The sequence below is a fragment of the Roseovarius dicentrarchi genome (assembly GCF_003316635.1).
In the GTDB taxonomy this organism is placed as follows: domain Bacteria; phylum Pseudomonadota; class Alphaproteobacteria; order Rhodobacterales; family Rhodobacteraceae; genus Roseovarius; species Roseovarius dicentrarchi.
In genome coordinates, this window is record NZ_QNQP01000002.1 from 1 (window position 1) to 115,343 (window position 115,343).

Below are 115,343 nucleotides of genomic sequence, written 5' to 3' on the forward strand. Positions count from 1 at the left end.
ACACTTTCCATCAATATCACCTGCTCATTCCTCCGCGCTATTCGGCGCGGATGCTAACGTCGCAGGTGGGTCAATTTTACTCGCTCATAACCCACCCAAGTGGGTCAATTTTGCATGCCGATTCACACAGAGCACTGACTGGCGCGCTTATACGCTCTCATCGACGGCACAAGTTTCAAGTTCACCTCACTCATTGGGAAAAGTCTGGGCGTTCTCATCTCCAAGGTGGAATGCCAGACAACCATCAATTAGGGATATCGGTGAGCCAACTTTAAGTTTCCCCCCACAAACCAGTAAGACCGCATAGAAGGTAGGCGGTCCTAATTCTCGTTCTGTTGCGCGGTCGTGCTCTTGAGGTAAAACCAATCAGAAGGCGCGTGGTATCGCGTTTATTGCTTTAAGTTTATCGTCGAATGGGGTTCCGGATGAGTAGACCTCTTCATTAAAATCCTCTGCAGCGTGACCCAGGATGTCCATTCTGACCGATTTTTCGATGGATTTATCTGCCTTCAATGTGATGTTTACGTAGTGTCTGAGGCTATGCATCGTAAGATCGTCTGCCGAAGCACCGAGCTGAATTCGACGTGCTTTATCCCAATTATACTTCATTTTTTTTGCAAATTTGGATTTTGCATGGGCGGGACGCAGTTCTGGGAACATAAACTCTTCTCTCACTTTGACCATGTTGAGTTGGTGCCGAATGAGACCAAGAGATACGAGGTGTTCGTGTATTGGCAGCAGCCGTTCACTCTGTATATTTTTTAATCGTCGTTCGGTGTGGGGGGAGATATCCAGGCCCCAGTGCTCACCTTCTTGGATGATTGCCGAAACAGGCATCCCGGCTATCTCTTCGAAGCGTGCACCAGTGTAGTGGATAATCAGTGGGACCCAGTATAGCCCGTCCTGAATGACGTTGTTACCCTTAGCGTGCCGACGCTCTTTCCCTTTGCATCCGGTCCAGATGGGGTGTCTGAACAGCTTTAGGACGTCCTGATGCTTGAAGGCTACGCGCTTGTTCCGAGACCGAGTGTTTTCGGGAACACGAAGTGAGGACGTGTCTATGTCGCGGTCGACGTCTATCTTATCTTGGACACGTGCGTATTTTACGATGGCACCGATCGTATCAAGGTGACGGTTTGAAGTTCCCGCTGATCGGCCCAGCTTGTCATCCGACAATGTCGAGGCACGCGCCGCGACTTCCGGATACGTCAGCGATCTGTCACTTTCGGATTTCAGAAAATTCGCTGGTAAAGATTTCAAAGCATTCATGAAAATCCGGATATGATGTTGTTCAACACGCGTAACCAGTTGCTGATCCGTAATGAAAATGAATAGCTTCACTGACATTCGGCGCCCCAGAGCGGTTTTGTCATCCATGCGACCATCAGCCTGAGCACGCCGTATCGACCGCTCACAGACCCCAGCCAGATCATGCGCGAAGGGTGACGTTTTGGGGCTGCGCTCCAGATCGTGTGTGTCAGTTGAAGCGGCGGCAGCCTGAAACTGCGCATCGAGCAAGGAGTGCGTGATCGGGATTGATATGACCTCCACACCGGACGTCAGGAGTGGTGCCGTTGGCGTAATGGACACTGGCGCATCCGTCGGGGCTTCAGCCGTTACGACCCTCGGTGCATGCGAACCGCTCACTGCAACTTTGGAACGTTGAACAACAAGTTCAGATGCTCGCGCCCTTGCGGCGGCAGTCATGGCAGCAGGCCGATCGGTTACAGCCTCCATGGCTGCAGTGGTCGCGTGAAGATATGCCTCCAGAAGTTGGCTTTCATGCGAAGATGAACGATCTTTAGTTCTTGTCGCAATCGATGCAGCAGCCTTAAAGTGTGGGCGTTTGAGCGAAGACATCACCAATTTATATTGCTGACCATGAATGATCATCGCCATCTCGAGCTCTTCCGGCGTCGAAAATTCAGCTACTCTGTGAATCGGCAGGGTATGAGATAGTCCGTCTTCGGACATTTGGCGCATCACGATGAGACGCATTTCCTCTATTTTCTTGTCGTCGTCCGAAAAGCTTCCGGACATGCGTTTTTTCCGCCGCTGCTTTGTCAGGTCCTGCGTGACTTTTCGGAGGCAATAGTCGAAATAGGCTGCTACGATATCGTCTGGCAGCTCGGTATCAGATCGCAGCAAGCGTTCAAAAATGTCATTCATCTCGTCAGACAACCTCACGGCGATGCGCCTTGCCTCTTGCTCGTTGGTCACACCGAGTGGTATTTGAATTACCATTTTTGATGTGCCCATAACGCGGCGCCGAAAACACCAAGATGACCCGCGAAGCAGAAGATGTGAAGCAGTTTTCATTATTTGACCTCTGGTTGAGGTCGCACAGCCAAGAGAATGTTACGTGTGACATCTTGTGTGACAAGATGTGTGACAAAAAAGACCCAGAACGGAGCCGTTCAAGGGTCTTCTTTAAAATCAGTCACTTAGGAAGAAATTGGCTCCGGCGGTAGGGATCGAACCTACGACCAATTGATTAACAGTCAACTGCTCTACCGCTGAGCTACGCCGGAACACGAGGTGCCGTATAGCAATGGGTCTGGGTGCCGTCCAGTGCCTTTTTGAAAAATTCCCGGTTAAATTTCGTGGGACTCAAATACGGCGTCCATGCGCAATGCGCTTTGAGGGAAAATCCGGTTTTGCTGTGTCAGATCAATCAGATGGGCCAGGACGCTGCGGGTGGCGGCGGGTAGGAGGGTGGCGGGTGTGTCCTGGTAGAGGATTGCGGCCAGTGTCCGCGCGTCGGCCGGTCCGCGTTTGAGCGCTTGGATGATTGCCGTCTCGCGCGTGAGGCGGTGGGCCAGTATCTGCTCGATCCGTGCGACGGCTTGAGTGACCGGCGCGCCGTGGCCGGGGTAGAGGGTATGGGGCCGCCGGGCCGACAGGCGCCTGCAAGACGCCATGTAATCTGACATATCGCCATCTGGCGGGGAGATCAGCGATGTCGCCCATCCCATGACCAGATCGCCGGTCAGGATGGCGTCGCCAATAGCAAAGCACATGTGGTTTCCGAAGTGACCGGGGGTCCAGAGTGCCGCGATGCTCCAATTGTCGCCCTGCACGATCTCTTCATCGGCAAGGCAGATGTCGGGCGCGAATCCGGCGTCCACACCTTCGCCGCCGCCAATGTCCTGACGCGAGGTGGCGGCCAGTTCCTGCATAAGGGCGCTGCGTCCGGCGGTCGCGTCGCCATAGGCCAGAACCGGTGCGCCGGTCAGGGTGGCGAGTGGTCGGGCGAGGGGGGAGTGATCCAGATGGGCATGCGTGACAAGGATATGGCTGATATGCTGATCTGGCCCGACCGCGGCCCGAATGGCCGCAAGATGGGCGGGGTCTGCCGGACCCGGATCGATGACTGCCAGACCTTTGCTGCCGACCAGATAGGTATTGGTGCCATGCAGGGTCATGGACGACGGGTTTGGCGCCAGGATGCAGCGCAGACCGGGGGCGAGCGTGACCGGAAGGCCCGGCGTCGGGGCGATGTCGGGTGTGTGCTGGGGCATGGGGTTACTCTCCGGGGCTGCTTCGAAAACAGGTCTGAAAAAGTGGTAACGCGGTGCCCGTGCGCCGTCCATCGCGCAGAGATGACATGCGCTTGCGCATGGATCGCGCGCCGGCCTAGTCTGGCACATGATGTTCCGCTGGCTCAAACGCTATATGCCGCGCAGCCTGTATGGCCGCGCCTTTCTGATCCTGCTGCTGCCGGTGATATCGCTGTTGCTGGTGGTCTCTGTCGTTTCGGCGCAGCGATTGTTCGAAGGGGTGACGCGGCAGATGACCGTGTCTGCCGCGCGCGAGGTCCAGCTTTTGCTGGATGCCGACGATCCCGCGCCGATGGCCAGCGCGCTGTCCATCGCAATGCGACCCGCCGGCGACGAAGAGGTGCCCGCGGCCCATGTGCGGACATGGTATGACGTGACCGGCTATGTCCTGATATCCGAGCTTGAGGCGCAACTGCCTGAACTTTTGGCAGTTGACCTGTCCCATCCGCGCTTTGCCGCGCTTTATTTGAAAGACGAGGATGGACCGGTGCGCATGACATTGGATCGGCGCCGGTTCTCCGCATCCAACCCACACCAGCTATTTGTTAATATGCTGTTTTTCGGGATATTGATGACGCTGATTGCGTATGTCTATTTGCGCAATCAGCTTCGGCCCATCACCCGGCTGGCCCGCGCCGCCGAGGCATTTGGGCGCGGGCGCACCGTGCCGTATCGACCGTCCGGCGCGAACGAGGTGCGCGCGGCGGGCAGTGCCTTTCTGGACATGCGCGCGCGGATTGATCGCCAGATTGAGCAGCGCACCCTGATGCTGTCAGGCGTCAGCCATGATCTGCGCACGCCGTTGACACGGCTGAAGCTGAGCCTTGAGATGCTGGATGACCAAGAGGAGCGGGAGCCGATGCTGCGCGATGTGCGCGACATGGAAAAGCTTCTGGATGCCTTCCTTGATTTTGCCCGCGGCGCCGCCGAGGGCGAGGCCGCGCCGGTGGATCCTGCCGCGCTGGTGCGCCGCATCGTGGACGATTGCGCGCGCAGCCAGATCCCCGTGACGCTGCACGAGATCTCGGGCAGTGGCACTGTCCCGCTGCGCCCGGTCGCGATCCGGCGTGCGGTGGACAACCTGATCGGCAATGCCGTGCGGTATGGCACGCGCGCCGAGGTGTCGATGACGTTGAGCGACCGCGCGCTTCGTATTCGAATCGAGGATGACGGGCCGGGCATTCCCGAGGATCGCATCGAAGAGGCGCTGCGCCCGTTCACACGGTTGGAGCCGTCGCGCAATCAGGACAAGGGGCCGGGCGTGGGGCTTGGCCTGTCGATCGCCATGGATATCGCGCGGGCGCATGGGGGCAGCTTGCGCCTGAGCCGGTCGCCGCGCCTTGGCGGGTTATGCGCCGATCTGGTGATCGGGCGATGACGGCTGCGTCCTGGGCGAGAATTTTCGCGAAAATTCTGCGCGCGCCGCTGCTGCCATGTGCAAAAACATGCGCAGATTATCGTTGCGGGCCGGTGCCGGATCGCATTTCATATGCGCGGGTTGCAGTGGCCCGGATATTTGAGCGATCTGCATGACACGGCGGAACATACAGGCACCCGGTGCGCCACTCATTCACCTGCAAATGGTGCGCGGCGCGCCGGTGCTGGGGGCCTGCCTGACTGGGCGTCTGGTCCAAAGCTGCCCGGCGGCATCGGCAGGCTGTCTGCCGACTGGCACTGGGACGGATCAACGTTGGTGGCGTCTGTCGATCCGGATGGGTTTCACAGCCTGTTCGTCTATTCCAAGGGGGATGCGGTCATGCTGTCGCCGTCGCTCCTGGCATTGGTGGCGGCTGGCGCGGACCCTGCGGTGGACCACCGCGCGTTGGCAGTGTTTCACCGCATTGGCGTTTTCATCAATGACGACACGCCACTATCCCATATCCGCACCTTGCCGCCGGGCGGCAGGCTGAACTGGCATGATGGCCGCCTGACCATAACCGGCGGCGCGGCGATCCCGCGGGCGCAGACAATCACCCGCGAGGATGCCGTTGACGGGATGATCAGCCTGTTTCGGCAATCCATGCAGCGTATCCTGGCGGCGCATGACGGCCCGCTGACGCTGCCGCTCAGCGGTGGGCGCGACTCGCGGCATATTCTGCTTGAGATGCTGCATCAGGACCGCCGCCCGCGCGCCTGCGTGACGTTTCACCACAACGGCGCACTTATGAACGCCGAGGCGCTGGCCGCCCGCGCTGTTACCACCCGCGCGGGCGTGCGGCACGACGTGCTGGGCCATGCGCGCCCCCGCCTTGCCGATGCGCTGCGGGTGATGGTCAAAACCAGCCTCTGCGCCGATGAGCACGCGCAGATGATGCCGCTGCATGACTACATGCTGGGGGTGGGCGGCGCCGCGTTTGACGGGATCGCCGGTGACATCCTGACCAATCCCGACAACGACGCCGAAGCGTTCTATCGCCTGGCCGAAAAGGGCGACTTCGCCGGGATCGCGCGGGGCATGATGTCGGGCCACGCGCGGGTCATCTCGCGGCCAGACTGGGGGCAGGGTGCAGGCCCGCTTTATTCGCCGGGAATGGATGAGCAGGTGGAGGCGTATATCGGCGCCGCCATCGCGCAATACGCGGATGCGCCGGACCCCTATCAGATGTTCTGGATGTATCACCGCACCCGGCGCGAGATTAACTTTGTCCCCCAAGCCATTATGGCGCCTGCAAATCCTGTCTTTTGCCCCTATCTAGACCCCGATTTTGTCCGCTTTTGCCTGTCGCTGCCTTACAGCGTCACGCGCGACCAGATGCTGCATGATGACGCGATCGCGCGGGCTTATCCGGGTTATGCGGACATTCCCTTTGCCGCTGGTTTCCGCGCGCCCCCGGCGCGTTCCGGCACGCTGGCGCACAAGCTGCGCAGCGCCGCCGATGTGTGGCGCATCACCGCAGGTCTGGGCCGCGAGGCACGCGCCCAGCGCGCGGCGTTTTTGCGACCGCCGCCGCAACTGCACCGCGCGCCTGATACAGCGCTGCGGCTGCACGCGCTCTGCCTTGATGGGCTGGATGCGACACGCGCGCAGGCCCTGCTGGATCTGGCCGAACGGCTGGAGCGGTCGCGGCCGCGGCGCCTTGTTTCTGACGCGATCTGAGGGGGGCAATATGTTGACCCGCATCGCCCGGCGCCTGTCTGACGCGCAGTATCAGCGTAAACGGCGCACATTCTTTCGTCGGTCGTTCGATCCGCACGCATCGCGCCGTCTGCTGCTGCTGGCTGTCAATCACCGTATTCCGCAGAGCCAACTCTTTCCGTTTCACTATTATGCGGACGCGTTTCGCACTGATCTGGATGTCGATATTCGGGAGATCCCGGTTGATGAATACCTTAATGCTAAGCATTTGAATGGCGCCACAACGGTCTGTTTTCAAACGCATTTCGATATATCAGATGATGCGCTTCTGCATTTGGTGGCAGAGCTGCGCCGCCGCAATCCCGGTGCGCGGCTGGTCTATCTGGACTGGTTCGCCCCAACCGATCTGCGGCTGGCCGAACGCATCGGCCCATTGGTTGATGCCTATGTCAGCAAACATCTGCTGCGCGATATGGGGCAATATGGCCAGCCGACCTTCGGTGATACCACGTTGATGGATTATTACGGCAGGGTGCATAACTTGATGCATGACATGAAGACATTCCCGGTATCTACGGAATTCAAAGAAAAATTATACTTGGGACCGTCCTTTGTCACTGCTGATTTCATGCTGCCTGTCTTTGATCGCGGCATCGCGCCGTCGGGGCCGCGGCCGATAGAGTTGCATGCGCGTATCGCTGTGGAGGGCACGCCATGGTATCGCGCCATGCGTCAGGGCTGCGCCGACGCGGTGGCGGGGTTGCGCGATGTGGAGTGCGTCACCGGCTTTGGCATTCGGCACGATCTGTTCCTGCGCGAGCTGCGCCGCTCGAAAATCTGCTTCAGCCCGTTTGGCTATGGCGAGGTGTGCTGGCGCGATTACGAGGCCATCATGTGCGGGGCTGTCTTGCTGAAGCAGGACACCAGCCATGTTGCCACCGCGCCGGACATCTTTGAGGCGTTTGAAACATATGTTCCGGTCAAGTGGGACCTGTCGGACCTGCCGCAGCAGGTTGCCTGGCTGCTGCGCGACAAGGCGGCGCGCACACGCATTGCCGGCGCGGCGTTTGACAGGCTGCACAGCTACGCCCGCACGCGCGCTTTTGTAGGTCAGATGGCGCCGGCGCTATTTCCGGACGCGCCATGACCGCGCCCGTCGATGCCGTTGTCATAGGCCGCAACGAAGGCGCGCGTCTGATCGCATGCCTTGCGTCGCTGGACGGGCAGGTGCGGCGGATCATCTATGTGGACAGCGGCAGCACCGATGGCAGCATCGATGCCGCACGGCGCATGGGCGCGCAGGTGGTCACGCTGGACACTTGCCAGCCGTTTACCGCCGCACGTGCGCGCAATGCCGGACTTGCGCAGACAGGTGCGCCTTTCGTGCAATTTGTCGATGGGGATTGCCGGGTGCAGCCTGGCTGGATTGCCGCCGCCTGCGCCCATCTGAAGGCGCATCCTGATCTGGCGGTCGTCTGCGGACGCCGCCGCGAGATTGCGCCGGAGGCCAGCATTTACAATCGCTTGTGTGACATCGAGTGGGATACGCCCATCGGCGCTGCGCGCGCGTGCGGCGGCGATGCGATGATGCGCCGCGCGCCTGTGCAGGATGCTGGCGGCTTCACCGATACGCTCATCGCGGGGGAGGAGCCGGACCTGTGCCTGCGCCTGCGCGCCGCCGGATGGGGTATCTGGCGGCTGGACGCCGAAATGACGCTGCATGATGCCAACATCACGCGGTTTTCCGAATGGTGGCGCCGCAGCCGCCGGGCCGGATATGCCTATGCCGAAGGGGCTGCACGCTACGGCGCGCCGCCTGAGCGGCACTGGGTTGCACAGCTGCGCCGCGCGCTGATCTGGGGGATGGGTGCGCCGGTGCTGATTGTACTGCTGGCGTTGATCTGGTGGCCTGCCGCAGCCCTGCTGCTGATCTATCCGGCGCAAGTCATCCGCCTGTGGCGGCGCAGTGGTGATTGCGGCTGGGCGCTGTTCACGGTGCTGGGAAAATTTGCCGAGGCGGGCGGCGCGCTGCGATATTATATGCGCCGGATGCGCGGCGGGCGGGCGCGGCTGATCGAATATAAATAGCGCTATCGCTGCCGCCAGGCCCGCCATATCAGCCCCGGCAGTATGGCGAAACAGCGCGCATAGCGCGGCATCATGCGGCGCGGCGCGCTCAGCGCCCGCCACAGCCACTCCATCGCCAGACCGCGCATCCAGCGCGGCGCGCGGCGCTGATGACCGGCCAAAAAATCAAGGCCCGCGCCAAAGCAGGCAAACCCGACAGACGGCGCCAGCGCCGCCCCGCGCGCCGCCAGCATTTCCTGCCTGGGCGCGCCAAGGGCCAGAAAACACAGGCCCGCGCCCGATGCCTCAAGATCGCGCAACACTTCGGCCACCTGTGGACCCTGCGGATCAAACCCCATCGGCGGCGCCAGACGGAACGCGACCGCCAGCCCCGGCACCAGCTTGCGCAAATGCGCCTCCGCAGCTTGCAGGACGTCTTCGGTGCTGCCGATCATCGCGATCGCGCGGCCCTCTTCTGTGGCCAGCCGCGCCAGCGGCACCACCAGATCCGACCCCGGCATCAGCTGAACCGGCTGCCGCGCCAGCCGCGACAGCCAGACAATGGGCCGCCCGTCCGCAACAATAATGTCCATCGCCGCGTAGGCTCTGGCAAACTGCGCATCGCTGCCGATCCGGGCCATGTGATCCAGATTGACCGTGGCCAGCCGGAAGCCTTCGCCATCGCGCAAGCGCGTCCTCACCGTACGTTCCAGCGCCGCGCGCGCCCTGTGGGTGATGCGGACCTTGCGCCCGTTATGCGTGATCAGTGCCATGGATGCGCCTTTGACGTATACCCCTGCATAGCCTGCAAAAACGCCCGGTGCCAAGAGCGCACGACGCGCGACAACTGCCGCACGCCGTGCTAGACAGACGCGCAACGCCACTTGCCGGATGCCGGATGCCCAACACGCTCGCCTATATCATGCTGATGGTCTGGCCGCTGGCCTGCGTCCTGCTGTGCCGCCGCCTGCCGCCCGAGCGGGCGATTATCTGGTGCATTCTGGGCGGCTACCTTTTGTTGCCGCCGGTCGCGGGCTTTGATCTGCCGCTGGTGCCGGAAATGAACAAGACCTCCATCCCCAACATCACCGCATTTCTGCTTTGCGTTTTCTATCTCAAGCGGCGCGTGTCCTTTTGGCCGGAAAACTGGGCCATGCGCCTGCTTGTACTTGGGTTTCTGCTGGGCGTGATTCCCACGGTGCTGACCAATGGCGACGCGATCAGGTTTACCTTGCTGGGGCAAACGGCGCCGATCGTGTTTTCAACCGCGTCGCTGCCCGGTCTGGGCCTGCGCGATCTGCTGTCCGTGATGGTGGCGCAAGTCATCGTGCTGCTGCCGTTCTTTCTGGGCCGGAGCCTCCTCAGCACCGAAACCGGCCTGCGCGAGCTGCTTTTGGCGCTGGTGGTCGGAGCGTTGATTTACTCCATCCCGGCGCTGATCGAAATTCGCCTGAGCCCGCAGATCAACACATGGGTTTACGGGTTTTTTCAGCACGATTTCGAACAGATGATGCGTCAGGGCGGATTTCGTCCCATCGTATTTCTGCCCCACGCCTTGTTGCTGGCCTTTTTCGTGATGAGCGCGGCGATGGCGGCGCTGGCGCTGGGGCGCGGTGCGCCCGCGCCCCGGCGTTGGCGCGCGTTCGGATGCGCGGCCTATCTGCTGATTCTGCTGATCCTGTGCAAAAGCATGGCATCGGTCGCCTATGCAATGGTGCTGGCGCCGGTCATCTTGTTTGCGACGCCCCGCGTGCAGATGCGGCTGGCGCTGGTTTTCGCATTGGTGGCAATGATTTACCCGATGCTGCGCAATTATGACGTCATTCCAACCAATGACATTCTGGCCCAGGCCGAGGCGATCAATCCGGACCGCGCGCAATCGCTGGGGTATCGCTTTGACAACGAAGAGCAACTTCTTGACAGAGCGGATAAAAAACCGCTCTTTGGGTGGGGCGGATGGGGCCGCAACCTGGTCCGTGACAAACAGACGGGGCGTATCCTGACCATTCCGGACGGGGAATGGATCATCGTATTCGGCACGTTCGGCTGGGTGGGCTACATCGCGCAAATGGGTCTGCTCGGCGGGCCGCTGATCCTGCTTTGGTGGGGGATGCCGCGCAAGTCGCGCCAGCCCTTGCCGCCATACGCGGCACCTGTTGCGCTGCTTTTGGCGATCACGATGATGGATATGCTGTTGAACGCGATCCTGACGCCCTACACTTGGCTGATGGCCGGCGCGATCCTCGGCACCTGCGAGCGTGTGGGCCAGAAAACAGTCGCACCAGCGTTGGTGTCCAAAGCGCCCCGGCGCAGGGTTCTGATTGGGCAGGTCGACACCCCTGATTCCCGCATACGTTGAACCTGTGTTTCGGCTATATCGTTAAGCGAGAGCGTTGATTCTACGTGGAAAATGGCAAAAATAGGTCATTGTTTCCAGATTCAGGCCAATCTGTTTCCCGTACAGGATTTGTCGCAAGGGCCGAGCCAGTCACAATGATAACACATTGCAGGAAAATATCGCAATGACAGTAGGTTGAGTAGTTAAGTTGATCTTCTCCCGGAAAACAATGCTTCGTGATCTGACGCTTATCAAATAGAGTTTAGTCGCCTCGCTTGTATATTTCGGGGTGTGTGAAGGTTGGCAAGTGACATGGAAAATACCGCGCAGAGCGTCAAGAGTGCAGCCCGGCCTGTTTCGGGTGATATCGCCATTGTTGGTATGGCCCTTGATGTGCCGGGCGCGGGGGACGTTGCCACCTTCTGGCATAACCTGTCGAACGGAGTTGAAAGCATCACGCGCCTCGACCGTGACGCCTTGATCGCGGCAGGCGAGGATCCGGCGAAAATAGCGCAGAAAAACTATGTCCCTGCTGCTGCGCCCTTGGCCGGGTACGCGGATTTTGACGCCGAATTCTTTGGCTTTGGCCCCAAGGACGCGGCCATTCTGGATCCGCAGCACCGCAAGTTCCTTGAGGTGACATGGGCCGCGATGGAGCAGGCCGGCCACGCGCCGCGCGGTTTTCCGGGGCGCATCGGGGTCTATGCCGGGTGCGGCATGGGCAGCTATTTTTACTTCAACATTTGCTCAAACCCCGATCTGGTGGACGATGTGGGCATGTTCCTGTTGCGCCATACCGGCAACGACAAGGATTTCATGGCCACGCGCGTCAGCCATGTGTTCGATCTGAAAGGCCCCAGCGTGAACATGCAGACGGCGTGCAGTACTTCGCTGGTTGCTGTTCATTATGCGCGTCAGGCGTTGATGAATGGTGAATGCGACATGGCGCTTGCGGGCGGGGTCACGATAGAATTGCCGCAGGGCCGCGGCTACCTGTTCAAGGAAAACGAAATTCTGTCGCCTGACGGCCACTGCCATGCCTTCGATCACCGCGCGCAAGGCACCGTTTTCGGCAGCGGCGCGGGCGCTGTTGCCCTGCGCCGGCTGGAGGATGCGGAGGCGGACGGCGATCATATCTGGGCTGTCATCAAAGGCACGGCCATCAACAATGACGGTGCCGCCAAGGCCGGGTATCTGGCGCCCAGCGTCGAAGGGCAGGCGGCCGCGATCCGCGCCGCACTGGACAACGCCGGCACCGCGCCCGAAAGCATCGGCTATATCGAATGTCACGGCACCGGCACCTATCTGGGCGACCCGATCGAGGTGGCCGCACTGACGCAGGCGCATGACAGCATCCAACGCGGATATTGCCGCATCGGATCGGTCAAAACCAACATTGGCCATCTGGACACGGCTGCCGGCGTGGTTGGCCTGATTAAAACGGCCCTTTCGCTGCACCACCGCAAGATCGTGCCCAGCCTCGGATTTGAGGCGCCGAACCCGGCGATTGATTTTGAAAACAGCCCCTTTCGGGTGGCCGATCGTCTGATGGACTGGCCCTCGGATACGCCGCGCCGTGCGGCGGTCAATTCGCTGGGCGTCGGCGGCACCAACGCGCATGTCATTCTGGAACAGGCGCCGACGCGGCCAGCGTCGGAGGATGGTGATTTCCCGTTTCAGATCATAACGCTGTCGGCCAAATCCAAAGCAGCACTTGAAGAAAGCGCCGCCGCCCTCGCGGCCCATTTGCGCGCCCATCCAAATCAACCGCTGGCCGATGTTGCCTACAGCCTCAAGAATGGACGCCATGCCTTTGACAAAAGGCGTGTTCTGGTGGCCGAGACCCATGATGAAGCGGCGCGCCTGCTGGAGACGAACGACCCCTTGCGCGTCTTTAACCACGAAGCTCTGGCCGCCGCGCCCGAGCTGGTGTTCATGTTTCCGGGCGGCGGCGCGCAATACCCCGGAATGGCCCGCGATCTGTATGAGACAGAGCCGGTCTTTGCCGAGTGGATGGATCGGGGGCTGGATCATCTTCAGCCGCAGTTGGATTATGACATCCGCGCGCTCTGGCTGCCGGAGGCGGAGGGCGTGGCTGCGGCCACGGAGGCGCTGAAAAAGCCGTCCGTACAGCTGCCGCTTATCATGATTACCGAATACGCGCTGGCGCAGCTGTGGCTGGGATGGGGCGTGCGGCCGGCGGCGCTGGTCGGCCATTCGATGGGCGAGAATACCGCCGCTTGTCTGGCGGGCGTCATGTCCTTCGAGGATTGCATTGATCTGGTCCTGATGCGCGGACGCCTGTTCGATACGGTTCCTGCGGGCGGAATGCTGAGCGTATCGCTGCCCCAGCGAGAGCTGGCGCCGCTGATCGGCGATGATCTGGACATTGCCAGCGTCAACGCGCCGGGCCTGTGCGCCGTTTCGGGCCCGCAGGCGGCGCTGGACGCGCTGGCCGCGCGCTTGCAAGGCCAAGACGTCGAATTTCAACGCGTTGCCATCGACATTGCTGCCCATTCGCGCATGCTGGACGGTATCCTGCCCGCGTTTCGCGCGCATTTGCAGACCATGGATCTAAGCGCGCCGCAGATCCCGTTCATGTCGAACCGCAGTGGCACCTATATCACCGACGCCGAGGCAACCGATCCCGAATACTGGGTGGAGCAGCTGCGCCATACCGTGCATTTCGCGCAGTGCATCGACACGCTGTCAGACGCGCCGCGCGTCTTTCTGGAGGTGGGGCCGGGCCGGGCGCTGGCGTCGCTGGCGCAGATGGGCGCGGGGGTCAGGCCGGGGCAGGTGCTCAGCACGTTGCGCCATCCCGATCATGCGATGCCGGATGACGCTTATTTTCTGGGCGTCATCGGCCGCCTTTGGGCCTGCGGGATCGAGGCGGACTGGGATCAGATCTGGGGCGAGGCGCGGCGCAATCGCGTGGTGTTGCCCGGCTACCCGTTCCAGCGCAGCCGATATTTCATCGAGCCGGGCAAGGCGGCCAGCGCGGCGCAGCCGATCGCGCGGCAGGATGATATCAGCCGCTGGGGCGCCGCGCCGCGCTGGACACCGGCCTATGCCGATTGCGATCTGGACACGGCGGAGGGGCTGGGCGCGCCGCTGACATGGCTGTTTTTCGTGGATGCCGCCGGAATTGCGGCGCAGGTGGCGGCGCGGCTGGCGGGTGCGGGGCACATTGTCACAACAGTCCGGTCGGGTGACAGTTTCCAGCGGCGCGGCGAGGGGGATTATATCCTGTCCCCCGAACAGGGCCGGAAGGGGACGAGGCGCTGTTGTCTGCGCTGGCCGGGGACGGACGTCTGCCGCAGCGCATCGCGCATTTCTGGGGCGTCACCACGACAGAGACGTTCCGCCCCGGCAGCAGCTTTTTCGACCGCAACATGGAGCATGGCCTGCACAGCCTTATCCACCTGGCGCAAGCCATGGGCGCGGTGCAGATGCCCGAGTGCCACCTGAGCGTGATCACGACCGGCGCGACCAATGCAGGCGGCAGCGGGCTGGACTACCCCGAAAAGGCCTGCGCACTGGGTCCGGTCGGGGTTATTCCGCGCGAATTTCCCGGCGTGACCGCATCCTTGCTGGATATTGAGGCGCCGCAGTCTGCGCCGCGCGGGGGGCGCCGCCGCAAGGCGCCCGCGCCCGCGCCTGATCTGGCCCGGCGCCTGCTGGAGGATCTGCTGGCCACACCCGCAAACGCCATCGCCGCCTATCGCGGCGACCGGCGCCTGATGCAGGTGTTGCGCCCGGCCCCGCTGGAGCCTGCCGCGCAGGGCGCGCCCGTTTGGCAGTCCGGCGGTCTTTATATGATCACCGGCGGGTTTGGCGGCATCGGTCTGAGCATTGCGCGCGATATGGCAGCGAGGGCCGGCGCGCATGTGGTGCTGCTGTCGCGCAGCAGGCTGCCCGAACGCGCGCTTTGGGACCAGCAGACCGGGCGCAGCGCGCGCCGCATTTCCGCCATCCGCGAGATCGAGGCGCTTGGCGGCACCGTCACCACGTTGGTCGCGGATGTCACTGATCTGGTGCAAATGCAGAAGGTCGCGCAGACGCTGGGCCGGATGGGCAAGCTGTCGGGCATCATTCATGCCGCCGGCGTGATTGATGACGCCCCCATACTGGCAAAAAATGCAGGAACGGTGCAGGCGGTTCTGGCGCCGAAAATCGCGGGTCTGCGCGTGCTGGATACTGTGTTCCCCGATGGCGCTGCCGATCTGCTGGTGCTGTTTTCATCAACCAGCACGATCACCACGCCGGCCGGGCAGGTCGATTATGTGGCCGCCAACGCCTACCTGGACGCGGTTGCGCAGGCACGGCAGGGTGGCAAAACGCGGGTTCTGGCGGTGAACTGGGGTGTCTGGGCGGATACCGGCATGGCCGCCGACGCGATGGCGCGCCGGATGGGCGACACCGGCGATGATGCATATCCGCTGGCGCAGCCCATGCTGCGCAGCGTTTCGGGCGACGACGGCGATCAGACCTTTGGCCTGACCTTGTCCGCGCGGGATGATTGGGTGCTGGACGGGCACCGCCTGAAAAACGGTCAGGCGCTGTTGCCCGGCACCGCCGTGATCGAACTGGTCGCCGAGGCGATGGCGGCGGGCGGTGCCTTCCGCCCGTTCGAGCTGCGCGATCTTTATTTCCTGCGCCCGTTTGACGTGGCGGAGGGTGTGGCCCAATCGGGGCAGTTGCGCCTGCGCGGCACAGGCGACAATCAGACGCTATCGCTGCACCGCGCCGCCGAGGCGGGCGGGCACAGCGGCTGGCTGCGCACCGCCGAGGCGCGGCTGCATCCGCTGGCGGCACCGGCGCCGCGCATTGACCCGGCGCAGATCGCGGCCCGCTGCGGCGATGCCGCGTGCGCGCCCTACCTGTCACCGCAGGAGGCGCATCTGACCTTCGGGGCGCGCTGGCACGTGGTGCAAAGCGCCGCGATGACGGGGGCCGAGGGGCTGGCCACGCTGGCATTGCCGGACGCCTTTCGAGGGGATCTGGCGGCGGGATATCTGGCACATCCCGCGCTGCTGGACCTTGCCACCGGATGGGCCGTTGCGCTGCATGCGGGGTATGATCCGGCGGATCTATGGGTGCCGGCGGGCTATGCCGCGCTGCGTGTCTATCGCCCGCTGCCGGGCGAAATCATCAGCCGGGTGCGGCTGGCACCCGGCGCGGATGCGGGTACGGCGGTGTTTGACATCACGCTGGCCACGCCGGATGGCGCCGTGCTGTTGATGGCCGAGGGGTTCCGCATGCGGCGGCTGGACCGCAGCGCGCTGGCCGGGATCGGCGCGCCGCCCGCCCCCGGCGATATCGTGCCGGACATGGCGGAGGCTCCCGCGCCGCTCTCTGCTGCCGAGGCGCGGCTTTTGCGCCATATCGCCCAAGGCATCACCGCAAAAGAAGGCGCCGAGGCGCTGCGCCGGGCGCTTGCCTCTGGCGCGCCGCAGATGGCCATTTCGCCGCTGGACCTGAACGCGCTGAAGGCCGAGGCCGCCGCCGCGCCCGATGCGGCACCATCGGGCCAGAGCTTCGAGCGCCCGCAACTGGATGGCGACTATGTGCCGCCCGAAGGCGCCACCGAAACGGCGCTGGCGGATATCTGGTCCAGCCTTCTGGGCATTGCCGAGGTCGGGGCCGAGGACAGCTTTTTCGACCTTGGCGGGCATTCGCTGCTGGCGGTACGGTTGTTTGCGCAGGTCCGGCAGCGCTTTGGCGTTGATTTTCCGCTATCGCTGCTGTTCGAGGCGCCCAGCATCCGCGCGCTGGCGCAACGCATCGAGGCGCAGGCAGGCCCGATCGCGCCGGATGTTGCCACCGACAGCAGCGCAGCGGCAGATCAGCCAGCCGCGCCGCGCCATCTGGTGCCGCTGCACCCGGACATGAGCGGCCCGCGCACGCCGTTTTTCATCGTCGCGGGCATGTTCGGCAACGTGCTGAACCTGCGCCAGCTGGCGCTGCTGGTCGGGCAGGGGCGGCCCGTGTGGGGCCTTCAGGCGCGCGGCCTGATCGGCGACAGCGCGCCGCATGAAACAATGGAAGCCGCCGCCGCAGATTATATTGCCGAAATTCGCGGGGTGCAGCCCGAAGGGCCCTATTACCTTGGCGGTTTTTCCGGCGGCGGGCTGATCGCGTACGAGATGGCCCAGCAACTGCGCGCAGCAGGGCAGGAGGTGGGCGTTCTGGCATTGCTCGATACGCCGCTGCCGGTGCGCCCCAGCCTGACGCGCGCTGACAAGGCGCTGATAAAGCTGCATGAATTGCGCCGTAATGGGCCGCGTTACCTGCTGGACTGGGCGCGCGACCGTGCCGCGTGGGAGCTGTCGAAGCGCCGCGGCACCGCAGGCGCCGCGCAGGACAGCGCCAGCTTCAACAATGCAGCGGTCGAGGCGGCGTTCCGCCGCGCCGCCGCCGCCTATACGCCCCGCCGCTGGGACGGCCCGATCACGCTGCTGCGCCCCAAGCTGGACCGCCATTGGCAGGTCACGGGCGGCAACTGGGTCAGCGCGGCGCGCGAATATGTGTTCGACGACAATCAATGGACCCGCCACGCGCCGGGCATCGACGTGATCGAAGTGCCGGGCGACCATGATGGCATGGTTCTGGTGCCGAATGTCGGTGTGCTGGCCGGTCATCTGAACGCCATCCTGACAGCGGCGGATCTGTCGGCGGCGGGCGGCGACAGGTCGGCCTGGGCCGCACAGAGCGCGGCGGAGTGACAGCCATGAAGTCCCCTACAGTCTTGGCGATCGTGCTGAATTATCGCACGCCCGATCTGACCGTGCGCGCCGTGACGGCGGCGGTTGCCGCGATGGAGGGGATCGCCGGCGCCATCACGGTCGTTGACAACGCTTCGGGCGATGACAGTTGCCAGATCATCGCGCAGGCGATTGAAGGCAACGGCTGGGACCGGGTGACGCTGATGCAGGCGGGGCGCAACGGCGGGTTTGGCGCGGGCAATAATCACGGTATTCTGGCGGGCCTGCCCGGCGGCGCTGCGCCCGATTACGTTTATCTGCTGAACTCCGACGCGTGGCCCGAGGCGGGCGCGATCCGCGCGCTTCTGGATGTGTTGGTGGCTGCGCCAGCCGCCGGTATCGCCGGCAGCTATATCATGGGCGAGGATGGCGCGCCGCATCGCACCGCGTTCCGGTTCCCCTCCATCGCGGGGGAGTTTGAGGGGGCGGTGCGCACGGGGCTGTTTACGCGTCTTTTGCGCGATTGGGTGGTGCCGCTGCCCATCCCGCAGGTGATCGCGCGGGTGGATTGGGTGGCTGGTGCCTCGGTGATGCTGCGCCGCGCGATGCTGGACGATATCGGCCTGTTTGATGAGGCGTTTTTCCTTTATTATGAGGAAACCGATCTGTGCCTGCGCGCCGCGCGTGCGGGTTGGCAGTGCCTTTATGTGCCTGCCTCGCATACGGTGCATGTCGGGTCTGTGTCGACCGGTATGCGCAACTGGACGCGCACGCCGCAATATTGGTTCGACTCGCGGCTGCATTATTTCCAGCAAAATCACGGCAGCGCCTATGCCGCCGCCGCGACCCTGTCACGTATCATGGGCGAGGGGCTGTGGCGTCTGCGCTGTCTGGTGACACGCCATGACCCGCGCGATCCGCCGCGATTTTTGCGCGATCTGACGCGCCACGCCCTGCGCAATGGCCTGTCGGCCAAATCGCCGCGCGCGGTTCCCGCGCAGCCCAGCGCCAACCTTCAAGGAGAGAGCCGATGAGCCTGTTTTCCTGCATTCTGATCGGGGACGAAACCCTGACCGTGACCTGCGCCGAAATGCTGATGGATGGCGGCGCGCAGATCGGCGCAGTGGCCACGCGCGACAGCGCCGTGCGCGACTGGGCCGGGGCGCGGGGGGTGCCGGTCGTGCAACGCATGGCGGATCTGGTCCCGTTCGGCCCCGCCGACTGGGTGCTGAGCATCGCCAACCTGCGCATCGTGCCGCAGGCGGTGCTGGATCTGGCGGTGCGCGGTGCGGTCAACTTTCACGATGGGCCGCTGCCCGATTACGCGGGGCTGAACGCTCCCGTTCACGCGCTGCTGGACGGCGCCGCACGGCATGGCATTACGTGGCACTATATGACTGGCGGCATTGACGAGGGCGATATCCTGCTTCAACGCCGCTTTGACATTCCGGTGGGCGCGACCGCTCATACGCTGAACGCGCGCTGCTACGCCGAAGCGATGGACAGCTTTGGCGAGGTGATGACGCAGCTTGCCTCCGGCAGCCCCGCGCGGATGCCCCAAGGGGCGGGGACGGGCCGGTATTACGGGCGCGCCGATCTGCCCGAGGGGGCGGGATACGTTGATTTCACCGCCTCCGTTCAAGCGATCCTGCGCTATATCCGCGCGCTGGATTTTGCCGGTTACGCCAATCCGCTGACCACGGCCAAGCTGAGGATAGAGGGTGTTCCCGTGGCCATTGGCCGGGCAGAGCCTGCCACCGGGCAGGGCGCCCCCGGCCAGATCGTGGGTCTGAGCGCGGACTGGCTGTGCGTCATGGGCGCGGACGGCGCGGTGCGCCTGTCGGGACTGCGCCGCATGACTGGCGGCGCGCCGGATCTGGGGGGCGTTGCCGCAGGCCACATGCTGGCCCGGCCCGCACCGGATGCGATCCGCGCTGAATTGGCCGCGCTGGCACCGCACGAGGATCACTGGCGCCGTGTGCTGGCCGATCTTGCGCCGCTGGACGTGCCGCTGGCCCGCCGCAGCGGCGCCGCGCCTGACTGGCAGGCGCGCGATCTGGAAGTGCCGGGCGGCATGACGCGCAGCGATCAGCTGGCGGGGATCTGCCGCTGGGCCGAACGGTCGGCGGGCGTGGGTCCGGGCGATCTGGCCTATGCCCCGGCGGCGCTGAACAGCCGGGCGGGCCGCGCGCCCGGCGATATTGCCCCATGGGTGCCTGTCCGCAGTGATGCCAGCGCCGCCAGCGTTGCTGCTGCTGCCGCGCATCACGGCTTTGCCGCCGATCTGGCGCTGCGCGATCCGGCGCTGGCGGCTGTGCAGATGCCGCAAGTGGGCGTGGCAGACGGCACGGCGCCCATTCCAGGCACCGTGGTCTGCGTCCTGCCGGAGGTGGGCCGCCTGATGTTTGATGCCTCTCGTCTGGACGATGCGGCGGCGGACCTGCTGGCGGCGCGGCTGGGCGATCTGCTGCGCACCCCCGATGCGACATTGCCGGACGCCGACGCGACGCGTCTGGCCGGCTGGGCTGGCCCGCAGGTGGATCTGGCCTGCGCGCCCACGCTTGCCGCCGCGTTCGAGGCGCAGGTGCGCCGCACGCCCGACGCCGACGCGCTGGTGTTCGAGGCTGAAACGCTGAGCTACGCCGCGCTGAACGCGCGCGCCAACGCGGTCGCCGCCGCGCTGCAAGCCGCCGGCGTGCGCCCCGGCGTGCGCGCGGCACTGTGCATGACGCGCGGTCCGGGCATGATGATCGGCGCGCTGGGCATTCTCAAGGCCGGGGGGGCCTATGTGCCGCTCGATTCCGACTATCCTGCTGCGCGGCTGTCCCACGCGATCACCGACAGCGGCGCAACCGTCCTGCTGACCGAACGGGCGCTGGCGGATCTGATCCACGGCACGGACGCAACGCCCCTGCTGATTGAGGATATACCCGGCACGCACGACGAAGATATCGACGGTGGCGCGGGTCCGGACGATCTGGCCTATCTGATCTACACCTCCGGCTCGACCGGCACGCCCAAGGGGGTGATGGTCACGCATCGCAACGTGGCCAATTTCAGCGCCGGCATGGATGCCCATATTGACCGCGCGGCGGGCGGCGTGTGGCTGGCGGTGACCAGCCTTGCCTTCGATATTTCGGTGCTCGAGCTGTTTCACACCCTTTCGCGCGGGTTCAAGGTGGTGCTGATGGGCGGGCAGACGCGCGCGGCAGTGTCTGGCACATCTGCCCTGCGCGGCGGGCGCGGGGTGGAGTTTGGCCTGTATTACTGGGGCAACGATGGCGGCGCCAGCGGCGGCAAATATCACCTGCTGCTGGAGGGGGCGAAATTTGCCGACGCGCATGGCTTCACCTCGCTCTGGACGCCGGAGCGGCATTTTCACGCCTTTGGCGGGCCATACCCCAACCCGGCCGTAACCGGCGCGGCGGTGGCGTCGATCACGCAGAACCTGGACGTGCGGGCCGGGTCCTGCGTGGCGCCGCTGCACCATCCGGCCCGCATTGCCGAGGAATGGGCGGTGATCGACAACCTCACCGGCGGGCGGGCGGGCATCGCCTTTGCCTCGGGCTGGCAGCCAGATGATTTTGTGCTGCGTCCGGAAAACACGCCGCCCGCGAACAAGCCCGCGCTGTATCAGACGATGGCGCAGGTGCGCGCGCTGTGGCGCGGCGAGGAGGTGGGATTTCCCCGCGCGGACGGGACCGAGCATCGCGTTCTGACCCAGCCCCGGCCCATCAACGGCGAGTTGCCGATCTGGCTGACCACGGCGGGCAACCCCGATACCTGGCGCGAGGCCGGCACCTTGGGCGCGCATGTGCTGACCCATCTGCTGGGCCAGACGATCGAGGAGGTGGAAGGCAAGATTGCGATCTATCATGACGCCCTGCGCGCCGCCGGGCATGATCCGGCGGATTTCAAGGTAACGATGATGCTGCACAGCTACATCGCGGACACGCGCGAGGCGGCGCGCGAAGTCGCGCGCGAGCCGATGAAGGATTACCTGCGCAGCGCGGCGGGCCTGATCAAGCAATACGCCTGGGCCTTTCCCGCGTTCAAGAAACCGGCAGGCGTAGCCGATCCGGCGCAGATCGACCTTGGGTCGCTGGAGGAGGAGGAACTGGACGCGATCCTTGATTTCGCCTTCCAGCGGTATTTCGAGGACGCGGGCCTGTTTGGCACGGTCGAGGATGGCGTTGCCCGCGCGCATCAACTGGCCGCGATCGGCGTGACCGAAATCGCCTGTTTGATCGACTACGGCATCGACGCGGACACCGTGCTGGAGGGGCTGCGCCCGCTGGCCGAGGTGCTGCGCCGCGCCAACGCGCCCGATGTGCTGGACGCTGATGACTTCTCGCTTGCTGCGCAGATCCTGCGCCACGGCGCCACGCATCTGCAATGCACGCCCAGCATGGCGCGGCTGATCGCCATGAACGCCGAGGCGCGCAGCGCGCTGGGCCATATCCGCCACCTCTATCTGGGGGGCGAGGCGCTGCCCGGCGATCTTCTGGCCGATCTGCGGCGGGCCACGCCGGCGCGCATCTGCAACATGTACGGCCCGACGGAAACCACGATCTGGTCCACCGTGCAGCCGGCCCAAGGCGCCGGAGGCGCGACTGTACCCATCGGTGCGCCCATCGCGAACACCGTCTGCCATGTGCTGGACGACAGCGGCGCGCCGGTGCCCATCGGCGCGCCCGGTACGCTGTGGATCGGCGGGGCGGGCGTGGCGCCGGGATACTGGAACAGGAAGGATCTGACAGCCGAGCGTTTTCGCAAGATACCGGGGCTGGCAGGCGGGACGCTGTATAATACCGGCGATCTGGCCGCGTGGCGGCCAAACGGCAGCCTTGAGTTCATCGGCCGCGCCGATGCGCAGGTCAAGATCCGTGGCCAGCGCATCGAACTGGGCGAGATTGAGGCCTGCATCAGCGGCTTTGACGGTATCACCGGCGCCGTGGTCACTGCCGCAGCACGCGAGGGCGGCGATGTGCGTCTGGCGGGGTATTTCACAGGCGCGAATGCGGTGGATATCACCGCGCTGCGGGATCATCTGTCGCGGCATCTGCCCGGCGCAATGGTGCCTGCGCATCTGATGCGGATGGATGTATTCCCGCTGACCCCGAACAAGAAGATCGACCGCGCCGCCCTGCTGGACCCCGTGCCGGCGCCGCGCGCCGCGCCGCCGGCACCGTCCAAGGCGGCGCCTGCGCCCGTATCAGCAAACGCGGCGCCGGGCGATCTGGTGGCGACGCTGGCGCGGATCTGGTCGGGTATCCTCGGGGTCGAGCAGGTTGGCGTGCAGGACAATTTCTTTGCGCTGGGCGGTCATTCGCTGCTGGCAGTGCAGGCACATCGCGACATCCGCGCGGCGCTGCCCGATATGCGCCTGTCGATCACTGACATCTTCCGCTTTCCGGTGCTGGGTGATCTGGCGGCGCATCTGGGTCATGTGGCGCCGACTGCGGCATCGCCCGCCGCTGTCGCAGACGGTGCGCGGAGCGAGACAATCTCGCGCCGCCGCGCAATGCGGGCCGGCCGGACGGAGCGGGCGCAATGATCGCTGTGAAAACAGCGCCGTGCGCGTCGCTGGGGGCTGCCCTGCGCGGCCTGTTCCCGCCGCAGGTGGCCGTCGCGCTGACGCAGCCCGGTGCGCCGCAACCGCCGCTGTTTGCGGCAGAAACCGCTGCGATGGCGCGCGCCGTGCCGACCCGCCGGGCCGAGTTTGCCGCCGGGCGCGCCGCTGCCCGCGCGGCCATGGCGCAGCTGGGCGCGCCGGCCGCCGCGCTGCCCATGGGGCCGGATCGCGCGCCGGTCTGGCCTGCGGGCATCACCGGCAGCCTGTCCCACATCCCCGCGCTTTGCATTGCAGCGGTCGCGCAGACCCGCCAGTTTCGCGCCATCGGCACCGATCTGGAGGAGGCAGGCGATCTGGACCCGGACCTGATCCCGCAGGTCTGTACCCTGGCCGAACGTGCATGGCTGGCCTGCCAGCCTGCCGCACAGCGTGGCCAGCTGGCCAAGCTGATCTTTTCGGCCAAGGAATGCGCGTATAAATGCCAATACCCGCTGACCGGAACTCTGTTTGATTTTGACACGCTGGAAATTACACCCGATCCGGACACCGGCCAGTTCGAGGCGACATTCACCCGCGCGATTGGCTGCTTTGACGCAGGCGCCTGCCTGCCGGGGCGTTTTACCATCGCGGATGGTATCATCGGCTGCGGCATGGCGCTCGCCGGGCGCCCGCGCTGGGCAGGCGGGCAGGGATGCTGATGCGGAAGGCGACGCAATGCGCGGATATATGATGATCGGGGCCGGGATTGCCGTCTTGCTGGTGGCCGCGCTGGCGGTGCTGCTGCTCCGGCCCTCAAGCGCGCCCAAGGCTGACACGGCCACGCTTTATGCCGCGCCGTTGCCTGCGCCCGAGGGGCCGCTGGCCGTGTATCATCTGGGGCATTCGCTGGTCGGGCGTGACATGCCCGCGATGCTGGCGCAGCTGGCGCCGCCCGGGCATCGCTATGACAGTCAGCTGGGCTGGGGCACCTCCCTGCGGGAGCATTGGGAACCGGACGTGCCGATCAACGGATTTGACAGTGAGAACGCGCATCCGCGCTACCGCCCTGCGCGCGAGGCGGTGGGCTCGGGCGATTACGATGCCGTTGTGCTGACCGAAATGGTCGAAATCAACGATGCGCTGCGATATCACAAGGGCGCCAGATATCTGGGCCGCTGGGCCGATCTGGCGCGTGGTGCGGTGCCGCCGCCGCGGGTGTATCTGTACGAGACATGGCACAATCTGGACGATCCTTCCGGCTGGCTGGCGCGGCTGGACAGCGACCTGCGTGGCGCGTGGCTGGGGCAGCTGGCCGCGCCCAATCAGCGCAGCGATGCGCCGATCTATCTGATCCCCGCCGGTCAGGTCATGGCCGCGCTGGTGCGCGAGGTCGAGGCGGCGGGCGGCATTGGCCCGATGATGGACCGCACCGATCTGTTTCGCCGCAATCCCGACGGCAGCCAGGACCAGATCCACCCCGGCGATCTGGGCAACTACCTGAATGCGCTCACGCATTACGCGGTGCTGTATCACCGCTCGCCCGTGGGCCTGCCGCAGAACCTGATCCGCGCGGATGGGACCCGCGCCGACCTGCCGGGCGATGCACTGGCGCTGAAAATGCAGCAAACGGTGTGGGACGTGGTCCGCGCCATGCCGGAAACGGGGGTCGCGCCATGAGGATGACGCGCCGCACGATGCTGGCCGCATTGCTGGCGCTGCCCGCCGCCGGGCGCCTGAATGCCGCGCCGGGTGGCGGGCAGCCGCTGGCCGTCAATCTGGCCCCTGTCACGGATTGGAGCACGCAGCAGCCCTTCATCGACGTGTTCAAGACCGCGCGCCGCTGGATCGGTCATTTACCCGGCCAGTGGGGCGGCGCCGACTATGCGCAGATCGCGGGCGCGGGCCTGCTGGACGAGGATGGCTGGCCAACACGCCTGCCGCGTGATCTGGGATCCATCGGAACCGTGATCCTGACGGATCTGCCCGAAGAGGCAGAGGCGCTGGCGGGCCGCTACCGGCTGCGCTTTGAGGGGGATGGCATTGTCGAGGTCGCGGGGCGCGCGCGCAATGTGCGCTACGGCACGGGCGAGGTGACGTTCGATTTCACGCCCGGCCCCGGCCCGGTCGAGATCCGCATTCAGCGCAGCGATCCGCGCGGCACCGGCGATTATGTCCGCAATATCAGCGTGGTGCGCGATGATCTGGTGGCCGCACACAAGGACGGCGCCCTTTTTCGTCCCGAATTCCTGACCTCGCTGCGCGGCTTTGGCGTGCTGCGGTTCATGGATTGGATGAACACGAACGATTCCACGGCCGAGGAGTGGACCCGGCGCGCGCGCCCCGGCGATTTCAGCTACACCCGGCAGGGTGTGCCGCTGGAGGTGATGCTTGCACTGGCCAGCGAATTGGACGCGGATGCGTGGCTGACACTGCCGCATCTGGCCGGTGACGCTTATGCGCGCGAAATGGCCAAGGCAACGCTGACGCTGGTGCCGCCCGGGCGGCGGGTCTATGTCGAATACTCCAACGAGGTGTGGAACTGGCAATTCGCGCAGGCCGAATGGGCCGACGCGCAGGCGCGCGAGCTGTGGGGTGTCAAGGACCGCGGTGCGCAGTTTTATGGTTTGCGCGCGTCCGAAGTGGCGCAGATCTGGGCGCAGGTGTTTGCGGCGGGCGATGCACGCGCGCAGCTGGTCAATGTGGTGTCCACGCAAACCGGCTGGCTGGGGCTGGAGGCCGATATCCTGACCGCGCCGCTAGCGGTCGCCGATGGGTTTGCCCCGCCGGTAGAGGCGTTCGACGCCTACGCGATCACCGGGTATTTCGGCCATGTTCTGGGCACGGACCGGCGCCGCGCGCTGATCGCGGGCTGGCTGGAAGACAGCGCCGATGCGGCGCGCACGGCTGCGAAGGCCGAGGGGCTGGAGGGCGCGGCGCTGGACGCTTATGTCGCCGCGCACCGCTATGATCTGGCGACGGCCCGCGCGGCCGAAGAGCTGCGCAGCGGCGCCCATAGCGGCGACGATAGTGACACGCTGGCCGATCTGACCGGGCGCCTGTGGCCCTATCACGCTGAGGTGGCGGCGCGGCATGGTCTGGATCTGATCATGTACGAGGGCGGCACGCATGTGACCGGCCTTGGCGCGCAGCTGGATGATGACGCGCTTACGGATTTCTTCACGCATTTGAATTACACGCCGGAAATGGGCGCGCTTTATGCGCAGATGCTGGAGGCTTGGGCGGCGCTGGGGGCAGGGCCGTTCAACCTGTTCAACGATACCAGCGCGCCGGGCAAATGGGGCAGCTGGGGCGCACGGCGCTGGCCGGGTGATGACAACCCGCGCTGGCGCGCCATCCGGGCGCGCCTGTGAGGGCGGCCAGCGTGATCGTGCCCGCGCATGACGAGGCGGGTTATATCGGTGCCTGTCTGGATGCGCTGTTTGCCTCGGTGCTGGACGGGGCGGCGATGCAGGTGATCGTGGTTGCGAATGGTTGCACGGATGCCACGGCGCGGATCGCGCGGGGCTATGCGCAGCCGGGGCGCGATCTGGCGGTGATCGAGCTGGCGGAGGGCGGCAAGCTGGGCGCGCTGGAATGCGGCGACGCAGCGGCGCAGTACGGCACACGGATTTATCTGGACGCCGATGTGATCGCCTCGCCGCATCTGATCGCGCAGCTGATTGCGGCGCTGGAGGCGCGGCAGCCACGCTACGCCAGTGGCAGGCCGGTGGTCACGCGCGCGCGCACCGGGATCACGCGCGCCTATGCGCGGTTCTGGCAAACGCTGCCATTCGTTGCCAGCGATGTGCCGGGATTTGGCATTTTTGCGGTCAATGCCGCCGGGCGCGCACGTTGGGGGGCGTGGCCGGACATCATTTCGGACGACACGTTTGTGCGGCTGAATTTCACCCCTGCCGAGCGTATTTCGGTCCCCGCAACCTACACTTGGCCGATGGTCGAGGGCTGGCGCAATCTGGTGCGCGTGCGCCGGAGGCAAGATCGCGGTGTGGGTGAAATCGCGGTGCGCTACCCCGATTTGCTGCGCAATGACAGCAAGGCGCGGCCCGGCCTGCGCGGTATTGCGGCGCGAGGGATGCGTGATCCGACAGGATTTGCAGTGTATGCCGCTGTGGCGCTGGCGGTCAAACTGCCCGGTGCCAGCGGCTGGGTCCGGGGGCGTTAGGGATGCGCGGCGCGGATATGATCGGCCAGTTTGGCGGCCTCGGCATCGACATCGTGGCGTGCCAGCACGCGGGCGCGCCCGGCGTTGCCCATATCGGCCAGCGTGCTGCGCGGCGTGTCGGCCATTTGCGCAATGGCCCCGGCCAGCGCAGCCCCGTCGCCTGCGGGCACCAGCCAGCCGGTGATGCCGTCCTGCACCAGTTCGGGCGTGCCGGCGATATAGGTGGCGATCACCGGGCGGGCGGCGGCCATCGCCTCCATCACGACCATGGGCAGACCCTCGGCAAAGCTGGGCATGATCAGGCCGTGCGATGCGGCCAGCCGGGCGCGCACGCCGGCCTCGTCCAGCCAGCCGGTAAAAGTGACATGCGCGCCCAGCCCTTCGGCCTTGATGCCATGCTCCAGCGCGGCGCGCAGGGGGCCGTCGCCGATCAGGGTCAGGTGCAGATCCGGCACGTCCGCAATGGCCGCCTTCAGCGCGGGGATCAGCAGCATCTGGCCCTTTTGCTCGACAAAGCGGCCAATGGCGACCAGATGCAGCGCGCCCTGCGGCAATGGCGCGGGCACGGCAAAGCGCGCGGGTTCGATCCCGCAATGGACGATTTCAATCCGGCTCCACAAATCATATGGCACCAGCCGGCACAGTTGCGAGCGGCCAAAGCTGGAGATGGCGACAGCAAAGGCCGCGCGCTCGATCTTGGTCGCCAGCGACAGGGCGCGGGGGGCGTCAAATTCCTCGGGGCCATGCACGGTAAAGCTGTAGCGCGGGCCGCCCATCGCATGGCTCAGCATGGCGACCGTGGCCGCGTTGGTGCCGAAATGGGCGTGGGCATGCAGCGCGCCGATGGCCGCGCAGCGGCGGGCGACATGGGCGGCCTCGGCCAGATAGATCAGATGGCGCAGGCGCCCGGCCTCGCTGCGCGCGCCGCAGTGCCAGGCCAGTTTCAGCGCCGACAGCATGCCGCCGGGCCGGCGCAACGCCTGCACCGCCAGATCGCGCAGCAGCGCCGCTGCGCCGGTGCGCAGCACGTAATGGGTGCGCGCCGCCTCGGCCCGGTCGCCCGCGTCAACCAGCGGCGCATCGGGGCCGCGCATGGCGATACGGTCGATCTGAAATCCCTGCCGCTCAAGGCTGTGCAGCTCGCGCCGGATGAAGCTGTGCGAGGGCTGCGGATAGGTGTTGAGGATATAGGCGATTTGCATGTTGCGGGCCTTGGTCTGGATGCAGCGCAGGGTATCTGCGCGGGCCGCGCTGGCAAGCTGTTAGCGCCGCAGACGGGCACTTTTTGCCGCAGCGGTGGCTATCGCGCACGGGCGGCGCGGCCATGAGGCGGCTGGCAGGCAGTTTTGCCGGGAACCGGCTGACCGCGCGCATTCTGCGCAGCGCGTCCTGGGTGATGGTGGGCTATGGCGGCGCGCAGGCGATCCGGCTGGCGTCGAACCTGATCCTGACGCGGCTGCTGTTTCCCGAGGCGTTCGGCCTGATGACGCTGGTCACGGTGGTGACGGTGGGCCTGATGATGTTCTCCGATGTCGGCATCGGCCCGTCGATCAGCCAGTCAAAACGCGGCGACGATCCGGACTTTCTGGACACGGCATGGACGATACAGGTGATGCGCGGCGCCACGCTTTGGGCGGTGACGCTGCTGCTGGCGGTGCCGATGGCGCGGTTCTACGACCAGCCGGATCTGGCGACGTATCTGCCGATTGCCGGGATTGCACTGGTCATTTCCGGGTTTCTGCCGACGCGGATCGAGACGGCGCACCGGCACCTGATGTTTGGCCGCCTGACGGTCCTGGACCTGACCAGCCAGCTGATTGGCGTGGTTGCCATGATCGTGCTGGCGCTGATCACGCGGTCGGTGCTGGCGCTGGTACTGGGCAGCCTGTGCGGCGTCGCGGCCAAGCTGGTGCTGACCTCGCTGTATCTGCCGGGGCCGCGCAACCGGTTCCGGCTGGAGCGGGCGGCGCTGCATGAGCAGGTGCATTTCGGCAAATGGATATTTCTGTCGACCGCCTTTGCCTTTGTCAGTGCGCAGGGCGACAAGGCGGTGCTGGGCAAGCTGCTGGATATGCGCAGCCTCGGCATTTACAATATCGGCTTTTTCCTGGCGAGTTTTCCAGTGATGCTGGGCACATCGTTAACGCAGCAGCTGATGATCCCGATCTACCGCGACCGCCCGCCGGGGGAGAGCGCGCAGAACCGCGCGCGACTGCGCAAGATGCGGGTGCTGCTGACGGGCGGTATTTTTGCCCTGCTCGCGGGCATCGCGCTGGCGGGTCCGTGGCTGGTGGGGTGGATGTACGATGCGCGCTATGCGGCTGCGGGCGGCATGGTCACGCTGATCGCGCTGGCGTTTTTGCCGCTGGCCATCGGGCTGAGCTATGACCGCGCTGCATTGGCGGCGGGCGACTCGCGCGGCGCCTTCGTGTATTCGGCGGTGCGGTCGGTGCTGCAAATCGGGCTGCTTTACGGTGGTTACGTCAGCTTTGGCCTGATCGGCGCGCTGGTGTCGCAGGGGGTGGCGTTTGTGCTGGCCTACCCGGTTCTGGTGCGGCTGGCACGGCGGCATGGGGCGTGGGACGCGGGCCATGACGCGGTGTTCCATGCGCTGGCGTTGGGGCTGGCGGCGCTGGCCGCGTTCCTGCACTGGCCCGAACTGGCCGCGTTGGCCGCATTCTAGCGGCGGCGCGGGCGCAGGCCCAGACGGGCGCGCAGGCCGCGCCGCGGCGGTTTGGCCGGCGTCATTTGGGGGATCGACACCACCGGGCGCAGGCCCAGCGCATGTTCCATCTGCGCCGCCGAGCGGATGACAGGGTGGCGCAGGTCCACCAAAAATGCCGCCCCGATACCGGCCATCAGGCTGAGCGCGGCGCCCAGAAGCGCGATAGTCTTGCGCGAGCGCGTGTAGGGATATTCGGGAAATGTTGCAGGTTCCAGCACGGTCAGGCGTTCGGTCTGGCGCTGGGTTTCCAGCCGGTAAGCGGTTTCGGCCTCTTTGCGGCGGGCCGAGATAGCCTGCGATTCGCGGCGTAATTCCTCCAACTGGCGGGCATAATCGTCCAGCTGTTGCTGTGCGCCGGGGGTCACAGTCAGGGTCTGGCGCAGTGCATCGGCATTTTGCGCAATCAGCGCCCGCTCTTCGACCAGATTGTCGATCTGGGCCTGCACCGCCTCGCGGTTGCGCCTCTCGACCCGCGATTGCGCCGGGGCGGCAAGCTGTCTTTGCAGGGCGATCAGCTGCCGGTCGATGGTCAGGATCTGTTCGTTCAGCGCGGCCAGTTCGGATTGTGCGGCGTCGGTGCTGCCGGGCAGGGCGGTGTCATTGCGGGCGCGAAACTGCGCGATCTCGCGCTCCAGCGCGTCCATTTCGCGGGTCAGCGCGTCCTCTTGCAGGGTAAAGAAGTCCAGCGTTTCACGCGACTGGTCCAGCCGCGTGCTGACGCTGAGCGATACGGTGCGCCGCGAAATTTCCTGCGCCAGTTGCTGCGCGCCTTCGGCGGTGGGCCAGTCCGCGCTGATACGCAGCAACGATACGCTGCCGTCATCGCTGAACCCTTCGCGCGCGGCGGCCGTGCCGGACACCTGCACGGCCTTGCGGATCGCCAGAACCTTGTCGGCGGCGGTCATTTCGGGCCGATCGTCGAACAGGCCCAGCCTGTCGATCATGTCCAGAATCGCGCCGCGCGACATGACCTGTTGTTCGATCAGTTGCAGGCGCCGCGCCGATGACCCCTGCACCGTTGTCGGGGCAAGATCCGAGGACACGGTTGCGCCCTGGATCTGGAGCACTTCGGAGGAGGTATAAAGATGCTGCTGCGACGCGGCAAACATCAACGCCAGCGCGCTGCCCAACACGAACACACCCAAAAGCACCCAGATGCGGCGGCGCAGCATGTGGAAAAAATCCGCGATCGAAAATACAGAGCCCATTCCGTCCGGTCCGCCCCTTGCGTGGTCCTGCGCGGGGCCGACCCGGCCCGTTACGCGCAAATTAATTCAAGCCGTTTCTGTCATGGTAAAGGGGCAAGAATATGACCGGTACTTGAATTCACTGCAAGGGCGGCGCGCCTGATGACATTTCGCGCGCGCGGCACGCCCGCAAACCGGATCAGGCGGCGCGCGCCTGCGGGCGGGTGCGGTTCAGGATGATGCCCAGAAGGTTCGTCTTGCCCTCAAGCCTGCGCTCGCATTCGGTGATCTGGCTGGCCAGGGTGCGCGTTGCATCAGCCACCAGCAGAACGCCGTCAACCTGCGGCAGGAACGCTTCGAGGTCGTCATGTTCCAGCATGGCAGGCAGGTCATACAGCATGATGTCGGGCGTCAGGGTTCCGATCATATCCTCCAGCACCTCGCCCGTGCTGCGGGCGTGCAGGATTTCGGACGGGTTTTGCGGACGCGCGTTGTTCAGTCCCAGCGCCAGGGTCTCGGAGGGGCGCACCAGATGATCCTCTGCCGTGATGGCACCGGACAGCAGGCGATGAATGTCGCCGGGGCCGCGTATGTCCAGCATGGGCGCGATTGCCGGGGCGCGCTGGTTCAGGTCCATCAGCACCGTGCGCGATTGCGGGATGCGGCTGATCGACAGGGCCAGATTGACGGCGGTGAAGGTGGCGCCGCAGCCCGATGTCGGCGCGGTGACAGCAATCCGGTTCCAGACCTGCGAGTGCAGCGTCTGAAGCAGTTGCGTGCGCAGATCGTCAAACACCCGCATCATTGCCATGTCGCCCTGAACCAGTCCCATCTGCGCGTCCAGCGCCGTCTGCGCGCCGTGACCGAAGGGGACTGTTGCCAGATCATCCCACGTGCCTGCGTCATAGCCGTGCAGGGCAGCCATCTGGGCGGCGGGCATCAACATCGTGTTGCCCTCGAATTCGGTGGGCTGGAGGTCGTAATAGGCATCGACCAGCGGCGCGTCGTCCGGGTCGCGCGTCCCCCAGCGTGCCGGCATGAACTGCCCGTTGACCCGGCGCGTCAGCTCCAGGTCGAACGGCAGCGCATCCGGCGCGGCCGTGTCCTGAGGCTGGCGCGCTGATGGGCGCTGTGTCCGGCGCCCGGATGTGGTTTTGTACCGCTCCAGCATCCTAGTATCCGGTCCGCTTGATCACCGCGCCGAATGTCCGCAGCAGCACTTTGGCATCTTCGCAGGGCGACAGATTGAAGTTGTAGTCCGCATCCAGCGCAACGCGCGAGACAAAGCTGCCCTCGTTGCGCTGGGATACCTGCCAATAGCCGGTAATGCCGGGGCGCAGGGCAAAATAATGCGCCGCGTCGCCATAAAGCGGCAGCTGCTCGGGCAGCATGGGGCGCGGGCCGACAAGGCTCATGTCGCCTTTCAGCACGTTCCACAGCTGCGGCAACTCGTCCAGCGATGTCTTGCGCAGCAGCGCCCCGACACGGGTTATGCGCGGATCGGACTTCAGCTTTTGCGTGCTGTTCCATTCGGCGCGCAGTGCAGGATCAGCCGCAAGGTGCCGCTCCAGCATCTGGTCGGCATCCTTGACCATCGTGCGCAGTTTGAGGATCGAGAAGGTGTCACCGCCTTTGCCCAGACGCTGCTGCCGGTAGAATGGCGTTCCGCCTTCGACCCATAACAGCAGCGCGGCTATGCCGATCATCAGCACGGCCAGCGGCGCGAGGATCGAGACCAGCACGATGTCCAGAACGCGTTTGCCCAGAACGCGATACGTGTCCGTCCCGGCAGACAGCCGCGACACGCTGCCGGTTGCGTGCTGATGAAATGCCACATGATAGGCGGAAATCGGGAAGATCGCAGGATAGGTGAAGCGGCGGTTACGATGTGAAATGTAGGACGGATTGACGCCGCGCGATGGCGGCGCCATTTCGACGCGTGGCGCGCCGATCTTGGACTTGGACATTACAGACCTCACTCATTCACAAACATCGGTCAAACAGACCGCACACAAACATCTCTGAACTGCCCCAATGGCCCTGCGCCGGGTCTTGTGCCCGACTTTTCAGGATCGACGTGTGCAGGGCGCACTCACTTTTGCCCTGTCGCCGGCCGGGTCTGGATTGCACCTGCGCACCAGCCCTGCCTTTCGTAAATTAACACTTTCCAGCTTCAATTAAGATGAATTCTAACGAAACATATTGTTTCCAGTCCAGTGATGCCGCGAAGTCTCATCTGATCCGTAATGCTGGGAAATCGGTGCCGTACCTACGCCAAAATTGCGACGGTTGTGACGTACAGCTCTGATTGTTTCGCTGAGTGAAGGTGTAGGAATTAATTATTTCTTACATTTATCAAATTGCGGCGATTTTGCAACAACGGTCTTGCGTCGCATTAACCATGTTGCGATCAAGCTATCGTGAAAGTTGTTAAATTGAACCGCAAATTTGGCGCAAAAATCGCCGCATCAAGTCGGGTCTGACCAGCTGATTCTGTCCGCGCGGGCCCGCCACCGGGTGGGCGGGCAGGGATCAGACCATCATTTCCTTGGTGGCGGTCAGTCGGATTTCGGGAAAGTCCCGCTCGATGCGGTCGATATCCCATTGCATCCGCGTCAGATACACAACGTCGCCATCGTTATCATGCGCGATATGGGCCTGATTGGCCTTGATGAAGGCCTCTACCGCCGCCTGATCGCCCATGGCCCAGCGGGCCGAGTTGAACTGTGACGGCTCGAACCGGACGGGCAGGCCGTATTCCATTTCGATGCGGCTGGCCAGAACGTCAAATTGCAGCGCCCCGACGACGCCGACGATAAAACCCGATCCAAAGACGGGTTTAAAAACCTTGGCCGCGCCTTCTTCGGCAAACTGCATCAGCGCCTTTTCCAGATGTTTGGATTTCAGCGGATCGCCTGCGCGGGCGGTCTGAAGCAATTCGGGCGCAAAGCTGGGGATACCGGTCACGCGCAGCGCCTCGCCCTCGGTCAGGGTGTCGCCGATGCGTAATTGGCCGTGGTTGGGGATGCCGATGATGTCGCCGGCCCATGCTTCTTCGGCCAGTTCGCGGTCCGAGGCCAGAAACAGCACCGGGTTTGTCACGGTCATGGATTTCTTGGACCGCACATGGGTCAGCTTCATGCCGCGTTTGAAATGGCCCGAGGACAGGCGCACAAAGGCAACCCGGTCGCGGTGTTTCGGGTCCATGTTGGCCTGCACCTTGAACACAAAACCTGTGACCTTGGTTTCCTCCGGCGCGATCTGGCGTGGCTCGGCGCGCTGGGGCTGCGGCTGCGGGCCGTAGGCGGCGATGCCCTCCATCAACTCCTTGACGCCGAAGGAATTGATCGCAGAGCCGAACCAAATCGGGCTCATATGCCCCTCCAGCACCGCCTGCGGGTCAAGCGTGGGCAGCAGCTCGCGTGCCATCTCGACCTCCTCGCGCAGCTTTTCGACCAGATGCGCGGGCAGGTTCGCCTCCAGCGCGGGATCGTCCAGACCGTTGATTTCGATGCTGGCCGCCAGCTTGTTGCGGTCGGCGCGGTCCATCAGCTCCAGCCGGTCATTCAGCATGTCATAGCAGCCGACAAAATCGCGGCCCTTGCCGATGGGCCAGCTGGCCGGCGTGATGTCGATTGCCAGATTTTCCTGAATTTCGTCGATGATGTCGAACGTGTCGCGGCTCTCGCGGTCCATCTTGTTACAGAATGTCAGGATCGGCAGATCGCGCATCCGGCACACTTCGAACAGTTTTTGCGTTTGCGATTCCACGCCCTTGGCGCCGTCGATCACCATGATGGCGGCGTCCACCGCCGTCAGGGTGCGATAGGTATCCTCGGAGAAATCCGAGTGGCCGGGCGTATCGACCAGATTGAACCGGTACGTCTTGAAATCAAACGACATCGCCGAGGCGCTGACCGAAATGCCGCGATCCTTTTCCATCTGGATGAAGTCCGAGCGCGTGCGCCGCGCCTCGCCCTTGGCCCGGACCTGCCCGGCCATCTGGATCGCCCCGCCGAACAGAAGAAACTTCTCCGTCAGGGTCGTTTTGCCCGCGTCCGGATGCGCAATGATCGCAAACGTGCGGCGGCGCGCAATTTCAAACGGCAGGTCGGGGCGGTTGGGGGTGTTGTCCAGCATGGGGCGCGTATAATGCGGCCCGCCGGCGCGCGCAATAGATCCCGAGCGCGCCGGTCAGCCGCCAGAGGCGCGCCGCAGCAGCGCCGCCGCATCGGGGCGTTTGACCAGACCCTGCCGCACCTCGAAATCCATATGCGCGCGTCGCGGATGATCTGCCGGCCGCGCCGCCGGATCGCCTGCCAGACCCGGCGGAAGCGCGTCGCGCGTTCGCGGATCGACCAGCATCGTTTCGGTGGCAATGCCTTCGGCATAGATGATCTGGTGGTCGTCAAACAGCAGTTGCAGATAATCCACGAACCCGCCATGCGGCTGCGTAACCGTATCGCCATTGACCAGATGCCGCGCACGCACCAGCACTTCGGCCCGGCCGGCGCCCAAAGCGTCGGAGCGCTGGTAGATGAAAAGCCGGCTTTCGGGGCTGACGGTCAGATCGCCCGCATTGTTCAGCGCGCCGGCCTTTATGCGCACCGGGGCAAAATCACCGACCGCGCGCACCGTTGCCCGGCCAATCCAGCGCAGCGGGCGCGGCCCGTCATCGCGCGTCAGCACCATGTCGCCAAGGCCCAGATCCTCAATCGGGACCTGCGCGCCGGAGGCCATGGTGATATGCGTTCCGCGCGCAAATGACACGCAGGCCACCTCGGCGAACCGAGTGCGTGCGCTGCTGCGGTCAATCCCGACCAGGGTGTAATCGGTGCGCGCCGCCAGCTGCGCCAGCGGCATGACATAGATCGCGTCGATATCGCCCGCATTGTCCACCTCGACCAGAACCAGCACTTCGGTCGTGGCGCCGGTATGTGTCATCATGGTCAGCGTCGCATCCAGATACACCGCATTGCCTGCCCGCCCCAAACCCGAGTCCGGCGCGATTGCCAGCGCGCCGCCCTTGCCCGGCGCCACGGTCAGGCGCTGCACCGCCGCTTCGCTGCGCAATTCATAGACATCGTCCAGATCCAGCTCATCGGCAAAAGAGATCGGATCGCCCAGATTGGCGCCGCTGATCACAGTGATGTCAGCTGCCGCATACACGGGCAGGGCCTGAATGAAATCCTGTGTCATTGCTGTCCCTTCCTTGCCTTCTGCCGTTATCGCATCTGCACTGGCGCCGCGCGCATCGCCCAAACCGGCATTTTCAACTTTTGGTCGCCGCGCCGCTGGCTTAACGATGGGTACTATACCCCGAATGTGGCAAGGTCGCGTCAAACTTCGGTGATATCGGGGGCAATTTCGGCGCGAATGCCGGACAGTTTAGCAAAAGGGAGTTGCATATGGACATGGGTCTGAAGGGCAAGCGCGCATTGGTCTGCGCATCGTCAAAGGGGCTGGGGCTGGGCTGCGCGCGGGCGCTGGCGGCGGAGGGCGTCCATCTGGTGATGAACGCGCGCGGACAGGACGCGCTGGACGCTGCTGCCGATACGATTCGCGCGGAGTTCGGTGTCGAGGTTGCCACCGTCGCCGCCGACATCACCACGAAATCGGGGCAGGCGGCGGTGCTGGAGGCCGCAGGCGATCTGGATATCCTCGTCACAAATGCAGGCGGCCCCCCGCCCGGCGTCTGGAGCGATTGGGACCGCGATGATTTCATCAACGCGCTCGACGCCAATATGCTGACGCCCATCGCACTGATGAAGGCGGTATTGCCCGGCATGATGGCGCGCGGCTGGGGCCGGGTGGTCAATATCACCTCGCAATCGGTCAAGGCGCCGATCCCCGCGCTGGGGCTGTCGAATGCGGCGCGGACGGGGCTGACCGGCTATGTGGCGGGCACCGCGCGGCAGGTGGCGGGCAAGGGCGTGACCATCAACAACCTGCTGCCGGGCATCCACGCCACCGACCGCGCCGTGCAGCTGGACACCGGCGTCGCGCGGGCACAGGGCATCACCATGCAAGAGGCGCGAGAGCAGCGTTTCGCCACGATTCCCGCTGCCCGCTATGGCACCGCCGATGAATTTGGCGCGGCCTGCGCGTTCCTGTGCTCGCAACATGCGGGCTTTATCGTCGGGCAGAACCTGCTGCTGGATGGCGGCGCGGTGAACGCAACGCTCTGATGCGCGTTCCCGCCCCGCGCCTTGCAAGCGCCGGGGCGGGTTGCTATCTGCGTGCCAACAGTTCCCGACCGATTTGATCGGACAGCCGAAAAGGCCGCGCATGTCCTCCAAAGTGCCCAGATTGCAGATCCAGAACCTCAGCCGCCGCTATGACGGGCGGCTGGTGGTCGATGATATATCGCTGGCGGTCATGCCGGGGCAGGTGACGTGCCTGCTGGGCCCGTCGGGCTGCGGTAAATCCACAACGTTGCGGATGATCGCGGGGGTAGAGACCCAGGACGCGGGCAAGATCCTTGTCGACGGTCATGTGATCTGCGACGGCACCGAACGCGTCCCGCCCGAGCAGCGCCAGATTGGCTTGATGTTTCAGGACTTTGCGCTGTTTCCCCACTTGACGGTCTTCGGCAATGTGGCGTTCGGGCTGTCCGGTCCCAAGGCCGAAACAGCGGCGCGGGTGGCCGAATTGCTGGACCGGGTCGGCCTTGGCCATTTCATCAATTCCTACCCGCACGAGCTGTCTGGCGGTGAACAGCAGCGCGTCGCGCTGGCCCGCGCCTTGGCGCCGCGTCCGCGCATCATGCTGATGGACGAGCCGTTCTCGGGCCTCGATAACCGCCTGCGCGACGGCATCCGCGACGACACGCTGGAAATCCTGCGCGAAGAGGACGCGGCCGTGCTGTTGGTCACCCATGAGCCGGACGAGGCGATGCGCATGGCCGATGATATCGCCCTCATGCGGGGCGGACGCATCGTGCAGCAGGGCGCGCCCTATAACGTCTATAACGCCCCGGTAGACCGCGACGCGGTCGCGTTCTTCAGTGATATCAACGTGATACGCGGCACGGTTCGCGGCGCGCTGACCGAAACGCCGTTCGGCCAGTTTCTGGCGCCCGGCGTTCCGGACGGCAGCGCCGTCGATATCGTGATCCGCCCCCAGCACATCAAGATCGACTTTGACCGCGGCGGACGCGGCCCGAACCCCACCGTTCAGGACGGCGCCCCGGCGCGCGGCATCGTTCAGCGCGCCCGCTTCATGGGGTCCGAAAGCCTTGTGGAATTCCGCATGGACCATGATGGCAGCCTGCTGAAGGCCACTGTGCCGAACGTCTTCCTGCCCAGCCCCGGCAATGCGCTCTGGCTGATGTTGCGGCGGGATCGCTGTTTTGTGTTCCCCGCGCGAACATGATCTGTCATCTTGCTGAAAATACTCAACATCACCGGCGGAGCCACGACCGCCCCCGCCAGTTTTCGCGCAAATCCGGCCCGCTTATTCCGATTGGTCTTTTCTCCGGCCTCGACAGGGTTTAGATACGTGTCTGAACACCACGGGGCCAGCGCCATGTGCGCCCCGAATTAAGGGAGTATTGAGATGCTTAACAATATCGGCCTGCCCGGCCTTCTTCTGATCGCCGTTGTCGTGCTGGTACTGTTCGGTCGCGGCAAGATTTCGTCGCTGATGGGTGAGGTCGGCAAGGGCATCACCTCCTTCAAGAAGGGCATCGACGAAGGCAACAAGGAAATCGAAAGCGCAGGCAAGGAAGCCGACGTCGATTACGAGGCCGGAACCCGCGACGTAACGCCCAGCGACACAACAACCTCCAAGCCCAAAGACAAGGTCTGAGCGCACCATGTTCGACCTCGGCTGGACGGAGCTACTGCTGATCGGCATCGTTGCGCTGATCGTGGTCGGCCCCAAGGATCTGCCCGGCATGTTCCGCACTGTTGGCCAGTTCGTGGGCAAGGCCAAGGGCATGGCGCGTGAATTTTCCAAGGCGATGAACGACGCGGCCGACGAATCCGGCGTTTCGGGGATGAGCGACAGCCTGCGCAAGGCGACCAACCCGATCGGATCGGCCATGGACGAGGTCCGCAAAAGCACCAAAAGCTTTACCGAGGCCACGCGCGATGCAGGCAAGCCCAAGGACGCAAAGCTGAGCCCGGAGCGGCAGGAAGCCAAGGACAAGATTACGGCCCACTCCGCCAAGGCCACGCAGGCGCGTCTGGACCGCGAGAAGGCAGATGCCGCCGCCACAGCGGACGCATCCGCTGACGCCCCGGCGACGGATGCCGCCACGCCCAGGCCCGCCACAGAAAAGGCGCCCGCTGACAAGGCCCCGGCCAAAAAGGCAGCGCCCGGAACCGGCCCCAAAGCCAAGCCCGCAGCAAAGGCGTCCGAGGCTGCCAAAGCGGACTCCGCCGCCAAGGCGCCCAAAGCTGCCGCCAAAAAACCGGCGGCCAAAAAACCCTCAGAGGGCACGGCATGAGCCAGAGCGACGACATCGAGGAAAGCAGCGCGCCGCTGATCGAACACCTGACCGAGCTGCGCACGCGTCTGATCCATTCCGTGCTGTATTTCCTCGGCGGCATGATCATCTGCTTTACCGTTGCGCAGCCGATCTTCAACTTTCTCACTGCGCCGCTTTGCTCGGTGCTGGCGGATCGCGGTCAGGATTGCGACCTGATCTTTATCTCCCCGCAAGAGGGCTTCTTTGTGGCGATCAAGGTATCGCTGCTGGGCGGTTTCATGCTGGCGTTTCCGTTCATCGCCAACCAGATGTGGCGCTTTGTGGCGCCGGGCCTCTACCGTTCGGAAAAGGGTGCCTTCCTGCCGTTTTTGATCGCATCGCCCTTCATGTTCTTCTTGGGGGCCAGCTTTGCGTTTTTCGTCGTCACGCCGCTGGCCTATGATTTCTTCCTTGGGTTCCAGCAGTTTGCCGGCGAAAGCGAGGCCGTCGATGGTGTCCAGAACGCCGCGCCGCTCAGCGTGGTGTTCCAGGGCTCCGCTCAGGAATATCTGAACCTGACCGTGAAATTCATCGTCGCCTTCGGCCTTTGCTTTCAGTTGCCCGTCCTGCTGACGCTGATGGGCAAGGCCGGTCTGGTCGGCGCCGTTGGCTTGCGCGCGGTGCGCAAATACGCGGTGGTTGGCATTCTCGTGCTGGCCGCGCTGGTCACGCCGCCCGATGTGATTACCCAAGGCATCCTGTTCGTCGTCGTCTATGGCCTGTACGAAATTTCGATCCAGCTTGTCGCCCGCGTCGAGCGCAAGCGCGAGGCCAAACTGCGCGCCGAAGGACTGTGGTTCGACGACGAGGACGAGATGACCGGAGACGACATGCATCCCGAAGAAATGCCGGACCCCGATGACAAGGATCCAGCCCAATGACTGATCCGCTTCTGCGGGTTGCCGAGGCGCTGGAGCGGGTCAGCCCGCCGCCGCGCCCCGCGCCCGATTTGCACGCTTGCGATGCGTTTGTCTGGCATGTGGCGCCCGACCACCTACAGCCCGTGCCGGATGTGGCGCGGGTGGATATGGCGCTGCTGGTCGGGATCGACCGGGCCCGCGATACGCTGCTGGAGAATACCCGCCATTTCGCGCGGGGTCTGCCGGCCAATAACGCCCTGCTTTGGGGCGCGCGGGGCATGGGCAAATCCAGTCTGGTCAAGGCGGTTCACGCCGCCGTCGTGGCCGAGGGCCTGCCGCTGAAAATCGTCGAGCTTCAGCGCGAGGATCTGACCAGCGTCACCCGGCTGCTCAGCTTGCTGCGCGCCAGCGATGCGCGGTTCATCCTCTATTGCGACGATCTCAGCTTCAGCCATGACGACCAGCATTACAAATCGCTCAAGGCGGTTCTGGATGGCGGGATCGAGGGGCGGCCCGAAAATGTGATCTTCTACGCCACCTCCAACCGGCGCCACCTGATGCCGCGCGACATGATCGAGAACGAGCGCAGTTCGGCCATCAACCCCGGCGAGGCGGTCGAGGAGAAGGTATCGCTCAGCGATCGCTTTGGCCTCTGGCTGGGCTTTCATGCCTGCGATCAGGACGGATTCCTGTCGATGGTGCGCGGCTATTGCGATGCGTTCGGGATCGACATTTCGGACGAGGATCTGCGCGCCGAGGCGATTGAATGGCAGGCCACGCGCGGCGGCCGGTCGGGCCGGGTGGCGTGGCAATTCGTCACCGATCTGGCCGGGCGGCATGGGGTCAGGCTGCCCTGACCTAGATCAGCGGCGCCGCGGCCCCGGTGCGGGTCAGATCAGTCAGCAAATCCTGATACGTCTTTTCCGCGCGCGTGATGCGCGGCGCGGGAAGCCTGACATTCTCCACCCGGATCAGCGCCTCGAACCCCAGGAAAAAGGGCAGCACCGCGCCGCGCTCCTGCGCTGACATGTCCAGCGCAGACGCGAACGCCATCAGGCAGGCGCGATCAACGCCAAGGCAGGTTTTGCCGGACAGGCGCAGACGCCGCCGCCCCATATGCATGGCAAAGCGCGCCACATCTTTCAGCAGGGGCAGTCGCTTGGACGCGCCCAGATCAATGCCGGTCAGGCGCGTGCCGTCCGCAACCAGATTGTTGGGGTGAAAATCGCCGTGGCAGATCGCGGTGCGCCACGGGGCTGCGGCAATCTCCGGCTCCAGCCGGCGCATCTGCTCCAGGATTTGCAGCTCAAGCTGGCGCAGTTGGTCAAACGGCTGCTTGGCCGAGGCATTCTCCGCGCGCGCAATCCAGCGTCTGGGGGTCGCAACGCGCCAGCCTTCGGACATGGCGGTGCATTTGCGAAACCACGCCGCCGCCCCCGGCAGATGGGCGGCGCGCGCCCGTTTATCCAAGCTGTACAGCAGCGCCATCAGCGGCGTGCCGGTAATACGCTCCTGCACGATCAGGCCGTGGTCGGGGCTGGCGCAGATCGGCTGCGGTGTGCGCAGATCGCCGGTCGCCATATGGGGCCAGAGCCGCTGTAATTCGTCCCATTCGGCGCGGGTGGCGCCGTGATCATCGGTCAGGTTCAGCCGGAACACCACATCGCGCCCGTCCAGCGTTCCGTGAAAAATGGCGCGTTTTCCCGGCACATGCCGGATCAGGTCGCCGGGTTCGGCACCGCTCAGGCAGGGGGTGTTTGCGCGGGCCTCGTCCAGCCGCGCGATGATGGGCATCATCGTTTCCAGATCGGGGATGGGCGGGAGTTTGACATTCATTTGCGCACTCAATCGCAGCGGCGCCGTGCGGTCAACCGAAATGCCCCGCTGCCGATTGAACCCGGCCCGGCCCGCGTCTATGTTGGCCGCCAAAGCAGGCCGCGCCGCTGGCCGTTACCGCACAAAGGATACCCCCGAATGACCGACACCCCCGTAGCCGACATGACATTCGAGCAGGCCATGAAAGAGCTGGAACAGGTCGTCGGACGGCTGGAGCGCGGCGATGTTGCGCTGGACGAATCCATCACCCTGTACGAGCGGGGCGCGGCATTGAAAAAACGCTGCGAGGCCAAGCTGAAAGAGGCCGAGGAAAAGGTCGCCGCCATCACGCTGGACGGTGACGGGCAACCGACCGGGACCAAGCCGGTCGAGGGTCTGTAGCCCCCATGCAGACGCAGCTGGACAAGGCGGCCGCGCAACTTGCCGCGCATCTGGCGCAGGTTCTGTCGCCCTTTTCCGGTGATGTGGGCGATGCCATGCGCCACGCCACCAAAGGCGGGAAGCGCCTGCGCGGGTTTCTGGTGCTGGAAAGCGCACGTTTGCACAAGGTCAGCCCGGCCGCGGCCATCTGGCCCGCCACGGCGATCGAGGCGATGCACGCCTACAGCCTTGTTCACGACGATTTGCCCTGCATGGATGACGACGACGCCCGACGCGGGCAGCCAACGGTCCATGTCAAATGGGACGAGGCGACGGCGGTGCTGACCGGCGACGCCCTTCAATCACTGGCGTTCGAGCTGGCCGCGCATCCCGAGGTGGGCAGCGGCGCCGTGCGCGCCGATCTGGTGCAGACGCTGGCGCGTGCGGCAGGCGGGCAGGGCATGGTGCTGGGCCAGGCGCTGGACATGGCCGCCGAACGCGCGCAGACGCCGCTGCCGCTGGACCGGATCAGCGCGCTTCAGGCCGGCAAGACCGGCGCGCTGTTTGAATGGAGCGCGGCCGCCGGCGCGCGCATGGCCGCGGCCGATCCGGCACCGATGATCCGCTATGCCGCCGCGATGGGGCAGGCGTTCCAGATCCGCGACGATGTGATCGACGTCACCGGCGATGCGCAGGCCGTCGGCAAGGCGGTGGGCAAGGACGCGGCAGCCGGCAAGGCCACGTTCGTGTCGCTGCTGGGCCTCGATGGCGCCCGCGCGCGCGCCGCAGACCTTGTGGCCGACGCCTGCGATGCGCTATCTGAATATGGCGCGGACGCTGCAACCTTGCAGCAGACCGCGCGCTTCGCTATCTCGCGTCACAGCTGACCTGACGCCCCGGGGAGGGGCAGTGCCATGACCACCGAGCAAGACCCAACGCCACCGTCCGCGCCGAAAACGCCGCTGCTGGACAATGTAACCGGCCCCGCCGACATGAAACGGCTGAGCGACCGCGACCTGGGCCGTCTGGCGGACGAGCTGCGCGGCGAGACGATCCGCTCGGTCTCGCAGACCGGCGGGCATCTGGGTGCGGGCCTTGGCGTGGTGGAATTGACCGTGGCGCTGCACGCGGTGTTCGACGCGCCGCGTGACAAGATCATCTGGGACGTCAGCCATCAAAGCTATCCGCACAAGATCCTGACCGGGCGCCGCGACCGGATGAAAACCCTGCGCCAGAAGGACGGCCTCAGCGGGTTCACCAAACGGTCCGAGTCGCCCTATGACCCGTTCGGCGCGGCCCATTCCAGCACTTCGATCAGCGCGGCGCTTGGCTTTGCCGTGGCGCGCGATCTGGGCGGGGCCTGCGATACCGGCCACGGCGATGCGGTGGCGATCATCGGCGACGGCGCGATGAGCGCGGGCATGGCGTTCGAGGCGATGAACAACGCCGGCGCGCTGGGAAAACGCATGTTCGTGATCCTCAACGACAACGAGATGTCGATCGCACCGCCCGTCGGCGCGCTGTCGTCCTACCTGTCGCGTCTTTATGCCGAAGAGCCGTTTCAGGATCTCAAAGCCGCCGCCAAGGGCGCGATTTCCCTGCTGCCGCCCCCCTTGCAGGAGGGTGCGCGCCGCGCCCGCGACATGCTCAAGGGGCTGGCCGTCGGCGGCACATTGTTCGAGGAGTTGGGTTTTTCCTATGTCGGCCCCATCGACGGGCATGATATGGAGCAGCTCCTGGCGATCCTGCGCACCGTCCATCAGCGCGCCACCGGCCCGATGCTGATCCATGTGCTGACCAAAAAGGGCAAGGGATACGCCCCCGCCGAGGGTGCCAATGACGGCGGTCATGCGACCGCGAAATTCGACATCGTTACCGGCAAGCAGAGCAAACCACCCAGCAACGCGCCCAGCTACACGGCGGTTTTTGGCCGCGAACTGGTGGCGCATGCCGCCAGGGATGACCGGATTGTGGCCGTGACGGCGGCCATGCCTGATGGCACCGGCCTTGCCCTGATGGCGGAACGCTACCCCTCGCGCTGCTTTGATGTGGGCATTGCCGAACAGCACGCCGTGACCTTTGCCGCCGGCATGGCCGCGGGCGGATTGCGCCCGTTTTGCGCGCTTTATTCCACGTTCCTGCAACGCGGCTACGATCAGGTTGTGCATGACGTCGCGATTCAGCGCCTTCCGGTACGCTTCGCCATTGACCGCGCCGGTCTGGTCGGCGCCGATGGCGCGACCCACGCGGGCAGCTATGACACGGCGTTTCTGGCCAACCTGCCCGGTTTTGTCGTTATGGCCGCGGCGGACGAGGCGGAGCTGGTGCATATGGTGGCCACCGCTGCCGCCCATGACGACGGCCCGATTGCCTTCCGCTACCCACGCGGCGAAGGCGAGGGCGTGACGATGCCCGAAAAGGGCATCCCGCTGGAGATTGGCAAGGGCCGCATGATCGCCCAGGGCGCCCGCGTCGCGATCCTCAGCTTTGGCACCCGCCTTGGCGAGGTGCGCCGCGCCGCCGAGGCGCTGGCCGCCAAGGGGATCACCCCGACAATCGCCGACGCGCGTTTCGCCAAACCGCTGGACCGCGACATGATCCTGAAACTGGCCGAAAACCACGAGGCGTTGATCACGATCGAAGAAGGCGCCGTTGGCGGCTTTGGCAGCCATGTGGCACAGCTGTTGGCAGAGGAGGGCGTGTTCGATCACGGGCTGAAATTCCGTTCGATGGTGTTGCCGGACATCTTCATAGATCAGGCCAGCCCGGCAGATATGTATGCCGTGGCCGGTATGGGCGCCGCCGAGATCGAAGCGAAGGTGCTGGATGTTCTGGGCGTGGCTCAGATCGCGGGCAAACGCGCCTGATGGCAGGGTTCGTGTAAGTTATGCACAGGATTTTCCACAGATACCGGCGACAAGTCTGGAAAGTGATAACTGTTTCTTAGAGTTTTGCGTATTATCTGTGGATGATGAGAATTTTCCACCTCCTCGTCCTTGCCGCCGTCCTGCTGGCTGCGCCTGCCCGCGCTCAGACGCTGGATGGGCCGGACGGGCCGCTGCGCATCACGCAGATGGCAAGTGGCCTGAATGGCCCGTGGGCCTTTGGTTTCCTGCCCGACGGTGGTGTGCTGATTACGGAAAAACGCGGTGCCTTGTGGCGACTTCGCGACGGGGAAAAAACCCGCGTCGGCGGCGTCGGGCCGGTCGCCGATGCCGGGCAGGGCGGCTTGCTGGATATCCTCATCCCCCGTGATTTTGCGCAAACGCGGCAGCTTTATTTTACGCAGGCAACACGGCAAGGGCGCGGCGCCGGCACGGCACTGGCCACGGCGCAGCTGGAACGCGGCGCAGATACGCTGACCGACTGGCGTGTCATTTACCAGATGACCGAAGGCAGCAGCGGCGGCCGACATTTCGGCGCGCGTCTGGTCGAGGCGCCGGACGGCACGATTTTCATGACCGTGGGCGAGCGGGGTGACCGGCCCTCGGCGCAGGATCTGAGCCGCGAAAACGGCAGTATCCTGCGCCTGACACGCGACGGCGCGCCGGCGCCAGGCAACCCGTTTTCAGACAGGCAAGGCGCGCGTGCCGCCATCTGGTCCTACGGCCATCGCAACCCGCAAGGCGCCGCATTGGATGCGGATGGGCAGCTTTGGGTCAATGAGCATGGCGCCAAGGGCGGTGACGAGGTAAATCGCATCGCGCCGGGCGCAAATTACGGCTGGCCGGTCATCTCCTACGGTCGGCACTACTCTGGCGCGCGCATTGGCGAGGGCACGGCCAAGCCGGGGCTGGAGCAGCCTGAATTCTACTGGGATCCCAGCATCGCCCCCTCGGGCCTGATGATTTATTCAGGCGCGCTCTGGCCGGAATGGCGGGGCGATTTCTTTTCCGGATCGCTGAAATTCGGCTTCATCTCGCGCCTGTCAGGCGATCCGCTGGCCGAGGTGCAGCGACTGCAAAGCGCCGAAACCGCCCGCTTGCGTGACATCCGCGAAGCGCCGGATGGCACGATCTGGTTCCTCAGCGAAGGCCGGGGCGCACTGTACCGGCTGTCGCGTTAGCCGCTACTCCTGCTCGCGCGACGATTGCGCCCCGCGCTCGCGGTAGGGCGTGGTGCTGTAATGTGCACGGTAGCATTTGGAGAAATGCGAGGGCGAGGAGAACCCGCAGGCAAGCGCCACGTTGATCACAGTCATATCGGTCTGCATCAGCAGGTTACGCGCCTTTTGCAGGCGCAATTCCATGTAATACCGCTTGGGCGACCGGCTGAGATAGCGGCGAAAAAGACGCTCCAGCTGCCGTGTCGACATACCCGCATCGCGCGCCAGTATCGCCGGGCTGATCGGCTCTTCGATATTGGCCTCCATCAGCTGGATCACCTGGCTCAGCTTGGGGTGGCGCACGCCGATGCGGGTGGGAACCGACAGTCGCTGCGTGTCCTGATCGGTGCGGATGGACGAATAAATCAGCTGATCCGCGACCGCATTGGCCAGCTTTTCATCGTGGTCCTGTGCGATGATACCCAACATCAGATCAATGGATGATGTGCCGCCTGCGGTGGTCATGCGGTTGCCGTCAATGGTGAACACCGATTTTGTCAGCTGCACTTCGGGAAAATCCTCGGCAAAGCTGTCGTGATTTTCCCAATGGATCGTCGCGCGCTTGCCATCCAGCAGCCCGGCGCGCGCCAGAATGTAGGATGCGGTGCAAAGCCCGCCTATCTTCAGCCCGCGCCGTGCCTCGCGGCGCAGCCAGTTCAGCATGCGTTTGCTTGCCGCCTGTTGAATTTCAATCCCGCCGCAGATCAGAACCGTGTCGTTGCGTGACAGCTCATCCAGCGGTCCGTCCAGCTGGAACCGCACACCGGCCGAGCATGTGATCACATCGCCGCCATCGCCGATCACCGTCCAGTCATACAGCGGCCTTTCCGCCATGCGGTTTGCGATCCGCAGGCATTCGATGGCAGCTGAGAAGCTGATCAGGGTAAAGTTGTCCAGCAGGACAAAAACAAAGCGGCGGGTGGCGGTTTCGGCGCCAGACTGGCGATGTCTTTGGTCGATTTGCATTGATCAACATCCTCCGCCTGACGTCAGGGCCAGATTGGTGATCCCTGAAAAAAGGGTATTTGACAAGGGATTGCACAAGGATTTGACTGATTGCGCGCAACATTCGTGTGGTCACCCGGCGGAAGCTTGCGTATAGAACCGGTTCAGGAATGCATATCGCGGAGTACAGACAATGGCAGAATGGACCAAATCCGATTGGCGCGACAAGCCGCGCATCCAGATGCCGGACTATACCGACCAGGACGCGCTGCATGCGGTCGAGGCGCGTCTGTCGCAATTTCCGTTGCTGGTATTCGCAGGCGAGGCGCGGAAACTGAAGGCGCAACTGGGCGCGGCATCGCGCGGTGATGCATTTTTGCTTCAGGGCGGCGATTGCGCCGAAGCCTTCGACCAGTTCAGCGCGGATGCGATCCGCGATACATTTCGGGTCATGCTGCAAATGGCAATGGTGCTGACCTATGGCGCCAAGGTGCCTGTGGTCAAAGTCGGCCGCATGGCCGGCCAGTTCGCCAAGCCGCGCAGCGCCCCGACGGAAACCGTGAATGGCGTGGAATTGCCCAGCTACCGCGGCGACATCATCAACGAATTGCCGTTTTCCGAAGCCGCGCGAAGCCCCGATCCGGCGAAAATGCTGCAAGCCTACACTCAATCGGCCGCAACGCTGAACTTGTTGCGCGCGTTTTCCAAGGGCGGCTATGCTGACATGAACAAGGTCCACAGCTGGACCTTGGGCTTTACCGAGGGTGAGAAGGCCGCGCGCTACCGCGAAATGGCGGGCCGTATCGGTGACGCGCTGGATTTCATGCGCGCCGCAGGTTTGGACAGCGCCAGCACCGAGGCGATGCAGACCGTGGATTTCTACACCAGCCACGAGTCGCTGCTGCTGGAATATGAAGAGGCGCTGACGCGGATAGACAGCACGTCAGGCAACTGGCTGGCCGGCTCTGGCCATATGATCTGGATCGGTGATCGCACACGTCAGCCCGACGGCGCGCATGTCAATTTCGCCAGCGGCGTATTGAACCCGATCGGCCTGAAATGCGGCCCCAGCATGACGGCAGATGATCTGAAGACGTTGATGACAAAGCTGAACCCGAAAAATGAGGCAGGCCGCCTGACCTTGATCGCGCGGTTTGGCGCGGGCAACGTTCAGGAGCATCTGACCCGTCTTATCCGCGTTGTTCAGGCCGAAGGCGCCAATGTGCTGTGGGTTTGCGATCCGATGCATGGCAACACGATCAAGTCGGAATCGGGCTACAAGACGCGGCCATTCGATGCCGTGCTGCGCGAAGTTCGGGAGTTTTTCGCAGTTCACAAGGCCGAGGGCACGATCCCCGGCGGTGTGCATTTCGAGATGACGGGACAGGACGTGACCGAATGTATCGGCGGGGTTCAGGCAGTTACGGATGAAAACCTGAGTGATCGCTATCACACCGCCTGCGATCCGCGCCTGAATGCGTCGCAATCGCTGGAGCTGGCGTTCCTTGTTGCCGAGGAGCTTTCGACGTTTCGTCAGGATCTGCGCGCCAAGGCGGGCTGATGCCGCTTGAGATCTGAGCATAGACTGGCCCGCGCGGTGCGATCCGTGCGGGCCGGTTTGCATTGTTCAGAGTTATCCCTTGACCAATCGCAGATGCGATTTTTGACCTGCGCGGTGAGGTTCGGATGCTCGTCTGTCGCTCGTCAGTGCGAGCGTGGGCGTGGCAAGACGAGGGTGCGCGGCACCTTCCAATGGTGTAACCTGCGCGTCGACAATATCAAAGCGGCGTGGCCCCCGGCCCAGGTTTCCGCACGTTACCAAGCATCCCAATGCGCGTGAGATGTCGCCAAGATCGCTGCGCAGCGGCAGGATCAGCATGTCACCGGTCAGTTTTGGGCCAGTCGCAGATGCCAGCGACAGACGCAGCGTTGCAGGCTGATCAAAAACACTGACCAGATGATGTGACAGCGCGTCGCGATGAGAGGGCGTGATGAAAGCGCTGAGCGGCATGCCGCGCACCTCCATCCCCATCAGATCCGTCATGTGGCTGCCGGCGATGCGCAACCGGGCCAGACCCGGCGCGATGCGCTCCGCGATGAAGGCGTTGGACAATAGCGCCTCGATCCCGCGTGGGTCGATATCCGACCGGCGCGGAACATCTGTGCCGCGCCGCATCTTTTGCCAATATGCTGCAAAATCCGCCAGCGCCGTGGCATGCGGTGACAGGGATGGCGCGACCTGCGCCAAGGCGCGCAGCGGGGTTGCCGTGTGGCCGTCGATCAGATGGATATCGCGTGTCATGATCCTGCCCTTTCCCGCCTGATGCGGCGACATTTGTAAGACTGGTTAACCGCGCCGCACCGTCGTGGTTCCGTGCGCATACTGTGAAATCCTGGCCAGTGTTTCGGATCGACCCAAGGGGGCGACGCGGGTGGTCGGTGGAGACAATATGCCACAAAGGCGCCCGCTTTTGTCTAAAATCCTTTACAAATGGTTAACTTCTCCGCGAGGCGCGGCAGCCGGTCCGGCATGGCGGCGCCGGGCAGGATGGCTTGCCACGCTGATGTTCAAGGCTTAGGAATACGGCGCAAACCGGCAAGGGGGCTGCATGACCATGGCGCGCACAGTGAATTCGATGACCGGCTTTGCTGCCGGGCAGGGCGCGGACGGCCCATGGTCCTGGAGTTGGGAGCTGCGCAGCGTCAACGGCAAGGGGCTGGATCTGCGCCTGCGCGTGCCGGACTGGATCGCCGGTTTGGAAACGGCCCTGCGCACGCGCCTGTCCGGCGCGTTGGTGCGCGGCAATGTATCGTTGACCTTGCGGGTGCAGTCGGGCGATGCGGGCGGGCGTTTGCGGATCAATTCGGCCCAGCTCGATGATGTTCTGCAAGCCTTGGCCGAGGTCGAGGCGCGCGCGATGGAGCGCGGATTGTCCCTGGCACCCGCGCGCCCCGGCGATGTTCTGGCCGTGCGCGGCGTGCTGGACGTGGCAAGCGACATGGCCGATACCGAGCCGCTGAAAGCAGCGCTTTGCGCCGATTTTGAAACTGTCCTGACCGATTTTATCGCCATGCGCGCCAGCGAGGGCGCGGCGCTGCACGCATTGCTGGAGGCGCATCTGGCCGACATCGCCCGCCTGACAGACGCGGCTCATGCCGCCGCCATAGCGCGCGCGCCGGAAATGGCGGCCGCCCTGACGGCAAGTCTTGGGCGCGTGATGGATGGCGCAAATGGCGCGGACCCGGCGCGTGTCGCGCAGGAACTGGCCCTGATCGCCGTCAAGGCGGATGTGACCGAGGAAATCGGCCGCCTTCATGCGCATGTCGCCGCCGCGCGGGAGTTGTTGGCCAGCGGCGCACCGGTGGGGCGCAAGCTGGATTTTCTCAGCCAGGAATTCAATCGCGAGGCCAATACCATGTGCGCCAAGGCACAGAATACCGACCTGACCGCCATCGGGCTGGAGCTGAAGGTGGCTGTCGACCAGATGCGCGAACAAGTGCAGAATGTGGAGTAGATCATGAGCAACCGCCGCGGATTATTGATTATCCTGTCGTCCCCATCGGGCGCCGGCAAATCCACGCTGTCACGCCGTTTGCGCGAATGGGACGAAAACGTGCTGTTCTCCGTCTCGGCCACGACGCGCAAGCCGCGCGAGGGCGAGGTGGACGGGTCCGACTATTATTTTCTGGAGACAGAAGATTTCAAACGACAGGTCATCGAGGGGCAGATGCTGGAGCATGCGTTCGTCTTTGGCAATCACTACGGCTCGCCCAAGGGGCCGGTCGAGGCGGCGATCAATCAGGGCCGCGACGTTCTGTTTGATATTGACTGGCAGGGCGCGCAGCAGATCCAGAATTCGGATCTGGGCAAACATACGCTGTCGATCTTCATCCTGCCGCCCTCCATTTCCGAGTTGCGCCGCAGGCTGGAATCGCGCGGGCAGGATAGCGATGATGTGATCGCAAAGCGGATGCAGAAAAGCTGGGACGAAATCAGCCATTGGGCGGAATATGACTATGTGCTGACCAATGATGATCTGGACGCAACCGATGCATCGCTCAAGCAGATCATCGCCGCCGCCCGGCTGCGCCGTATCCAGCAGCCCGCGCTGACCGAACACGTACGCAACCTGCAAATGGAATTCGAGGACCGCACATGATGTATGCATTTGAGGGCCACCGCCCCACCACGCCCGAAGATGGCGATTACTGGATCGCACCGGGCGCGCATGTGATCGGGCGCGTCGTGCTGGAGGGGGGCAGTTCGGTCTGGTTCGGCGCCGCGCTGCGCGGCGATAACGAGGTGATCCATATCGGCGCGGGGACGAATGTGCAGGAAAACTGCGTCATGCATACGGATATGGGGTATCCGCTGACCATCGGTGCCGGCTGCACAATCGGGCACAAGGCCATCCTGCATGGCTGCACCATTGGTGACAATTCGCTGATCGGCATGGGCGCGACGGTACTGAACGGCGCCGTTATCGGGCGCAACTGCCTGATCGGGGCGGGCGCGCTGATCACCGAAGGCAAGCATATTCCCGATGGATCGCTGGTCATGGGCGCGCCGGGCAAGGTGGTGCGCGAACTGGACGCCGCCGCAATCGACGGCATCCGCAAAAGCGCCCTGGGCTATCAGGACCGGATGCGCCGGTTTCGCGCCGGATTAGCGCCGCTGGACTGACCGCGCTGGTCTGCCTTACATTATCGCGGCAGCAAATCATCCTCGCCAATCTGGGTCGCCAGCCAGTTGCGGAATTTGGTCAGCGCGCCATCGCCGGTCTTGATGTCCGGCCAAACCAGGTGATAGGCGCCGGGGCTGGGCGTTGGCTGGCCCCACGCGACCGCCAAACGGCCCGCCGCGATGTCGCCTGACGCCAGATATTCCGGCAGCAGCGCCACGCCCAGCCCATGCAGCGCGGCCTGCGTGATGGTTGAAAACTGGTCATAGATCGTGCCGGTGACTCGGCCTGCCTCCACCCCTTGGGCCGCGAACCATGCGCGCCACGCCTCGGGCCGGGTTTCGATATGCATCAAGGGCATGTCCAGCAGGCTGGCGGCGGTCGCGGGCGGCCTTTCCGCAATCAGCGATGGCGCGCAGACCGCAATCACCGCCTCGCCGCGCAGACGCATGGACTGCGTTCCCGGCCAATCCGCGTCCCCGAAATGTATCGCTGCATCAAAGGGTTCCATTGCGAAGTTGAACGGTTTGATCCGCGTTGACAGGTTCAGAGTCACCTCTGGATGGCTGCGCGCAAAATCCGGCAGGCGCGGCACCAGCCAGCGCATCCCGAAGGTCGGCAAAATCGCCAGATTAAGCGCGCCCCCCGATGGGTTTACCGTCAGTTTCAGCGATGCCTGCGCTATCTGGTTGAGCGCCGCGCGCACCTCGGCCGCGTATTGCACCGCGTCCGGGGTCAGCGAAATGCGGCGGCCGTCGCGCACAATCACCGTGACGCCCAGCTGCTCCTCCAGCGCCTGGATCTGGCGGCTGACCGCGCTTTGCGTCAGGGTCAGCGCGTCGGCGGCGGCGGTTGCGCTGCCCAGCCGGTCCAGCGCCTCCAGCGCGCGCAGGCTGGCGATGGAGGGCAGAAATCTGCGGGGCAGGGCCATCTATTCCATTTCCTCATGGGTTTTCGCAAAAGACTTGGTATTCTTCTGGGGTCAAACGCCTTATATGACAAGCAGAACACATGATAAACTCATGGAAAGGGAACATGATGAGCCTCGACGCCCCCACACTCAAAGCCAAAGACGCCCCCGATCTGTCCGGTTTCGACTGGAAAGACCCCTTCCGCCTGGACGACCAGCTTCAGGAAGAAGAGCGGATGATCGCCGAAAGCGCCCGCACCTATGCGCAGGAAAAGCTGCAAACGCGGGTCATTCAGGATTACGCAAACGAGGCGGTCAGCCCCGAGCTGTTCCCCGAAATGGGTGAAATGGGCCTGCTGGGCACCACAATCCCCGAGGAATACGGCGGAATCGGCAGCGGCTATGTCAGCTACGGCCTTGTCGCGCGCGAGATTGAGCGCGTCGACAGCGGCTATCGTTCGATGATGAGCGTGCAGTCGTCCTTGGTCATGTACCCGATCTATGCTTACGGCACCGAAGAGCAGCGCCAGAAATATCTACCCAAGCTGGCCAAAGGCGAGCTGATCGGCTGTTTTGGCCTGACCGAACCCGATGCCGGCAGCGATCCGGCGGGCATGAAAACCCGCGCCGAAAAGATCGACGGCGGCTACCGCCTGACCGGCGCGAAGATGTGGATTTCCAACAGCCCGATCGCGGATGTATTCATCGTCTGGGCCAAATCGGACGCGCATGAGGGCAAGATTCGCGGGTTCATTCTGGAAAAAGGCATGGACGGGCTGAGCGCGCCTAAAATTGCCGGCAAGCAATCCCTGCGCGCCTCGGTCACAGGCGAGATTGTGATGAAAGGTGTCGAGGTCGGCGAGGATGCGCTCTTGCCGAATGTCGAAGGGCTGAAGGGTCCGTTTGGCTGCCTGAACCGCGCCCGCTATGGCATTGCGTGGGGCGTGATGGGCGCCGCCGAATTCTGCTGGCATGGTGCATTGCAATACGGCCTTGACCGCCACCAGTTCCGCAAGCCGATTGCGCAAACGCAGCTGTTTCAGCTGAAACTGGCGAATATGCAGACCGAAATCACGCTGGGCCTGCAAGCCGCGCTGCGTGTCGGCCGCCTGATGGACGAGGCGAACGCCGCGCCCGAAATGATCAGCATGATCAAGCGCAACAACTGCGGCAAGGCGCTGGATATCGCGCGCATGTCCCGCGATATGCATGGCGGCAACGGTATTTCCGAGGAATATCACGTCATTCGCCACATGGTGAACCTTGAGACCGTCAACACATATGAGGGCACGCATGACGTCCACGCGCTGATCCTGGGCCGTGCGCAAACAGGCCTGCAAGCGTTTTTCTGATCGCGATCCAAGACCGAGTAGTGAGCGCGGGCAGGTCAATCCTGCCCGCGTTTTTTGTGTGAATGCGTAATGAAAACACCAACCGCAGCCCTTGGAATCTGCGATCAATTCGTTCAATGCTGGCGCCACTGAATCCAAAAGACACGGGCCAGACCGGAGAGGGCGCTGACATGACTGAAACGGCTGATATTATCGTCATTGGCGGCGGCATCGCGGGCATTTCCGCCGCGGCTGAATTGTCGGCTGACGCGCGCGTTCTGGTGCTGGAGGGCGAAAGCCAGACGGGCTATCACTCAACCGGACGATCGGCCGCCGTTTATATCCGCAACTATGGCAATTCCGTTCTGCGTGCGATCAACGCGCTGTCCGAACCGACGCTGACACAGCCTGATGGCATCAGTGATCACAGCCTTCTGTCGCCGCGCGGCGAGCTGTTGTTGGCCTCCGAGGATGAGCTGCCCCAGCTGGAGGCCTACGCCGCCGGCGCGACTGGCCTGGAGGACATGACCGGCGCCGATTGTGCAAAAATGGTGCCAATCCTGCGCCTGGAGCGCATTGCCGGCGCCCTCTATGAAAGCAGCGCGCAAAGCATTGACGTGGACCGGATGCTTCAGGGCTACGCCCGCCTGCTCAGGTCGCGCGGTGGCAAGATTGTGACCGGCGCGCGCGTCTCCACCATTTCCCGCCGCGAGGGTGTCTGGCAGGTGGAAACAGGCGCCGGGGTGTTTGCGGCGCCGACACTTATCAATGCTGGCGGCGCTTGGGCTGATGAAATCGCATCCCTCGCCGGGGTCGGACGCGTTGGGTTGCAGCCAATGCGCCGCTCGGCCGCGCTTTTGCGACTGCCGGATGAATATGACGTCGAAAGCTGGCCGCTTTTCGCAACCGTGGCCGAAACCTGGTACGCCAAGCCGGACGCGGGCAGGCTGATGGTGTCGCCCGCGGACGAGGATCCGGTCGATCCGCATGACGCATGGCCAGATGACATGGTTTTGGCCGAAGGGCTGGACCGGTATGAGCAAGCCGTGACTGTGCCGGTGACGCGGGTTGAAAACAGTTGGGCCGGGCTGCGCACTTTTGCGCCCGATCGCACCCCGGTTGTCGGCTTTGCCCCGGATGCTGACGGATTTTTCTGGTTGGCCGGGCAGGGTGGTTATGGTGTTCAGACGGCGCCCGCGCTTGCCCAAACCGTCGCCGCGCTAATCGGCTCCCGTAGTCCCGACCTGCCCGAGGCGGTACTGACCGCCATGGCACCGGGTCGGTTTGCGGGTAAGTGAGACTTTATAGACTGCGTTTTTAAACCCTTGGGAGACCGCAAAATGGATGACATTACACGTGACCACACTGGCCCGCGCATGAGCCAGATCGTCAAGCATAACGGGACGATTTATCTGGCGGGCCAGGTCGGCAATGCCGGTGACAGCGTCACCGAGCAGACCAAGACCTGCCTTGCCAATATCGACAAACTGCTGGCGGAGGCGGGATCGGACAAGACGCGTATCTTGCAGACCGTTATCTGGATGGCCGATATGAAGGATTTCGCCGAAATGAACGCGGTTTGGGATGCGTGGGTGCCTGCGGGCCACACGCCCGCCCGCGCCGCAGGCGAATCCAAACTGGCAACGCCCGAATACCTGGTCGAATTCATCGTCGTCGCGGCTGAGAAGTAAGCCAGCCATCTGCGTGCGTTGCGCCACACTGTTTTGAAACAGTCTCTGCCAAGCTATGTTTTGGCAGAGACTATCGAAATAAATTTGAAATTCATCCAAGGGTTTTTCAATAGCCTCCGATACCTCAGCAAAAACGCTTGGACCTATTCCAGACCAGCGCAGCGATTGTGGTCCGTAGGCGCCGGAGAGAACCTATTTCATCGCCCAAAGAACGCGCGCCGTGTCAAACAGGCCGTTGTGACGCCCGTTGTTGTCCGACACATCGCCGTCTTGTCGCCGCTTCTTCGCCCATACGGATTTCTTTGACGGGCCTTTAATTGGCGCGCCGGATGGGCACATGGAAATGTGATGCAAAACCGATTCAAGCACCGTTGCGTTTGGGGTCTGAAAACTCTGCACGGTGATACCAATCCGCAGCCGGACGTCTTTTTCCACTATATACGCCTTATCGTTTAACAAACGACGGATCTTTACCTCTGTGCCAGGCAGGTCCGCGATCTGATGGAAATTGAGGCCCATCAGGATCTGACCATCGACAGTGGCGCCGATAGGCAGCCCGGCCTTGTTCAGGTTATCCAGACGCACCCTGATCGCGCTGAGCAGGGATGCATAACGCGCCGCTCCCAATTCATGCGCCAGGCTACGGCGGCCGGCGACACGAACCGCTACAACTCCCGCAATGCTGGTGTGAGCGTCGCCGTGCGAGAGTGCGATTGCATCGCGCGAGAAGGTTTCAAAGCCCGTCAGTCCGCTTATCGGGTCCTGCCTGCGCTCGGCGGCGTGGCGGCGTTCGACAAGGGCCCGAAAACGCTCATGCTCCAAAAAGGTGGCGGCAACGGGAATGGACAGCAGGTTCAGCACCGCCATGGGAAGGGCGAGCGTTGACAGGAATGCGACACACAGATCCCAAGGCATGAGAAGCGCTGTTGTCAGATGAAAGCTGGTTACAAGGCCCAAGACAATCATGCTGACTATTCCGCGGCGCGATTGGCGCAGTGTCCAGTGGTTCCACAAGAATCCGGCAAGGAAGGAAACCAGCATCCCGGCCAGCCCCGATGCCATGCCGACGCCGCCGATATAGCCACGCATGGATGCGGCCATGACCAGACATATCAACGCGGCGCGCCACCCCAGAAATGCGCCGGCAAGTGCCACAGACACATTGCGCATATCGATGATAACACCGGGTGCCATTTCCAGCGGAGCATTCATTTGAATCATCGCCACAAGGCCGAAGGAGAAGCCCAGTATTATCTGCGCGCGCGCCTCCGGCATATGCGATCTGATCAATCCAAATAATGATGCCAGCATGACAACAATGGCGAGAGAGCCAATCACTTCGGGTAACAGCAGCATATCAAATTCCCCACTCTTCGAGGGATATGAGTAATGCGCAATGTATAACGAGGACTTAACGAGCGTCTAAAAGCGCCCGCAGCGCGCTGGAAACTGCGTAAACATTATGTTTGTTTTGACGACAAATCCGCCAGAACGCAAAAACGTCCCGAAATCGTCCGGGACGCGCGATAGCTAGTATAACGATATATTTGACCGCGTGGCAGCAGCCCTACGCTGCGGGTTTGGGCGGAAGGATAAAGCCGTTCACGGGGTACACGCTGCCAAACGAATCGGGGTTCGTCTCCAGCCGCACGGCGGACCAGTCACCGGCCTCCGATACGTCAATCACGGCCATATCCTGGCTGACCTGATCCCGGTGCCAATTCGCGTGATCGATCAAAATCCGGTTCGGGGCCAATACCTTGGACACAACTGCAACATGGCCCATCGGCATTGATTTGGTTGCGCGGAAAGACATCACAGCACCGACCGCAGGAGCCGAGGACTGTTCAAAACTGCCCGCGGCCTTGTTCCACCATGTATGTGCGTTTCCGCGGATGTTGATACCGCTGACGTTGCGGGCAAAGGGGACGCACCAGACGCGTTTGCCGCTGGCGCGCAGATCGGCGGCCTCGCGCAGGGCCAACGCCTCGCGCGCGGGGTCGATGCTGAACTGGCTGGATGTTTCGGTCTGTTGGGGTGCGCGGGCGCAGGCGCCAAGGCTGATTGCGGCGACACAGATAAGCGGCGCAAGACGCCAGAAGCGGTTGGAATGGATGGTCATCGTGCCCTCGAACTTGTTTCTGCCTGCGACGCTCTTCCGGCGTTCGGGGATGTGTTTGCTACAATTTTCCGATAATTCGAAGGCGCTAGATTCCGCGTGGCAAAAAACCGCTCAATTCGGCGTGAGCAGACGGATGATCGCCGGTGTTGCAAATATGCATAGACGCAAAAAGCCCCGCAAACTGCGGGGCTTCAGCATTGAATAGACAGGGATTTATCGGCGTTTGCGCCCGCCGACGCGGCCCGCGCGACCGCGGCCTTCTTCGCCCACCTTGGGCGCGCTTTTGTTGAAGCGGATCCACTCGCTGCCATGCGGGTCGTTGTTGGTCAGGAAATTGGCCGCGCGAATCGCCTCCATTTCGCTGCCTGATTTCGGCAATGTGCTGCCAAGTCCGAAAAGCTGGCAAAACGTCTCGTCATCCATGTCCTCGGGAATTTCGAGGCCGGTCGCGGCGACTTCGGCGCGCTTGGCTGCGATTTTCGATGGCGGGACGGGCAGCGCGACCGGGTTCATGATGGCCGAGGTCATGCCCGCGCCCATTGCCATGGGCAGAAAGGCGTTGTTGATGCCGTGCCGGTTGGGCAAGCCAAAGCTGATGTTGGACGCGCCGCAGGTGGTGTTCACGCCCAGTTCCTCGCGCAGGCGGCGGACAAGTGCGAACACCTGCAATCCGGCGGTGCCCATCGCGCCAATCGGCATGACCAGCGGGTCCACCACGATGTCATGCGCGGGAATGCCGAAATCGGCGGCGCGCTGGACGATCTTTTTGGCGACCTCGAACCGGACATCGGGATCTTCGGAAATGCCGGTATCGTCATTGGAAATGGCGACAACCGGCACGTTGTATTTCTTGACCAGCGGCAGCACGAATTCCAGACGCTCCTCCTCCCCGGTGACGGAGTTCAGCAGGGGGCGCCCTTCACATGCCTTCAGCCCCGCCTCAAGCGCCGCCGGAACCGAGCTGTCGATGCATAGCGGCAGATCGACAAGCCCCTGAACCATCTCGACAATTTTGGTCATCAAAGGTGGTTCGGTTTCATTCGGGTTGGGGTTTGAGTTGTACACGACGCCCGCGTTGATATCCAGAACGGTGGCACCGGCATTGGCCTGCGCCACGGCGTCCTTCTGAACGGTAGAGAAATCCCCGGCCTCCAGCTGGGCGGCGAGTTGTTTGCGGCCGGTGGGGTTGATGCGCTCGCCGATGACGCAAAAGGGTTCGTCAAATCCAATGATGGCGGTTTTTGTTTTGCTCTCGACGATCGTGCGGGTCATGTGTGTTCCTTGGATACAGGTTTATTGGGCCGACGCAGGCACGCCAGAGGCGCCGGCATTCTGGATCGCCCATGTCGCATTGGCCTTGATCCCGCCAAGCGGGAAAAAATGCACATTGGTGACGTTGAAATCAGGGTTTGCTGCCTTGTGCGCGGCCAGGTCGGCGATCACCTCCGTCGGCTCGTAGGGCAACAGCAGCTTGGTCACGTCCATTGCGCGTTTTTGCAGCACCTTGAGCGATGGGCCGACGCCGCATGCGATGGCGAATTTGATCAGGGTCTGAAGCTTGGCCGGGCCGGCGATGCCGATATGGATGGGCAGGTCGATCCCCGCCGCCTTCAGGCTGTCGGCCCATGCGATGATGGGCGCTGCATCGAACGCGAATTGCGTGGCAAGCGCCATCTGCGCATCCGATGTTTCGGAAAACGCCTGTTTCCAGCGCAGCGCGGCGCTGACATTTTCGATGCCGCCGGTAGGGTCGATATCGCGGTTGCCCTCGGGGTGGCCCGCGACATGCAGACGTTTAAAGCCTGCCTTGCCGAATTCGCCCGATTCCAGCAAATCAATCGAGCTGTGGAAATCGCCGCAAGCCTGCGGGATGCCGCCCGCAAGGACCAGCGCCTGATCGACGCCTGCCTCGCCCTGATAGCGGGCGATCCAGTCGGCCAGCGTCGCGCGATCCTTGATGATCCGGGCCGGGAAATGCGGCATGGGGCGATAGCCCTGATCGGCCAGGCGGCGTGCGGTGGCCACCATATCCTCGATCGGGGTGCCTTCGATATGGGCGATATAGACGCGCGTTTCGGCGGGCAGCAGATCGCGGAAATCGTCCACATTCTCGGCGGTGCGCGGCATCACCTCGATCGAGTAGTCCCGTAGCAGGGCCTCAACCGCTGCCGTCGGGGCATCTGGCACGATGGCCGGGCGTTTTTTGAAGCTGAACAGTGACATCAATGCGTCCTTAATCCCGGTTGGGGTCATGCGGTGGGCACCGAAGGCGCAGGGTCGTGGCCGTCATTTGCAATCAGCGCCTTCAGGCGCGCGCGGTCGTATTCACGGTCAAGCCTTTCGGCCTCGGCGGCGACGACATCGGCGGCCTCGCCCTCGACCGGGTAGGGCGGGGCCTTGCGCCATTCGGCCAGATAGGCGTCACTGCCCGCCGCACCGACCTTCATTGCGGCGCGGTCGATGGCCTGCTCAAACTTCTCGGGCAGCTGCTTTTTCGTGCCGCTGCGACCTTTGCCGACCATGACCTGCGCGGGAATATCGCGCCAATATACAATCGTTACGTCGACCATGATGATTCCCCTCTTGGATCTGACCGGCTTGCCTGAACCCTTGTCTAAAGCACGCAGCCCCCGGCGCGGCGACTGTTTTCGACGCAACACACGCGCAGAGCGACGCCGCGATTGCCGTGGCCGGGTGAAAACCCGGCGAGCTGAAGCAAATCGAGCTATCTGTGCAGCCTTGCACGAACGGGGCGAAACCCATATGTTAGGGACAACAAGAAATGGAGGGCGTTCCAATGACGCCCAAGCGTCCCGAAGGTGCGGGCGCGTTCCCGAAACGGGCCCCGAGCCCCGCGCCGAAATCGCCCCGTCGCGCGCCGCTTTATGCCGCGCTCGATCTGGGTACGAACAGTTGCCGGATGCTGATTGCCGAACCGCGTGGCAGTCAGTTCCGGGTGATAGACAGCTTCAGCAAATCGGTGCAGCTTGGCGCCGGTCTGGAAGCGAGCGGCCTGCTGTCCCGTGCGTCCATCGGGCGCACGATTCAAGCGCTGCGTGTGTGCCAGCAAAAGCTGAGCCGTCACGACGTTGGCACCATGCGCCTCGTCGCGACCGAGGCATGCCGCCGCGCCACCAACGGCGCCGCGTTCATGGCGCGTGTGCGCCGCGAAACCGGCCTGACGCTGGATGTGATCACACCGCTGGAGGAGGCGCAGCTGGCCGTGGTCAGCTGCGCGCCGCTGGTCAGCCCCGAAACGGACCAGTTGCTGGTCGTCGATATCGGCGGCGGCTCGACCGAGCTGGTGTGGATCGACCTCACCGATGTTGAGCGGTCCCAGCGCCGCCGCGCCATCATGCGCCTGCATGGCGGGTTTGAGGCGGGCGTCGGCGACAGCGGGCCGTCCGCGCGTGTCGTCGACTGGATCAGCGTGCCACTGGGCGTGGCGACCTTGCGCGACCAGTTCCGCGACGTCGAGGATGACGCGGCGCGGTTTGCCCTGATGAGCTGGTTTTTCGAGGAAAACCTGATGGAATTTGCCCCCTACAAAAGCGAACAATCGCGCGAGGGGTTTCAGATCGTCGGCACCAGCGGCACGGTCACCACCGTGGCGGCCAGCCATCTGGGGCTAAAGCGCTATGATCGCAACCGCGTGGACGGGCTGCGCATGACCTCGGACCAGATTGACAAGGTGATCCGCAGCTATCTGGCGCTGGGTCCGGACGGGCGGCGGCTGGATCCGCGCATCGGGCTGGACCGGCATGCGCTGATCATGTCCGGCGTTGCGATCCTTCAGGCGCTTTTGCGCTGCTGGCCGACCGACAGATTGTCAGTTGCGGATCGCGGTCTGCGCGAGGGCATGCTATACGCCCAAATGGCCGCCGATGGCGTGCTGGCCAGCGAGGAGAGCGCATGAACAAGGGACCGGACGGCAAGAATACATCGGGGCGCGGCCAACGCGACCTGACGGTCAGGGTGAAATCAGCGCGGGGGCGCACGGCGTCCTCTACGCGTTGGCTGCAACGGCAGCTGAATGACCCCTATGTCAAGCGCGCCCAGAACGAAGGGTATCGCGGGCGCGCCGCGTTCAAGATCATGGAAGTGGACGATAAATTCCGCTTCCTGGTGCCGGGCGCGCGCGTCGTGGATCTGGGCTGTGCCCCCGGCGGCTGGATTCAGGTGGCGGTGCCGCGCATCAACGCGTTGGAGGAGAAAAAGGGCAAAGCCGTGGGGACGATCCTGGGCATCGACCTGCAAGAGGTGGAGCCGATTCCCGGCGCCACCATCCATCAGCTGGATTTCATGGATGAGGGCGCCGACGAACAGGTCAAGGAATGGCTTGGCGGGTCTGCCGATGTGGTGATGTCCGACATGGCCGCGTCCAGCTCGGGCCATAAACAGACGGACCACCTGCGCATCATTTCCCTGTGCGAGGCGGCGGCCTACCTGGCGTTTGACGTGTTGGAGGAGGGCGGCACATTCGTGTCCAAGGTTCTGGCAGGCGGCGCCGAGGGCGAGCTGCAAAAGCTGCTGAAACAACGCTTTGCCAAGGTGGCCAACGTGAAACCCCCCAGCAGCCGCGCCGACAGCTCGGAAAAATTCGTGGTTGCGTCTGGATTCCGGGGATAGGCGCGCGTCATTGGCCAACCGACCGGTCACGGCGACATCACGCATATGTGAGTGATCCTGTTCCCGGCACCCTGCGTATCTCCTTTATCGCCGATCACGGCGCACACCCAGGAGGAGAGATTTTATGATCCGCAGAACATTCATGGCACTGGCCGCATCGACAGCCCTCGCATTGCCCGCAATGGCGGCTGACAAGGATATCGTCGACACGGCAGTCGATGCCGGATCGTTCGGCACGCTGGTCGCCGCTGTGCAGGCGGCCGACCTTGTTGAAACACTGAAGGGTGACGGCCCTTTCACCGTCTTTGCGCCCACGGATGACGCATTCGCCGCACCGCCCGAGGGCACCGTCGAGGATCTGCTGAAGCCCGAAAACAAGGACAAGCTGACCGCGATCCTGACCTATCACGTCGTGGCCGGTAAAGTCATGTCGACGGACCTGAGCGATGGCATGACAGCCGCAACCGTGCAGGGCGATGACGTCACCATCATGACCGAAGGCGGCGTCATGGTGAACGACGCGAACGTGACATCCGCCGACATCGAGGCGTCGAACGGCGTCATCCACGTCATTGATGCTGTGCTGATGCCGGCCATGTAAACGGCGCTGTTCGGCACACCCCGCTGGCGTGTGCGAGCAATGCAAACAAAAACGCTGCCAGAGTATCCCTCTGGCAGCGTCATTTTTTATCCAGCATCAGGCCGAGTGGCGGAAATCCGTCACGTCTGTCACGGCAAACCGCCCGCCTTTCAGCTTTTGCAGTTTGCCTTGTCGCAGCAGCAACCCGAAGGACCGCAAGCCATCCTCGCGGCTGAAATCATCCTCATGCGCCTCGCGTAGTTTCTGCATCAGCATCGGGCGCGAGAATTGCGGTGTCCCTTCGATATCGGCCAGATAGGCGGCGGCGGCTTCCAGCAAATCGGTCAGGCTGTTTGCGCCGACATGCTCGGCATAGCCTGCGAACCCGGTCGGCGCCTCGGCGCGGCCGGCGGGCGGTGTCGCGCGCGGTGTCGCACCTGCCGTTGACGTGCCGGCGGGCGCGGGCCGGGGCTGGGCCAGATCGGCGCGGGTGATCCGGCGCGGGCGCACCGGGGCGGCGGGCGCGTCAACACGCTGCTCGGCCACCAGTTTGAGCGGGGCCGGCCGGGCCGGTGCGGCGGTGCCGGGGCGGGGCGTGGCGGCCGTGACCGCCTGCGGCCGGCGTGGCCGCACCACGCTTTGCAGGTCTTTGCGATAGGGCTGATCATCCACGCCGGGCGTCATTGCGCCGCCGGCGCGGCGCTCGGCCTTGGTTGCGGCAACGGCGGCGCGCAGGTGCTGAATGGCGCTGCGCCGCTTGTTGGATTCCGGCTCGTCCAGCTGTGTGTTGGCCTCGTCAAAGATCCGGCTGGCCTGCGCATCCGGCGCGGGCTGATCGCGGCGCCGCTCGGCGCGGCTGGTCTTGATCCGGGTTTCCTGAGCCTGCTCTGGGGGCAAGTCCGAATCTTCGGCGGGTTCACCCTTGGGCTGCGGCGTTGGTTGCGCTGCTTCGTCCGCAATTTCCGGCGCGGCATCTTTTGCCGTCGCATCAATCTTTTCGGCACTGCGCGCCCGAGTAATCTCGGCTTCGACCTCTGCCAGTTCGCGCTGAAGCTCTGCTTCGGCTTCGGGGCTTAGCCCGCCGTCCGAAGGCGCGGCGCCTGTCTCCTCTTCCAGCGATCCACCGGCCAGAGCGGCCTCGAGATCGGCGCGTTTCATCTTGATGACGCGCGCATCCAGAGGGCGGGCAGGCGGGGTTTGCGCTGGTGCCTGTGCATCGCTTGCGTCTGTTTCCTGCTCCGTCATGTCGCCGCCCGGCTGCGAATCAGCCAGCAGTTGCGCCAGCGTATCATCGCCGCCGGGCTGTTCGGCGGGTGCATCAGCGGCCAGTTCGTCGGGCTGATCGGCGGCTATCGCGGCAAAGAGCTGGTCCAGATCGTCGGATGCGTCTGCATCATCGTCCTGGGGCTCGATCGCATCATCAAAGACGTTTTGCGCCTCGTCCGCGCGCTCTGCATCCGCGCTGAGGCGCGCCAGCATGTCGTCGTCGGACAGCATGGTTGCGTCAACCTCTGTGCCGGACGCTTGGGGCTCGTCTTCGCTGCGGGCCTCTTCGATAGTCGCGTCATTGACAGCGGGCGCGGTGTCCTCTGGCTCTTGCTCCTCTGAGCTATCCAAATGGGCGGCGGGCTGATCCCCTTCTGCGTCAGTCACATGCGCGGTGTCATCTTCCATGTCTGCCTGCGCGCCTTCGGGATCTGCATGCAGGTCGGTGTCCGCGACCTCGGCAGGGGCAGGGTCAGCGGCGGGTGACTCAGTAGCTGTGTCGGGGGCAAACTCCTGCACCTGATCTTCGTCGTCATAGCCGCTGCCGGAGAAGGCCGAGCCTGAAGGGCCGGCCACGGCACGGATGCGGCGCAACTTATCTGCGATGCTTTCGCTGCTGGACTGGTTTGCGCGGCTGGCCGGACGGTCCGGCGCAGGTTCTGCCGCCGCGGGAGCAGACGCGGCGGCAGTGGGGGCCGCGGGCTTTGCGCTCTGCGGCGTTGCGCCCCTGCCGTCCTCATCACGCGGCGACGGCGCCGCGGTATCGCTGGACGCGGGCGCAGGGGCTGCGGTATCTTTGGTCAGCGCGGCCATGGCGGGAAAGGCGGCAGGCCCGGCGCGCAGGTGAATCCGGCCATCGGCATCGCGGGCCTCCACATGGCGGGAAATCTCGCGCTCGGCGATGCGGGCCAGCATGTCGGCATCGGGGGTGGCCGGTTCGGCGCCAAAGTAGCGATCACCGGCAGACAGGTCGCGGAAATACTCGGCGATGGCCTTCATGGTATCGAACGAGTCGTCGAACCCTTCCAGAGTGCACGAGAATGTGCCGTATGAAACTGTCAGGATCTTGCTTGTGCTAACCATGATATGTTCGCCTTTCCTTGCCTGCGAAGCCAATCTTTACCATGACAGGCACGACCAAAGAGGCCCGAATCTACGGTTTTCAACGTATCATTTCATGGCAAGATTGTGACGGGTTTCCTTTTGCCGCGCAAATTCAGGGGATTTTAGATTGATTGTTCACAGTTCTGCACCTGTTGCGCTGATCGGCGGCGCGCCGGTATGCGAAACCGCGCTGGCATTCGCGCTGTCGCGTGCGGGCCGGATCGTGGCCGCCGATGGCGGCGCGGCAACGGCCCATGCGCGCGAAATTGCTCTGGATGCCGTCATCGGTGATTTTGATTCGATTCCCGCGGATGTGCGCGGCGCATACCCCGCCGAGATCCTGCACCCGATCGAGGAGCAGGACAGCACGGATTTTGAAAAATGCCTGACGCGGATCGCGGCCCCGTTGATTCTGGGGGTGGGATTCAGCGGCGCGCGGCTGGATCATGAACTGGCGGCGTGCAACGCGCTGGTGCGCTGGCCCGCCCGGCGCTGCATGCTGATCGGGCCGCAGGATGTCATGTTTCTGGCGCCGCCCAGTTTTGCGCTGGATCTGGCGCCCGGAACGCGCGTGTCGCTGTTTCCCATGGGCGCGGTCGAGGGGCGCTCGGACGGGCTGAACTGGCCGATTGACGGGCTGACGCTCACACCTGATGGGCAGATTGGCACGTCAAATTTTGCGACCGGGCCGGTGGCGATCAGCGTGACGGCGCCGAAACTGCTGGTGATCCTGCCAGCAGGCCATGCCGGCGCGGTCGGCGATATGTTGATGTCCGCGCCCGCGCGTTGGCCCTGAGCGATCAGGGCTGCGGCAGGGGCCGCCGCTCCAGATGGCGCTCGCGCAGGAACACGAACAGACCCGAGGCGACGATCAGGCCGATCCCGGCAAAGCTGATCGCGTCGGGCAGATCGCCAAAGATGTAATATCCCAGCGCGGTGGCGGTCACGATCTCCAGGTACTGCACCGGCGCCAGCACCGAGGCGGGCGCGAATTTCAGCGCAAAACTGATACAGATATGGCTGGCGGTCGCGCACAGGCCCAGCACCACCAGCAGCCAGAAGATGCGCGTATCCGGCCACGACGGGTCCAGCGGGCCGATGCCGCTGCCGTCAAACACCCACAGGACGGGCAGCGCAATCGGCAGCGCCGCCAGCCCGGTATAGGCCTGCAAGGTGATCGGATGCATCCGCGTGGCCATTTGCCGGGTCAGGATCATGTAGAACGCGAACAGAAACGCCGTGACCAGCGGCAACAGCGCGACAAGGCCGAAATCCTGAAATGACGGTCGGATGATCAGCAGCGCGCCGCAGAACCCGATGGTGCAGGCGATGTAGCGGCGCGGGCCAATCGGCTCGCCCAGCAGCAGGCCGCCCAGCAGGGTCAGAATAAACGGCTCCACAAAGAAAATGGCGATGGCGTCCGCGACGGGCATGAATTGCAGCGAATAAAAGAAGCATCCCGTTGCCACCAGCAACAGCGCCGCGCGCACAAGATGCAGCACCGCCTCCCTGCCTCGGGGCCGGTGCAGCCAGCCCATCACAGCCGCCAGCGGCAAAAGCAGCACAGCCTGGGCCGCGAAACGGATCGCAGCCACCTGCGCCACGGCCATGCCATCGCCGATCAGCTTGGCAAAGCTGTCCATGACCGGCGCGATGATGGAAAAGCCGACCATGAAAGCGATGCCCAGTGTCACGCGGGCGGTTTGGTCCGGAACGGGCAACGCCATCGATGCAGGCTCAGCAGTTCGGGACGTTGACGGCAAGGCCGCCCAGCGATGTTTCCTTGTATTTGTCCATCATGTCGGCGCCGGTCTGGCGCATCGTCTCGATACAGGCATCCAGCGGAACCAGATGCGTGCCGTCGCCGCGCATGGCAAGGCTGGCCGCCGAAATCGCCTTGATCGCGCCCAGACCGTTGCGTTCGATGCACGGCACCTGCACCAGCCCCTTGACCGGATCGCAGGTCATGCCAAGGTGATGCTCCAGCGCGATTTCCGCCGCATTCTCGATCTGCATCGGGGTGCCGCCCATCACGGCACAAAGGCCGGCCGCTCCCATCGCGGCGGCGCTGCCGACCTCGGCCTGACAGCCCGCCTCGGCGCCCGAAATGCTGGCGTTGAATTTGACCAGCCCGCCGATGGCGGCGGCAGTCAGCAGGAAATCCTCGACATGGTCTTCGGAGGCGCCGGGGTGGTGATCCAGGTAGTAACGGATCACGGCCGGCACGACGCCGGCGGCGCCATTGGTGGGCGCGGTGACGACCTGCCCGCCGGCAGCGTTTTCCTCGTTCACGGCCATGGCGTAGACGCTCATCCAGTCGTTGATCTTGTGCGGGGCGTTCTGGTTCGTGCCACGCTCGGCGATCAGCGCATCGCGGATGCCCTTGGCGCGGCGTTTGACGTTCAGCCCGCCGGGCAGGGTGCCTTCGGTGTTCATGCCGCGCTCGATACAGTCATTCATCACCTGCCAGATGCGTTTGACGCCGGCCGTCATGTCCGTCTCGCCCTGGCGCGAAATCTCGTTCGCCTTTTTCATCTGGGCGATGGTTTTGCCGGATGTTTCGCACATTTGCAGCATTTCGGCGGCGGATTTGAACGGGTAGGGCACAGGCTCGCCCTCGTCGGTATTGCGACCTGCGGCCAGTTCGGCCTCGGTCATCACGAAACCGCCGCCGATGGAAAAATAGGTTTCCCGAAGGATGGTATCGCCCTGTTTGTCGGTCGCCATCAGCACCATGCCGTTGGCGTGACCCGGCAGGTTGGGGCCGAAATCAAACAGCAGATCCTCCTTGGGATTGAAATGCAGCGTGCCGAGCCCCTCGGGGGAGATGCTGTGGCTTTCGCGGATTTGCGCCATCACCGCCTCGGCGCGGTCGTGATCGTAGGTTTCGGGGAGGAACCCGGCAAGGCCCAGAATGGTCGCGCGGTCGGTCGCGTGACCAACCCCGGTGAAGGCAAGGCTGCCATGCAGCGTGCCCTTGACCCCGGCACATTCAAACGGTGCGGCACGCATTTTATCAAGGAAGCGCGCGGCGGCGACCATCGGCCCCATCGTGTGGGACGAGGACGGGCCGATGCCGACCTTGAACATATCGAAGACAGACAGGAACATGGGTGGGCCTCCTTCAGGCGAGCGTGGTCCGGCGGTTGTGCCACGAACTCTGCGCTGTGCCTATACTGAATGCGGCATTGGTGGGTTATCTTGTGCCGCAACCGGGTGGTGCGGGGCCGGGAGAGGACTGGGAGGGTGCCGGGAGGGTGCCGGGAGGGTGCTCAGAGGGGCGTTGCCCCTCTTTGCCTTCGGCAAATTCACCCCAGGATATTTAAGGCAAAAAGAAAGGGGCGGCGCGGTTCAGCTTGTTCGGTGGCGGCGGCGTGTTGTTTCCGGGCGGCCGGGCAGGCTGAGCGATGCGTCCATGCGGGGGGTGCGGGATATGATGCGCCCCTTGGAGATGACGCAGAGCCGCGCCGCGCGCAGGCGCAGCGCCTCGATCGGGTCTGCCGCATCAAGGATGACCAGTGATGCGTTGGCGCCGACATGCAAGCCGTAATCGTCCAGCCCCATGATCGCGGCGTTCTGCTGGGTGACCATATCAAAGCAGCGGGCCATTTCGTCTGGCGAGGACATTTGCGCGACATGCATTCCCATGAAGGCGACGTCCAGCATGTCGGCGGTGCCGAGCGAATACCACGGGTCCAGGACGCAATCCTGACCCCAGCCGACGGTGATGCCGTGGGCCTGCATTTCCTTGACCCGCGTCATGCCGCGGCGTTTCGGGAAGGTATCCTGCCGGCCCTGGATCATGATATTGATCAGCGGGTTTGCTACGGCGGACACTCCTGCCTCGGCGATCAGGGGCAGGAGTTTGGAGACGTAGTAATTGTCCATCGAATGCATCGAGGTCAGGTGGCTGGCATTGACGCGGCCATGCAGGCCGAGGCGCTGCGCCTCATAGGCCAGCGTTTCGATATGGCGGCTCATCGGGTCGTCGGATTCGTCGCAATGCATGTCGACGCGCAGGCCGCGCGTGGCGGCCATTTCGCACAGCTCGCGCACCGATGCGGCGCCATCGGCCATCGTGCGTTCGAAATGCGGGATGCCGCCGACCACGTCGAGGCCCATGTCGAGGGCGCGGATGGTATTTGCCCGCGCCGTGGGATCGCGGTAAAGCCCGTCCTGCGGGAAGGCGACCAGTTGCAGATCGATGTAGTCCTTGACCTGTTCGCGCACCTCCAGCATCGCCTCCACGCCTTTGAGCGTATCATCGCAGGTGTCCACGTGGCTGCGGATCGCCAAGAGGCCCATTGAGGCGGCCCAGTCGCAATAGGTCAGCGCGCGCGCGATCATGTCGTCTATGGTCATGACCTGTTTCAACTCGCCCCAGAGGCCGATCCCTTCCAGCAAGGTGCCCGAGGCGTTGATGCGGGGGGTGCCGTAGGATTGGGTGGCATCCAGATGGAAATGCGGATCGACAAAGGGGGGCGAGACCAGGTCGCCGGTGGCGTCGATGGTTTCGCGCGCATTGGTTTCCAGCGGTTCGATCGCGGTGATGCGGCCGTCTGTTATGCCGATATCGGTGACGCGGCCATCGGGCAGCGTGCCGCCCTTGACGATGATGTCGAACATTAGCGCTCTCCCTTGTTGAATGGCACCATGAGGGCGGCAGGCACTTCGGCGCGGCGCGACATGACGACCAGCGCGAGGATGGACAGGATATAGGGCATCATCAGGAAGATCTGGTACGGGATGCCGGCCCCCAGCGGTGTCTGCTGGACGCGGATTTGCAGCGCGTCGAATGCGGCGAACAGGATCGCGCCAAGAAGCGCCTTGCCCGGCTTCCAGGCGCCGAACACGACGAGGGCAATGCAGATCCAGCCGCGCCCGTTTACCATTTCGAAAAAGAAGCTGTTGAAGGCCGACATGGTCAGGAATGCGCCGCCCACGGCCATCAGGCCGCTGCCGATCATGACCGCGCCCATGCGGATTGCGGACACGGACAGGCCCTGCGCCGCCACCGCCTGCGGGTTTTCGCCGGCCGCGCGCACGGCAAGGCCAAGGGGCGTGCGGTAGAGGACGATGGCCACCACGGCCACCATGATGAAAGCCAGATAGGTCAGCGGGGTTTGCGCAAACAGCGCCGGGCCGATCAGCGGGATGTCTGACAGCAGCGGGATCTCGTAAGGTTGAAACGGTGTGATGCTGGGCGGGCTGGTGACTTCGGGCAGGGCCAGGCGGTAGGCGTAATAGGTGCTGGAGGTCGCCAGCAACGTGACGCCCAGGCCGACGACATGCTGCGACAGGCCAAACGGCACCGTCAGGATCGAATGGATCAGGCCGAACCCCATACCGACGGCAAAGGCCACCAGCACGCCGGGCCAGAGGCCAAGGCCCGAATAGACCGCCATCCAGCCCGCGAAGGCGCCGGCGACCATGATCCCCTCGATCCCGAGGTTCAGGATACCGGCCCGCTCGCAGATCAGCTCGCCCAGCGTGGCAAAGATCAGCGGGGACGCGATGCGGATCGCGGCGGTCCAGAAACTGGCGGTCAGGAAGATCTCGAAGATGTCCATCAGGCCCTCACCACGCGGAACCGGGTCAGCAAAATTGCCACCACCATGAGAAGGAGTGCGGTGGCCAGCATGATGTCCGCCAGATAGGTCGGCACCCCCACCGCGCGGGACATGCTGTCGGCGCCAACGAAAATGCCGGCCACGAACAGCGCGGCGGCGATGACGCCCAGCGGGTTGAGCAGGGCCAGCATCGCCACGATGATGCCGGTATAGCCAAAGCCGGGGCTGAGGTCCAAGGTCAGGTTGCCCTTCAGGCCCGCCACCTCGGAGAAGCCGGCCAGCGCGGCGAGGCCGCCGGATAGCAGCGCCGTCTTGATCAGAACGCGGCCCACCGGGATGCCGGCGAATTCGGCGGCGTTGCGGTTCAGGCCCACGGCGCGCATCTCATAGCCCAAGGTCGTGCGGGCGCTGATGATCCAGACAATAACCGCCGCAATCAGCGCAAGGCCAAAGCCCCAGTGCAGGCGCAGCCCGTCGATGAGACGGGGCAGGCGCGCCTCGTCAATCAGGCGCGCGGATTTGGGCCAGCCCATACCCATCGGATCCTTCAGTGCGCCCTCCAGCAGCATGGATATGAAAAGCAGGAAGATGAAGTTGATCAAAAGGGTCGTGACCACCTCGTCAACGCCAAGACGTACCTTCAGCAGCGCCGGGATGAGCAGAAGGACCGCGCCGGCAATCATCGCCAAGATCGCCATCACCGGCAAAAGCACGAACGCGGGCCAGTCCAGCAGGCCGGCACCCAGCACCGCCACCACCAGCGCCCCGGCGTATAGCTGCGCCTCGGCGCCGATATTCCACAGGCGCGCGCGGAACGCCACAGCCACGGCAAGGCCGGTGAAAATCAGCGGCGTGGCCCGGTTCAGCGTCTCCAGCAGGGCAAATTTGCTGCCGAATGCCCCTTTCAGGATCAGGCCCAGCACCGCGAACGGGTTCGCCCCGGCAAGCATCGCCAAAAGGGACGCAATCACAACTGTCGTGACAATCGCCAAAGTCGGCGGCGTCAGGGTGCGCGCCAGCGACGGGTTGGCAATAGGCTCAAGACGCATGCGCCGCCTCCTCATAGCCGTGGCCGGCCATCCAGACGCCCAGCTCGGCGGGGCTCATGCTGCCGCGGGCGAAACCGGGCGACAATCGCCCTTCAGAGATGACATGAATAACGTCCGACAAGGCCATGATTTCATCCAGATCTTCGGATATCAGCAGAACCGCCGCACCGCGATCCCGCGCTGCCAATAGCTGGCTATGGACGTAATTGACAGCGCCAATATCCAGCCCGCGCACCGGCTGGTTGGCCAGAATGATCTGGGGGGCGCCCTCCATGACGCGGCCAAGGATCAGCTTTTGCATATTGCCGCCCGACAGTAGGCGAATGCGGGTGCCGGGACCGGGGCAGCGCACGTCGTAACTGGTGATGATGCGGCTGGCAAAATCGCGCGCGGCGCGCCAGTTCATCCAGCCATGACGGCTGAATGGCGGGTCCTTGTAAGTTTCAATTATGGCGTTCTCCGACAGATCGAAATCCGCAATCGTACCGGTTTTATGCCGGTCCTCCGGAATGCGGGCGATCCCCGCATGCACCGCTGCGCGGGGCGACCAGTGCAGAATATCGGCCCCGTTCAGGACGAGGGTTCCGGTACGGGGCGCGATCATGCCGCCGATCAGATCTGCCAGCGCCGCCTGGCCGTTACCGGACACACCGGCCAGCCCGGTGATCTGTCCGGCAAGCAGCGAAAAATCCAACGATTTCAGGCCCGGCGCGCTGCCACGATCCGGCGTGCTGACACCGCGTAAGGACAAAAGCGGCGCACCCGGAACGCCCGGCGCGGCCTTCGGCGCGCTGACCTCGCCGCCGACCATGCGGGCGGCCAGATCGTGCCGGTCGGTGCCAGACGTTGGCCCCTCATGCACCACCTTGCCGTGGCGCAGGATCACGACGCGGTCCGAGATTGCCATGACTTCATGCAGTTTGTGCGAGATGAAGATGATCGACAGCCCCAGCGCAATCGCCTTGCGCAGGGTTTCAAACAGATCATTGGTTTCCTGCGGGGTCAGAACCGCCGTCGGCTCGTCCAGGATCAGGATGCGCGCATCGCGGTAAAGCGCCTTGAGGATTTCCACCCGCTGGCGCTCGCCCACGGTGAGCGCGCTGATGCGGGCGTCCGGATCGACGCTGAGCTTGAAATCATTTGCCAGTTGCACAATGCGGGCGCGCGCCGCCGCGCGCCCCAGACCGGGCGCCCACAAGGGACGGGTGCCCAGCGTCACATTCTCCAGCACGGTCATGTTGTCGGCCAGTGTGAAATGCTGGTGCACCATGCCCACGCCCGCATCCAGCGCGGCGCGCGGATTGCCGGCGGGCAGGGCGGCGCCCATCACCTCGACGCTGCCGGAATCGGCAGTGTACTGACCGAACAGGATGTTCATCAGCGTTGTCTTGCCGGCGCCGTTTTCACCCAGAAGCGCGATCACCTCGCCCTTGTGAAGGGTCAGGCTGACCGCGTCATTCGCGGTCAGCGCACCGAATGTCTTGGTAATTTTATCGAGGCGCAGGACAACCCGCGCCTCTGTTTTATCGGGCATTTATTGTGACTTCGGCTCTTCATCGTTGATTTCGACGACAAATTCGCCGGACATGATCTCGCCTGTGCGGGCCTCGACCAGATCAATCGCCTCTTGCGGCACCTTGCCCTTGAACGTGCCCAGCGGGGCCAGTTCGGCGCCGCCTTCCTTCATGTAGGAATAGGTGCCGTAATCTGCTGCCTCGAACGTGCCGGCGCGGACCTGTTCGATGGCCATGTTCAGCGTCGGCTCGAAATTCCAGATCGCCGAGGCCACGACCGTATCGGGGTACTGCGCCTGCGTGTCGATCACGTTGCCGATGGCCAGAACGCCCTTTTCCACAGCGGCATCGGACACGCCAAACCGCTCTGCATAAAGCATGTCGGCGCCGTTTTCGATCATGGCAAAAGCGGTTTCCTTGGCCGCGGGCGGATCGAACCACGACCCGATGAAGCTGACCTGGAATTTGGCGTCGGGGCGCGTTTCGCGCACGCCGGCCATGAAGGCGTGCATCAGTCGGTTTACCTCGGGAATGGGGAAGCCGCCGATCAGGCCGACATTGCCTGTCTCGGTCATGGAACCTGCAATGATTCCCGTCAGATACGAGGCGTCCTGAATGTAATTGTCGAAGACGGCGAAGTTTGGCAGCGCGCCATCTTCCTTGAAGCTGGATCCCAGAAGAAACGCGATTTCGGGGTATTCGGCCGCCACTTCGCGCGCCTCTTGCTCGACGGCGAACGCCTCCCCGATGATCAGCTTGTAGCCGCTTTCGGCATATTCGCGCATGACGCGGGCATAGTCGGTGTTGCTGACATTTTCCGAAAAGGCATAGTCGATATCACCGCGCTCGGCGGCGGCGGTGGCGGCCTTGTGCAGGCGGCTGACCCATTGCTGTTCAACGGGAACCGTATAGATGCCCGCGCATTTGATCGGCTCTGCCGCGAATGCCTGCGGCGCGCCCCAGAACAGACCGGCGGTCAGCGCGGCGGCAGCGGCGGTGGCCAGAAATCGGCGGCGCGTCAGGCCGCGCTGCTGTGTCGGTGCCTTGGTCATCAATATTATCCCCCCATTCGGATGCTACGACAAGTTATTGTCCAAATGGTAAAATCAAACGCCGCCGATAGCCAGCTATTTGACACGGGACGCCGGGCAGTTTTTGCAATTTATCGGCTGTCCGTGGCGCAATTCCCGCGCGGCGACCTAAAGGACTGGCGGCGATGGCCAATAAGTGCAAGATTATTGCTGTGCGGAACCGTCAAAACATCTGCGGCGTTCTGTACCGGAAATTGTTCAACGCCCTGTCCGGGCCAAGGAGGAAGTATGAAGCCCTTTATCGCCACAGCTACCGCAGCGGCCCTGCTGCTGAGCGCGCCTGCCTTTGCCGCCACAGATGGCGAATCTGCCGCCCCAAGCGGCGACATTGCCGCAGGCGAGGCCGCATTCGCCAAGCAGTGCGTGACATGCCACGTCGTGAAAACCGACGACGGTGAAACACTTGCCGGCAACCGCGCTGTCGTTGGTCCGAACCTTTACGGCATCACAGGCGGCCCGGTCGCAGCTGTTGAAGGTTTCCGCTATGGCAAGCCGATGGTCGAAGCGGGTGAAACCGATGTCATCTGGGACGAGGAAAATTTCGTCGCGTATGTGCAGGATCCCAGCGACTGGCTGAAGACGACGCTCGACACCAACAAGGCCCGCAGCAAGATGGCGTGGAAGGTGCGCGACCCGCAGGAGGCGGCTGATCTTTACGCATATCTGCACGACCTGGCGCCCTATACCGGCGAATAATCACCGGGTTGCATAGATTTCCAAGGGGCGGGCAAGGTGATTGTCCGCCCGTTTTGCGTGCGAGCCGGATTGTTTCGCTGACAGCGCAGTGCTGTCCTTATCCCGTTTGCGACTTGCGTGATCGGGGCATCTCGGACATGGCGCGCTGGGGTTCGACATGGCTTGGCCCTCGCAGGATTTCGGCCTATTGTGCGCCGGGGCAGGGGCGCTATGACACAGTCAAATTACATTCCCAAAGGGGCGGCAAGTTTCAAGATCGCGCGCGTTGCGGCGCCGTGCGTGTTCGATTTCGTTCTGCTTCCCAAATTGACGATGCTGGCCCTGTCGGCGGCGATCGAGCCGTTGCGCGTGGCCAACCAGATATCCCAGCAGGAGTTGTACCGCTGGCGCACGATGACGCCCGGTGGCGCGCCCGTCCGCTGCTCGAACAACCTATCGCTTGAGGCGGATGCGCCGCTTGGACCGCCCGCACGGGGCGCGCGGGCCTTCATCTGCTCGGGGGTGGAGCCAGCCGATACCATTGATCCGGTGGTCACGCAATGGGCGGCGCGGCAGGCGGCGCATGGCACGCCGGTCGGCGCAATCTGTACCGGTGCCTTTACACTGGCGCGGGCCGGTTTGCTGCGCGGGCGCACGTTTACGCTGCACTGGGAAAACCAGCCCGCCTTTGTGGAGGCGTTTCCGGACCTTGTTCCAACACCCAACCTTTATGAGGTGGACGGCGATCTGATGACGGCGGCGGGCGGGTCTGCCTCCACCGACCTGATGCTGAGCGTGATCGAAGAGGATTACGGGCATGATTTTGCGCTGGTCGTGTCGGATATGTGCCTGCACGGGCGCAGCCATTCAACCCATGCGCCGCAGAAAACGGCCCGGTCCGCCGTGATCGGCAGCCGCAACCGGCACCTGATTGCCGCGATGCGCCTGATGCAGCTTAACCTGGAGGAGCCTCTGAGCGTCGAGGAAATCGCCAGCGAGGTTGGCATATCCAAACGCCAGCTTGAGCGCAGTTTTACCCAGCACACGGCCCTCAGCCCGCGCCGCTACTATACCGACATGCGGCTGGCGCGCGCCTATTCGCTACTGTCCGAGACGGACCTTCCGATCGCGGAAATCGCCGCCGCTACCGGTTTTGGCGGCACGTCCGCCTTCGCGCGGGCGTTCCGCGCTAAATTCGATACGGCGCCGGGTAAATTTCGCAAGCGTTGGTAGGGGTTTGCCGCGCATTCCTCATCCTGCCTACTCTGCCGCCGCACGCCCCTCGGGGGTGTAGATAATGCGGGTATCCTCGCGAAAATCGTGCAGGTCCAGCGGCCAGGCAGCCTGCGGCCAGCGCAGCTCCATCTGGCGGGCGCGGGGCCGGTAAACGGCCGTGTAGAGCGTGCCGAACCCTTCATCAAAGCGCGGTGAATACAGCGGCGGGCGCAGGAAGGCGCGCACGAATTTATCCTGCGATTCGACGTGCAAGGTCAGGCGTTGCAACAGATACCTTTCGCGCTCGACCGTGGCGGTAAAGCGGGCATGGCTGGACCACTCAACCCGGTCCTGATGATTGGTAGCAACCGCCTGATGGGTGATCTGCGTCCTGCGGTCGGGCGCCATCAATGCGGTCAAGAACTTGCGCTTGGCGTCGATGACGGTCACGTTATAGCTCATATGCGTCGGCACGCGGGCCAGAACGCGCCCCGCCTCGGCGGTGGTTTCACAGGTTTGCAGCACATAGCGCAGGATCAGCGGCACGCCAAACCCCTCGCCGACAACGCGGCGGCCGCCAAAGGTCAGCGACAGCGCCAGCCCCGCATCGTTGATGCCATCGACCAGCCCCCACAGCCCGTCCGATGTGCCCATCACGGCGCGCCCCTGCCAGTTTGTGCGCAGGATCAGGCTGTCAAATGCCTTGGCGGAATAGTCGTAATTGCGCACCAGCATCGGCTCTGCGCCGGGCCAGATTGCTTGACTGCATCCTGACAGATACGGCGGCGGGCAGTAAAAACTGAGGAAGCGGGCAGCGTGGTCGGTGCCGCCGGACAGTTCAACCAACTGGTCATAAATTGGCACAAGCTCAGGCATATGCGCGCGCAGCGCCTTGCGGCTGTCCAGATATCCTGGGCGCGCCGACGCGCCCTCGCGCGCCCACCAGCGATGGTAATCGGGCCAGTATTGGTGAAACAGCCCGGCCCATTTCGGGCCGGGCGCATCCTCGGATATCGCGCGCCAATGAAGCTGCACAGGCGCTACAGGATCTTGAAGGCCGGATCGGCCAGCGCCGGCCCTGCTTCGGCGGTGGGCATGGCGCGGCCCCGAACGCCGGCCTTCAATCCGTGAATCCAGCGCCTGCTACGCTCGGTCAGCTTGAACCCGTTGGTCATGGAGCGTCCGCGCGTGACCAGAATTCCAATATCGGCGCCCTCATAGCGGTAATCGCCCGGTTGCAGGATGCGCAGAAAAAACGCCTCATTCTCGGACTCGACGGCGCGGCGGTGATAATCAAACCGGTTGAAATCGACACTGCCGTCCTCGTTCATGCGGTAGATGCCGGTTTCGGGGACTTCTGTTGCGATATCAACGGTATCGTCGGTATGTTTGATCACCATCTGCGACCAGCTGTCGATCATCTTGGGATCGGCCCAGCGGTCATTCAACTCGGCAATGTCCAGCGTGAATCGCTTTTTGGAGAATTCCAGCAGGTGAAACAGGAACAATGGCGCATCCGCATGGGCAAAGGCGGCGTGGTTTGTCATCGAACTGGCGCCGGTGATGCGCGGATTCAGCTCGCCCAGCCAGATATCGCCGGTTTTCTTGTCGATCAGGAAGTCCAGCTCGAAATAGCCGCGATAGCCCTCCTTGCGCAGCTGCTCACCGAATTTGAAGGTCAGCTCGCGCGCCTTCTGGCGTGTTTTCGGGGGGAAGGCGGTGCTGAAAATCTCATTCCCGCACCATCCGCCGCGATAGGGGGTCAGTTCCTTGAAGCCGACAAGTTCGGTCATCAGCGGGCCGACGATGGTGCCTTCCTTGGTTGCGCAGGCCTCGATCGCGCTGCCGCGGCAGTCGATCCGCTTCATGATCTTGATCTCGCCCTGACCCACGATTTCATGCTCGTGGCGGCGAAAATCGGCCTTGGATTTGATGAAAAATGTCGTGTGTCCGCTATCGCCATAGGCCGATTGCAGCACCAGATCATGGCCCAGCCCGGCAGTATCGCAGATATCCTTCAGATGGTCATAGCTTTCGACCACGCTCAGCGTGTTCGGCACTGATGGCACGCCCGCCTTGTTGCCGATGCGGACCGTCTCGATCTTGTTGTCCATCTGCTGGCGCAGCTTGGCCTTGGGAAACCATATTTCGGCGCCCAGTTCCTTGGACAGGCGTTCGGTTTCCTCGTCAAACATCAAGAAGACGAATTTCGGCTTCCCGCCGCGCCGTTTGATCAGGTCAATGACCTCTTTGTGTTGTAGCAGATAGTTGTTGATATCCTCGATGGACTGAAATTCGGCGTGGGGCTGTTCACTGGGCACGAACGTGTTGGGGTGGCGGCCGCCATAGCAATCTATGTAGCTGATATATTTGAAGTTCTTGCACCACTCGTCCAGCCCGAGCAGGTTGAAATTGGTGGCGGAAATGAAGTAAATCGGGTCCTCGTTGCGGTGAAAATGACGGCGGATTTCTGAGATATTCTTGAGCTCGGATGCCATGATAGATCTCTTTCGTTAAATTTCTGATTACAGCTTGGCGCGGGCGACGTTCAGTTTCAGCCGGGCCTGATTTGCCTCGCCCGCGCGTTCCAGCGCATCCTGCGTGAACACCCGCAGGCCCAGATCGCCGCGATAGCCGTGGATTTCGCTGACATCGAGCGCCCGCATGAACGACAGGATTTCGGCGCTGACCACCTGGCCCGGCACCAGAATGGGAAATCCGGGCGGGTAGGGGATGATGAACTGCGATGACACCACTTCGGCGCCGCTGGCCATGGCGTCATGGATCGAGCCGTCCAGTTCCAGATAGTCGCAATTTTTCTCGTCATAGCTGAGGAAAAATGCCGAGCGGATGTCCCCCTCCGGCGTCTCGGACCCCGAGCGGAACGCATCGTGAAACCGGCTGAAATCGGGCAGGGGGGGCAGGTCGTCCATCAGGTTCGACACGCGTTTTTGAAATCCGCGCCGCTCCATCATCGACGCGTCATCCTGCAATTCGTCCAGCTCGCGCGCGATTTCGACCAGCACTTCGATCAGGTAGGCGACCGAGGATCGCGTGGTGCCGATATTGGTCATGAACAGCACGGTGTTGCGCGATGTCTTGTTGATCTGGATGCCGTATTTATCCATCAGGATATCGGTCTTGAACGTGTCGCCGTCCCAGCCGGTGCCGCCCACGGCCAGCGTCACGCGGGTGGCATCCAGCACGAATTCGTCGCTTTCCCAGCAATCCCAGATATCGGTCCAGCCCTGTTCGGCGTCGTAATAGCTGCTGACCCCGCTTTCGCGGTGCTCTTCGGGGATCATGTCGCCGGTGGCCAGCACCTTGAAGTATTTTTTCAGCAAGGGGTGCGTGGCAATCGCGCGGCGCATCGACATCGCGGCCTCGACCTGCCGCTGGACAAATTCGAAGCCTTCCAGTTCGACCTGGCGCCGTCCCACATCCAGCGAGGCGATGATCTGGTAGTTGGGCGAGGTGGAGGTATGGGTCATGTAGGCTTCGCGAAAGGACGCCTCGACCTCGCCTTTGAAATCCTGATCGTTGACGTGGATCATCGACCCTTGGCGCAGCGATGTCAGCGTCTTGTGCGTCGATTGGGTGGCATAGACGCGCACCCGCGCGGTTGGCGGCGGGATCAGCCGTGTGTTCAGAAGCGTTTCGGTATCCGCGTCTTTCAGCTCAGTCTGCTGGGCGGCATAGGCGGCGGCGTGATCGTCGCTGCGCAGCCGTTCGCGCAGCACGTTGGCGGCGTTCATCGCCGTGCGCTGCCGGTAGGTGGGGTTGAACCGGGCAAAGGCGAACCACGCCTCGTCCCACAGGAACACCAGATCCGGCTTGATGGCCAGGCATTCCTCCATCACCCGCTCGACGTTGTAGACAATGCCGTCAAAGGTGCAGTTGGTCAGCAGCAACATGCGCACGCGGTCCAGCTTGCCGGCGGCCTTCAGCTCCAGCAGCTGCTTCTTCATCTCGCGCAGCGGCACGGCGCCGTACATCGAGTATTCGTTCAGCGGGTAGCTGTCTAAGTAACAGACCTGCGCCCCCGACAGGACCATGCCGTAATGGTGCGATTTGTGGCAATCGCGGTCGATCAGCACGATATCGCTGGGCCGGATCAGGCCCTGCACGACGATCTTGTTGCAGGTCGAGGTGCCGTTGGTGGCAAAATAGGTCTGTTTTGAGCCAAACGCCCGGCTGGCAAGGCGCTGCGCCTCTTTTATAGGGCCAATCGGCTCCAGCAGGCTGTCCAGCCCGCCGGACGTGGCCGAGGTTTCGGCCAGAAAGATGTTCGAGCCATAAAACGCGCCCATGTCCTGGATCCAGTGCGAGCGTGAGATGGATTTGCCGCGGCTGATCGGCATGGCGTGGAACACGCCGGTGGGCTGTTTGGAATATTCCACCAGCGCCGTGAAAAACGGCGTTTTATAACGGGACTGCACGCCGCGGATCAGGTTCAGATGCAGTTCCAGAAAATCCTCCTGATTGTAGAACACGCGGCGGCAGATCCCCAGATCCAACCCGGCGATATCCTCGACCGAGCGGTCGGTGATCAGGTAGGCGTCCAGTTCCGGGCGCACGCGGGCGATCATGCGGCACAGTTCGGGGCCATAATTGCTGGGGTCCAGATCCTGAAGCGCCTCCATACCGCCGGCGCTTTTCAGGTAGCGGGACAGGATCGGCAGATCCAGTTTCGACTCCAGGATCAGGCCGGGGCGCACGACGATGGCCTGGATGTTGTGGTTGAACAGCACCCCCATCAATGCGTCCTGAAGGCTGGGCACAACCACCGTTTCGTAATGAAAGGGATCCTCGGGGCGGCGCATGCGGCTGAAATTCGACTTCAGCCAGCGTTCCTGATGCTCGTTCATGTTGTCGACGATCATCACTTCGAAATATGGCTTGGTATGCGCGCGCGCCTCCAGCGATTGCATTGCCTCATCTTCGTGATCGTCAGAATCGGCGCCGTCGCGGTCCAGCGGAATTTGGCGGCGTCTGTAGGCGCCGCTGGTCAGCGCGCGGCTGATGCGCTGCACGGTAAAGGCCAGATCATCGTAATGGCCCGCATCGAACGTGCGCCGCAGCCCGTCAAAGGCGGCGGTTCCGGGAAAGGCCCAGTATGCCTCGATCGGGGCGAGGGACGTCAGCAATTCGTCGGTTTTCTTGATCATGGATTTTGCCATGCGACCGCCTTCGGAGCGGACCAGCGCGGCAGTAGACTCGCGCAGCGCGCTCCAGCGGTCAGCGCGCAGCTGCACGGCCGAGTAGTAGTCTGTCATGGACTGCATTCATTTTCCCCGTTGATGGCGGCAGATCAGGACGGGGCGCGGGGGGATTGGGGCATCCTGATCATCCGCATTCATTGTTATCTATGTCGTCGCCGGCCTTGGATCACTCCCGCACCCCGATAAGCAGCCGGTAGGGTTTCAACTGGTGCGTCGGGTAATTGTTCCGCTGATCGCAGCCCGCCCGGCTGCACGGACGCCGCGGCCAAACTGCACGCAGGCCCGGTCACGCGGTTGCACAGGGGCAGGGCGAAGGGCGTCATATCTGCCGGTTCCTTGATGGTTCACACAGCGGTTCGATAACCCTACGCCAGATGGAATTGAAAAAACAACAGTGTATGTCGGGCGCTGTTTACAGTGGAGTGGAGTGGCGCGGCGCGTGCTGACCGATCACTTGAGAATCGGCAGCCGGACGGTCGCGCGCAATCCGCCCTCCGCGCGGTTTTCCAGCGTGATCGCGCCGCCATGCGCTAAAACAATGGTGCGCGTGATCGCCAGCCCCAGACCCGCGCCGCCGGTCGCAATGCTGCGGCTGTCGTCGCCGCGCGTGAAGGGGTGGAACATCGCCTCCAGCCGGTCTTCGGGGATGCCGGGGCCGGTGTCGTCGATGGTCACGACGGCATGCTGCTGCGCCTGCGTCAGCGTGACTGTCGCGGCGCCGCCGTATCGCAGGGCATTGTCGATCAGGTTGCCAATGGCGCGGCCCAGCCCGACACGTCGGCCCAGTATCCGCAAACCGGGCGCGCCGTGATAGGCCGCGCCGCGATCCGCACAAATCCGGCTTAGCAGGCCCTCCAGATCAAGCGGCTCCATCGGTTCGGCATCGCGGCCATCCTTGGCGTAGGTGACCAGCCCATCCGCCATCACCGTCATTTCGTCCAGGGTGCGCACCATTGCGGCCCTTTGATCGTCATCTTCGACCATCTCGGCGCGGATGCGCAGGCTGGTCATCGGTGTGCGCAGATCATGGCCCACGGCAGCAATCATGCGCATACGTTCGGCGTCGAATTGCGAGATTTCGGCCTGCATGGCGTTGAAGGCGCGCGCCGCCTCGCGCATCTCGCGCGCGCCGGCCTCCGGCACCCGCGCGCTGCGGTCGCCGCGCCCGGCAGCCTGTGCCGCCTGCGACAGTTGCCGCAGCGGCCGGGTCAGCTGGCTGGCGAAGACAGTGCCAACGCCCAGCACGCTAAGCAGTGACAGGCCAAGAAAGGTCAGAAACGGACGGCTTTTGATGCCGGCGGCGCCGGGGTGCCGCATCGCGCCGCGCGCGATGACGTTCAGCCATTGCGGCTGCCCCGCCTTGGCTGAAAGCGGGACGGTCACGGCAATCATCGGGCGGCCGGGCGTCCCGTTATCGCGGGCCTGCATGGCTGACGCGGGCAGGCGGCTGATCTGCGCGGCAAAGACATCGCCGCGCTCCAGCGCCTCCCTCAGGCCGTTGCTGATAGCGACAGACCGGCGGTCCGCCGCACTTTCATTCAGCAGCGGTTCATGCTCAACCCGCACCCGCACGTGCCGGTTCGACGCCTCGCGCGCGATCACCTGCCGCGTGGGTGCGTCCACCGTTTCCAGCACCGGGACAAGCGCCGCAATGCGTGTGATCCAGCGGTCCTCGATCGCCTGCCTGTCAAACCGCTGCTGCTGAAGGCTGAGGACGGCCAGCCCGATCAGATTGGCGGTCAAAATGGCGGTCGCAAGCAACAAGATGAACCGCCCCGCCAGCGTATCGGGCACAAGGCGGCGGAACGCGGCCATCACCCGGCCTCCGTCACATCGGCGACCAGCCTGTATCCGCCGCCCCATTCCGTCACCAGGATTTGCGGGTTTTTCGGGTCTGACTCGATCTTGCGGCGCAGGCGGCTGATCTGGTTATCAATGGCGCGATCATAGGCTTTGGCCTCGCGTCCGGCCGTCAGATCCAGCAGGGTCGCCCGGCTTAGCACGGTGCGCGGCTGGTCCAGAAATATCCCCAACAGGCGGTTTTCAGCGCTGGTCAGCTCCACATCCGGCGCGCCCGCGCGCGTCAGCCGCAGCGTGTCGGGATCATGCACCCAGCCGGCAAACCCGCGCAGGCCCGCGGGCGGCGCGGCGATTTCGGGCGGCGCGCGGCGCAGGATTGCCCGCACCCGTGCCAGCAACTCGCGCGGGTTGAACGGCTTGACCAGATAATCATCGGCGCCCAACTCCAACCCCACGATGCGGTCCGTTTCATCGGCCATCGCCGTCAGCAGCAAAACCGGCGGCCCATCCGTGGCCGCCAGCCAGCGGCACAGGCTCAGCCCGTCTTCGCCCGGCATCATGATATCCAGAACCACCAGATGTATCGTCGCCTCGGCCAGAACCTCGCGCGCCTCGGCGGCATGGGCGGCCAGACGGGTGCGAAACCCCTGCTTGCGCAGATACTGGCCCAGCGGCTCGCGAATGTCGCGGGCATCGTCAACGATCAGGATCTGGGGCGCGATAGGATCTGTCACGGTTTGGCTTCCCGGCTGTGCCTTAACTCTGTACCGTGCTTTATTGCACTGATTTTATGAAAAAAATCAACGGGCAGGGTGGTGATTTGCGATTTGAATTGTCGCAATATGTATCAGCCTTGGCACTTGTGACACCTGGCGACAAACGGATGGTGGCGCTGACAAACCTTCCGGCGCAACATCGCCTAAGTAGGGATCACGCAGGCAATGACTGCCGCATCACACCCTCGAAAGGATACGACATGACATATTCCAAAATCATCCCCGGCACTCTGGTTGCCGTGGTCGCGCTTGCCTCCGGGCTGACATTTGCCAATGCGCAGACAGCACCGAACACAGCACCCATGCAGATGGAGAACACCGCGCAGGGCGCCATGGCAACGCGCGCCGATTATCGCCGGGGTCACGGCAAACGTGGCGGACACGGGATGATGGGCCAGATCATGCGCCAGGCCGACGCGAATGGCGACGGTGCCGTAACGCAGGATGAAATCGACACATTCCGCGCCGGACTGGTGGCGAATGCCGATGCGTCCGGCGATGGCGACATCTCGCTCGATGAGTTTCAGACCATATATCTTGAACTGACGCGCGAGCGGATGGTCGATATGTTCCAGAAGCTTGACGCGGACGGCGACGGCGTGGTGACGCAGGCCGAGATGGACAAACGCTTTGGCAATATCGTCGAGCGGATGGATCGCAACGACGATGGCAAGCTGAGCCGCGACGACAAGCGCGGCCACGGTGGCAAAGGGCACGGTGGCAAGGGACAAGGCCGCGATGGCGAGCGCAAAGGCAATCGCAGCGACTGATAGCTGAACACGCTGCGGGGGCTGGCCAAGCTCCCGCAGCGCATTTCGTCCCGGCGTGTGCGGAATAGGGCCGACGATGAATGTGATCAATCTAACGCATAATCAGTATTATGGTAAGTAAAGGTGTTTTGCGGGCCTGACCCGCCGGACAGATCAGTCGATCAGCAGCAGCGACAGCGCCGGGAAATAGCACACGGCCAGCAGGACCAGCACAACAGCCAGCAGAAACGGCCATAGCGCGGCAAAGATCGCGGTTGGCTTCACGTCGCTCATCGAGGCCGCGATATACAGACCGACGCCGACCGGCGGCGTCAGCAGCCCCAGCGCCAGGTTGATGCTGATGACCACGCCGAATTGAAACGGGCTGATGCCATAATCGCCAGTCGCAATCGGCAGCAGGATCGGCGTGACCAGGATCAGCGCCGCGATCCCGTCAATCAGCATCCCCACCAGCAGCAGCGCGCCCATTACGATCAGCAGGAAAACGAACGGATCGGACGTCAGCGACGTGATCAGCGCGGCCAGCGTCTGGGGGATCGCCTCGTAGATCACGACCCAGCCGAACACATTTGCGGCAGCCACCATGAAAATCACCATCGACGCATTCTGCGCCGTGCGCCGGAAGAGCGTGTACAGATGCGCGGGCTTCAGCTCGCCATAGACCAGCCAGCCCAGCAGGAACGCGATCAGCGATGCGACAGCGGCGCTTTCGGTTGGCGTGGCGATGCCCAGAACGATGCCGCCGATGATCGCCACAGGGATCAGCGCGGCGGGCAATGCGGCCAGAATCGCGCGCGCGGCGTCTGCGGCGCTCATCCACTGGCCTTTGGGGAACTGCACCGACAGGCCGATCAGCGTGACGACGATGAAAAAGCTGCCCGCCATCATCAGCCCCGGAATGATGCCCGCCAGAAACATGTCGCCAATCGGGATCTGCGCCAGAACGCCGTAAATGACAAACAGCATCGACGGCGGAATGACCGGCGCCAGCAGACCGCCCGCCGCCGTCGTGGCGGCGGCAAAGCTGCGGTCATAGCCTTCGCGCTCCATCGCCGGCACCATCGCGCGGCTCATCACCGCGATCTGGCTGATGGCCGAGCCGATGATTGCCGCCATGAACATATTTGCCAGCAGATTGATCCAGACCAGACCGCCGCGAAACCCGCCCACCAGAACCCGCGCGGCATTGACCAGCCGCTTGGTCATGCCGCCCTCATTCATCAGCTCGCCCGTCAGCATGAACAGCGGGATCGCCAGCAATCCGTAGTTTTCCGTTCCGGCAAACATCTGCTGCGCGAAACTGTCGAACAGGACAGCATTATCCGACTGCCAGATATAGCTGAGCGCGGTCATGGCCAGCACGATCGAAATCGGCACCGCGCCGAACAGCAGAACCAGAAACAGCGCCGCGGTCATGCGCCCGCCGCCGTCCGGCCGACCGGGCGCGCCAAATTGGCCACGCCGTGCAGCGTCAGGCCAAGCGCGAAAAGCGGCATGATCAGCCACAGCCAGAATTTGCGGATACCCAGCGTCAGCGTCGGCTCGGCATAGATGAAATTGAACGTCTCGCCCTGAAACGCCATGGCGTCGAACCCCGCGCGCAGCACCTCCAGTGGCATGAACCAGCGCCAGCACAGCCAAAGCATCAGCACCGCAAAGATCACAACCACAATATCAACCGCCCGCTGGGCCGCGCACGCCAGCGCCTCCGGCAGCATGTCGGTCAGCAGCGTGACGCTGACCGAATGGCCAAAATGCACGGCGGCGGACGCGGCGAGAAAGCTCATCCACGTCATCGCCATGATCGCCGCCTCATCCACCCAGAAGATCGAGGCGCTCATGGCACGCGTCACCACGTTCAGCAGCACCAGCAGGGTGATCGCCACGGCCAGCGTTGCGGCGGCGGCCATTTCCAGCTGCGCCCAGCGATATGAAATCCGATGCAGCACCCTGCCCCCGCACTGTGAACTGGCCGCCCGATCATTCCGGCGGCCAGACAGTCAATTCGCGCCTCTTATTCGGCCGTGCTGGCCGCCACGTCGCGCATTTCGCCCAAGACCGCCGACTGCTCGGACCAGATTTTGTCCCACTCGGCGGGAACATCGCCAAAGAAATCGGGACCGACCTCAAGAAACGCCGTGCCGGTGCCGCGCACCTGTTCCAGCCACTCGGCATCCTTGACGATGTAGGTGGCGATGCATTCGTCCAGACGCGCCTTCATCAGGTCGGCGACCATGGCGCGGTCCTCCCCGGACATGCCTTTCCACACCTTGGCGGATACAAGGCCGACCATCGGGAACATCATGTGGTTCGAGACGATGACCGTATCGGCCTGCTCGTAATATTTCAGCTTCCAGATGGGCTCCGCGTCCATGTCGATGGCATTGACCTGACCGTTGGCCAGCGCATCATACACCGCGGGCAGCGGCATGGGCGTGGGCGCGGCGCCCAGCAGGTTGTAGAAATCAAGGATCGGCTTGAACGGCGTGATGCGCAGCTTTTTGCCTTGCAGATCGGCGGCGCTGGCGACCTCGCCCTTGGCCGCGATCTGGCGCAGGCCGGCCATGCCGTAGCCGATGCCGACAACGCCCGCCTTGCCCGGCAGATCCTCCAGCATCCGGGCGGCCAGATCCGATTGCAGGATACGGCCCGCATGATCCAGATCGCGCGCCAGGAACGGTGCGTAGAAGGCGCCGAAATCAGGCACGCGGTTCGACACTTCGGCAACTGTCAGAAACGCCATGTCCAGCGCGCCGGTTTGCAGCTGCTGCATCATCTCGGCCTCGTTGCCCAGCTGTTGCGCGGGGAAGATCGTGACGCTGTGCGCGCCGCCCGACGCCTCGGCCAGATCAGCGGCAAAGCCTTCGGCGGCACCGGTCCAGATATGCTGCGGCGGGGTGATCAGGCCCAGCCGGAAATCGGCGGCGCTGGCGGCGCTGGCCAGCAGTATCGTTGCGGCGGCGATAGCGGCGGGCAGTTTGGTCAGGCAGGTCATTTTCAAGGGTCGTCTCCCATATGTCATGTCGCGCCGCTCTGTCGGGGCGTCTGGGGCCGTTCATAAACAGCGCGCGGCTGGGTCACAACGGGTTTTCGCGCCGCCTGCCCGGCATTCAGCCGCCGGTGAACAGATCGCCGAACCGCTCGCGCAGGATGTTTTTCTGAACCTTGCCCATCGTGTTGCGCGGCAATTCGTCCAGCACGATCAGCTTGCGGGGATGTTTGAACCGCGCCAATGCACCGGCAGCCGCCTCCATGATGGCCGCCTCATCGGGCGTCCTGCCCTTTTCGGGCACCAGAATGCCGACCACGGTTTCGCCAAAGTCTGGATGCGGCACACCGATCACCGCGCTTTCCAGCACGCCGGGCTGATCATCCAGGATCAGCTCGATCTCCTTGGGGTAGATGTTGTAGCCGCCCGAGATGATCAGATCCTTGCCGCGCCCGACGATCTGCACATAGCCGCGGTCGTCGATCAGGCCCAGATCGCCGGTGATGAAAAACCCATCCTCGCGCAGCTCTTCCGCCGTCTTTTCCGGCATCTGCCAGTAGCCCATGAACACGTTCGACCCGCGCACCTCGATCTGGCCCACCTCGCCCTGCGGCAGCTCGGCACCGGTGGCGGGATCGCAGATCTTCAGCTCGACCCCCGGCAGCGGAAATCCGACAGTGCCGGCGCGGCGGTCGCCGTCATAGGGGTTTGACGTGTTCATATTGGTTTCGGTCATGCCGTAACGCTCCAGGATCGCGTGGCCGGTCCGCTCGCGGAACGTGTCATGCGTTTCGGCCAGCAATGGCGCGCTGCCTGACGTGAACAGGCGCATGTGCTGCGCCGCCGCCCGGTCAAACCGCGCATCGTCCAGAAGGCGGGTGTAGAACGTGGGCACGCCCATCATGCTGGTCGCGCGTGGCAGATGCGCCAGCACGGTATCCACATCGAATTTCGGCAGGAAAATCATTGCGCCGCCAACCGCCAGGATGACATTCGTTGCCACGAACAGGCCATGCGTGTGAAAAATCGGCAGCGCATGCAGCAGCACATCTGCGCCGGTAAAGCGCCATTCGTCCACCAACACTTCGGCGTTGCTCAGCAGGTTATCCTGGCTCAGCATCGCGCCCTTGGACCGGCCCGTGGTGCCCGAAGTATAAAGCAGCGCGGCCAGATCATCGCCGCTGCGTGCGGCGGTGGGAAACGTATCGCTTTGCCCCGCCGCGCCGTCCATCAGGCTGCCGCTGCCGTCCGCGTTCAGCGTGGCAATCTGCGCGTCCAGCTTTTCCGCCACGGGCGTCAGCGCGTCCAGCGCGGCGGCATCGCAAACCACCAGCGCGGCGCCGGAATTTTCAACGAAATACGTGACTTCGCTGGCAGTATAGGCGGTATTCAGCGGCAGGAACACCACGCCCGCCTGCACGCAGGCGGCATAAAGCGCCAGCGCCTCGGGCGATTTTGCCACCTGCGCGGCCAGCCTGTCACCGGGTTTCAGCCCCAGTTCGGCCAGATACCTGGCGATGCGCGCGGCCTGCGCCAGAAACCCGGCATAGCTGACCTCGGCGCCATCTTGCAGGATCAGGAACGGCGCCGTGCTGCCCGCGTGGCGGCCAAACAGCGTATCATAGAGGGGGTTTGCCATGTCTTTGGCCATGTCTCAGCTTCCTTTCAGGCTGCTTTGGCCGCTTGCGGCCAGGGATCGCGCTGCGGGCGATGCGGCGATGGTGCCGTCTGTTGCAAATGCCTCGTGCCGTTCGGCGGTGCGGCGCAGATCGTAGAGGTAATTCACCATCACGCCGCCCGACCCGGCGCGCCCCTTGGGCGACAGATCGGCGTCGGCATGCAAGGCATGGATGATCGCGCCATTGCCCAGATGGAACCGTGCCACCGGATCGCGCGGCGCGCCTTTGTGATCCTTGACGTTCAGCAGATAATGCGCCGCCAGCGCGGGCAGATCGCCCTGCCACGCGGTCAGTTCTGCCTCGCGCACCCAGTCCATCAGACCGGGGATCGGCGACAGGGTGACAAAGCGGCCGATGCCGGGCAGTTCCGACGCCAGATCGCCGGCCACCTGTTTGATCAGCGAGTTGCCAAAGGAAATGCCCGCCAGCCCGGTCTGGCAGTTCGAGATCGAGTAGAAAACGGCGGTATCGGCGGACTTGGTCAGTAGCGCCTCGCGCTCTTCGGCCAGCAGCGGCTGCACGGCGCCGGGGATGCCGCGCGTCAGCGCCACTTCAACGAAAATCAGCGGCTCGTCCGGCATCGCGGGGTGGAAAAACGCGAAACAACGCCGGTCCTCGGGCTGCACGCGGCGGCGCAGATCGTCCCAGCTGTCGATGGCGTGGACCGCCTCATACGCGATGATCTTCTCAAGAATATCGGCCGAGGTTTGCCATGTGATGCGTTTCAAATCCAGAAAACCACGGTTGAACCACGACTTGAACAGGTGGCGAAAATCCAGATCCAGCGCCTCCAGCTCGGGCACGCCGCGCCCCAGCCGCAGCAGATCGGCGCGCATTTCCACCAGCGCGCCGGTGGCGCCCTCGACCTGATTGAGGCGGCGGATCAGTTCCTGACGCGGCGGCTCGCTTGCGGCCAGATAGGCGCGGTAGGTGCTGCGCGACGGGGTCTGTTCGTATTCGTTCAGCGCGCGGCGCGTGGCGGCGGGATCGACGTTCATCTGCTCCGCAAGGTGATGAAAAAACGCCAGCTTGGCCGTGTCATCCATCGCCCGGAACCGGGCCAATATCTGCTCGGCCAATAAATGGCCGGAGGTCTGGCCATGGGTGCTGATCAGCGCATCAGCCAGTTCCTCCAGCGGCTGGCGGCTCCAGTCGCCCTGCCGCGCTGCGCCAAGGCCACGCTCCAGCACGGCGGCCAGCAGATCGGACAGAACGGTCATACGGCGGTCCCCATCACGTAATCGGGCAGCCATGTCGCCAGCCCCGGAAACAGGCAGAGCAGGATGATCGCCAGCACCATGCAACCCACAAACGGCAGCGAGCCATAGAGGATCGTCTTCAGCGAAATGTCGGGCGCAATGCCGTTGATGACATACAGGTTCAGGCCCACCGGCGGGCTGATCAGGCCGATTTCCATGTTGATGGTCAGCACCACGGCAAACCAGATCGGATCGAACCCGGCGATGGTGATGATCGGCATCAGGATCGGCGCCGCCATCAGGATCACCGCAACAGGCGGCAGGAAAAACCCGGCGACCAGAAGGAAGACGTTGATCGCCCCCATCAGCACCCAGCGGTTGACGTCCAGCGTGCCGATCCATTCCGCGATGCTTTGCGTGATGAACAGACTGCTGAGCATATAGGAAAACACGCCCGCCGCCGCGATGATGAACAGGATCATCACCGATTCCTTGGTGCTGTCGCGCAGGATCATCCACAGGCCCGCCGGGCTCCAGAGTTTGTAGATCACCATGGCGATCACGATGCATAGCAGCGCGCCGACGGCCGCCGTTTCGGACGGGGTCGCGATGCCGCCATACATGGCATAAAGCACGCCAAGGATGATGATCAGGAAGGGAATGACGCGGGGCAGAATCTCGAATTTCTGCTTCCAGCTATAGGTCGTCTTGACCAGAACCTGCGCGTTGCCGGACCTGATCGTGGCATAGATCGACCACGCCATGAACAGCGCCACCAGCAGCAGGCCGGGAATGACGCCCGCCAGAAACAGCCGCCCGATCGACGTTTCCGTCGCGATGCCGTAAACGATCATCGTGACCGACGGCGGGATCAAAATACCCAGCGTGCCGCCCGCCGCGATGCTGCCCGCCGCCACGCCGTCGGGATAGCCGCGCTTGCGCATCTCGGGGATGCCCATCTTGCCGATGGCGGCGCAGGTCGCCGGGCTGGACCCGGACATGGCCGCAAACAGCGCGCATGCGCCGAGGTTCGAGATCACCAGACCGCCGGGAATGCGCGTCAGCCACCGCTCCAGCGCCTCGTAAAGGTCCGCGCCAGCGCGCGTCGACGCAATCGAGGCGCCCATGATGATGAACATCGGAATGCTGAGCAGTGCAAAGCTGTCCAGCTTGCCAAAGAAGATCTCGGGCATCAATTCAAGGCTGCGCATTCCATCGAACACCACCAGAAAACCGCCCGACACGATCAGCAGCCCCAGCGCAACCGACACGCCCGAAAACAGCACGGCGATGGTGCAGAGCGCGACCAGCCCCCCTAAAACCAGCGGATCCATCAGGTATTCTCCAGTCCAAAAGGCGTATCGATCCGCAGGATCAGCGCAACAATGTCAGCAATCAGTTGCAGCAAAAGAAGACCAAACCCGATCGGCAGCGCCATGTAAGGGATCCACAAACGCACCCCCCAGATCGTGTCGGACCGCCAGCCGCGCTCCCACGCGAAATGCCAGTAGTCAAAGCCATACCACAGCATCACCGCAACCATCGCGGCGCTGACGCTGAGCGTGAAACAGGCCATGAAGAACCGCGCGCGCGGCGGCAGCGCAATGGGGATCAGATCGACATTCACATGCCCGCGCAGCCGCTGCACATAAGGCAGCCCCATCAGCGTGGCGGCGATCATCAGATACACCACCATTTCGGTTTGCCAGATGGTCGAATGGTTCAGAACCGCCCGGACAAAGATCATCTGGCAGGTGATCCCCACCGCCAGCACGATCATTGCGGCCGAAATCCAGCCCGCCACCGTCGATATTGCGGCCACCGCCTTGAGAAAGGGATTGTTCCCCGTTTTGGCAACGCGCTGCGTCACTTGTCCGGCCATGTCAGGATCCTGTTCAGATGGGAAAGTCGCGCCACTCAGGCAGGCGCGCGCCGGATTTGCCAATGTGGCAGGGGCAGCACGCGCCGCCCCTGCCCCGCCAAATCATTCGACCGACAGCGCCATGTCCAGCAGCTCCTGACCGCCTTCGACATTATCTGCGAAGTTCTTGTAGGAGGTCTGCATCGCAATCTCGCGCCAGGCGTCGAAATCCTCTTGCGTCATGGTGGCAATCTCCACGCCCGCATCGCGGAAGGTCTGGACCGAATCCGCGTCTTCCTTCTTGGCCTCTTCCAGATAGAACGCCTCGGCCTTGGCCGCGCCATCGCGCAGCGCCTGCTGCTGCTCGGGCGTCAGGCTTTCGAATTTGGATTTGTTCATCAGCAGGGGCTGGTACATGAACCAAAGCGCGATGTCACCGGCGGGGTATAGCAGGAAACCTGCTCGTAAATGCGGTAGCTTACGAAGGACGATGACGATGTGTTCGCAGCATTCAGAACGCCTGTCTGCATCGCGTTATAGATATCCGCACTGGACATCGACGCGATGGAGGCGCCGGCGCCTGCCAGCATCTGCTCGAACGCCTTGCCCGCCGCGCGGGTTTGCAAGCCTTCGACGTCGGCCGGTTTGGTGATGCACTTGTCCTTGCCCGCGAACCCGCCGGCCAGATAGCCGTGGACCAGCACCATCACGTCATCCTCGGCCATCTTGGCCTCGATCGCCTCCATGAATTCGCTGTCGTTCAGGCGCGCGGCGTGATCGTGGTTCTTCACCAGACCGGGCATCAGCGTCAGGTTGAAGGCCGGCTGCTGGCCGCCCGCGTAGGACAGCGGAAACACCGTCATGTCCAGTTGGCCCCGGCTGAGCGGCTTGTACTGCTCGCGCGGTTTGAACAGGGATTTGGAGCCGAAGATCTTGATCTCCAGATCCACGTCAGCGGCGGCGACTTCGTCCGCGACGATCTGGGCCACCTTGTGGCGCACATCATTGTTCGACCACTGGTGCGACAGGCGCAGCTCGGTCGCGGACGCCGCAGCACCCATTGCGATCAGCGCAGACGCGGCCACAGCCGCCTTCAGCATGGATTTCATGTCATATCCTCCCACGGATGTTTTTCAGGTCCGGTTGTCCCGGAGCGTGGCGTGCAGCGTGGCGCGGGGGCATTTCCGAGTCAATAACTTTGTATACAAAAAAATGATCTTTGCATGCGCAATCCAGCCGCGTATATCTCGACCATGGAAAAACGCCGCGCCGATGTCATTGCCGACGGGATAGAAGAGCTGATCTTTGACGGCACTTTTGCCGACGGCGACAGGCTGGACGAACATGCGCTGGCGGGCCGGTTCGGCGTCTCGCGTACCCCCATCCGCGAGGCGCTGCAAAAGCTGGCGCTGTCCGGGCTGGTGACGCAGATCCCCAATCGCGGCGTGTTTGTCCATCAGCCCGGCCCCGTCGAGCTGATGGAGATGTTCGAGGTCATGGCCGAGCTGGAGGCCGCCGCCGGGCGGCTTGCCGCGCTGCGCATCTCGGACGCGGCGCTGGACGATCTGCGCGCGGCGAATATCGCCTGCATGGCCGCTGTCACGGCGCAGGATGCCGGCGTCTATTACCTTGAAAACGAACGCTTTCATCAGATCATCTATGCGCAATCGGGCAACAGTTTCCTGCTGGCCGAGGCGCTGCGCCTGCACCGCCGCCTGCGCCCGTTCCGCCGCCAGCAGCTGCGCCTGCGCGGCCGATTGGCGCAATCCATGGCCGAGCATGAGGGCATCGTTGCGGCACTGGAACGCGGCGATGCGCCCGGCGCGGCGGACCTGCTGCGCGCCCATGTCGCCGTGCAGGGCGAGAAATTCCACCACCTGATGTCCAGCCTGCGGCCCGCCGCCGAGTGATGCAGGGCCTCGACACGCTCCGCGCGCGCGGTCTAGAACAGTGCCAAAGGAGCCATTGCCATGACCTCGATCCTGATCCTGAACGGTCCGAACCTGAACCTGCTCGGCACCCGCCAGCCCGAGGTGTACGGGCGCACCACCCTGGCCGATGTCGAGGCGCTGTGCCGCGCCCATGGCGACACGCGCGGCGCCAAAGTGGCATTCATGCAAAGCAACAGCGAGGGCGCGCTGATCGACGCGATTCACGCGGCCAAGGGCGTGCATGACGGCATCATCCTGAACGCCGGCGCCTATACGCACACATCCATCGCGCTGATGGATGCGATTTCATCGGTAGAATTGCCGGTGATCGAGCTGCACCTGTCCAACGTCCACGCCCGCGAGGATTTCCGCCATGTCAGCTACATCGCGCGCGTCGCGCTGGGAGTGATCTGCGGCTTCGGCGCGGCGGGCTATCCGCTGGCGATGGACGCGCTGATGGGGCATCTGGCGGCAGGGTCTTGACGGCACAGACTGCGCGCCCACTATCCGCGCGTTAAGTCTGACTTACGGATTGGCGGTAAGCCCTATTTCTCTTTCGGTTTAAGAAGTGGGCACGCATTTACCAATGCTCTGGCGTCGAAATCTATCGGTCTGTCATCATATGAGAAAACTTCATCAAGGTTTTCGACCGTCAGATCAATCTCGCGCAAATCTATTGCGGTTGAGTGCCGCACCTTGTCCACCGACAAAAAGTAGTCGTAAAACTTGAACTCTCCCCCCTTTGGACTGTCTGAATACAACCAAGAATTTGGAATGCCATAAGCATCAGCGATAACCAGACCGTGGAGCGAGGATGTAATGATCCGCTTGCAACTCAGGATATCGGTAAGAACGCCCTCGACATCGGATGTGCCCAAGTCAATCAGCTTGACCCCGTCAGCAACGGATTGGGACAGCCATTTTCTGTCAGACCACCGTAAAACAAGCCCAATCTCGTATTTTTTCTCTAATTCGGGCCGAAAGAAAAATGGCGTCAGAAGCGCCGGATCTCCATAAATTCGAGGACAGCGCGCGCCGCGATCCAAAATGCGCGCTCTGGTCAGCGGTCCGCGAACTGCGCGGTATTCGGCCTTTTTATTGATATGACGCGGGGGTTCAGGTCCAAAAGATCCTGTTCCCCAGACAATCGACTTATCGCGGACCAAGCTTATGATCGACCCGATCGCGATATAGGACGCTCTTTCGCCGGTATTCTGGAACGTGTCCAGCCCCGTAATTTTACGCAGGAGCCAAGGGGACAAATCATCCCCGAAATTTGCAGTTCTGGGCCAATGGATCAGTGGAATCTTGCCATTTTCAAGAAGGAGCGTTTCGGTATCCACCTCATAATCGGAAAACGGATTTTCATTTCCGGTAATGGGGTGAGCCGCATCTTTCTCTGTTGTGCTCATCATGACTTTCCTATCGCAAACCATCAGTCCGATGACAAAAAAGGCGGACCCTACGGCCCGCCCTTGCTATTTCGACGCCTGAGGCAAATTAACCCTTGGCGGTCTTGGCGACCTCGGCGGCGAAATCTTCCTTGATCACTTCGATGCCTTCGCCAACTTCAAGGCGCACGAAACCGGTAATCTCGGCGCCCGCTTCCTTGGCGGCGGCCTCGACCGTCTGGTCCGGGTTCATCACGAATGCCTGACCCATCAGGGTGGATTCGGCCATGAATTTCTTCATGCGGCCCTCGATCATCTTCTCGATGACCTGCTCGGGCTTGCCGCTTTCGCGGGCGATATCCATCTGGATCTGCTTTTCTTTTTCGACGATTGCGCTGTCCAGCTCGGCCTCGTTCAGGGCGGCGGGGTTTGTGGCGGCGATGTGCATGGCAACCTGGCGGCCAAACGCCTCATCACCGTTCAGCGCGACCAGCACGCCGATTTTGCCCATGCCGTCGGCGGCGGCGTTGTGGACGTAGGACACAACCGTATCGCCCGAAACCGACGCCATGCGGCGCAGGCCCATGTTTTCGCCAACAGTGGCGATCTTGGCGGTTATGGTCTCTTCGACCGTCTTGCCGCCCATGTCTGCCGATTTCAGCGCGTCAACGTCATCCGCCTTGATCGCGACATCCGCGATCGCAGCAACCATCGCCTGAAATTCAGCGTTCTTGCCAACGAAATCGGTTTCCGAGTTGATTTCCACGGCAACGCCGCGGCCACCCTCGACCTTGACGGCCACAAGGCCCTCGGCGGCGGTGCGGCCGGATTTCTTGGCGGCTTTGGCCAGACCTTTGGTGCGCAGCCAGTCGCTGGCCGCTTCCATGTCGCCATCCGTTTCGGTCAACGCCTTTTTCGCGTCCATCATGCCTGCGCCTGTCGTGTCGCGCAGTTCCTTAACCATTGCAGCTGTGATCGCCATTTGGCTCTCCTAATATTACGTGTGGCCCGGCGGTCAGTGCCGCCGGGCGTATGCCTGATGCGATCCGGGGATCAGCTGTTCTGACCGGCCTTCGCGGCCATGTCCGAGATCTCTTCGCTCGACTTGATGTCCAGCGGCGCATCTTTGGTGGCCTTGTCATCATGCACGGCTTCGTGGCTGATGTTGTCGGTTTCAACGCCGGTCGATTCGGGCAGTGCTTCCTCGACGGGGGCTTCTTCCATGGCGCCGATGTCGATACCTGCCGCGCCCATCTGGGCCGTCATGCCGTCCAGCGCCGCACGGCTGACCAGATCGCAATAGAGCAGGATCGCGCGCGCCGCGTCGTCGTTGCCGGGGATGATGTAGTCGATCCCGTCAGGCGAGCAGTTGGTGTCAACCACGGCGACAACCGGGATGCCCAGCTTGTTTGCCTCGGCGATGGCCAGCTGCTCTTTCTTGACGTCGATGACGAACAGCAGGTCGGGAATGCCGCCCATTTCGCGGATACCGCCCAAGGACGCCTGAAGCTTGCCCTGGTCACGTTCCATGCCCAGACGCTCTTTCTTGGTCAGGCCTTCGGCACCGGATTCCAGCGCCTCGTCGATCTCTTTCAGGCGGTGAATGGATTTCGACACGGTCTGCCAGTTGGTCAGCGTGCCGCCCAACCAGCGGTGGTTCATGTAATACTGCGCGCATTTCTCGGCGGCTTCAGCAATCGGCGCTGCGGCCTGACGCTTGGTGCCGACGAACAGAACGCGGCCGTTCTTGGCCACTGTCTCGCGCACGACGTTCAGCGCGGCGTCCAGCATGGGAACGGTCTGCGTCAGGTCCATGATGTGGATGCCGTTGCGCGCGCCGTAGATATATTCGCCCATGCGGGGATTCCAGCGCTGCGTCTGGTGGCCGAAGTGAACGCCAGCTTCCAGCAACTGACGCAGATTGAACTCGGGAAGAGCCATGTCGTATTCCTTTTCCGGTTTTCGCCTCGGCACGGGGTGAGAGGGGTTGCCTCAACCGGTGGACTGCCGGGGGATGTCTGTCCCGGCCAGCCCGCCCATGCCTGCGGATTTCTAGTGCTTCGCGCTATAGACTGCGCAGCGGGCGCGCGCAAGGGGGGCTTGTGCACCGCCCCGCCTGCCCCCACCATCGCCAAAACTGGCAGGAGCGCGGCGCATGGTACATCTGATCTGGTCCCCCGAGGCGGCAGCGGCAAGGGCCGCAGGCGCGCCGCTGGTCGCGCTGGAAAGCACGATCATAACCCACGGGATGCCCTACCCCGATAACCTGACGACCGCCCGCGCGGCAGAGGACGAAGTCCGCGCCGCCGGCGCCACCCCCGCCACCATCGCCGTGCTGGACGGAGAATTGCATGTCGGGCTGGAGGCCGCGCAGCTGGACCGGCTGGCGCGGCTGCCCGGCCCCATGAAGCTCAGCCGCGCGGATCTGGCTGTGGCGCTGGCCACCGGCGCCAGTGGCGGCACCACCGTTGCGGCCACCATGATCGCGGCGGCGCTGGCCGGGATCGACGTCTTTGCCACGGGCGGCATCGGCGGCGTGCATCTGGGCGCCGCGCACAGCTGGGATGTGTCTGCCGACCTGCACGAGCTGGCGCAAACCCGCGTTACCGTGGTCTGCGCCGGGCCCAAGGCCATCCTCGATCTGCCCAAAACGCTGGAAGTGCTGGAAACTCTGGGCGTGCCGGTCATCGCCTACGGGCAGGATGCGCTGCCGGCGTTCTGGGCGCCCGCATCGCCCTTCGCCGCGCCGCTGCGCATGGACGGGGCCGGAATGATCGCTGCCGCCCACAGGGCGCGCGCGGATCTGGGCCTGCCCGGCGGGCAATTGATCTGCAACCCGGTTCCCGCGCGCGACGGTATCGCATATACCAAGCTCGCCGCCCTGATCGGCACTGCGGCAGATGACGCGGCAAAGGCCGGGATCGCAGCCAAGGACGTCACCCCCTATCTGCTGAGCCACCTTAATACGGCCACCGCCGGGCGCACGCTGGCCGCAAATACCGCACTAATCCGCAACAACGCGCGGCTGGCCGCCGCTATCGCCTGTGCGCTCTGAGCCTCGCCGCACTACAAGGCCCAAAGACAGGCGCCGCGCCCAATTCACGCCCCATTGCCGCGCACCCGGTTTGCCCCTAAACATTGCCGCAGCATGATCCGGGGCCAATCGCAGACATGAGCACACTTTTCGACGATGAAAACACGCCGCCGCAGCGCGTCAGCCTGTTCGGTCGCTTGCGCGCCCGCTTCCTGACCGGGCTTGTGGTGATCCTGCCGGTCGCCCTGACCATCTGGCTGATCTGGACGATGATCGGCTGGGTCGACGGGTTCGTGCTGCCGCTGATCCCCTATGACCTGACGCCGGCAAATTATATCGGCATCAACCTGCGCGGCGTCGGCGTCGTCGTGTTCCTGATCTTTACCATCCTGGTCGGTTCGGTTGCCAAGGGTCTGATTGGCCGCACGCTGATCCGCTTTGGCGAAAACCTGGTCAATCGGATGCCGGTCGTCCGCTCGATCTATTCTGGCGTCAAGCAGATTGCCGAGACCATCTTTGCCCAGACCGAACGCAGCTTCGAGACGGCCTGCCTGGTCCAGTACCCGCGCAAGGGGATCTGGGCGATCGGCTTCATCTCGACCATGGCCAAGGGCGAGATTGCCGGAAAATCTGAAACCGGCGGCGCGCTTGTCAGTGTGTTCCTGCCGACCACGCCGAACCCCACATCGGGATTCCTGCTGTTCCTGCCCAAGGAAGACGTGATCGAACTGGACATGACGGTCGAGGACGCGGCCAAGCTGGTGATCTCGGCCGGCCTTGTCTACCCCAGCCGCGTCGCGCCCGAGGATCTGCCGACCAAGCCCGCCAGTTAAACCGGCAGTCTCAGTTGAACATTTCGGTCAGGTCGGTGCTGCTGCGCACGCCCAGATCGTCCCAATGGGCCTCCAGAAACTTGTCCGCCGCAACGCGCCCGGCCTCTTTCAACTGGTTCAGCAAAAACGGATTCGGCAGCATCTTGGTCGCAACCGACAGCTCGGACATCAGCTTGTCATCGGCGATCATGTGAACATGCAATCGCTTCATCGCGCCCTCCGGCACGGTGCCGTTATCCAACAGCCGCTGCACAAAATTGATCGCCCGCATCTCGCGCAGCAGCGACGAGTTGAAGCTGATCTCGTTCACCCGGTTGCTGATTTCCTGCGCCGAGCGCGGCAGATCAGGCCGCTCAAGCGGGTTGATGTTGACGATGACAATATCATCCGGCAGGTCCCTCTCGAACAGCGGAAACAGCGCCGGGTTGCCGGTATAGCCGCCATCCCAATACGCCTCTCCATCAATCTCGATCGCCTGAAACAGCGTCGGCAGGCAGGCCGAAGCCAGCAGCGGATCGGCCGCAATCTCGTCGCCCTGAAAAATGCGGATCTTGCCCGTGCGCACGTTTGTTGCCCCGACAAACAGGCGCGGTGCATCCTCGGCGCACACCTTGTCATAGGCAAACCGTTCCACCACCCGGCGCAGCGGGTTGGAATAAAACGGCCCGTAATCGTAGGGCGACACCGTATCGGAAATGGGCAGCGGCATGGCGTATTCCATCGCGGCACTGATCGCCCCCGGAATGGACGCAGCCATCCAGGCCGGCATGCGCAGATCATGCACCGCCCCCATCTGCGCCCAAAGCCAGTTCAGGTTTTCACGCGCACCCTCGCGCCCGCCCGCCACATGCCCCGCCTTCAGCGCGGCACCGTTCAGCGCGCCTGCGGATGTGCCGGAAATCGCCGACACCTCCAGCCTGTCCTCATCCAGCAGCCGGTCCAGAACGCCCCACGTAAAGGCGCCATGCGCGCCGCCGCCCTGTAACGCCAGATTGATCCGTTTGATGCTCATCACCGCCTCCCGAATTTTTTCTCCAATGGCTTTTCTTGGTCCAAATACCCAAATTCCGACCGTTCAGCTGGCGCGCTTTCAGACGTGGCGCACCGTACCATCCATGTTGCATTGCAGCATATATTGCTGCATGTGCAAAAGTCACGCAGCCATCCCTTCGCAGCCCCTGCCTTGCCACACACCACACGGCCAAAAAAAAACGCCAGCGCGAAGCTGGCGTTAAGTTATTGAGGCAGGTTTCATACAGGCAAGAAACCTATCGAGCAGTGACTCCTTTATAAGCAATCTTGCGCCGCCATCCAAGCTAAAAGTTTGAAAACGCGTGAATCCCTCTTTACCCTCGCGTTCAATGAAACAACGCCCATCAGGAATTGTCCCCATGACACGATCAGTCAGTTTCCACCGCCATGGGCGACTATCCGCCGCATTAACCTTTGTTTTGCTTGGTCTGGGCGCGATAAACCCTGCCGCCGCGCAGCCGGTGCATGGCATCGCGATGTATGGCGACCCGGCCTTGCCGCCTGATTTTACCGCGCTGCCCTATGCCAACCCGAACGCGCCCCAAGGGGGCAGCGTCACCTCCGGCAATGTCGGCGGCTATGATTCGCTCAACCCTTTCGCGCCCAAGGGCACCCCGCCATGGCAGCTGCGCCACCTCGCCTACGAATCGCTTTTAGGCCGCTCCTGGGACGAGCCGTTCACGCTTTACGGTCTTTTGGCCGAATCGCTTGAGACGGACGACGCCCGCACCTGGGTCGAATTCACCCTGAACCCCAAGGCCGCGTTTTCCGACGGCAGCCCGGTCACGCCCCAAGATGTGATCTGGTCGTTCGAGACGCTGGGCACGCGCGGCCACCTGCGCTACCGCGATTTCTGGACGCGCGTTGCCACGATCGAACAGACCGGCCCCGGCAAGGTCCGGCTGGACTTCAAGACCGAGGATGGCCCGCCCGACCGCGATCTGGTGCTGCTGGCCGGCCTGCGCCCGATCCTGAAAAAATCCCAATGGGACGATCTGGTGTTCGAGGATGGCGCGATCGAGGATATCCCCATCGGCACCGCGCCTTATGTCGTTGCCGACTACCAGCTGGATCGCCGCGTGACCCTGCGCCGCAACCCCGATTACTGGGGGCGCGATCTGCCCTTTCGGCGCGGCACGAACAACTTCGATGAGATCCGCATTGATTTCTATGGCGATGACGCCGTGATGAAAGAGGCGTTCAAGGCGGGCGAGATCAGCTATATCCGCGAATTCAACGCCGAACGCTGGGAGGAGCTGGCCACCCTGCCTGCCGTCCAGCGCGGCGATATCCTGCGCAGCGAAATCCCCAATGGCCAGCCTTCCGGCATCTCGGGCTTCGTGATGAACACGCGCAACCCGCCGCTGGACGACTGGCGCGTGCGCGAGGCACTGATTGCCGCGTTCAACTTTGAATATATCAACGATACCCTGACCGGCGGGCGCCAGCCGCGCATCACCTCTTATTACTCCAATTCCGAACTGGGCCTGATCCCCGGCCCCGCCTCCGCGGCCGAGCGCGCCTTGCTGGCGCCCTTTGCCGATGATCTTCTGCCCGGCACGCTTGAGGGCTACACCCTGCCCGCCAGCGACGGATCGAAACGCAACCGCGCCAATATCCGCGCTGCCGCCGATCTGCTGGCCGATGCCGACTGGACCGTGCAGAACGGCGTGCTGAAGAACGCGGACGGCCAGCCGCTGGTGCTGACCGTGCTGCTGCAACAGGACGCTCTGGTACAGCAGGCCACCGCGATGATGGATATCTACGCCCGCGCGCTGGAACGGTTGGGCATCACGCTGACCGTGCAAAGCGTGGACAAGGCGCAATATAACATGCGCGAGGCAAACTACGATTTCGACCTCACCTATATGCGTCGCTCGCTGTCGCTGTCGCCGGGAAACGAGCAATATTTCTACTGGGGCGCCAAGGGCTCCGATCAGCCCGGCAGCCGCAATCTGATGGGCATGAACAGCCCCGCCGCCGAGGCGATGATAAATGCCATGCTGGCCGCCGAAACGCATGACGATTTCGTCACCGCCGTGCGCGCGCTGGACCGCGTCCTGATTGCCGGTCGCTACGTCATTCCCATCCACCAATACGCGGTGGGCCGCATCGCCCATGACGCGCGCCTGTCCTTCCCGGCAGATACCCTGCCGCTTTATGGCGATGGCATAGGCTTTCTGCCCGAAGTCTGGTGGATGGACAAATCGGCCCCTTCGGAGTGATATGACAATGACAGATAAAGGCAGGACGATCCGATGAAAAAGCTGATCCTTCTGGCGGCGCTGGCCGCACTGGCAGGCTGCGCCACGGTGGAGGGCGCAGGCCGCGACATATCGGGCGCCGCACGCGGCGTTCAAAGCTGGTTCTGACGCGCGCGCCGCTTGCAATGCCCCGGGCGCGCGCCTACCAACAGGGCCAACGCCCCGAACCCGAAAGGCCGCGCCATGGTCAAGCTCGACATTATTTCCGACCCGATTTGCCCTTGGTGCTATATCGGCAAGACGCAGCTGGATGCGGCGCTGGACCAGCGGCCCGATCACCCCTTTGTCATTGAATGGCACCCGTTTCAGCTGAACCCCGACATGCCGCGCGAGGGTATGGATGCACGTGCCTATTACGAGGCCCGCTTCGGCAGCAAGGAGGCGACAATCGCCGCGTTCAAGCCGGTGATCGAAAAGGCCGCTCTGATCGGTCTCAGCATTGACTACGATGCGATGACGCGCATCCCCAACACGCTGGACGCGCACCGCCTGATCCACTGGGCGGGCATCGAGGGCAAACAGGACGCCGCCGCGATGGCGCTGTTCTCCGCCTATTTCGCCGAAGGCCGCGACATCGGCGCGTCCGAGGTGCTGGCCGATATCGCCGACAGTCTGGGCATGGACGCCGCCGTCATAACCAAGCTGCTGGCGTCGGATGCCGATACCGATGACATCCGCACGCGTGATGCGCAGTTCCGCGAAATGGGCGTCTCATCCGTGCCGACCTTCATCGTCGCCGCGCAGCACGCCGTTCCCGGCGCGCAGGACACCGCCCTGTGGCTGCGCGTGATGGACGAGATCATCGAAAAACAAGCCGACTGAATTCCAGTATACCTTTGCATGCAGGCGCCTTCCCTTCCTTTGGATCCTGCGCTAAAAGGCTCGCAACCCGTCCCTGACAAACGAAAGGCGCCCCATGTCCAAGATCAAGGTAGAAAACCCCATCGTCGAGCTTGACGGCGATGAGATGACCCGCATCATCTGGGATTTCATCAAGAAAAAGCTGATCCTGCCCTATCTCGACGTCGATCTGAAATATTACGATCTGGGCATCATGTCCCGCGATGAGACGGACGACCAGATTACGATCGATGCCGCCCACGCGATCCAGAAATACGGCGTCGGCGTCAAATGCGCGACCATCACCCCCGATGAGGGCCGGGTCGAGGAATTCGGCCTGAAGAAAATGTGGCGCAGCCCGAACGGCACCATCCGCAACATCCTCGGCGGCGTTGTCTTCCGCGAGCCGATCATCTGCAAGAACGTGCCGCGCCTTGTTCCCGGCTGGACCCAGCCCATCGTGATCGGCCGCCACGCCTACGGTGACCAGTACCGCGCAACGGACATGAAATTCCCCGGTCCCGGCACCCTGTCGATGAAATTCGTTGGCGACGACGGCACGGTGATGGAAGAGGAAGTGTTCAAGGCCCCGTCTTCGGGCGTCTATATGGGCATGTACAACCTCGATGACAGCATCCGCGATTTCGCCCGCGCATCCTTCAACTATGGCCTGAAACGCAACTACCCGGTGTATCTGTCAACCAAGAACACCATCCTGAAAAATTACGACGGTCAGTTCATGATCATCTTTCAGGAAATCTTTGACGCCGAATTCAAGGACAAGTTCGACGCCGCCGGCATCACCTACGAGCATCGCCTGATCGACGACATGGTCGCCTCGGCGATGAAATGGTCGGGCGGCTATGTCTGGGCCTGCAAGAACTACGACGGCGACGTGCAGTCAGATACCGTCGCGCAGGGCTTCGGCTCGCTTGGCCTGATGACGTCTCAGCTGATGACGCCCGATGGCCAGATCGTCGAGGCCGAGGCCGCGCACGGCACCGTCACCCGCCACTACCGCCAGCACCAGAAGGGCGAGGAGACGTCGACAAACTCCATCGCCTCCATCTTTGCCTGGACCGGCGGGCTGAAGCATCGCGGCAAGCTGGACAGCAATGACGCGCTGACGAACTTCGCCGAGACACTGGAAAAGGTGGTCGTCGATACGGTCGAGTCCGGCCACATGACCAAGGATCTGGCCCTGCTGGTCGGCCCCGATCAAAAATGGCTCACCACCATGGGCTTCCTCGAAAAGGTGGATGAAAACCTGAACAAGGCGCTGAACGGCTGAATCTGGCGCAATCTCCATCCGCATAGACGCTACTGCAATGGCCGGCCCTCAACGGGACCGGCCATTGTCATTGCCGCGACTGCGAAATTCACGGGCGCACCCGTGCCGTCAACTCCAATCGTCTGCAACCAGATCATCGCGATCAACGCCAAGCGCGGCCAGCTCCGATTGTACCGCACTCATCATTGGCGGCGGCCCGCAAAGGTAGCACAGGCTGCCAGGCTCCACGAACTGGCGCAGATAATCGCGGTCCAGCCTGCGCTTGGGAACGGTCTTGCCTTCGCCCTTGGTCACCACATAGGCAACGGTCAGGCCCGGCATCGCCGATAATTCATCGCGCCGGATGATATCCGCCTCCGTCTTGTTCGAGAAAACCAAAGTCGATCCACTCAGATCGCCATGATCCTTCAACCGCTTGTGAAGCAGCGCCAGTATCGGTGTAATCCCCGCACCGCCCGCGATGAAAACGCCCGGCCCACGGTCGCGCATATCGCCGAACGGCCCTTCGATCGTGACCCCGTCGCCCGCCTGCATCCTGGCGATCTGCTCGGTCACGCCATCGTGGCTGGGATAGCTTTTGATGATGAACTCCAGCGATGCCGCGTCCGGCAAGCTGATGGGCGTGAAGGGCCTCCCCTCATCGCGCCAGCCATCTTTTTGCAACTTCATCTCAATCGCCTGACCGGGCTCAAAAGTGAACCCTTCGGGGCGGTCAAATGTCAGATGATGGGTGTCATGCGTCACGGGTTCGATACTGCGCAGCGTCAAGTTCTGAGCCATAGGTAAATCTCCTTTGGCCCTCAACGCGGCGCGCCGGCCCTGCGTTCCCGCAAACCGGCAGTGGTTTTTTCTTGGTGAAAATACCCAAAATCCGACACCGCCCTCGGGCGTTGCCGGTTCAGATCACAGGTTATCGGCCTGCGGCATGCCCAGCACATGAAATCCGCCATCGACGCGGATGATCTCGCCCGTTGTGCAGGCGCCCGCGTCCGAGGCCAGATACACCGCCGTGCCGCCCACCGCCTCCAGCGTGGCATTGGCGCGCAGGGGCGCGTTCATATCGGTGTGCTTATAGGTGCGCCGCGCGCCGCCGATGGCCGCGCCGGCCAGTGTTTTCATCGGGCCGGGGGATATCGCGTTGACGCGGATGCCGTCTGGCCCCAAGTCGTTGGCCAGATAGCGCGTCGCGCTCTCCAGTGCGGCCTTGGCAACACCCATGACGTTGTAGCTGGGCACCACGCGGTTGCTGCCCTGATAGGTCAGGGTCAACAGGGTGCCGCCATTCTCCTGCATCATCGGATGCGCGCGGCGCGCCACGTCGATGAAGCTGTAGCAGGAGATATCCAGCGAATGTTTGAAATTGGCGCGGCTGGTGTTCAAAAACCGGCCCGTCAGCTCGGACTTGTCCGAAAAAGCAATCGCATGCACCACGAAATCAATCGTCGGCCAGCGGTCCGCCAGCGCGGCGAACCCGGCATCGAGCGAGGCATCATCGGTCACATCGACGTCGACCATGAAATCGGACCCGACCGACGCCGCCAGCGGCTCCAGCCGCTTGCCGAATGCGTCGCCCTGATAGCTAAACGCCAGTTCGGCGCCGGCGGTATGCATCGCCTTGGCAATGCCCCACGCGATCGAGCGGTCGTTGGCCACGCCCATGATCAAGCCGCGCTTGCCCTGCATGGGCAGCGGTGCGGTCGGCAGGTCTGGTATCTGTGTCATGCGGGCCTATCCGTGAAATTTGCTGAGCAGCATGGAGCCGTTGGTGCCGCCAAAGCCGAAAGAGTTGGTCATCACCGTGTCCAGCCCGGCATTGTCGACGCGGCTGGTCGCCACCTCGGCCGCGTCCAGCGCGGGGTCGAGGTTTTCGACGTTGATTGACGGGATGATGAAATCGTCCTGCAAGGCCAGCAGGCAATAGATCGCCTCCTGCGCCCCCGTTGCGCCCTGGCTGTGGCCCGTCATCGACTTGGTCGAGCTGATCGGCGGGGTGGACCCCTGGCCAAAGACGCGGCGCACCGCCTCGACCTCGCCCACGTCGCCCACGGGTGTCGACGTGCCATGCGCGTTGATATAGCTGACGCGGCGATCCTCGCCCAATGTACGCAGCGCGCCGCGCATCGCCCGCTCGCCGCCCTCGCCCGATGGCGCCACCATGTCGGCCCCGTCGGATGTGGCGGCAAAACCGGTGACTTCGGCATAGATCTTGGCGCCGCGCGCCTGCGCATGCTCCAGCGCCTCCAGCACCAGAATCGCACCGCCGGCGGAGATGACAAACCCATCACGGCCTGCGTCAAACGCACGGCTCGCCTTTTCGGGCGTGTCGTTATATTTCGACGACATCGCGCCCATCGCATCGAACAGGCAGGACAGCGTCCAATCCAGTTCTTCGCCGCCGCCGCCGAACATGATGTCCTGCTGCCCCAGCGCGATCTGTTGCGCCGCCATGCCGATGCAATGCAGCGAGGTCGAGCAGGCCGAGGTGATCGAGAAGTTCATGCCCTTGATCTGGTAGGCCGTCGCCAGATTGGCGCTGACGGTCGAGGACATGCATTTTGGCACCGCAAACGGCCCGATCCGCTTGGTCGCGCCGGTTTTCAGGACGGTCTGATGCGCACTGAACAGCGCGCTGGTCGATGGCCCGCCAGACCCGGCGATCAGCCCGGTCATGGGGTTGATCACGTCCGATGTCTCCAGCCCCGCATCGGCAATGGCCTGACCCATGGCGATATGCGCATAGGCCGCACCCGGCCCCATGAAGCGCAACGTGCGCTTGTCCACATGATCGGCCAGATCAAGGTCAATCGCGCCGGCGACGCGGCTGCGAAATCCATGCTCGGCCATTTCCTCGCTTGCGGTGATGCCGGACGTGCCGGCCTTCAGCGATGCCAGAACCTCATCGGCACTGTTGCCGATGGACGAGACGATTCCCAAGCCTGTTACGACCACGCGGCGCATGGCGTTCTCCCTTTTGTCCTGATACCGGCGCTCAGCTTTCGCTGAGCGCGACCTTCATGTCCTTGACGAGATAGATGACCTCGCCGTCCGCCTCGACCCGGCCATCGGCGACGCCCATGGTCAGGCGGCGCGTCTGCACGGCCTTTGTGAAATCAACGTGATATGTCAGCATTTTGCGATCCGGGCGCACCATGCCCGTCAGCTTGACCTCGCCCACACCCAGCGCATAACCGCGCCCCTGCCAGCCGCGCCAGCCAAGGTTGAAGCCGGTCAGTTGCCACAGACCGTCCAGACCCAGGCAGCCGGGCATGATCGGATTGCCCGGAAAATGGCAGTCAAAGAACCACAGGTCGGGCGTGATATCGAATTCGGCGGTGATATGCCCCTTGCCATGCGCGCCGCCATCGGCGGACACATCGGTGATCCGGTCCATCATCAACATGGGCGGTTCGGGCAGCTGGGCGTTGCCGGGGCCGAACAGCTCGCCTCGGGCGCATTTCAGCAGGTCTTCTTTTCCGAAATGCGTCGGGTAATCTGCCATTCGGGCGGTCCTTTCGGCGTTGGATCTGGTCATTGTCGGTAATCGCGCCATATCCTCTAACACCCCGGCCCGCGCCCATGCAAGCCTGCGAGGGCAGCGCCATGCGCCCAAGTTGGGAAATCTATTTGAAATTCCCAGGCAGCACACTCTATATTGGGGGCAAGTTAACAGGATCCATCCCACCATGACATGCACAGCAACACCAGAAGCAACGCAGCGCGGGTCGCAATGGCTGACCAGCGCCGGGGTACGTCCCACCCGTCAGCGCGTGGCCTTGGCCGCCATGCTGATCGGTGACGGACAGCACCGGCACGTCACTGCCGAAAGCCTTTTTGCAGATGTTCAACGCTGCGGCGAGCAGGTCTCGCTTGCCACCGTCTACAACACGCTGCGCGCCTTTTGCGAGGCGGGCCTGATGCAGGAGGTGCTGGTCGACGGCATGAAATCCTATTTCGACACCAATGCCCACGACCATCCGCATTTCTTCTGGGAAGACGAAAACCGCCTGTCGGACGCCCCCGCCGATGAGCTGAAGATCACCAGCCTGCCCACGGCACCCGATGGCGCAGAAATTGCATCGGTCGATGTGGTCATCCGCTTGCGCCGGAAATCCTCCTGATGCGCGCGGCATGGTACAGCCGGTTCGGCGCGCCCGCCGATGTGATCGAACTGGGCGAAATTGACGCGCCGGCCCCCGGCCCCGGCGATGTCCGGGTCAAGCTGGCATATTCCGGCGTAAACCCCTCTGACGCCAAGGCCCGCGCAGGCACCCGTCCGGGCGTGACCAAGCCCCCGTTTGACCGTGTAATCCCCCATTCCGACGGTGCGGGTGTCATTGATGCGGTTGGCGATGGCGTGGATGCGGCCCGCATGGGGCAGGCCGTATGGATTTATAACGGCCAGTGGCAGCGCGCCTTTGGCACCGCCGCCGAATATATCTGCCTGCCCGCTGCGCAGGCGGTTCCGCTACCGGGCGGCGTTGACCCGCAAGTTGGCGCCGTGCTGGGCATTCCCGGCCTGACCGCCGCGCATACGGTTCTGGGTGGCGGCGACATTGCTGGCCAGACCATCCTGATCAGTGGCGGCGCGGGTGCGGTGGGCCATAACGCGGTGCAACTGGCCAAATGGGGCGGCGCCCGCGTTATTGCCACATGCAGCGCCGGCAGCATGGACAGGGTGCGCGCCGCAGGGGCCGACATCGTGCTGGATTACACCGATCCCGACCTTGCCGCGCAAATCATGGACGCCACTGGCGGCGCCGGTGTCGCGCGCGCGGTCGAGGTGGAATTCGGCGTAAACGCCGCCCTTCTGGCGGAGGTCATGGCGCCAAACGGCACGATCGCCGCCTATGGCTCGGGCAAGGATATGACGCCCGCCCTGCCCTTTGGTCCGCTGCTGTTCAAGGCGATCAAAATCGACATCACGCTGATCTATATCCTGCCAGAGGCCGAGCGTGCCTGTGCCATCACCCACCTGCACGACGCCCTTGCAGCAAAGGCGCTGACCCCCGCGATAGATCAGGTTTTTGACCTGGCCGATTGCGCCAAGGCGCACGATGCCGTGATGACGCCGGGCCGCGCCGGTGCTGTTTTGCTGCGGATCTAAGTAAATCTGATTGCGACTAGAAGGAACGCAGGTTCCAGAGGTCGGCAATGCCACCACATCCTGTTTAATTGTGGCGCCTCACAAAAAAAAATGGCTCCGGAGCAATCCGGAGCCATTTTCGTTTCAACTCTCAGGTCGATCAGGCAATCGCGACCAGTTCGATATCGAACTTCAGGTCCTTGCCCGCCAGCGCGTGGTTGGCGTCCAGCGTGACATGCTCATCCGTGACTTCCAGAACGGTCACCGGCAGAACCTGGCCGTTTTCTGTCTGAACCTGCAACTGCGTGCCGGGATCCAGCGGAATGTCTGCGGGAATACCTTCGCGCGGCACTTGCTGGCGCGCGTTGGGATCGACCTGGCCATAAGCCTGATCGGCGGGCACCTCGACGACCTTCTTGTCGCCAACGGTCATGCCCGGAATGGCCGTATCAAGGCCCGGAATGATCTGGCCCGAGCCGACCTCGAAAGACAGCGGATCGCGGCCATCGCTGCTGTCAAAGACGGTGCCGTCGGTCAGCGTGCCGGTATAATGAATGTGAACGGTATCGCCCGCTTTTACTTCGGTCATGGAAAGACTCCAGTTCTGGTGTGTTTGGGGGGTGAATGAATGGCAAGGCCGCGGCGCGCGCGGGTGCTTGTGCGAATTGGCAAAGTACTTAGCAACGCTACTGTGTGATTGCAAAGGGGTGCGCAAGGATTTCCCCGTAACGCCTTGATATAGTGATATTATTTAATGCAGCCAAGCTACCAATCCGGCCCGCATCTGGTAAATCATGCCGCATCCGGGATGCATAGAAGGGCCATTTACGGTCTTTCGTGCAAATTATATCCGTGACAATCTGTCATTCACCCTGAACGGAGCGCGCAATGAAAAATCACACCAGCATCGCATTTGATCCGCGGCAATCCCTGTCAGGATTGCGCTGATGGCGCGCTTTACCACTGCGGACGGGCTGTCGCTGCATTACGCCGATACCGCCGAGCATGAGGGCGGCGACGGCCCTGCCATTCTCTGCCTTGCCGGGCTGACGCGCAATTCGAGTGATTTTCGCTTTGTCCTGCCGTTTCTGGCGGGCTACCGCGTGATCCGGATGGATTATCGCGGGCGCGGCCGATCAGACTATGCCGCCGATCCGGCCAGCTATTCCATCCCGCAAGAGGCGCAGGACGCGCTGGCGCTGCTGGATCATCTGGGGATCGCCAGCGCCACCATCCTTGGCACCTCGCGTGGCGGGCTGATCGCGATGTATCTGGCCGCGACCGCGCCGGACCGTCTGAAGGGCGCGATCCTGAACGATATCGGCCCCGAGCTGGCCGAGGGCGGGCTGGACCGGATCAAGCAATATGTCGGCCGGCGCCCCGGCTATGACAGCTATGATGCCGCTGCCGGTGGGCTGGCCGCCGCGAACGAGGCGCAATTTCCCGGCGTCCCCCTGCCCCGTTGGCGGATGCATGCGGAAAACATCTGGGCCGAGCAGCCGGATGGCCCGCTGGCGCTGCGCTATGATGTGCGGCTGGTCGATGCTCTCAAGGATCTGACCGCCGCCCCCGCGCCCGATGTCTGGCCGGTCTTTGATGCGCTTGCGGCGCTGCCCCTGACCGTGCTGCGCGGCGGCAATTCCGATCTGCTCAGCCCGGACACATTCGAGCGGATGAAAACCCGCGCACCCGGCATGCGTGCCGTCACGGTGCCGGATCGCGGCCATGTGCCATTCCTTGACGAAGCCGAGGCGCTGGAGGGGATTCTGGCCCATCTGAAAGATCACGCATGAGCAATATCGACATGATCCGCGCCGCCGCCGCGCGGCTGGACGGATACGCGCGGCGCACGCCGCTCTTGTCCTCGCCTTTACTGGACCGGATCGCCGGGCGGCGCGTCTGGGTGAAACCGGAATGCCTGCAACATACCGGCAGCTTCAAATATCGCGGTGGATATGCCGCCGTTTCCGCGTTGGACGCGGCCACCCGCGCGCGCGGTGTGCTGGCGTATTCGTCCGGCAATCACGCGCAGGGCGTCGCGCTGGCCGCCGCGCAGCATGGCGTGCCAAGCGTCATCATCATGCCCGCCGACGCGCCCGCGATGAAGATCGCCAATACCCGCGCGCTTGGCGCCGAGGTGGTGCTGTATGACCGCGCCGGCGGACAGAGCCGCGAGGATCTGGGGAGCGCGCTGGAAAACGAACGGGGCCTGACGTTGATCCGCCCCTTTGACGAACCGCAGGTGATTGCCGGCCAAGGCACCACCGGCTTGGAAATTGCCGAGGATGCCGCCGCACTGGGCCTCGGCCGCGCCGATGTGCTGGTCTGCTGCGGCGGCGGCGGGCTGACCTCTGGCATTGCGCTGGCGCTTGAGGCGGACGGCCCCGGCCTGCGCGCCCGCCCTTGCGAGCCTGAGGGGTTTGACGACACCGCCCGGTCGCTGAGTGCCGGGGCCATCCGGCGCAACGCGCAAACCTCGGGCGGGCTGTGCGACGCGATCATCACGCCGCAGCCCGGCGACATCACCTTTCCCATCATGCAGCGCCTGTGCGGCCCCGGTCTGGTCGTCTCGGATAATGAAGCATTGCGCGCCATGGCGCTGGCATGGGGCCGGCTGAAGCTGGTTGCCGAACCCGGCGGCGCGGTCGCCCTGGCCGCCGCATTGTTCCGCGCGGACCAGATCGAAGGCGAGGATGTGATCGTCGTCATATCGGGCGGCAACGTGGATGCACAGATATTCCAGCGCGCGCTGACCCATCTCGGGGATCTGACCTGATGCGCAGCGATCCCCCCATCATGCGGCGCAGCGTCGCCCCAGTCCGGAGCCAGACCATGCGCCTTTCCACGCTCGACATCATCGTCACCGCGCCGCCCGCGCCCGGCTGGGGCGGGCGTTACTGGATACTGGTCAAGGTCACGACCGATACCGGCATCACCGGCTGGGGCGAGTGTTACGCCGCCAGCGTCGGCCCCGAAGCGATGCGCGCCGTGATCGACGACGTGTTCGAGCGCCACATGGCCGGCGAGAACCCCGAGAATATCGAGATGATGTTTCGCCGGGTCTATTCATCCGGCTTCACGCAGCGCCCCGATCTGACGGTCATCGGCGCCTTTTCCGGGCTGGAGATGGCCTGCTGGGACATCTTGGGCAAGGCGCGCGGGCGCCCGGTTCACGCGCTGCTGGGCGGGCGGATGAATGGCCGCATTCGCGCCTACAGCTACCTCTATCCGCTGCCGCACCATGACGAGGATGAATTCTGGTCCTCGCCCGACATGGCCGCAGAAAGCGCGGCCGAGCTGGTGGATGAGGGCTATACCGCCGTCAAGTTCGATCCGGCCGGCCCTTACACCCTGCGCGGCGGCCATATGCCGTCCCTGGCCGATATCGACCAGTCCGTTCAGGTCTGCGCCGCCGTGCGCGAGGCGGTCGGCACCCGCGCCGATCTGCTGTTCGGCACGCATGGGCAGTTTACCACGGCAGGCGCGATCCGGCTGGGCCGCGCCATCGCGCCCTACGATCCCCTATGGTTTGAGGAGCCGATCCCGCCCGACAACGTGGCCGCGATGGCGCAGGTGGCACGTGCCACCGGCCTGCCGATCGCCACCGGCGAGCGGCTGTGTACCAAGGCCGAATTTGCCCCCGTCCTGCGCGAGGGCGCGGCCAGCATCCTGCAACCGGCGCTGGGGCGCGCGGGCGGCATTTGGGAGTGCAAGAAAATCGCCGCGATGGCCGAGGTCTATAACGCGCAAATCGCGCCGCATCTTTATGCTGGACCCATCGAATGGGCGGCGAATGTGCAACTGGCCGCAAGTATCCCGAACCTGCTGATGGCAGAAACCATCGACACGGAATTCCACCGCGCGCTGATCCGCAATTCCATCCGCATCGAGAACGGCTATATCACCGTGCCGGACACGCCCGGACTGGGCATCGCGGTGGACG

General features: G+C 63.5%; 96 protein-coding genes, 1 tRNA gene and 2 pseudogenes (1 of these 99 running past the window's edge). 50 read left to right on the plus strand and 49 right to left on the minus strand.

Annotation, left to right across the window (positions count from 1 at the left end; all coding sequences use genetic code 11):
- Nucleotides 1-366 precede the first annotated feature (366 nt).
- The 3 genes from DQ230_RS01455 to DQ230_RS01465 all read right to left on the minus strand — a co-directional run bounded on the left by DQ230_RS01455 (nt 367) and on the right by DQ230_RS01465 (nt 3,521).
- Nucleotides 367-2,259, minus strand: a complete 1,893-nt coding sequence (locus DQ230_RS01455) for a site-specific integrase (RefSeq protein WP_203227977.1) — start codon at nt 2,257-2,259, stop codon at nt 367-369.
- 197 nt (nt 2,260-2,456) lie between these two features.
- Nucleotides 2,457-2,531 (minus strand) — tRNA-Asn (locus DQ230_RS01460).
- A 63-nt stretch (nt 2,532-2,594) separates the two neighbouring features.
- Nucleotides 2,595-3,521 (minus strand): MBL fold metallo-hydrolase, encoded by a 927-nt coding sequence (locus DQ230_RS01465; RefSeq protein WP_113910731.1) that lies wholly within the window; start codon nt 3,519-3,521, stop codon nt 2,595-2,597.
- Between the two features lie 127 nt (nt 3,522-3,648).
- Here DQ230_RS01465 and DQ230_RS01470 point away from each other — a divergent pair, with 127 nt between their 5' ends.
- The 4 genes from DQ230_RS01470 to DQ230_RS01485 all read left to right on the plus strand — a co-directional run bounded on the left by DQ230_RS01470 (nt 3,649) and on the right by DQ230_RS01485 (nt 8,724).
- The gene (locus DQ230_RS01470) at nt 3,649-4,938 is read left to right on the plus strand and encodes an ATP-binding protein (RefSeq protein WP_113910732.1); all 1,290 of its coding nucleotides are present in this window, start codon (nt 3,649-3,651) and stop codon (nt 4,936-4,938) included.
- 315 nt (nt 4,939-5,253) lie between these two features.
- Nucleotides 5,254-6,657: an asparagine synthase-related protein gene (locus tag DQ230_RS01475; RefSeq protein ID WP_162497334.1), complete on the plus strand. Its 1,404-nt coding sequence runs from the start codon at nt 5,254-5,256 to the stop codon at nt 6,655-6,657.
- 10 nt (nt 6,658-6,667) lie between these two features.
- Nucleotides 6,668-7,783, plus strand: a complete 1,116-nt coding sequence (locus DQ230_RS01480; RefSeq protein WP_113910734.1) for a glycosyltransferase — start codon at nt 6,668-6,670, stop codon at nt 7,781-7,783.
- Nucleotides 7,780-8,724, plus strand: a complete 945-nt coding sequence (locus DQ230_RS01485; RefSeq protein WP_113910735.1) for a glycosyltransferase family 2 protein — start codon at nt 7,780-7,782, stop codon at nt 8,722-8,724. Before DQ230_RS01480 ends, DQ230_RS01485 begins: the two co-directional genes overlap by 4 nt.
- A gap of 2 nt (nt 8,725-8,726) precedes the next feature.
- Here the strand turns inward: DQ230_RS01485 and DQ230_RS01490 are convergent, their stop codons facing one another.
- Nucleotides 8,727-9,476 (minus strand): WecB/TagA/CpsF family glycosyltransferase, encoded by a 750-nt coding sequence (locus DQ230_RS01490; RefSeq protein WP_113910736.1) that lies wholly within the window; start codon nt 9,474-9,476, stop codon nt 8,727-8,729.
- 125 nt (nt 9,477-9,601) lie between these two features.
- On the opposite strand from DQ230_RS01490, the gene DQ230_RS01495 reads away from it, so the two are divergent.
- The 8 genes and pseudogenes from DQ230_RS01495 to DQ230_RS01530 all read left to right on the plus strand — a co-directional run bounded on the left by DQ230_RS01495 (nt 9,602) and on the right by DQ230_RS01530 (nt 27,485).
- Complete coding sequence (locus DQ230_RS01495; RefSeq protein WP_113910737.1) at nt 9,602-11,062, plus strand: hypothetical protein; 1,461 nt, start codon at nt 9,602-9,604, stop codon at nt 11,060-11,062.
- A 291-nt stretch (nt 11,063-11,353) separates the two neighbouring features.
- Nucleotides 11,354-17,769 (plus strand): annotated as a pseudogene (locus DQ230_RS01500) (type I polyketide synthase).
- 5 nt (nt 17,770-17,774) lie between these two features.
- Nucleotides 17,775-18,782, plus strand: a complete 1,008-nt coding sequence (locus DQ230_RS01505; RefSeq protein ID WP_113910738.1) for a glycosyltransferase family 2 protein — start codon at nt 17,775-17,777, stop codon at nt 18,780-18,782.
- Nucleotides 18,779-23,305, plus strand: coding sequence for a MupA/Atu3671 family FMN-dependent luciferase-like monooxygenase (locus DQ230_RS01510; RefSeq protein WP_113910739.1), 4,527 nt, complete (start codon nt 18,779-18,781; stop codon nt 23,303-23,305). The genes DQ230_RS01505 and DQ230_RS01510 overlap by 4 nt, the downstream gene beginning before the upstream one ends.
- On the plus strand, nt 23,302-24,021 hold the full coding sequence (locus DQ230_RS01515; RefSeq protein WP_113910740.1) for a 4'-phosphopantetheinyl transferase family protein: 720 nt from the start codon (nt 23,302-23,304) through the stop codon (nt 24,019-24,021). Before DQ230_RS01510 ends, DQ230_RS01515 begins: the two co-directional genes overlap by 4 nt.
- A gap of 16 nt (nt 24,022-24,037) precedes the next feature.
- Entirely contained in the window at nt 24,038-24,979 is a 942-nt protein-coding gene (locus tag DQ230_RS01520) for a hypothetical protein (RefSeq protein ID WP_238987385.1), read from the plus strand.
- On the plus strand, nt 24,976-26,673 hold the full coding sequence (locus tag DQ230_RS01525; RefSeq protein WP_162497335.1) for a hypothetical protein: 1,698 nt from the start codon (nt 24,976-24,978) through the stop codon (nt 26,671-26,673). The genes DQ230_RS01520 and DQ230_RS01525 overlap by 4 nt, the downstream gene beginning before the upstream one ends.
- Before the next feature lie 11 nt (nt 26,674-26,684).
- Nucleotides 26,685-27,485 (plus strand): glycosyltransferase family 2 protein, encoded by an 801-nt coding sequence (locus DQ230_RS01530; protein ID WP_238987386.1) that lies wholly within the window; start codon nt 26,685-26,687, stop codon nt 27,483-27,485.
- Here DQ230_RS01530 and DQ230_RS01535 read toward each other — a convergent pair.
- A complete protein-coding gene (locus DQ230_RS01535) occupies nt 27,482-28,687 on the minus strand; it encodes a glycosyltransferase (RefSeq protein WP_113910743.1) in 1,206 nt (401 codons plus the stop codon). The genes DQ230_RS01530 and DQ230_RS01535 overlap by 4 nt on opposite strands.
- A 122-nt stretch (nt 28,688-28,809) precedes the next feature.
- On the opposite strand from DQ230_RS01535, the gene DQ230_RS01540 reads away from it, so the two are divergent.
- Nucleotides 28,810-30,168, plus strand: a complete 1,359-nt coding sequence (locus DQ230_RS01540; RefSeq protein ID WP_113910744.1) for an oligosaccharide flippase family protein — start codon at nt 28,810-28,812, stop codon at nt 30,166-30,168.
- On the opposite strand, the gene DQ230_RS01545 is transcribed toward DQ230_RS01540, so the two are convergent.
- The 5 genes from DQ230_RS01545 to DQ230_RS01565 form a co-directional block, all read right to left on the minus strand.
- Nucleotides 30,165-31,418, minus strand: a complete 1,254-nt coding sequence (locus tag DQ230_RS01545; RefSeq protein WP_113910745.1) for a GumC family protein — start codon at nt 31,416-31,418, stop codon at nt 30,165-30,167. The two genes, DQ230_RS01540 and DQ230_RS01545, sit on opposite strands and share 4 nt — an antisense overlap.
- A 178-nt stretch (nt 31,419-31,596) precedes the next feature.
- Nucleotides 31,597-32,568 (minus strand): CpsD/CapB family tyrosine-protein kinase, encoded by a 972-nt coding sequence (locus DQ230_RS01550; RefSeq protein WP_113910746.1) that lies wholly within the window; start codon nt 32,566-32,568, stop codon nt 31,597-31,599.
- Between the two features lies 1 nt (nt 32,569).
- Nucleotides 32,570-33,364 carry a sugar transferase gene (locus DQ230_RS01555; protein ID WP_238987387.1) on the minus strand — a complete coding sequence of 265 codons (795 nt, stop codon included), beginning with the start codon at nt 33,362-33,364 and terminating at the stop codon, nt 32,570-32,572.
- Between the two features lie 565 nt (nt 33,365-33,929).
- Nucleotides 33,930-35,537, minus strand: coding sequence for a peptide chain release factor 3 (locus DQ230_RS01560; protein WP_113910747.1), 1,608 nt, complete (start codon nt 35,535-35,537; stop codon nt 33,930-33,932).
- 54 nt (nt 35,538-35,591) lie between these two features.
- Nucleotides 35,592-36,596, minus strand: a complete 1,005-nt coding sequence (locus DQ230_RS01565) for a Hint domain-containing protein (protein ID WP_113910748.1) — start codon at nt 36,594-36,596, stop codon at nt 35,592-35,594.
- Between the two features lie 209 nt (nt 36,597-36,805).
- Between DQ230_RS01565 and DQ230_RS01570 the strand changes: the two genes are divergently transcribed.
- The 6 genes from DQ230_RS01570 to DQ230_RS01595 all read left to right on the plus strand — a co-directional run bounded on the left by DQ230_RS01570 (nt 36,806) and on the right by DQ230_RS01595 (nt 41,587).
- Nucleotides 36,806-37,585: an SDR family oxidoreductase gene (locus DQ230_RS01570; protein WP_113910749.1), complete on the plus strand. Its 780-nt coding sequence runs from the start codon at nt 36,806-36,808 to the stop codon at nt 37,583-37,585.
- Between the two features lie 100 nt (nt 37,586-37,685).
- The gene (locus DQ230_RS01575) at nt 37,686-38,771 is read left to right on the plus strand and encodes an ABC transporter ATP-binding protein (RefSeq protein ID WP_113910750.1); all 1,086 of its coding nucleotides are present in this window, start codon (nt 37,686-37,688) and stop codon (nt 38,769-38,771) included.
- A gap of 183 nt (nt 38,772-38,954) precedes the next feature.
- Nucleotides 38,955-39,206: a twin-arginine translocase TatA/TatE family subunit gene (locus DQ230_RS01580; protein WP_113910751.1), complete on the plus strand. Its 252-nt coding sequence runs from the start codon at nt 38,955-38,957 to the stop codon at nt 39,204-39,206.
- A gap of 7 nt (nt 39,207-39,213) precedes the next feature.
- Nucleotides 39,214-39,849 carry a Sec-independent protein translocase protein TatB gene (tatB, locus tag DQ230_RS01585; protein ID WP_113910752.1) on the plus strand — a complete coding sequence of 212 codons (636 nt, stop codon included), beginning with the start codon at nt 39,214-39,216 and terminating at the stop codon, nt 39,847-39,849.
- The gene (gene tatC / locus DQ230_RS01590; protein ID WP_113910753.1) at nt 39,846-40,751 is read left to right on the plus strand and encodes a twin-arginine translocase subunit TatC; all 906 of its coding nucleotides are present in this window, start codon (nt 39,846-39,848) and stop codon (nt 40,749-40,751) included. The genes tatB and tatC overlap by 4 nt, the downstream gene beginning before the upstream one ends.
- Nucleotides 40,748-41,587 (plus strand): ATP-binding protein, encoded by an 840-nt coding sequence (locus DQ230_RS01595; protein WP_113910754.1) that lies wholly within the window; start codon nt 40,748-40,750, stop codon nt 41,585-41,587. Before tatC ends, DQ230_RS01595 begins: the two co-directional genes overlap by 4 nt.
- 1 nt (nt 41,588) lies before the next feature.
- Here the strand turns inward: DQ230_RS01595 and DQ230_RS01600 are convergent, their stop codons facing one another.
- On the minus strand, nt 41,589-42,566 hold the full coding sequence (locus tag DQ230_RS01600; RefSeq protein ID WP_162497336.1) for a phosphotransferase: 978 nt from the start codon (nt 42,564-42,566) through the stop codon (nt 41,589-41,591).
- A gap of 138 nt (nt 42,567-42,704) precedes the next feature.
- Here DQ230_RS01600 and DQ230_RS01605 point away from each other — a divergent pair, with 138 nt between their 5' ends.
- From DQ230_RS01605 to DQ230_RS01620, 4 genes are all read left to right on the plus strand, one after another.
- Nucleotides 42,705-42,947, plus strand: a complete 243-nt coding sequence (locus DQ230_RS01605) for an exodeoxyribonuclease VII small subunit (protein ID WP_113910756.1) — start codon at nt 42,705-42,707, stop codon at nt 42,945-42,947.
- A 5-nt stretch (nt 42,948-42,952) separates the two neighbouring features.
- Nucleotides 42,953-43,813 (plus strand): polyprenyl synthetase family protein, encoded by an 861-nt coding sequence (locus tag DQ230_RS01610; RefSeq protein ID WP_113910757.1) that lies wholly within the window; start codon nt 42,953-42,955, stop codon nt 43,811-43,813.
- 27 nt (nt 43,814-43,840) lie between these two features.
- Nucleotides 43,841-45,793 (plus strand): 1-deoxy-D-xylulose-5-phosphate synthase, encoded by a 1,953-nt coding sequence (dxs, locus tag DQ230_RS01615; protein WP_113910758.1) that lies wholly within the window; start codon nt 43,841-43,843, stop codon nt 45,791-45,793.
- A gap of 101 nt (nt 45,794-45,894) precedes the next feature.
- Nucleotides 45,895-46,992, plus strand: coding sequence for a PQQ-dependent sugar dehydrogenase (locus DQ230_RS01620; RefSeq protein WP_113910759.1), 1,098 nt, complete (start codon nt 45,895-45,897; stop codon nt 46,990-46,992).
- A 3-nt stretch (nt 46,993-46,995) separates the two neighbouring features.
- Here the strand turns inward: DQ230_RS01620 and DQ230_RS01625 are convergent, their stop codons facing one another.
- The gene (locus tag DQ230_RS01625) at nt 46,996-47,997 is read right to left on the minus strand and encodes a GlxA family transcriptional regulator (RefSeq protein ID WP_113910760.1); all 1,002 of its coding nucleotides are present in this window, start codon (nt 47,995-47,997) and stop codon (nt 46,996-46,998) included.
- A 172-nt stretch (nt 47,998-48,169) separates the two neighbouring features.
- On the opposite strand from DQ230_RS01625, the gene DQ230_RS01630 reads away from it, so the two are divergent.
- Nucleotides 48,170-49,537, plus strand: a complete 1,368-nt coding sequence (locus DQ230_RS01630) for a class II 3-deoxy-7-phosphoheptulonate synthase (RefSeq protein WP_113910761.1) — start codon at nt 48,170-48,172, stop codon at nt 49,535-49,537.
- 72 nt (nt 49,538-49,609) lie between these two features.
- Here DQ230_RS01630 and DQ230_RS01635 read toward each other — a convergent pair whose 3' ends face one another.
- The gene (locus DQ230_RS01635; protein WP_113910762.1) at nt 49,610-50,278 is read right to left on the minus strand and encodes a PAS domain-containing protein; all 669 of its coding nucleotides are present in this window, start codon (nt 50,276-50,278) and stop codon (nt 49,610-49,612) included.
- 307 nt (nt 50,279-50,585) lie between these two features.
- On the opposite strand from DQ230_RS01635, the gene DQ230_RS01640 reads away from it, so the two are divergent.
- Genes DQ230_RS01640 through DQ230_RS01650 form a run of 3 tightly spaced genes read left to right on the plus strand, consistent with a single transcriptional unit; the run spans nt 50,586 to nt 52,660 of the window.
- On the plus strand, nt 50,586-51,491 hold the full coding sequence (locus DQ230_RS01640; protein WP_238987388.1) for a YicC/YloC family endoribonuclease: 906 nt from the start codon (nt 50,586-50,588) through the stop codon (nt 51,489-51,491).
- Nucleotides 51,492-51,494: 3 nt separating this feature from the next.
- Entirely contained in the window at nt 51,495-52,136 is a 642-nt protein-coding gene (gene gmk, locus DQ230_RS01645; RefSeq protein WP_113910763.1) for a guanylate kinase, read from the plus strand.
- A complete protein-coding gene (locus tag DQ230_RS01650) occupies nt 52,136-52,660 on the plus strand; it encodes a gamma carbonic anhydrase family protein (RefSeq protein WP_420820883.1) in 525 nt (174 codons plus the stop codon). Before gmk ends, DQ230_RS01650 begins: the two co-directional genes overlap by 1 nt.
- 20 nt (nt 52,661-52,680) lie before the next feature.
- Here the strand turns inward: DQ230_RS01650 and DQ230_RS01655 are convergent, their stop codons facing one another.
- Complete coding sequence (locus DQ230_RS01655; RefSeq protein ID WP_113910765.1) at nt 52,681-53,589, minus strand: LysR substrate-binding domain-containing protein; 909 nt, start codon at nt 53,587-53,589, stop codon at nt 52,681-52,683.
- A gap of 107 nt (nt 53,590-53,696) precedes the next feature.
- Between DQ230_RS01655 and DQ230_RS01660 the strand changes: the two genes are divergently transcribed.
- From DQ230_RS01660 to DQ230_RS01670, 3 genes are all read left to right on the plus strand, one after another.
- Nucleotides 53,697-54,920 carry an acyl-CoA dehydrogenase gene (locus DQ230_RS01660; protein WP_113910766.1) on the plus strand — a complete coding sequence of 408 codons (1,224 nt, stop codon included), beginning with the start codon at nt 53,697-53,699 and terminating at the stop codon, nt 54,918-54,920.
- A 170-nt stretch (nt 54,921-55,090) separates the two neighbouring features.
- Complete coding sequence (locus DQ230_RS01665) at nt 55,091-56,197, plus strand: NAD(P)/FAD-dependent oxidoreductase (RefSeq protein ID WP_113910767.1); 1,107 nt, start codon at nt 55,091-55,093, stop codon at nt 56,195-56,197.
- A gap of 42 nt (nt 56,198-56,239) precedes the next feature.
- Entirely contained in the window at nt 56,240-56,590 is a 351-nt protein-coding gene (locus tag DQ230_RS01670; protein WP_113910768.1) for a RidA family protein, read from the plus strand.
- Nucleotides 56,591-56,782: 192 nt separating this feature from the next.
- On the opposite strand, the gene DQ230_RS01675 is transcribed toward DQ230_RS01670, so the two are convergent.
- From DQ230_RS01675 to DQ230_RS01695, 5 genes are all read right to left on the minus strand, one after another.
- Nucleotides 56,783-57,946, minus strand: a complete 1,164-nt coding sequence (locus tag DQ230_RS01675; RefSeq protein WP_113910769.1) for a LytS/YhcK type 5TM receptor domain-containing protein — start codon at nt 57,944-57,946, stop codon at nt 56,783-56,785.
- 211 nt (nt 57,947-58,157) lie between these two features.
- Entirely contained in the window at nt 58,158-58,712 is a 555-nt protein-coding gene (locus tag DQ230_RS01680; protein WP_113910770.1) for a CHAP domain-containing protein, read from the minus strand.
- A 213-nt stretch (nt 58,713-58,925) separates the two neighbouring features.
- Nucleotides 58,926-59,984 (minus strand): methyltetrahydrofolate cobalamin methyltransferase, encoded by a 1,059-nt coding sequence (locus tag DQ230_RS01685; protein ID WP_113910771.1) that lies wholly within the window; start codon nt 59,982-59,984, stop codon nt 58,926-58,928.
- Between the two features lie 21 nt (nt 59,985-60,005).
- Nucleotides 60,006-60,935: a methylenetetrahydrofolate reductase gene (locus DQ230_RS01690; RefSeq protein ID WP_113910772.1), complete on the minus strand. Its 930-nt coding sequence runs from the start codon at nt 60,933-60,935 to the stop codon at nt 60,006-60,008.
- A 26-nt stretch (nt 60,936-60,961) separates the two neighbouring features.
- Nucleotides 60,962-61,282, minus strand: coding sequence for a virulence factor (locus tag DQ230_RS01695; protein WP_113910773.1), 321 nt, complete (start codon nt 61,280-61,282; stop codon nt 60,962-60,964).
- A gap of 227 nt (nt 61,283-61,509) precedes the next feature.
- On the opposite strand from DQ230_RS01695, the gene DQ230_RS01700 reads away from it, so the two are divergent.
- The 3 genes from DQ230_RS01700 (at nt 61,510) to DQ230_RS01710 (ending at nt 63,942) form a co-directional block, all read left to right on the plus strand.
- Complete coding sequence (locus tag DQ230_RS01700; RefSeq protein ID WP_113910774.1) at nt 61,510-62,628, plus strand: Ppx/GppA phosphatase family protein; 1,119 nt, start codon at nt 61,510-61,512, stop codon at nt 62,626-62,628.
- Complete coding sequence (locus DQ230_RS01705) at nt 62,625-63,341, plus strand: RlmE family RNA methyltransferase (RefSeq protein ID WP_113910775.1); 717 nt, start codon at nt 62,625-62,627, stop codon at nt 63,339-63,341. The genes DQ230_RS01700 and DQ230_RS01705 overlap by 4 nt, the downstream gene beginning before the upstream one ends.
- 124 nt (nt 63,342-63,465) lie before the next feature.
- Nucleotides 63,466-63,942: a fasciclin domain-containing protein gene (locus tag DQ230_RS01710; RefSeq protein ID WP_113910776.1), complete on the plus strand. Its 477-nt coding sequence runs from the start codon at nt 63,466-63,468 to the stop codon at nt 63,940-63,942.
- Nucleotides 63,943-64,038: 96 nt separating this feature from the next.
- Here the strand turns inward: DQ230_RS01710 and DQ230_RS01715 are convergent, their stop codons facing one another.
- Nucleotides 64,039-66,270, minus strand: coding sequence for a hypothetical protein (locus DQ230_RS01715; protein WP_113910777.1), 2,232 nt, complete (start codon nt 66,268-66,270; stop codon nt 64,039-64,041).
- A gap of 148 nt (nt 66,271-66,418) precedes the next feature.
- Here DQ230_RS01715 and DQ230_RS01720 point away from each other — a divergent pair, with 148 nt between their 5' ends.
- Complete coding sequence (locus DQ230_RS01720) at nt 66,419-67,087, plus strand: thiamine diphosphokinase (RefSeq protein ID WP_113910778.1); 669 nt, start codon at nt 66,419-66,421, stop codon at nt 67,085-67,087.
- A gap of 4 nt (nt 67,088-67,091) precedes the next feature.
- Here DQ230_RS01720 and DQ230_RS01725 read toward each other — a convergent pair whose 3' ends face one another.
- The 7 genes from DQ230_RS01725 to DQ230_RS01755 all read right to left on the minus strand — a co-directional run bounded on the left by DQ230_RS01725 (nt 67,092) and on the right by DQ230_RS01755 (nt 75,476).
- A complete protein-coding gene (locus tag DQ230_RS01725; RefSeq protein ID WP_113910779.1) occupies nt 67,092-68,018 on the minus strand; it encodes a DMT family transporter in 927 nt (308 codons plus the stop codon).
- Nucleotides 68,019-68,028: 10 nt separating this feature from the next.
- Nucleotides 68,029-69,402: an L-serine ammonia-lyase gene (locus DQ230_RS01730; RefSeq protein ID WP_113910780.1), complete on the minus strand. Its 1,374-nt coding sequence runs from the start codon at nt 69,400-69,402 to the stop codon at nt 68,029-68,031.
- 240 nt (nt 69,403-69,642) lie between these two features.
- Nucleotides 69,643-70,917 carry an amidohydrolase family protein gene (locus DQ230_RS01735; protein WP_113910781.1) on the minus strand — a complete coding sequence of 425 codons (1,275 nt, stop codon included), beginning with the start codon at nt 70,915-70,917 and terminating at the stop codon, nt 69,643-69,645.
- Entirely contained in the window at nt 70,917-71,861 is a 945-nt protein-coding gene (locus tag DQ230_RS01740) for an ABC transporter permease (protein ID WP_113910782.1), read from the minus strand. Before DQ230_RS01740 ends, DQ230_RS01735 begins: the two co-directional genes overlap by 1 nt.
- Entirely contained in the window at nt 71,861-72,910 is a 1,050-nt protein-coding gene (locus DQ230_RS01745; protein WP_113910783.1) for an ABC transporter permease, read from the minus strand. Before DQ230_RS01745 ends, DQ230_RS01740 begins: the two co-directional genes overlap by 1 nt.
- Entirely contained in the window at nt 72,900-74,444 is a 1,545-nt protein-coding gene (locus tag DQ230_RS01750) for an ABC transporter ATP-binding protein (protein WP_113910784.1), read from the minus strand. Before DQ230_RS01750 ends, DQ230_RS01745 begins: the two co-directional genes overlap by 11 nt.
- Nucleotides 74,445-75,476, minus strand: coding sequence for a BMP family protein (locus DQ230_RS01755; RefSeq protein ID WP_113910785.1), 1,032 nt, complete (start codon nt 75,474-75,476; stop codon nt 74,445-74,447).
- Between the two features lie 267 nt (nt 75,477-75,743).
- On the opposite strand from DQ230_RS01755, the gene DQ230_RS01760 reads away from it, so the two are divergent.
- Both DQ230_RS01760 and DQ230_RS01765 read left to right on the plus strand, forming a co-directional pair.
- Nucleotides 75,744-76,211, plus strand: a complete 468-nt coding sequence (locus DQ230_RS01760; RefSeq protein ID WP_113910786.1) for a c-type cytochrome — start codon at nt 75,744-75,746, stop codon at nt 76,209-76,211.
- Between the two features lie 210 nt (nt 76,212-76,421).
- Nucleotides 76,422-77,423 carry a GlxA family transcriptional regulator gene (locus DQ230_RS01765; RefSeq protein ID WP_113910787.1) on the plus strand — a complete coding sequence of 334 codons (1,002 nt, stop codon included), beginning with the start codon at nt 76,422-76,424 and terminating at the stop codon, nt 77,421-77,423.
- 27 nt (nt 77,424-77,450) lie between these two features.
- Here the strand turns inward: DQ230_RS01765 and DQ230_RS01770 are convergent, their stop codons facing one another.
- The 5 genes from DQ230_RS01770 to DQ230_RS01790 form a co-directional block, all read right to left on the minus strand.
- Nucleotides 77,451-78,440 carry a C45 family autoproteolytic acyltransferase/hydrolase gene (locus tag DQ230_RS01770; RefSeq protein ID WP_113910788.1) on the minus strand — a complete coding sequence of 330 codons (990 nt, stop codon included), beginning with the start codon at nt 78,438-78,440 and terminating at the stop codon, nt 77,451-77,453.
- Nucleotides 78,441-78,445: 5 nt separating this feature from the next.
- A complete protein-coding gene (locus tag DQ230_RS01775; protein WP_203227979.1) occupies nt 78,446-79,903 on the minus strand; it encodes a biotin carboxylase in 1,458 nt (485 codons plus the stop codon).
- Between the two features lie 27 nt (nt 79,904-79,930).
- Nucleotides 79,931-82,681 carry an aminotransferase class I/II-fold pyridoxal phosphate-dependent enzyme gene (locus DQ230_RS01780; RefSeq protein ID WP_238987389.1) on the minus strand — a complete coding sequence of 917 codons (2,751 nt, stop codon included), beginning with the start codon at nt 82,679-82,681 and terminating at the stop codon, nt 79,931-79,933.
- A gap of 396 nt (nt 82,682-83,077) precedes the next feature.
- A complete protein-coding gene (locus DQ230_RS01785) occupies nt 83,078-84,442 on the minus strand; it encodes an ATP-binding protein (protein WP_162497337.1) in 1,365 nt (454 codons plus the stop codon).
- The gene (locus DQ230_RS01790) at nt 84,442-85,161 is read right to left on the minus strand and encodes a response regulator (RefSeq protein WP_113910792.1); all 720 of its coding nucleotides are present in this window, start codon (nt 85,159-85,161) and stop codon (nt 84,442-84,444) included. Before DQ230_RS01790 ends, DQ230_RS01785 begins: the two co-directional genes overlap by 1 nt.
- Before the next feature lie 242 nt (nt 85,162-85,403).
- On the opposite strand from DQ230_RS01790, the gene DQ230_RS01795 reads away from it, so the two are divergent.
- Nucleotides 85,404-85,973, plus strand: coding sequence for an EF-hand domain-containing protein (locus DQ230_RS01795; protein ID WP_162497338.1), 570 nt, complete (start codon nt 85,404-85,406; stop codon nt 85,971-85,973).
- Nucleotides 85,974-86,126: 153 nt separating this feature from the next.
- On the opposite strand, the gene DQ230_RS01800 is transcribed toward DQ230_RS01795, so the two are convergent.
- From DQ230_RS01800 to dctP, 8 genes and pseudogenes are all read right to left on the minus strand, one after another.
- On the minus strand, nt 86,127-87,389 hold the full coding sequence (locus DQ230_RS01800) for a TRAP transporter large permease (protein ID WP_113910794.1): 1,263 nt from the start codon (nt 87,387-87,389) through the stop codon (nt 86,127-86,129).
- Entirely contained in the window at nt 87,386-87,922 is a 537-nt protein-coding gene (locus tag DQ230_RS01805) for a TRAP transporter small permease (protein ID WP_113910795.1), read from the minus strand. Before DQ230_RS01805 ends, DQ230_RS01800 begins: the two co-directional genes overlap by 4 nt.
- A 65-nt stretch (nt 87,923-87,987) precedes the next feature.
- A complete protein-coding gene (locus DQ230_RS01810) occupies nt 87,988-88,968 on the minus strand; it encodes a TRAP transporter substrate-binding protein (RefSeq protein WP_113910796.1) in 981 nt (326 codons plus the stop codon).
- 115 nt (nt 88,969-89,083) lie between these two features.
- A complete protein-coding gene (locus DQ230_RS01815; RefSeq protein WP_113910919.1) occupies nt 89,084-90,601 on the minus strand; it encodes a malonate--CoA ligase in 1,518 nt (505 codons plus the stop codon).
- Nucleotides 90,602-90,616: 15 nt separating this feature from the next.
- On the minus strand, nt 90,617-91,861 hold the full coding sequence (locus tag DQ230_RS01820) for a malonyl-CoA decarboxylase (RefSeq protein ID WP_113910797.1): 1,245 nt from the start codon (nt 91,859-91,861) through the stop codon (nt 90,617-90,619).
- A complete protein-coding gene (locus tag DQ230_RS01825) occupies nt 91,858-93,174 on the minus strand; it encodes a TRAP transporter large permease (RefSeq protein ID WP_113910798.1) in 1,317 nt (438 codons plus the stop codon). Before DQ230_RS01825 ends, DQ230_RS01820 begins: the two co-directional genes overlap by 4 nt.
- Nucleotides 93,174-93,722, minus strand: coding sequence for a TRAP transporter small permease subunit (locus DQ230_RS01830; RefSeq protein ID WP_113910799.1), 549 nt, complete (start codon nt 93,720-93,722; stop codon nt 93,174-93,176). The genes DQ230_RS01825 and DQ230_RS01830 overlap by 1 nt, the downstream gene beginning before the upstream one ends.
- A gap of 102 nt (nt 93,723-93,824) precedes the next feature.
- Nucleotides 93,825-94,810 (minus strand): annotated as a pseudogene (dctP, locus tag DQ230_RS01835) (TRAP transporter substrate-binding protein DctP).
- 144 nt (nt 94,811-94,954) lie between these two features.
- On the opposite strand from dctP, the gene DQ230_RS01840 reads away from it, so the two are divergent.
- Both DQ230_RS01840 and aroQ read left to right on the plus strand, forming a co-directional pair.
- Nucleotides 94,955-95,611, plus strand: coding sequence for a GntR family transcriptional regulator (locus DQ230_RS01840; protein WP_113910920.1), 657 nt, complete (start codon nt 94,955-94,957; stop codon nt 95,609-95,611).
- 60 nt (nt 95,612-95,671) lie between these two features.
- Entirely contained in the window at nt 95,672-96,115 is a 444-nt protein-coding gene (gene aroQ / locus DQ230_RS01845; protein ID WP_113910800.1) for a type II 3-dehydroquinate dehydratase, read from the plus strand.
- A gap of 62 nt (nt 96,116-96,177) precedes the next feature.
- On the opposite strand, the gene DQ230_RS01850 is transcribed toward aroQ, so the two are convergent.
- From DQ230_RS01850 to rpsB, 3 genes are all read right to left on the minus strand, one after another.
- Nucleotides 96,178-97,044 (minus strand): polysaccharide pyruvyl transferase family protein, encoded by an 867-nt coding sequence (locus DQ230_RS01850; protein ID WP_162497339.1) that lies wholly within the window; start codon nt 97,042-97,044, stop codon nt 96,178-96,180.
- A gap of 88 nt (nt 97,045-97,132) precedes the next feature.
- A complete protein-coding gene (tsf, locus tag DQ230_RS01855; RefSeq protein ID WP_113910802.1) occupies nt 97,133-98,005 on the minus strand; it encodes a translation elongation factor Ts in 873 nt (290 codons plus the stop codon).
- 71 nt (nt 98,006-98,076) lie between these two features.
- Entirely contained in the window at nt 98,077-98,964 is an 888-nt protein-coding gene (gene rpsB / locus DQ230_RS01860; RefSeq protein WP_113910803.1) for a 30S ribosomal protein S2, read from the minus strand.
- 214 nt (nt 98,965-99,178) lie between these two features.
- Between rpsB and DQ230_RS01865 the strand changes: the two genes are divergently transcribed.
- Together DQ230_RS01865 and DQ230_RS01870 are read left to right on the plus strand one after the other, a co-directional pair.
- Nucleotides 99,179-100,078 carry a pseudouridine-5'-phosphate glycosidase gene (locus DQ230_RS01865; RefSeq protein ID WP_113910804.1) on the plus strand — a complete coding sequence of 300 codons (900 nt, stop codon included), beginning with the start codon at nt 99,179-99,181 and terminating at the stop codon, nt 100,076-100,078.
- A 116-nt stretch (nt 100,079-100,194) separates the two neighbouring features.
- The gene (locus DQ230_RS01870) at nt 100,195-100,890 is read left to right on the plus strand and encodes a DUF502 domain-containing protein (protein WP_113910805.1); all 696 of its coding nucleotides are present in this window, start codon (nt 100,195-100,197) and stop codon (nt 100,888-100,890) included.
- Between the two features lie 10 nt (nt 100,891-100,900).
- Here DQ230_RS01870 and DQ230_RS01875 read toward each other — a convergent pair whose 3' ends face one another.
- Nucleotides 100,901-101,902, minus strand: coding sequence for a patatin-like phospholipase family protein (locus DQ230_RS01875; protein ID WP_113910806.1), 1,002 nt, complete (start codon nt 101,900-101,902; stop codon nt 100,901-100,903).
- Nucleotides 101,903-102,281: 379 nt separating this feature from the next.
- Between DQ230_RS01875 and DQ230_RS01880 the strand changes: the two genes are divergently transcribed.
- The 4 genes from DQ230_RS01880 to DQ230_RS01895 all read left to right on the plus strand — a co-directional run bounded on the left by DQ230_RS01880 (nt 102,282) and on the right by DQ230_RS01895 (nt 106,317).
- A complete protein-coding gene (locus DQ230_RS01880; RefSeq protein ID WP_420820881.1) occupies nt 102,282-104,147 on the plus strand; it encodes an extracellular solute-binding protein in 1,866 nt (621 codons plus the stop codon).
- Nucleotides 104,148-104,180: 33 nt separating this feature from the next.
- Nucleotides 104,181-104,294, plus strand: coding sequence for an entericidin EcnA/B family protein (locus DQ230_RS01885; protein ID WP_113910807.1), 114 nt, complete (start codon nt 104,181-104,183; stop codon nt 104,292-104,294).
- A gap of 75 nt (nt 104,295-104,369) precedes the next feature.
- Nucleotides 104,370-105,008, plus strand: coding sequence for a DsbA family oxidoreductase (locus tag DQ230_RS01890; protein ID WP_113910808.1), 639 nt, complete (start codon nt 104,370-104,372; stop codon nt 105,006-105,008).
- Nucleotides 105,009-105,102: 94 nt separating this feature from the next.
- Nucleotides 105,103-106,317 carry an NADP-dependent isocitrate dehydrogenase gene (locus tag DQ230_RS01895; protein WP_113910809.1) on the plus strand — a complete coding sequence of 405 codons (1,215 nt, stop codon included), beginning with the start codon at nt 105,103-105,105 and terminating at the stop codon, nt 106,315-106,317.
- Between the two features lie 108 nt (nt 106,318-106,425).
- Here the strand turns inward: DQ230_RS01895 and DQ230_RS01900 are convergent, their stop codons facing one another.
- The 4 genes from DQ230_RS01900 to fabA form a co-directional block, all read right to left on the minus strand.
- Nucleotides 106,426-107,097, minus strand: coding sequence for an FAD-binding oxidoreductase (locus tag DQ230_RS01900; RefSeq protein WP_113910810.1), 672 nt, complete (start codon nt 107,095-107,097; stop codon nt 106,426-106,428).
- A 123-nt stretch (nt 107,098-107,220) separates the two neighbouring features.
- Complete coding sequence (locus DQ230_RS01905; RefSeq protein ID WP_238987390.1) at nt 107,221-108,039, minus strand: enoyl-ACP reductase FabI; 819 nt, start codon at nt 108,037-108,039, stop codon at nt 107,221-107,223.
- A 6-nt stretch (nt 108,040-108,045) separates the two neighbouring features.
- Entirely contained in the window at nt 108,046-109,275 is a 1,230-nt protein-coding gene (locus tag DQ230_RS01910) for a beta-ketoacyl synthase N-terminal-like domain-containing protein (RefSeq protein WP_113910811.1), read from the minus strand.
- Between the two features lie 31 nt (nt 109,276-109,306).
- Nucleotides 109,307-109,816 carry a bifunctional 3-hydroxydecanoyl-ACP dehydratase/trans-2-decenoyl-ACP isomerase gene (gene fabA, locus DQ230_RS01915; RefSeq protein WP_113910812.1) on the minus strand — a complete coding sequence of 170 codons (510 nt, stop codon included), beginning with the start codon at nt 109,814-109,816 and terminating at the stop codon, nt 109,307-109,309.
- A gap of 184 nt (nt 109,817-110,000) precedes the next feature.
- Here fabA and irrA point away from each other — a divergent pair, with 184 nt between their 5' ends.
- Nucleotides 110,001-110,435, plus strand: a complete 435-nt coding sequence (irrA, locus tag DQ230_RS01920) for an iron response transcriptional regulator IrrA (protein ID WP_113910813.1) — start codon at nt 110,001-110,003, stop codon at nt 110,433-110,435.
- Entirely contained in the window at nt 110,435-111,421 is a 987-nt protein-coding gene (locus DQ230_RS01925; protein WP_113910814.1) for an NADPH:quinone reductase, read from the plus strand. Before irrA ends, DQ230_RS01925 begins: the two co-directional genes overlap by 1 nt.
- Nucleotides 111,422-111,560: 139 nt before the next feature.
- On the opposite strand, the gene DQ230_RS01930 is transcribed toward DQ230_RS01925, so the two are convergent.
- Nucleotides 111,561-111,989: an FKBP-type peptidyl-prolyl cis-trans isomerase gene (locus tag DQ230_RS01930; protein ID WP_113910815.1), complete on the minus strand. Its 429-nt coding sequence runs from the start codon at nt 111,987-111,989 to the stop codon at nt 111,561-111,563.
- Nucleotides 111,990-112,347: 358 nt separating this feature from the next.
- Between DQ230_RS01930 and DQ230_RS01935 the strand changes: the two genes are divergently transcribed.
- The 3 genes in view from DQ230_RS01935 to DQ230_RS01945 are tightly spaced (at most 56 nt apart) and all read left to right on the plus strand, a layout consistent with a single transcriptional unit that may run on beyond the window.
- Nucleotides 112,348-113,193 (plus strand): alpha/beta fold hydrolase, encoded by an 846-nt coding sequence (locus DQ230_RS01935; protein WP_113910816.1) that lies wholly within the window; start codon nt 112,348-112,350, stop codon nt 113,191-113,193.
- A complete protein-coding gene (locus DQ230_RS01940; RefSeq protein ID WP_113910817.1) occupies nt 113,190-114,176 on the plus strand; it encodes a threonine ammonia-lyase in 987 nt (328 codons plus the stop codon). Before DQ230_RS01935 ends, DQ230_RS01940 begins: the two co-directional genes overlap by 4 nt.
- Before the next feature lie 56 nt (nt 114,177-114,232).
- Nucleotides 114,233-115,343 carry the 5' portion of a mandelate racemase/muconate lactonizing enzyme family protein gene (locus DQ230_RS01945; protein ID WP_113910818.1) on the plus strand. Its footprint extends 122 nt past the window's final position, so the window shows 1,111 of its 1,233 coding nt (coding positions 1-1,111); it begins with the start codon at nt 114,233-114,235; the stop codon falls past the right edge of the window.

What these genes read in the sequence shown, in the direction of transcription:
- DQ230_RS01930 (WP_113910815.1), bottom strand. Translation starts at nt 111,989, where the DNA reads ATGACCGAAGTAAAAGCGGGCGATACCGTTCACATTCATTATACCGGC.
- tatB (WP_113910752.1), top strand. Translation starts at nt 39,214, where the DNA reads ATGTTCGACCTCGGCTGGACGGAGCTACTGCTGATCGGCATCGTTGCG.
- DQ230_RS01490 (WP_113910736.1), bottom strand. Translation starts at nt 9,476, where the DNA reads ATGGCACTGATCACGCATAACGGGCGCAAGGTCCGCATCACCCACAGG.
- DQ230_RS01830 (WP_113910799.1), bottom strand. Translation starts at nt 93,722, where the DNA reads ATGGCCGGACAAGTGACGCAGCGCGTTGCCAAAACGGGGAACAATCCC.
- tatC (WP_113910753.1), top strand. Translation starts at nt 39,846, where the DNA reads ATGAGCCAGAGCGACGACATCGAGGAAAGCAGCGCGCCGCTGATCGAA.
- DQ230_RS01725 (WP_113910779.1), bottom strand. Translation starts at nt 68,018, where the DNA reads ATGGCGTTGCCCGTTCCGGACCAAACCGCCCGCGTGACACTGGGCATC.
- DQ230_RS01715 (WP_113910777.1), bottom strand. Translation starts at nt 66,270, where the DNA reads ATGGTTAGCACAAGCAAGATCCTGACAGTTTCATACGGCACATTCTCG.
- DQ230_RS01810 (WP_113910796.1), bottom strand. Translation starts at nt 88,968, where the DNA reads ATGACCTGCCTGACCAAACTGCCCGCCGCTATCGCCGCCGCAACGATA.
- DQ230_RS01470 (WP_113910732.1), top strand. Translation starts at nt 3,649, where the DNA reads ATGATGTTCCGCTGGCTCAAACGCTATATGCCGCGCAGCCTGTATGGC.
- dxs (WP_113910758.1), top strand. Translation starts at nt 43,841, where the DNA reads ATGACCACCGAGCAAGACCCAACGCCACCGTCCGCGCCGAAAACGCCG.
- DQ230_RS01640 (WP_238987388.1), top strand. Translation starts at nt 50,586, where the DNA reads ATGACCATGGCGCGCACAGTGAATTCGATGACCGGCTTTGCTGCCGGG.
- DQ230_RS01670 (WP_113910768.1), top strand. Translation starts at nt 56,240, where the DNA reads ATGGATGACATTACACGTGACCACACTGGCCCGCGCATGAGCCAGATC.
- DQ230_RS01730 (WP_113910780.1), bottom strand. Translation starts at nt 69,402, where the DNA reads ATGTTCCTGTCTGTCTTCGATATGTTCAAGGTCGGCATCGGCCCGTCC.
- DQ230_RS01515 (WP_113910740.1), top strand. Translation starts at nt 23,302, where the DNA reads ATGATCGCTGTGAAAACAGCGCCGTGCGCGTCGCTGGGGGCTGCCCTG.
- DQ230_RS01740 (WP_113910782.1), bottom strand. Translation starts at nt 71,861, where the DNA reads ATGGACATCTTCGAGATCTTCCTGACCGCCAGTTTCTGGACCGCCGCG.
- DQ230_RS01890 (WP_113910808.1), top strand. Translation starts at nt 104,370, where the DNA reads ATGGTCAAGCTCGACATTATTTCCGACCCGATTTGCCCTTGGTGCTAT.
- aroQ (WP_113910800.1), top strand. Translation starts at nt 95,672, where the DNA reads ATGACCTCGATCCTGATCCTGAACGGTCCGAACCTGAACCTGCTCGGC.
- DQ230_RS01605 (WP_113910756.1), top strand. Translation starts at nt 42,705, where the DNA reads ATGACCGACACCCCCGTAGCCGACATGACATTCGAGCAGGCCATGAAA.
- DQ230_RS01565 (WP_113910748.1), bottom strand. Translation starts at nt 36,596, where the DNA reads ATGACACAGGATTTCATTCAGGCCCTGCCCGTGTATGCGGCAGCTGAC.
- DQ230_RS01480 (WP_113910734.1), top strand. Translation starts at nt 6,668, where the DNA reads ATGTTGACCCGCATCGCCCGGCGCCTGTCTGACGCGCAGTATCAGCGT.
- DQ230_RS01570 (WP_113910749.1), top strand. Translation starts at nt 36,806, where the DNA reads ATGGACATGGGTCTGAAGGGCAAGCGCGCATTGGTCTGCGCATCGTCA.
- DQ230_RS01520 (WP_238987385.1), top strand. Translation starts at nt 24,038, where the DNA reads ATGCGCGGATATATGATGATCGGGGCCGGGATTGCCGTCTTGCTGGTG.
- DQ230_RS01820 (WP_113910797.1), bottom strand. Translation starts at nt 91,861, where the DNA reads ATGACCGTTCTGTCCGATCTGCTGGCCGCCGTGCTGGAGCGTGGCCTT.
- DQ230_RS01575 (WP_113910750.1), top strand. Translation starts at nt 37,686, where the DNA reads ATGTCCTCCAAAGTGCCCAGATTGCAGATCCAGAACCTCAGCCGCCGC.
- DQ230_RS01525 (WP_162497335.1), top strand. Translation starts at nt 24,976, where the DNA reads ATGAGGATGACGCGCCGCACGATGCTGGCCGCATTGCTGGCGCTGCCC.
- DQ230_RS01555 (WP_238987387.1), bottom strand. Translation starts at nt 33,364, where the DNA reads ATGTCCAAGTCCAAGATCGGCGCGCCACGCGTCGAAATGGCGCCGCCA.
- DQ230_RS01650 (WP_420820883.1), top strand. Translation starts at nt 52,136, where the DNA reads ATGTATGCATTTGAGGGCCACCGCCCCACCACGCCCGAAGATGGCGAT.
- DQ230_RS01865 (WP_113910804.1), top strand. Translation starts at nt 99,179, where the DNA reads ATGGTACATCTGATCTGGTCCCCCGAGGCGGCAGCGGCAAGGGCCGCA.
- DQ230_RS01705 (WP_113910775.1), top strand. Translation starts at nt 62,625, where the DNA reads ATGAACAAGGGACCGGACGGCAAGAATACATCGGGGCGCGGCCAACGC.
- DQ230_RS01685 (WP_113910771.1), bottom strand. Translation starts at nt 59,984, where the DNA reads ATGACCCGCACGATCGTCGAGAGCAAAACAAAAACCGCCATCATTGGA.
- DQ230_RS01505 (WP_113910738.1), top strand. Translation starts at nt 17,775, where the DNA reads ATGAAGTCCCCTACAGTCTTGGCGATCGTGCTGAATTATCGCACGCCC.
- DQ230_RS01785 (WP_162497337.1), bottom strand. Translation starts at nt 84,442, where the DNA reads ATGGCCGCGTTCCGCCGCCTTGTGCCCGATACGCTGGCGGGGCGGTTC.
- DQ230_RS01600 (WP_162497336.1), bottom strand. Translation starts at nt 42,566, where the DNA reads ATGAATGTCAAACTCCCGCCCATCCCCGATCTGGAAACGATGATGCCC.
- DQ230_RS01540 (WP_113910744.1), top strand. Translation starts at nt 28,810, where the DNA reads ATGAGGCGGCTGGCAGGCAGTTTTGCCGGGAACCGGCTGACCGCGCGC.
- DQ230_RS01620 (WP_113910759.1), top strand. Translation starts at nt 45,895, where the DNA reads ATGATGAGAATTTTCCACCTCCTCGTCCTTGCCGCCGTCCTGCTGGCT.
- DQ230_RS01795 (WP_162497338.1), top strand. Translation starts at nt 85,404, where the DNA reads ATGACATATTCCAAAATCATCCCCGGCACTCTGGTTGCCGTGGTCGCG.
- DQ230_RS01680 (WP_113910770.1), bottom strand. Translation starts at nt 58,712, where the DNA reads ATGACCATCCATTCCAACCGCTTCTGGCGTCTTGCGCCGCTTATCTGT.
- DQ230_RS01630 (WP_113910761.1), top strand. Translation starts at nt 48,170, where the DNA reads ATGGCAGAATGGACCAAATCCGATTGGCGCGACAAGCCGCGCATCCAG.
- DQ230_RS01695 (WP_113910773.1), bottom strand. Translation starts at nt 61,282, where the DNA reads ATGGTCGACGTAACGATTGTATATTGGCGCGATATTCCCGCGCAGGTC.
- DQ230_RS01635 (WP_113910762.1), bottom strand. Translation starts at nt 50,278, where the DNA reads ATGACACGCGATATCCATCTGATCGACGGCCACACGGCAACCCCGCTG.
- DQ230_RS01750 (WP_113910784.1), bottom strand. Translation starts at nt 74,444, where the DNA reads ATGCCCGATAAAACAGAGGCGCGGGTTGTCCTGCGCCTCGATAAAATT.
- DQ230_RS01485 (WP_113910735.1), top strand. Translation starts at nt 7,780, where the DNA reads ATGACCGCGCCCGTCGATGCCGTTGTCATAGGCCGCAACGAAGGCGCG.
- DQ230_RS01735 (WP_113910781.1), bottom strand. Translation starts at nt 70,917, where the DNA reads ATGTTCGACATCATCGTCAAGGGCGGCACGCTGCCCGATGGCCGCGTC.
- DQ230_RS01510 (WP_113910739.1), top strand. Translation starts at nt 18,779, where the DNA reads ATGAGCCTGTTTTCCTGCATTCTGATCGGGGACGAAACCCTGACCGTG.
- DQ230_RS01665 (WP_113910767.1), top strand. Translation starts at nt 55,091, where the DNA reads ATGACTGAAACGGCTGATATTATCGTCATTGGCGGCGGCATCGCGGGC.
- DQ230_RS01710 (WP_113910776.1), top strand. Translation starts at nt 63,466, where the DNA reads ATGATCCGCAGAACATTCATGGCACTGGCCGCATCGACAGCCCTCGCA.
- fabA (WP_113910812.1), bottom strand. Translation starts at nt 109,816, where the DNA reads ATGGCAGATTACCCGACGCATTTCGGAAAAGAAGACCTGCTGAAATGC.
- DQ230_RS01850 (WP_162497339.1), bottom strand. Translation starts at nt 97,044, where the DNA reads ATGAGCACAACAGAGAAAGATGCGGCTCACCCCATTACCGGAAATGAA.
- DQ230_RS01595 (WP_113910754.1), top strand. Translation starts at nt 40,748, where the DNA reads ATGACTGATCCGCTTCTGCGGGTTGCCGAGGCGCTGGAGCGGGTCAGC.
- DQ230_RS01655 (WP_113910765.1), bottom strand. Translation starts at nt 53,589, where the DNA reads ATGGCCCTGCCCCGCAGATTTCTGCCCTCCATCGCCAGCCTGCGCGCG.
- DQ230_RS01660 (WP_113910766.1), top strand. Translation starts at nt 53,697, where the DNA reads ATGAGCCTCGACGCCCCCACACTCAAAGCCAAAGACGCCCCCGATCTG.
- DQ230_RS01700 (WP_113910774.1), top strand. Translation starts at nt 61,510, where the DNA reads ATGACGCCCAAGCGTCCCGAAGGTGCGGGCGCGTTCCCGAAACGGGCC.
- DQ230_RS01625 (WP_113910760.1), bottom strand. Translation starts at nt 47,997, where the DNA reads ATGCAAATCGACCAAAGACATCGCCAGTCTGGCGCCGAAACCGCCACC.
- DQ230_RS01775 (WP_203227979.1), bottom strand. Translation starts at nt 79,903, where the DNA reads ATGGCATCCGAGCTCAAGAATATCTCAGAAATCCGCCGTCATTTTCAC.
- DQ230_RS01925 (WP_113910814.1), top strand. Translation starts at nt 110,435, where the DNA reads ATGCGCGCGGCATGGTACAGCCGGTTCGGCGCGCCCGCCGATGTGATC.
- DQ230_RS01880 (WP_420820881.1), top strand. Translation starts at nt 102,282, where the DNA reads ATGACACGATCAGTCAGTTTCCACCGCCATGGGCGACTATCCGCCGCA.
- DQ230_RS01675 (WP_113910769.1), bottom strand. Translation starts at nt 57,946, where the DNA reads ATGCTGCTGTTACCCGAAGTGATTGGCTCTCTCGCCATTGTTGTCATG.
- DQ230_RS01690 (WP_113910772.1), bottom strand. Translation starts at nt 60,935, where the DNA reads ATGTCACTGTTCAGCTTCAAAAAACGCCCGGCCATCGTGCCAGATGCC.
- DQ230_RS01545 (WP_113910745.1), bottom strand. Translation starts at nt 31,418, where the DNA reads ATGGGCTCTGTATTTTCGATCGCGGATTTTTTCCACATGCTGCGCCGC.
- DQ230_RS01535 (WP_113910743.1), bottom strand. Translation starts at nt 28,687, where the DNA reads ATGCAAATCGCCTATATCCTCAACACCTATCCGCAGCCCTCGCACAGC.
- DQ230_RS01875 (WP_113910806.1), bottom strand. Translation starts at nt 101,902, where the DNA reads ATGAGCATCAAACGGATCAATCTGGCGTTACAGGGCGGCGGCGCGCAT.
- DQ230_RS01940 (WP_113910817.1), top strand. Translation starts at nt 113,190, where the DNA reads ATGAGCAATATCGACATGATCCGCGCCGCCGCCGCGCGGCTGGACGGA.
- DQ230_RS01465 (WP_113910731.1), bottom strand. Translation starts at nt 3,521, where the DNA reads ATGCCCCAGCACACACCCGACATCGCCCCGACGCCGGGCCTTCCGGTC.
- DQ230_RS01800 (WP_113910794.1), bottom strand. Translation starts at nt 87,389, where the DNA reads ATGACCGCGGCGCTGTTTCTGGTTCTGCTGTTCGGCGCGGTGCCGATT.
- DQ230_RS01550 (WP_113910746.1), bottom strand. Translation starts at nt 32,568, where the DNA reads ATGCTGGAGCGGTACAAAACCACATCCGGGCGCCGGACACAGCGCCCA.
- DQ230_RS01935 (WP_113910816.1), top strand. Translation starts at nt 112,348, where the DNA reads ATGGCGCGCTTTACCACTGCGGACGGGCTGTCGCTGCATTACGCCGAT.
- DQ230_RS01910 (WP_113910811.1), bottom strand. Translation starts at nt 109,275, where the DNA reads ATGCGCCGCGTGGTCGTAACAGGCTTGGGAATCGTCTCGTCCATCGGC.
- DQ230_RS01815 (WP_113910919.1), bottom strand. Translation starts at nt 90,601, where the DNA reads ATGGCAAACCCCCTCTATGATACGCTGTTTGGCCGCCACGCGGGCAGC.
- DQ230_RS01755 (WP_113910785.1), bottom strand. Translation starts at nt 75,476, where the DNA reads ATGACCAAGGCACCGACACAGCAGCGCGGCCTGACGCGCCGCCGATTT.
- rpsB (WP_113910803.1), bottom strand. Translation starts at nt 98,964, where the DNA reads ATGGCTCTTCCCGAGTTCAATCTGCGTCAGTTGCTGGAAGCTGGCGTT.
- DQ230_RS01825 (WP_113910798.1), bottom strand. Translation starts at nt 93,174, where the DNA reads ATGGATCCGCTGGTTTTAGGGGGGCTGGTCGCGCTCTGCACCATCGCC.
- DQ230_RS01900 (WP_113910810.1), bottom strand. Translation starts at nt 107,097, where the DNA reads ATGGCTCAGAACTTGACGCTGCGCAGTATCGAACCCGTGACGCATGAC.
- DQ230_RS01495 (WP_113910737.1), top strand. Translation starts at nt 9,602, where the DNA reads ATGCCCAACACGCTCGCCTATATCATGCTGATGGTCTGGCCGCTGGCC.
- DQ230_RS01780 (WP_238987389.1), bottom strand. Translation starts at nt 82,681, where the DNA reads ATGACAGACTACTACTCGGCCGTGCAGCTGCGCGCTGACCGCTGGAGC.
- DQ230_RS01905 (WP_238987390.1), bottom strand. Translation starts at nt 108,039, where the DNA reads ATGACACAGATACCAGACCTGCCGACCGCACCGCTGCCCATGCAGGGC.
- DQ230_RS01560 (WP_113910747.1), bottom strand. Translation starts at nt 35,537, where the DNA reads ATGCTGGACAACACCCCCAACCGCCCCGACCTGCCGTTTGAAATTGCG.
- DQ230_RS01610 (WP_113910757.1), top strand. Translation starts at nt 42,953, where the DNA reads ATGCAGACGCAGCTGGACAAGGCGGCCGCGCAACTTGCCGCGCATCTG.
- DQ230_RS01840 (WP_113910920.1), top strand. Translation starts at nt 94,955, where the DNA reads ATGGAAAAACGCCGCGCCGATGTCATTGCCGACGGGATAGAAGAGCTG.
- DQ230_RS01580 (WP_113910751.1), top strand. Translation starts at nt 38,955, where the DNA reads ATGCTTAACAATATCGGCCTGCCCGGCCTTCTTCTGATCGCCGTTGTC.
- gmk (WP_113910763.1), top strand. Translation starts at nt 51,495, where the DNA reads ATGAGCAACCGCCGCGGATTATTGATTATCCTGTCGTCCCCATCGGGC.
- tsf (WP_113910802.1), bottom strand. Translation starts at nt 98,005, where the DNA reads ATGGCGATCACAGCTGCAATGGTTAAGGAACTGCGCGACACGACAGGC.
- DQ230_RS01885 (WP_113910807.1), top strand. Translation starts at nt 104,181, where the DNA reads ATGAAAAAGCTGATCCTTCTGGCGGCGCTGGCCGCACTGGCAGGCTGC.
- DQ230_RS01895 (WP_113910809.1), top strand. Translation starts at nt 105,103, where the DNA reads ATGTCCAAGATCAAGGTAGAAAACCCCATCGTCGAGCTTGACGGCGAT.
- DQ230_RS01870 (WP_113910805.1), top strand. Translation starts at nt 100,195, where the DNA reads ATGAGCACACTTTTCGACGATGAAAACACGCCGCCGCAGCGCGTCAGC.
- DQ230_RS01455 (WP_203227977.1), bottom strand. Translation starts at nt 2,259, where the DNA reads ATGGGCACATCAAAAATGGTAATTCAAATACCACTCGGTGTGACCAAC.
- DQ230_RS01745 (WP_113910783.1), bottom strand. Translation starts at nt 72,910, where the DNA reads ATGCGTCTTGAGCCTATTGCCAACCCGTCGCTGGCGCGCACCCTGACG.
- irrA (WP_113910813.1), top strand. Translation starts at nt 110,001, where the DNA reads ATGACATGCACAGCAACACCAGAAGCAACGCAGCGCGGGTCGCAATGG.
- DQ230_RS01765 (WP_113910787.1), top strand. Translation starts at nt 76,422, where the DNA reads ATGACACAGTCAAATTACATTCCCAAAGGGGCGGCAAGTTTCAAGATC.
- DQ230_RS01760 (WP_113910786.1), top strand. Translation starts at nt 75,744, where the DNA reads ATGAAGCCCTTTATCGCCACAGCTACCGCAGCGGCCCTGCTGCTGAGC.